The organism is Nostoc sp. DedQUE05 (assembly GCF_034530955.1).
Taxonomy (GTDB): domain Bacteria; phylum Cyanobacteriota; class Cyanobacteriia; order Cyanobacteriales; family Nostocaceae; genus Nostoc.
Map to the genome: position 1 here is coordinate 1 of NZ_JAVRCB010000027.1, position 94,623 is coordinate 94,623.

The 94,623-nt window shown below is 41.4% G+C and carries 75 protein-coding genes, 1 other RNA gene and 2 pseudogenes; 43 read left to right on the plus strand and 35 right to left on the minus strand.

Annotated elements, in window-relative coordinates:
• Nucleotides 1-147 precede the first annotated feature (147 nt).
• Nucleotides 148-288, plus strand: a complete 141-nt coding sequence (locus tag RMZ42_RS20000; RefSeq protein WP_322673039.1) for a hypothetical protein — start codon at nucleotides 148-150, stop codon at nucleotides 286-288.
• A gap of 141 nt (nucleotides 289-429) precedes the next feature.
• Here RMZ42_RS20000 and RMZ42_RS20005 read toward each other — a convergent pair whose 3' ends face one another.
• Nucleotides 430-1,389 carry an NAD-dependent epimerase/dehydratase family protein gene (locus RMZ42_RS20005; RefSeq protein ID WP_322673040.1) on the minus strand — a complete coding sequence of 320 codons (960 nt, stop codon included), beginning with the start codon at nucleotides 1,387-1,389 and terminating at the stop codon, nucleotides 430-432.
• Between the two features lie 552 nt (nucleotides 1,390-1,941).
• On the opposite strand from RMZ42_RS20005, the gene purD reads away from it, so the two are divergent.
• From purD to RMZ42_RS20030, 5 genes are all read left to right on the plus strand, one after another.
• Complete coding sequence (gene purD / locus RMZ42_RS20010; RefSeq protein WP_322673041.1) at nucleotides 1,942-3,222, plus strand: phosphoribosylamine--glycine ligase; 1,281 nt, start codon at nucleotides 1,942-1,944, stop codon at nucleotides 3,220-3,222.
• Nucleotides 3,215-3,559, plus strand: coding sequence for a XisI protein (locus tag RMZ42_RS20015; protein WP_322673042.1), 345 nt, complete (start codon nucleotides 3,215-3,217; stop codon nucleotides 3,557-3,559). The genes purD and RMZ42_RS20015 overlap by 8 nt, the downstream gene beginning before the upstream one ends.
• A 311-nt stretch (nucleotides 3,560-3,870) precedes the next feature.
• Nucleotides 3,871-5,817: a two-component system sensor histidine kinase NblS gene (nblS, locus tag RMZ42_RS20020; protein WP_322673043.1), complete on the plus strand. Its 1,947-nt coding sequence runs from the start codon at nucleotides 3,871-3,873 to the stop codon at nucleotides 5,815-5,817.
• 398 nt (nucleotides 5,818-6,215) lie between these two features.
• Complete coding sequence (locus RMZ42_RS20025; protein WP_322673044.1) at nucleotides 6,216-11,657, plus strand: AAA family ATPase; 5,442 nt, start codon at nucleotides 6,216-6,218, stop codon at nucleotides 11,655-11,657.
• 418 nt (nucleotides 11,658-12,075) lie between these two features.
• Nucleotides 12,076-16,926, plus strand: a complete 4,851-nt coding sequence (locus RMZ42_RS20030) for a non-ribosomal peptide synthetase (protein WP_322673045.1) — start codon at nucleotides 12,076-12,078, stop codon at nucleotides 16,924-16,926.
• 397 nt (nucleotides 16,927-17,323) lie between these two features.
• Here the strand turns inward: RMZ42_RS20030 and RMZ42_RS20035 are convergent, their stop codons facing one another.
• Entirely contained in the window at nucleotides 17,324-17,695 is a 372-nt protein-coding gene (locus RMZ42_RS20035; RefSeq protein WP_322673046.1) for a zinc ribbon domain-containing protein, read from the minus strand.
• Nucleotides 17,696-17,827: 132 nt separating this feature from the next.
• Here RMZ42_RS20035 and RMZ42_RS20040 point away from each other — a divergent pair, with 132 nt between their 5' ends.
• Nucleotides 17,828-19,315 (plus strand): AAA family ATPase, encoded by a 1,488-nt coding sequence (locus tag RMZ42_RS20040; RefSeq protein WP_322673047.1) that lies wholly within the window; start codon nucleotides 17,828-17,830, stop codon nucleotides 19,313-19,315.
• Between the two features lie 4 nt (nucleotides 19,316-19,319).
• Complete coding sequence (locus tag RMZ42_RS20045) at nucleotides 19,320-20,297, plus strand: helix-hairpin-helix domain-containing protein (RefSeq protein ID WP_322673048.1); 978 nt, start codon at nucleotides 19,320-19,322, stop codon at nucleotides 20,295-20,297.
• Nucleotides 20,298-20,357: 60 nt separating this feature from the next.
• Here the strand turns inward: RMZ42_RS20045 and RMZ42_RS20050 are convergent, their stop codons facing one another.
• The 3 genes from RMZ42_RS20050 to RMZ42_RS20060 all read right to left on the minus strand — a co-directional run bounded on the left by RMZ42_RS20050 (nucleotide 20,358) and on the right by RMZ42_RS20060 (nucleotide 23,149).
• Nucleotides 20,358-21,305, minus strand: a complete 948-nt coding sequence (locus RMZ42_RS20050) for a glycosyltransferase family 2 protein (RefSeq protein ID WP_322673049.1) — start codon at nucleotides 21,303-21,305, stop codon at nucleotides 20,358-20,360.
• Nucleotides 21,306-21,371: 66 nt separating this feature from the next.
• Nucleotides 21,372-22,400: an Npun_R2821/Npun_R2822 family protein gene (locus RMZ42_RS20055; RefSeq protein WP_322673050.1), complete on the minus strand. Its 1,029-nt coding sequence runs from the start codon at nucleotides 22,398-22,400 to the stop codon at nucleotides 21,372-21,374.
• Nucleotides 22,401-22,699: 299 nt separating this feature from the next.
• Nucleotides 22,700-23,149, minus strand: coding sequence for a hypothetical protein (locus tag RMZ42_RS20060; protein ID WP_322673051.1), 450 nt, complete (start codon nucleotides 23,147-23,149; stop codon nucleotides 22,700-22,702).
• A 481-nt stretch (nucleotides 23,150-23,630) separates the two neighbouring features.
• Here RMZ42_RS20060 and RMZ42_RS20065 point away from each other — a divergent pair, with 481 nt between their 5' ends.
• Together RMZ42_RS20065 and RMZ42_RS20070 are read left to right on the plus strand one after the other, a co-directional pair.
• Entirely contained in the window at nucleotides 23,631-25,067 is a 1,437-nt protein-coding gene (locus RMZ42_RS20065; protein WP_322673052.1) for a DHA2 family efflux MFS transporter permease subunit, read from the plus strand.
• Between the two features lie 143 nt (nucleotides 25,068-25,210).
• A complete protein-coding gene (locus RMZ42_RS20070; RefSeq protein ID WP_322673053.1) occupies nucleotides 25,211-25,960 on the plus strand; it encodes an SDR family NAD(P)-dependent oxidoreductase in 750 nt (249 codons plus the stop codon).
• 173 nt (nucleotides 25,961-26,133) lie between these two features.
• Here RMZ42_RS20070 and RMZ42_RS20075 read toward each other — a convergent pair whose 3' ends face one another.
• The gene (locus RMZ42_RS20075) at nucleotides 26,134-27,126 is read right to left on the minus strand and encodes a sugar-binding transcriptional regulator (protein ID WP_322673054.1); all 993 of its coding nucleotides are present in this window, start codon (nucleotides 27,124-27,126) and stop codon (nucleotides 26,134-26,136) included.
• 101 nt (nucleotides 27,127-27,227) lie between these two features.
• Complete coding sequence (locus RMZ42_RS20080) at nucleotides 27,228-28,028, minus strand: SDR family oxidoreductase (protein WP_322673055.1); 801 nt, start codon at nucleotides 28,026-28,028, stop codon at nucleotides 27,228-27,230.
• 148 nt (nucleotides 28,029-28,176) lie between these two features.
• Between RMZ42_RS20080 and RMZ42_RS20085 the strand changes: the two genes are divergently transcribed.
• The 7 genes from RMZ42_RS20085 to RMZ42_RS20115 all read left to right on the plus strand — a co-directional run bounded on the left by RMZ42_RS20085 (nucleotide 28,177) and on the right by RMZ42_RS20115 (nucleotide 36,593).
• Nucleotides 28,177-29,523, plus strand: a complete 1,347-nt coding sequence (locus tag RMZ42_RS20085; protein ID WP_322673056.1) for a sugar ABC transporter substrate-binding protein — start codon at nucleotides 28,177-28,179, stop codon at nucleotides 29,521-29,523.
• 104 nt (nucleotides 29,524-29,627) lie between these two features.
• Nucleotides 29,628-30,551, plus strand: coding sequence for a sugar ABC transporter permease (locus tag RMZ42_RS20090; protein ID WP_322673057.1), 924 nt, complete (start codon nucleotides 29,628-29,630; stop codon nucleotides 30,549-30,551).
• Between the two features lie 79 nt (nucleotides 30,552-30,630).
• Nucleotides 30,631-31,452: a carbohydrate ABC transporter permease gene (locus RMZ42_RS20095; RefSeq protein WP_322645705.1), complete on the plus strand. Its 822-nt coding sequence runs from the start codon at nucleotides 30,631-30,633 to the stop codon at nucleotides 31,450-31,452.
• Between the two features lie 202 nt (nucleotides 31,453-31,654).
• Nucleotides 31,655-32,812 (plus strand): sn-glycerol-3-phosphate ABC transporter ATP-binding protein UgpC, encoded by a 1,158-nt coding sequence (locus RMZ42_RS20100; protein WP_322673058.1) that lies wholly within the window; start codon nucleotides 31,655-31,657, stop codon nucleotides 32,810-32,812.
• Entirely contained in the window at nucleotides 32,769-34,256 is a 1,488-nt protein-coding gene (locus RMZ42_RS20105; protein WP_322673059.1) for a mannitol dehydrogenase family protein, read from the plus strand. The genes RMZ42_RS20100 and RMZ42_RS20105 overlap by 44 nt, the downstream gene beginning before the upstream one ends.
• A 78-nt stretch (nucleotides 34,257-34,334) precedes the next feature.
• Nucleotides 34,335-35,801, plus strand: a complete 1,467-nt coding sequence (gene xylB / locus RMZ42_RS20110) for a xylulokinase (RefSeq protein ID WP_322673060.1) — start codon at nucleotides 34,335-34,337, stop codon at nucleotides 35,799-35,801.
• A gap of 66 nt (nucleotides 35,802-35,867) precedes the next feature.
• Nucleotides 35,868-36,593 (plus strand): gamma-glutamylcyclotransferase, encoded by a 726-nt coding sequence (locus RMZ42_RS20115; RefSeq protein ID WP_322673061.1) that lies wholly within the window; start codon nucleotides 35,868-35,870, stop codon nucleotides 36,591-36,593.
• Here RMZ42_RS20115 and RMZ42_RS20120 read toward each other — a convergent pair.
• From RMZ42_RS20120 to RMZ42_RS20140, 5 genes are all read right to left on the minus strand, one after another.
• Nucleotides 36,571-37,410 (minus strand): class I SAM-dependent methyltransferase, encoded by an 840-nt coding sequence (locus RMZ42_RS20120; protein ID WP_322673062.1) that lies wholly within the window; start codon nucleotides 37,408-37,410, stop codon nucleotides 36,571-36,573. The two genes, RMZ42_RS20115 and RMZ42_RS20120, sit on opposite strands and share 23 nt — an antisense overlap.
• A complete protein-coding gene (locus RMZ42_RS20125) occupies nucleotides 37,394-37,783 on the minus strand; it encodes a DUF120 domain-containing protein (protein WP_322673063.1) in 390 nt (129 codons plus the stop codon). Before RMZ42_RS20125 ends, RMZ42_RS20120 begins: the two co-directional genes overlap by 17 nt.
• Before the next feature lie 143 nt (nucleotides 37,784-37,926).
• Nucleotides 37,927-38,535 (minus strand): TetR/AcrR family transcriptional regulator, encoded by a 609-nt coding sequence (locus RMZ42_RS20130; protein WP_322673064.1) that lies wholly within the window; start codon nucleotides 38,533-38,535, stop codon nucleotides 37,927-37,929.
• 113 nt (nucleotides 38,536-38,648) lie between these two features.
• Nucleotides 38,649-39,152, minus strand: a complete 504-nt coding sequence (locus tag RMZ42_RS20135) for a GNAT family N-acetyltransferase (protein ID WP_322673065.1) — start codon at nucleotides 39,150-39,152, stop codon at nucleotides 38,649-38,651.
• A 250-nt stretch (nucleotides 39,153-39,402) separates the two neighbouring features.
• Nucleotides 39,403-40,116: a DJ-1/PfpI family protein gene (locus RMZ42_RS20140; protein WP_322673066.1), complete on the minus strand. Its 714-nt coding sequence runs from the start codon at nucleotides 40,114-40,116 to the stop codon at nucleotides 39,403-39,405.
• A gap of 322 nt (nucleotides 40,117-40,438) precedes the next feature.
• Here RMZ42_RS20140 and RMZ42_RS20145 point away from each other — a divergent pair, with 322 nt between their 5' ends.
• The gene (locus RMZ42_RS20145; protein ID WP_194040625.1) at nucleotides 40,439-40,924 is read left to right on the plus strand and encodes a beta-lactamase hydrolase domain-containing protein; all 486 of its coding nucleotides are present in this window, start codon (nucleotides 40,439-40,441) and stop codon (nucleotides 40,922-40,924) included.
• A 242-nt stretch (nucleotides 40,925-41,166) separates the two neighbouring features.
• Here RMZ42_RS20145 and RMZ42_RS20150 read toward each other — a convergent pair whose 3' ends face one another.
• Nucleotides 41,167-41,490: a hypothetical protein gene (locus tag RMZ42_RS20150; RefSeq protein ID WP_322673067.1), complete on the minus strand. Its 324-nt coding sequence runs from the start codon at nucleotides 41,488-41,490 to the stop codon at nucleotides 41,167-41,169.
• A gap of 725 nt (nucleotides 41,491-42,215) precedes the next feature.
• On the opposite strand from RMZ42_RS20150, the gene RMZ42_RS20155 reads away from it, so the two are divergent.
• From RMZ42_RS20155 to RMZ42_RS20190, 8 genes are all read left to right on the plus strand, one after another.
• Entirely contained in the window at nucleotides 42,216-42,740 is a 525-nt protein-coding gene (locus tag RMZ42_RS20155) for a pentapeptide repeat-containing protein (RefSeq protein ID WP_322673068.1), read from the plus strand.
• Nucleotides 42,737-43,903, plus strand: a complete 1,167-nt coding sequence (locus tag RMZ42_RS20160) for a 5-(carboxyamino)imidazole ribonucleotide synthase (protein WP_322673069.1) — start codon at nucleotides 42,737-42,739, stop codon at nucleotides 43,901-43,903. Before RMZ42_RS20155 ends, RMZ42_RS20160 begins: the two co-directional genes overlap by 4 nt.
• 60 nt (nucleotides 43,904-43,963) lie before the next feature.
• A non-coding RNA gene (gene ssrS, locus RMZ42_RS20165) (6S RNA) lies at nucleotides 43,964-44,147 on the plus strand.
• Between the two features lie 136 nt (nucleotides 44,148-44,283).
• Nucleotides 44,284-49,704, plus strand: coding sequence for an AAA family ATPase (locus RMZ42_RS20170; RefSeq protein WP_322673070.1), 5,421 nt, complete (start codon nucleotides 44,284-44,286; stop codon nucleotides 49,702-49,704).
• A 167-nt stretch (nucleotides 49,705-49,871) separates the two neighbouring features.
• Nucleotides 49,872-51,137 carry a pitrilysin family protein gene (locus RMZ42_RS20175; protein WP_322673071.1) on the plus strand — a complete coding sequence of 422 codons (1,266 nt, stop codon included), beginning with the start codon at nucleotides 49,872-49,874 and terminating at the stop codon, nucleotides 51,135-51,137.
• Between the two features lie 136 nt (nucleotides 51,138-51,273).
• On the plus strand, nucleotides 51,274-52,569 hold the full coding sequence (locus RMZ42_RS20180) for a pitrilysin family protein (RefSeq protein ID WP_322673072.1): 1,296 nt from the start codon (nucleotides 51,274-51,276) through the stop codon (nucleotides 52,567-52,569).
• A 106-nt stretch (nucleotides 52,570-52,675) separates the two neighbouring features.
• Nucleotides 52,676-53,671, plus strand: a complete 996-nt coding sequence (locus RMZ42_RS20185) for a peptidoglycan-binding domain-containing protein (RefSeq protein ID WP_322673073.1) — start codon at nucleotides 52,676-52,678, stop codon at nucleotides 53,669-53,671.
• 635 nt (nucleotides 53,672-54,306) lie between these two features.
• On the plus strand, nucleotides 54,307-54,660 hold the full coding sequence (locus tag RMZ42_RS20190) for a phage holin family protein (protein WP_094347683.1): 354 nt from the start codon (nucleotides 54,307-54,309) through the stop codon (nucleotides 54,658-54,660).
• 4 nt (nucleotides 54,661-54,664) lie between these two features.
• Here the strand turns inward: RMZ42_RS20190 and RMZ42_RS20195 are convergent, their stop codons facing one another.
• The 3 genes from RMZ42_RS20195 to argS all read right to left on the minus strand — a co-directional run bounded on the left by RMZ42_RS20195 (nucleotide 54,665) and on the right by argS (nucleotide 57,611).
• Nucleotides 54,665-55,183, minus strand: coding sequence for a cobalamin biosynthesis protein (locus tag RMZ42_RS20195; protein WP_322673074.1), 519 nt, complete (start codon nucleotides 55,181-55,183; stop codon nucleotides 54,665-54,667).
• Entirely contained in the window at nucleotides 55,168-55,731 is a 564-nt protein-coding gene (locus RMZ42_RS20200; RefSeq protein WP_322673075.1) for a Uma2 family endonuclease, read from the minus strand. Before RMZ42_RS20200 ends, RMZ42_RS20195 begins: the two co-directional genes overlap by 16 nt.
• A gap of 125 nt (nucleotides 55,732-55,856) precedes the next feature.
• Nucleotides 55,857-57,611 carry an arginine--tRNA ligase gene (gene argS / locus RMZ42_RS20205; protein WP_322673076.1) on the minus strand — a complete coding sequence of 585 codons (1,755 nt, stop codon included), beginning with the start codon at nucleotides 57,609-57,611 and terminating at the stop codon, nucleotides 55,857-55,859.
• 726 nt (nucleotides 57,612-58,337) lie between these two features.
• Here argS and RMZ42_RS20210 point away from each other — a divergent pair.
• On the plus strand, nucleotides 58,338-59,174 hold the full coding sequence (locus RMZ42_RS20210) for a DUF4114 domain-containing protein (RefSeq protein WP_322673077.1): 837 nt from the start codon (nucleotides 58,338-58,340) through the stop codon (nucleotides 59,172-59,174).
• 225 nt (nucleotides 59,175-59,399) lie between these two features.
• Here RMZ42_RS20210 and RMZ42_RS20215 read toward each other — a convergent pair whose 3' ends face one another.
• Nucleotides 59,400-60,668 carry a tetratricopeptide repeat protein gene (locus RMZ42_RS20215; protein ID WP_322673078.1) on the minus strand — a complete coding sequence of 423 codons (1,269 nt, stop codon included), beginning with the start codon at nucleotides 60,666-60,668 and terminating at the stop codon, nucleotides 59,400-59,402.
• Nucleotides 60,669-60,890: 222 nt separating this feature from the next.
• Between RMZ42_RS20215 and RMZ42_RS20220 the strand changes: the two genes are divergently transcribed.
• Complete coding sequence (locus tag RMZ42_RS20220; RefSeq protein ID WP_322673079.1) at nucleotides 60,891-62,039, plus strand: DUF711 family protein; 1,149 nt, start codon at nucleotides 60,891-60,893, stop codon at nucleotides 62,037-62,039.
• Between the two features lie 2 nt (nucleotides 62,040-62,041).
• On the opposite strand, the gene RMZ42_RS20225 is transcribed toward RMZ42_RS20220, so the two are convergent.
• A complete protein-coding gene (locus RMZ42_RS20225; protein ID WP_322673080.1) occupies nucleotides 62,042-62,710 on the minus strand; it encodes a 2OG-Fe dioxygenase family protein in 669 nt (222 codons plus the stop codon).
• Nucleotides 62,711-62,948: 238 nt separating this feature from the next.
• Between RMZ42_RS20225 and sfsA the strand changes: the two genes are divergently transcribed.
• A complete protein-coding gene (sfsA, locus tag RMZ42_RS20230) occupies nucleotides 62,949-63,674 on the plus strand; it encodes a DNA/RNA nuclease SfsA (protein ID WP_322673081.1) in 726 nt (241 codons plus the stop codon).
• A 192-nt stretch (nucleotides 63,675-63,866) separates the two neighbouring features.
• Here the strand turns inward: sfsA and RMZ42_RS20235 are convergent, their stop codons facing one another.
• On the minus strand, nucleotides 63,867-64,268 hold the full coding sequence (locus RMZ42_RS20235; protein WP_322673082.1) for a fasciclin domain-containing protein: 402 nt from the start codon (nucleotides 64,266-64,268) through the stop codon (nucleotides 63,867-63,869).
• A 203-nt stretch (nucleotides 64,269-64,471) separates the two neighbouring features.
• On the opposite strand from RMZ42_RS20235, the pseudogene RMZ42_RS34760 reads away from it, so the two are divergent.
• Nucleotides 64,472-64,549 (plus strand): annotated as a pseudogene (locus RMZ42_RS34760) (hypothetical protein); the annotation flags it as partial.
• A 50-nt stretch (nucleotides 64,550-64,599) separates the two neighbouring features.
• On the opposite strand, the gene RMZ42_RS20240 reads toward RMZ42_RS34760, so the two are convergent.
• On the minus strand, nucleotides 64,600-64,743 hold the full coding sequence (locus RMZ42_RS20240; protein WP_322673083.1) for a hypothetical protein: 144 nt from the start codon (nucleotides 64,741-64,743) through the stop codon (nucleotides 64,600-64,602).
• A gap of 696 nt (nucleotides 64,744-65,439) precedes the next feature.
• On the opposite strand from RMZ42_RS20240, the gene RMZ42_RS20245 reads away from it, so the two are divergent.
• From RMZ42_RS20245 to RMZ42_RS20260, 4 genes are all read left to right on the plus strand, one after another.
• On the plus strand, nucleotides 65,440-67,566 hold the full coding sequence (locus RMZ42_RS20245) for an acylase (protein ID WP_322673084.1): 2,127 nt from the start codon (nucleotides 65,440-65,442) through the stop codon (nucleotides 67,564-67,566).
• A 14-nt stretch (nucleotides 67,567-67,580) separates the two neighbouring features.
• Nucleotides 67,581-67,736 (plus strand): hypothetical protein, encoded by a 156-nt coding sequence (locus tag RMZ42_RS20250; protein WP_322673085.1) that lies wholly within the window; start codon nucleotides 67,581-67,583, stop codon nucleotides 67,734-67,736.
• A 91-nt stretch (nucleotides 67,737-67,827) separates the two neighbouring features.
• Nucleotides 67,828-67,938 (plus strand): iron chelate uptake ABC transporter family permease subunit, encoded by a 111-nt coding sequence (locus RMZ42_RS20255; RefSeq protein WP_322673086.1) that lies wholly within the window; start codon nucleotides 67,828-67,830, stop codon nucleotides 67,936-67,938.
• Between the two features lie 205 nt (nucleotides 67,939-68,143).
• A complete protein-coding gene (locus RMZ42_RS20260) occupies nucleotides 68,144-68,965 on the plus strand; it encodes an ABC transporter ATP-binding protein (RefSeq protein ID WP_416211826.1) in 822 nt (273 codons plus the stop codon).
• A gap of 38 nt (nucleotides 68,966-69,003) precedes the next feature.
• Here RMZ42_RS20260 and RMZ42_RS20265 read toward each other — a convergent pair whose 3' ends face one another.
• The 5 genes and pseudogenes from RMZ42_RS20265 to RMZ42_RS20285 form a co-directional block, all read right to left on the minus strand.
• On the minus strand, nucleotides 69,004-69,210 hold the full coding sequence (locus tag RMZ42_RS20265) for a hypothetical protein (protein ID WP_322673087.1): 207 nt from the start codon (nucleotides 69,208-69,210) through the stop codon (nucleotides 69,004-69,006).
• 50 nt (nucleotides 69,211-69,260) lie between these two features.
• Entirely contained in the window at nucleotides 69,261-69,836 is a 576-nt protein-coding gene (locus RMZ42_RS20270) for a YfbK domain-containing protein (RefSeq protein ID WP_322673132.1), read from the minus strand.
• 16 nt (nucleotides 69,837-69,852) lie between these two features.
• A complete protein-coding gene (locus tag RMZ42_RS20275; RefSeq protein ID WP_322673088.1) occupies nucleotides 69,853-70,437 on the minus strand; it encodes a hypothetical protein in 585 nt (194 codons plus the stop codon).
• Between the two features lie 27 nt (nucleotides 70,438-70,464).
• Nucleotides 70,465-70,566: pseudogene (locus RMZ42_RS20280) on the minus strand (IS1 family transposase); the annotation flags it as partial.
• Nucleotides 70,560-71,126, minus strand: coding sequence for a hypothetical protein (locus RMZ42_RS20285; protein ID WP_322673089.1), 567 nt, complete (start codon nucleotides 71,124-71,126; stop codon nucleotides 70,560-70,562). The pseudogene RMZ42_RS20280 and the gene RMZ42_RS20285, both read right to left, overlap by 7 nt.
• 384 nt (nucleotides 71,127-71,510) lie before the next feature.
• Here RMZ42_RS20285 and RMZ42_RS20290 point away from each other — a divergent pair, with 384 nt between their 5' ends.
• Nucleotides 71,511-72,359, plus strand: coding sequence for an alpha/beta hydrolase (locus RMZ42_RS20290; protein WP_322673090.1), 849 nt, complete (start codon nucleotides 71,511-71,513; stop codon nucleotides 72,357-72,359).
• Nucleotides 72,360-73,106: 747 nt separating this feature from the next.
• Here RMZ42_RS20290 and RMZ42_RS20295 read toward each other — a convergent pair.
• Together RMZ42_RS20295 and RMZ42_RS20300 are read right to left on the minus strand one after the other, a co-directional pair.
• The gene (locus RMZ42_RS20295; RefSeq protein ID WP_322673091.1) at nucleotides 73,107-74,504 is read right to left on the minus strand and encodes an ATP-binding protein; all 1,398 of its coding nucleotides are present in this window, start codon (nucleotides 74,502-74,504) and stop codon (nucleotides 73,107-73,109) included.
• 278 nt (nucleotides 74,505-74,782) lie between these two features.
• Nucleotides 74,783-75,799 carry an iron ABC transporter permease gene (locus tag RMZ42_RS20300; RefSeq protein ID WP_322673092.1) on the minus strand — a complete coding sequence of 339 codons (1,017 nt, stop codon included), beginning with the start codon at nucleotides 75,797-75,799 and terminating at the stop codon, nucleotides 74,783-74,785.
• A 107-nt stretch (nucleotides 75,800-75,906) separates the two neighbouring features.
• Between RMZ42_RS20300 and RMZ42_RS20305 the strand changes: the two genes are divergently transcribed.
• Nucleotides 75,907-76,149 carry a hypothetical protein gene (locus tag RMZ42_RS20305; RefSeq protein WP_322673093.1) on the plus strand — a complete coding sequence of 81 codons (243 nt, stop codon included), beginning with the start codon at nucleotides 75,907-75,909 and terminating at the stop codon, nucleotides 76,147-76,149.
• A 98-nt stretch (nucleotides 76,150-76,247) separates the two neighbouring features.
• On the opposite strand, the gene RMZ42_RS20310 is transcribed toward RMZ42_RS20305, so the two are convergent.
• Nucleotides 76,248-76,871: a 4Fe-4S single cluster domain-containing protein gene (locus RMZ42_RS20310; RefSeq protein ID WP_322673094.1), complete on the minus strand. Its 624-nt coding sequence runs from the start codon at nucleotides 76,869-76,871 to the stop codon at nucleotides 76,248-76,250.
• Between the two features lie 341 nt (nucleotides 76,872-77,212).
• Here RMZ42_RS20310 and RMZ42_RS20315 point away from each other — a divergent pair, with 341 nt between their 5' ends.
• Both RMZ42_RS20315 and RMZ42_RS20320 read left to right on the plus strand, forming a co-directional pair.
• The gene (locus RMZ42_RS20315; RefSeq protein ID WP_322673095.1) at nucleotides 77,213-77,509 is read left to right on the plus strand and encodes a glycosyltransferase; all 297 of its coding nucleotides are present in this window, start codon (nucleotides 77,213-77,215) and stop codon (nucleotides 77,507-77,509) included.
• Nucleotides 77,510-77,765: 256 nt separating this feature from the next.
• Nucleotides 77,766-79,004, plus strand: a complete 1,239-nt coding sequence (locus RMZ42_RS20320; protein WP_322673096.1) for a glycosyltransferase family protein — start codon at nucleotides 77,766-77,768, stop codon at nucleotides 79,002-79,004.
• Nucleotides 79,005-79,154: 150 nt separating this feature from the next.
• Here RMZ42_RS20320 and RMZ42_RS20325 read toward each other — a convergent pair whose 3' ends face one another.
• Nucleotides 79,155-80,393 (minus strand): peptidase, encoded by a 1,239-nt coding sequence (locus RMZ42_RS20325; protein ID WP_322673097.1) that lies wholly within the window; start codon nucleotides 80,391-80,393, stop codon nucleotides 79,155-79,157.
• Between the two features lie 545 nt (nucleotides 80,394-80,938).
• On the opposite strand from RMZ42_RS20325, the gene RMZ42_RS20330 reads away from it, so the two are divergent.
• The 3 genes from RMZ42_RS20330 (at nucleotide 80,939) to RMZ42_RS20340 (ending at nucleotide 85,668) form a co-directional block, all read left to right on the plus strand.
• Nucleotides 80,939-83,011: a serine/threonine-protein kinase gene (locus RMZ42_RS20330; protein ID WP_322673098.1), complete on the plus strand. Its 2,073-nt coding sequence runs from the start codon at nucleotides 80,939-80,941 to the stop codon at nucleotides 83,009-83,011.
• A gap of 252 nt (nucleotides 83,012-83,263) precedes the next feature.
• The gene (locus RMZ42_RS20335; protein ID WP_322673099.1) at nucleotides 83,264-84,526 is read left to right on the plus strand and encodes an O-antigen ligase family protein; all 1,263 of its coding nucleotides are present in this window, start codon (nucleotides 83,264-83,266) and stop codon (nucleotides 84,524-84,526) included.
• A complete protein-coding gene (locus tag RMZ42_RS20340; protein ID WP_322673100.1) occupies nucleotides 84,523-85,668 on the plus strand; it encodes a glycosyltransferase family 4 protein in 1,146 nt (381 codons plus the stop codon). The genes RMZ42_RS20335 and RMZ42_RS20340 overlap by 4 nt, the downstream gene beginning before the upstream one ends.
• A 236-nt stretch (nucleotides 85,669-85,904) precedes the next feature.
• Here RMZ42_RS20340 and RMZ42_RS20345 read toward each other — a convergent pair whose 3' ends face one another.
• The 3 genes from RMZ42_RS20345 to RMZ42_RS20355 form a co-directional block, all read right to left on the minus strand.
• On the minus strand, nucleotides 85,905-88,535 hold the full coding sequence (locus RMZ42_RS20345; RefSeq protein WP_322673101.1) for a chloride channel protein: 2,631 nt from the start codon (nucleotides 88,533-88,535) through the stop codon (nucleotides 85,905-85,907).
• Nucleotides 88,536-88,745: 210 nt separating this feature from the next.
• Nucleotides 88,746-90,059 carry a TldD/PmbA family protein gene (locus RMZ42_RS20350; RefSeq protein WP_322673102.1) on the minus strand — a complete coding sequence of 438 codons (1,314 nt, stop codon included), beginning with the start codon at nucleotides 90,057-90,059 and terminating at the stop codon, nucleotides 88,746-88,748.
• 387 nt (nucleotides 90,060-90,446) lie between these two features.
• Nucleotides 90,447-91,307, minus strand: a complete 861-nt coding sequence (locus tag RMZ42_RS20355) for a Tab2/Atab2 family RNA-binding protein (protein WP_322673103.1) — start codon at nucleotides 91,305-91,307, stop codon at nucleotides 90,447-90,449.
• 288 nt (nucleotides 91,308-91,595) lie between these two features.
• On the opposite strand from RMZ42_RS20355, the gene RMZ42_RS20360 reads away from it, so the two are divergent.
• Both RMZ42_RS20360 and RMZ42_RS20365 read left to right on the plus strand, forming a co-directional pair.
• The gene (locus tag RMZ42_RS20360) at nucleotides 91,596-91,928 is read left to right on the plus strand and encodes a DUF433 domain-containing protein (RefSeq protein ID WP_322673104.1); all 333 of its coding nucleotides are present in this window, start codon (nucleotides 91,596-91,598) and stop codon (nucleotides 91,926-91,928) included.
• Nucleotides 91,925-92,170, plus strand: a complete 246-nt coding sequence (locus RMZ42_RS20365; RefSeq protein ID WP_322673133.1) for a DUF5615 family PIN-like protein — start codon at nucleotides 91,925-91,927, stop codon at nucleotides 92,168-92,170. Before RMZ42_RS20360 ends, RMZ42_RS20365 begins: the two co-directional genes overlap by 4 nt.
• 148 nt (nucleotides 92,171-92,318) lie before the next feature.
• Here RMZ42_RS20365 and RMZ42_RS20370 read toward each other — a convergent pair whose 3' ends face one another.
• The 3 genes from RMZ42_RS20370 to RMZ42_RS20380 form a co-directional block, all read right to left on the minus strand.
• Nucleotides 92,319-92,966, minus strand: coding sequence for an HAD family hydrolase (locus RMZ42_RS20370; RefSeq protein WP_322673105.1), 648 nt, complete (start codon nucleotides 92,964-92,966; stop codon nucleotides 92,319-92,321).
• A 165-nt stretch (nucleotides 92,967-93,131) separates the two neighbouring features.
• Nucleotides 93,132-94,325, minus strand: a complete 1,194-nt coding sequence (locus tag RMZ42_RS20375; protein ID WP_322673106.1) for an NAD(P)/FAD-dependent oxidoreductase — start codon at nucleotides 94,323-94,325, stop codon at nucleotides 93,132-93,134.
• 97 nt (nucleotides 94,326-94,422) lie between these two features.
• A partial coding sequence (locus tag RMZ42_RS20380; protein ID WP_322673107.1) for a hypothetical protein occupies nucleotides 94,423-94,623 on the minus strand: 201 nt, incomplete at its 5' end.

Below are 94,623 nucleotides of genomic sequence, written 5' to 3' on the forward strand. Positions count from 1 at the left end.
GCTATTTTACCAATTAGAGGTTTTACTTAGCAAAGTTACCTTGGTAGACTACTAGAAGCATACAATACCACCCTCTCTACTATTGATGTCTTACTAACCCAGCTCGTCGAAAATGAACAGGATTTAGCAGACTATTCTGAGAAAATTTTGCGTGGTGTTGCTCATAAATATGGTAATAATAGCCATGAGTATCAGATGGCTGGGGGTACTCGTAAAAGCGATGTCTACGACGGGCTACGCCTACGCAAGCGTGCTACACGCCAAGGTGTTGTTTTGACTATCAGTTAAAGCAACAGTCAAGGTGGTTAGGACATCAACAGACGATAAAACTTAGACACAAAAAGGCTTTTCACCCAGTCCCCAGTCCCCAGTCCCCAGTCCCTTGCTATAAGGACAAAACGGTTAAACAGATAAAGAGAATCAGGAAAATTAGGAAGACAGGGAATACAAAGATTTCACCCACTCCCATTCCTGCGTCAAACCCTCTTTTAGAGAGACTTGCGGCTGATATCCAAGAATTTTCTGTGCTTTAGATACATCAGCAGCCGTGTGGCGCGCGTCTCCCATCGCTTTTTCAATGTGGTTTCTTTTGATTGGCTTCCCAACAATTTCTTCAATCGTATTTAAAACTTCTGCTAAAACCACCCTGCTCCCACCACCGATATTAAAGATTTCTCCCACTGCTTCGGCTGCGGTAGCGGCGGCTAAATTAGCGGCGACGATATCACTAACAAAGGTAAACTCCCGCGTTTGCTGGCCATCGCCGTAAATAGGAATCGCCTCATCGTGCAAAATGGATTGAAAAAATTTATGAAATGCCATATCTGGGCGCTGTTTGGGGCCATAAACTGTGAAATAGCGCAATGTCACACAAGGTACACCAAAGTTTTTGTAATACAGTTCACACAAAAACTCTGCTGCTAGCTTGGTAATGCCGTAAGGAGAAACCGGTTGAGGACAAATTTTCTCGTGGGTAGGTAATGTTTCTGCATCACCATATACACTAGATGAAGAGGCAAACACTAACCTTTTTAAGTGTTTAGCATCCTTAGCTGCTTCCAGCAAAACTTGTGTAGCGTTAACATTTCGTTCTGTATAGCCTCGAAAAGCTTTACCCCAACTTGCTCTGACCCCTGCTTGTGCCGCTTGATGGTAAACTACATCAACATCTTTTAGGAGTTTCTGCCAATCTAAAAACTGCATATCTCCTTCAATTAATGCAAAACTAGGTAAACGATACAAGTGTGCAACATTGTTTCGCTTTAACATCGGATCGTAATAATCATTGAATTCATCAATCCCGATTACTTCGTTTCCTTGTTGTAGCAATGTTTCTGCAAGATGAGAACCAATAAAGCCTGCGACTCCAGTAACGATAATTTTAGCCATGTTGCCGATTTTTTCTATCCTGATTAACCGCGATATTCACAGGTTAATAATTATAATCAAAAATCGGTTATTAATTGAAGATTATTTTATAGATAGGTTGAATTATATCAGCATAAAAGATAATTAAACTAATACATTTATGCTAAAAATGTGTTATGAACTTGATGGAGTAATTACTAATAATAAAAACTAAAATTTTACTAATTAGTTAAATTTAATTTTTAAAATAAATGCAGTTGGAATTCAATAACTAAAATAGCTGAAAAACCCAAGGTTTTACCCCACCCTAACCCTCCCCTTGTAAAGGGGAGGGAACAAGATTTCTTATTTCCCCCCTTTATAAGGGGGGACTAAGGGGGGTAAATCCAGGGTTTGTGTGTACACCGTAGCTCAATATATCGGGGGAATTAAGGGGAGTAGAATTTTAGGGGACTTTTACAAGAGGTATACTAAATCATCAGAAACTTGCACAAGTGTGAAAATTGATGAAAAAATTGATCCGCGAGAGCAGTTAAGGTATTCTCATTTTGCAAGGGACGCACGAGGAAATCAGTGAAAGTTTTAGTCGTTGGTAATGGAGGGCGCGAACACGCTCTGGCGTGGAAACTGTTGCAATCTAAGCAAATTGAGCAAGTCATCTGTGTACCAGGGAATGGGGGGACGGCAAGTATGGAACGTTGCCAGAACTTGCCCTTAGCAGTAGACGATTTTGAGGGAATGAGCCGATATGCTCTAGAACATGGCATAACTCTGGTAATAGTTGGCCCAGAAGTTCCCCTATCTAAGGGAATCACAGATTACCTCCAAAACAAAGGATTGATGGTATTTGGCCCAGTCAGAGCCGGAGCGCAAATTGAAGCGAGTAAAGCTTGGGCAAAAGCCCTGATGCAAGAAGCAGGGATTCCAACGGCACGGGCTGCGGTATTTACGGAAGCTGCGGCAGCAAAATCTTACGTCAAATCTCAGGGAGCGCCCATTGTTGTTAAAGCTGATGGCTTGGCGGCTGGTAAGGGTGTAACGGTGGCTGAAACAGTTACACAAGCAGAAAGTGCCATTGATGCAATTTTTCAAGGGCAATTTGGCAGTGCTGGTGAGTTTGTCGTCATTGAAGAATGTTTGATTGGGCAAGAAGTATCAGTTTTAGCATTGACTGATGGGTTAACAATTAGACCCTTGTTACCAGCGCAAGATCATAAGCGGATTGGTGACGGCGATACAGGCGAAAATACTGGCGGGATGGGAGCATACAGCCCCGCACCCATCGCTACACCAGAGTTGATGGCACGCATTCAAACAGAAGTATTAGAAAGAGCGATCGCCACCTTAAGAGCTAAAGGCATTGATTACCGAGGCGTGCTGTATGCTGGGTTAATGATTGCACCCGATGGCGATTTGAAGGTTTTGGAATTTAACTGTCGCTTTGGCGATCCCGAAACCCAGGTGATTTTACCACTGTTAGAAACACCCCTAGAAGAATTGATTCTAGCTTGCGTACAGCAGCGCTTAAGTGAATTGCCGCCCATTGCTTGGAAAGGGGGAGCATCTGCGACTGTCGTTGCCGCTTCCGGTGGTTATCCAGGAGAATATCAAAAAGGCCAGGTGATTACTGGCATTGAGCAGGCAGAAGCAGCAGGAGCAACTGTATTTCATGCAGGTACGAAATTGAACCAGCAACAAGAAATAGTCACAGACGGGGGTCGAGTATTAAATGTGACCGGAATCGGAGAAAATTTTGAGCAAGCGATCGCTCAAGCCTACGCTAGTATCCAACATATCCAGTTTCAGGGAATGTATTACCGAAGAGATATAGGGCATAAAGTGGTTAATGGATAAATTAACTGAGTATCCCCAGATAATTAAGCGTATCCTTACTGAGTACGTAGAACTATGCAACCGTCGTTCTAACCGAGACATCGAAAGATTCTTAATTATCGATGAGCCAAAGGGTCACTATATTTGGATGAACCTTGGTTGGCAAAATGGCGAACGCATTACTGGTATGACTGTCTACGTTCGGATTCGAGATGGCAAATTCTGGATTGAGGAAGATTGGACTGAAGATGGAATCGCAACTGACCTAGTTGGTGCAGGTGTTGCCAAAGAAGATATAGTTTTGGCATTCCATGAGCCTAAAATGCGGCAGTACACAGATTTTGCAGTAGCATCCTAGCGATCGCTAATTTTTTAGTTGTTGGGGTTTGAGGAAAACAGGAGAGAGAAAGTTAAACTAATGCCTAATACCCTTCAGGAGTGCTGAGTGCAGGGCGTTGAGCCAGTGCTGAATTGGTAATCTCACTTATGTTACTTGGAACTTGGAACTGTTTTGCTCAATGCCCACTTGCCCTGAGCGAAGCCGTTCGCGTAGCGTCTCGCAGAGAAGGGATGCCTCATTCCCCATTTCCCTAACATATTTGTCAAATTAACTGTTAATTTTTAAGTTGTTGGGCTTTATAACAAAGACTACTAACAACTTTATTTAAGATGCTAAGTCTGTTCAAATCAATTCGAGATGCGATCGCAAGTTGGTGGTCGGAGTTCACTCTCCAAACTAAACTGCTGGCTGTGGCCACAATGGTAGTTTCGTTGGTGATGAGTGGTTTAACCTTCTGGGCTGTAAATACAATTCAGCAGGATGCGCAGATGAATGATACCCGCTTTGGTCGTGATTTGGGGCTGCTGCTTGCTGCCAACGTTGCCCCCCTGGTCGCGGACAATAATCTCACCGAGGTCGCCCGATTTTCTCAACGTTTCTATAGCAGCACCTCTAGCGTGCGTTATATGCTTTATGCCGATGAAAACGGGGAAATCTTTTTTGGCATTCCTTTTTGGGAAGCCGAGGTAGAAAATTCCCTTACCATTAAACGGCGGATACAACTGCCAGAAGATTATCCTGGTGATGGGGAAAAGCCGATGGTGCGGCAACACACAACCCCAGATGGGACAGTCACCGATGTATTTATTCCCCTGATTGTCAATAAAAAATACTTAGGTGTATTAGCGATCGGGTTCAACCCCAATCAAACCGCTGTTATCTCTACCAATTTTACCCGCGATGTCACCATTGCCGTTTTTATCACAATTTGGGTAATGGTGATTTTGGCAGGAGTGATTAACGCTTTGACCATCACCAAGCCGATTAAAGAACTACTGGTGGGGGTAAAGCAAATTGCTACCGGGAATTTTAAGCAGCGGATTAATTTACCTTTAGGCGGCGAACTAGGAGAATTAATTTTCAGCTTTAATGAGATGGCAGAGCGATTAGAGCGCTATGAAGAACAGAACATTGAAGAACTAACCGCAGAAAAAGCCAAGCTAGAAACTTTAGTTTCCACGATCGCAGATGGTGCTGTGTTGATTGACAACAACATGCAGGTGATTTTAGTCAACCCCACAGCAGAGCGAATTTTTGGCTGGGAAGCCGCTAATGTAGTCGGTTGCAATGTCTTGCATCACTTGCCAGCATCAGTACAAATCGAAATCACCCGTCCTTTGTACGAAATGGCAGTAGGCGAATGCGAAAGCGCCGAATTCCGAATTTTTATTAACCAACCCACCCCACGGACGATCCGCATTCTTTTGACTACAGTACTCAACCTGCAAAGAGAAAGCATCAAAGGTATTGCGATTACTATTCAAGATATAACCCGTGAAGTCGAACTAAACGAGGCAAAAAGTCAATTTATCAGCAACGTTTCTCACGAACTGCGAACGCCTCTATTTAACATTAAAACTTATATTGAAACCCTGCACGACTACGGCGAAGACTTGGCTTTACAAGAACGGCAAGAGTTTCTGCAAACAGTCAACCATGAAACCGATCGCCTCACCCGCCTAGTTAACGATGTTTTGGATTTATCAAAACTCGAATCTGGTCGCAACTACAGCTTTGATGGCGTAGATTTAGCCCAAGCGATCGAGCAAACCCTGCGTACTTACCAACTCAATGCCAAAGATAAAGGTGTTGAACTTGTTCAGGAAGTTGCCCCTAATTTGCCGCTAGTATTAGGTAATTACGATCTATTAGTACAAGTGTTTGGCAACCTGATTGGTAATGCGCTTAAATTCACCAAAGCCGGTGGTAAAGTAGCAATCCGCGCCTACCAACTAGATTTCAACCCCAGTCACACCGAATCTGTACCAGTGCGGATTGAAATTTCCGATACTGGAATTGGCATCGCCACAGAAGATCAACACTCAATTTTTGAACGCTTTTTCCGCGTAGAAAACCGAGTTCACACCCTAGAAGGTACGGGTTTAGGTTTATCGATTGTTAGAAATATCATCGACAGACATCGTAGTAAAGTTCATCTAGTGAGTGAAGTCGGCATTGGCACCACTTTTTGGTTTGACTTAGCCATATTTGAAGAAAAAGCGCCGTTGATACAAGTTGAAGCTATTGCGGAAACATCCAAAATTACCACAGTTTGAAAATTGCAGAAGCATCCAAAATCATCACAACCTGAAGATTAAGGATTGAGTATGGTTTGTTATTTTTGACCATTCCTGATAGTGGCAATTTTGGATGAAGCTTTTGAAGAAATTGCCACACTTTATTCAATTTATACATAAGAGTTGATTAGCGATCGCTCTCTAGGTGGATCGTCTCACAAAATCGCATTGCTCTCTTTTGAATCTAGAAATACTACACTAACTGTTCGCATAGTTGTTGATATAACTGTCATTGACAATCTTGGTGCAAGCAGTATTGAATTTTGCCTAATTGTGGCTCAATTAATTATGTATACAAGTTACGGAATGTTTATTCTGCCAAATTCTTGGGAAATATTAAAATTATCAACTTCTTCTCAAAATTTTAACTTGACCCTATGACGACGCTGGCAGCAATCCCCGATTCAAATCCATTGCCGTATATCCCTGGTTATGCCATTGTTAAGCAGCTATATGCAGGTTCTCAGACAATAGTTTATCGAGCAGTGCAGGAGTCAAGTCAGCGTCCGGTGGTGATTAAACTATTACGGCAAGACTACCCCAACTTTAACGAGTTATTACAGTTTCGTAACGAGTATGCAATTACCAAAAATCTCAACATTCCTGGCATAATCCACCCATTGAGCCTAGAAGCATACGCTAACAGCTATGCCTTAGTAATGGAAGACTTTGGCGGCATTTCCCTACGGGATTATACCCAAAATTATTCCCTATCTTTAGAGGAATTTTTAGAAATAGCCCGACAAATTGCTGATATTCTCCATGAAGTCTGCCAGCATCGAGTCATCCACAAAGATATCAAACCTGCCAACATTCTGATTCATCCAGAATCACAACAAGTCAAGCTGATTGACTTCAGCATTGCCTCCCTCCTCCCCCGCGAAACCCAGGAAATCCAAAATCCGAATGTGTTGGAAGGAACCCTTGCCTATCTTTCCCCAGAGCAAACCGGACGAATGAATCGCGGCATTGATTACCGCAGTGATTTCTATGCTTTAGGGGTGACATTGTACGAACTTTTGACTGGACAATTACCCTTTCAATCCAACGATCCGATGGAGTTAGTACACTGTCATTTAGCCAAGCTGCCACTCGCTCCACACAGTATTAATCCAGAAATTCCCGCGATCGCCTCAGAGATAGTATTGAAGTTAATGGCGAAAAATGCCGAAGATCGGTATCAAAGCGCCTTGGGTTTGAAATATGACTTAGAATGCTGTCTCAATCAATGGAAAGCAACGGGTAGAATAGAAACCTTTGTCTTGGGACAACGGGATGTGTGCGATCGCTTCATTATCCCCGAAAAACTCTATGGGCGAAACACAGAAGTTACAACCTTGCTCAAAGCTTTTGAGCGCGTCGCTAATGGCAGTTCAGAAATGATGCTAGTAGCAGGATTTTCCGGGATTGGTAAAACTGTGGCGATCAATGAAGTCCATAAACCGATTGTCAGACAACGCGGTTACTTCATCAAAGGCAAGTACGATCAGTTTCAGCGTAATATTCCGTTTAGTGGCTTTATGCAAGCCTTTCGCGATCTGATGGGACAACTGCTGAGTGAGAGTAATGTCCAATTGGCGGCGTGGAAAGCGAAAATTTTGGTTGCTGTAGGTGAAAACGGACAAGCAATTGTTGATGTGATCCCGGAACTAGAGCGAATTATCGGTCAACAGCCGCCAGTCCCAGAACTATCTGGTAATGCTGCCCAAAATCGTTTTAATTTGCTATTTCAGAAATTTATCGAGGTTTTCACCACCCCTGAGCATCCGCTAGTGATGTTTCTAGATGACTTGCAATGGGCAGACTCGGCATCTCTGAATTTACTGCAATTATTGATCGGTGAAGCCAATTCTGGATATTTACTCATTCTGGGTGCTTATCGAGATAATGAAGTTTTTCCGACTCATCCCTTGATACTAACGCTGGAACAGATTCAGCAAGCCCAAGCTACCGTCAATACCATTGCCCTGCAACCCTTGTCCGAAATAACGGTGAATCAATTGGTGGCAGACACCTTAAGTTGTCCTAATGAACTGGCTCAACCCCTGACGCAATTGGTATATCAGAAAACCAAAGGGAATCCCTTTTTTACAACGCAGTTTCTCAAAGCACTGCACGAAGAGGGTTGCATTCAGTTCCAGCCAGAACTGGGTTACTGGCAATGCGATCTGGCTTCGGTGCGGCAGTTGGCATTGACCGATGGAGTGGTAGAGTTCATGGCATTGCAGTTACAAAAACTTCCGGTGGATACACAGGAGCTTTTGAAACTGGCGGCTTGTATTGGCAACCAATTTGATTTGAAGACCTTGGCAATGGTCTCTGAAAAATCACTTATTGATATAGCGACCAACCTATGGACGGCGTTACAAGAAGGGCTGATTCTCCCCATTAGCGAAACCTACAAGTTCTTCCAATCAAATAACTCAGACCATATCGATCGCGGTGGTGAGATTGTCGTTCCTTATAAATTCTTGCACGATCGCGTCCAACAAACTGCTTATAGTCTGATTCCAGAAGATCGAAAACAGTCTATCCACTTCCAAATTGGACAACAACTGTGGGCAAATACGCCGGAAGCAGAGCGAGAAGGGAAAATTTTTGAAATTGTCAATCAATTGAACTACGGTCTGAAATTGACATCTCAAAAAAGTTCTCCTGGATTGTTGAATGCACAAAATGGTGACGAAATCTCCAGGCTGCAAGAATTGGATCTAGCTCAACTGAACCTGCTTGCAGGACAAAAAGCCAAGGCAGCAACCGCCTATGAAATGGCAAATAAATACTTCACAGCAGGGCTGGCAGCGCTCCCAGAAAACGGTTGGTCAGATCGTTACGACCTGACCCTTGCCCTTTATACAGAAGCGGCTGAAATTGAGTACCTGACTGCCCATTTCGAGCAGGCAGAACGACTTTCAGAAATTGTTCTTCAGCACGCCCAGGATTTGCTGCAAAAGGTGAAGATGTATGAAATCAAAATCTATTTCTACATTGCTCAGAATCAAATGCTGGCAGCAATCGACATCTGTCTGCAAGTGCTGGAATTTTTGGGCGAACCGCTGTTTAAAGAACCTCCACAGGAGTTAGCGATCGAGGATTTAATTAACCTTCCAGAGATGCTCGATCCGCACAAGTTAGCAGCCATGCGAATTGCGATCGCAATGGTCACTCCCAGCCTGAACGCTAAACCAGAGTTGTTACCACCGATTGCTTACACACTAGTGAACCTATCGATTCAATTTGGCAATTCGGCATTTTCAGCATTTGGCTACACTTTCTATGGCCTGGTTTTATGTGGTACCCCAACCGGAATTGAAAAAGGCTATCGGTTTGGACAATTAGGATTAAAATTGCTGGAGCGCTTCAACGACAGGAAATTGTATGCAAAAGTAATTAACATTTTTGATGTGTTTGTGCGCCACTGGCAAGAACCCGCTCGGAAAACCATCGCTCCTTTACGTGAAGCTATTCAGGTTGGATTAGAAATGGGTGATGTAGAGTATGCCTGCTACAACGCCGCCTCCTACTGTAACTATCTTTTCTTCATCGGTGAAGCACTGGAGCAGGTAAATCAGCAACAGCAAAAATACATCGATCTGTTGTTGAAATTCAAACAAGAATATCAAATTTATTTCAGCCAGATTTGTCGTCAGCTGGTGTTGAATTTGATGGGAGCAGCAGAAGATCCCTTAATACTAGTTGGAGAGAGTTTCGACGAGCAAAAAATGCTGCCGATTTTAATTGAAACTCAAAACGGAACTCTCTTGTTCCTGCTCCATCTGGCAAAGACCATTCTTCTGTTCATCTTTGAAGACTATCAGCAGGCACTTATCCATGCTCAAGAAGCTGAAAAATACCTGGGAAACATGGTTGGCTTCTTGCAGTTTGCCGAACATAATTTCTATTACTCCCTCGCTCTTTTGGCTACCTGTTCAAATGGCAATGAAGCAGAGCAACAATCGGCACTAGAAAAAGTTGCAGAAAACCAGAAATTGATGAGTCAATGGGCTTTTCACGCTCCTGCCAATCATCAACATAAATACGATTTAGTTGAAGCAGAGCGGGCAAAAATTTTAGGTCATTTAGACGCAATCACTTACTATAAAAAAGCCATTCAGGGGGCAAAAGAAAACGACTACATCCAAGAAGAAGCACTCAGCAATGAGCTGGCCGCCAAATTCTACCTAGCTTGGGGCAAAGAGAAGCTGGCCGCAGACTATATGCAACAAGCCTACTACTGCTACGCCCATTGGGGTGCAAAGGCGAAAGTTGCCCATTTAGAAGAACAATATCCGCAACTACTAACAGCCATTCTCCAATCGCCTAATCTTGCTATCACATCTACGGCAACCATCCCCTTAACTTTGATGAAAAGTGTAACTAAAAGTTCTAGCAACCAAAATTTATACTTAGATTTACAAGCGGTGATGAAAGCCGCACAAGCCATCTCTCAAGAAATTGAATTAGAGAAACTGTTGGCAACCTTGATGCAGATCGCGATCGCCAATGCTGGCGCCCAAATCGGTCATTTGGTTCTTCGCCAAGAGGAACAATGGTTAGTTGTAGCTCAAGCCGATCGAGAACTGGTAAAAACTTTAGAAATTCCCCTGGAGCAATACTCAGAAATTCCCCAAAGTTTGATTTATGCAGTAGCAAGAACTCAAGAGACGGCTGTGTTTGAAGACTTGAGTACAGCAGTGCAATTTGCCAGCGATCGCTACACAATCGCTCACCAGCCCAAATCAGTTTTATGTACTCCCATTAGTCGCCAAGGAAAACTCATCGGTATTTTGTACCTGGAGAACAACTTAATTTTAGGCGCTTTTACCAGCGAGCGCATCGAGATTCTCCAACTCCTAACTAGTCAAGCCGCTATCTCTGTGGAAAATGCTCGTTTGTATCAACAAACCGAAAACTATTCTTACACCCTAGAAGCAGAGGTAGAACACAAAACCCAAGCTCTCAACCAAAAAGCCCAAGATTTAGAGCAGACCTTGAAAAAATTGCAGCAAACTCAAGGACAATTAATTCATAGCGAAAAAATGTCATCCCTCGGTCAATTGGTAGCTGGTATTGCTCACGAAATTAACAATCCAGTTAATTTTATTAAGGGTAATCTCACCCATACAGAAAATTACATTCAAGATATGATGCGTTTGCTGATGCTTTATCAGCAAGAATATCCCCAACCTAATCCAGCTATTCAAGCGATGAAGGAAGAAATTGAGCTTGATTTTCTGTTTAAAGATGCTAATCAAACCTTAGAATCTATGAAGATTGGTAGCGATCGCATCAGCAAAATTGTCCAGAGTTTACGCAACTTTGCTCGCTTAGATGAAGCCGAAATCAAAGCTGTAGATTTACACAGTGGGATTGAAAGTACGCTGTTAATTTTGCAACATCGCTTACAAGCTTCTGAAAATCAACCCGAAGTGCGTGTCATTAAGGAGTATGGCAATCTACCTCTGGTGACTTGTTATCCTAGCCAGTTGAATCAAGTCTTCCTAAATCTGATTAACAATGCCATTGATGCGATTCGAGATAATCCCCAAAGCAGCCAACACCCAGAAATTCGGATTCGTACTGGAGTGATAGATCGTGAATGGTTACGAATTGCGATCGCCAATACAGATAGTAGCATTCCTGTAAATCTGCAAGAGCGAATTTTTGAACCGTTTTTCACTACAAAACCCATTGGTCGCGGTCAAGGTTTGGGCTTATTTGTCTGCTATTCCATTATCCAACAACATCGCGGTACTTTAACTGTGCGTTCTCAGCCCACTGAGGGAACTGAATTTGAGATTGTTCTCCCTATCTATTAGACATCTTGCAAAAGTTACTTTTGCTTTCCGGTTGGGGAAAGGTTACTGGGTTTGAAAAAATTCCATACCTTTACAATACTGCACGCTTTGTGGATTTTTAACTCGGAATTGGATTTGGGAAAAGGTTAAAGGGTAAAGGTTAAAGGTTTCTTCTTTCCCCTTTACCCTTTACCCTTTTCCCTACAAATGCCAAGAAGTCTCTGGAGGCGGAGCCTTCCAGAATGGGTTAAGAGCCTGGAGGCTCTTAACCAGTCAGAGCCAAGGCTATATCTTACAGCTATTTTCAGGTAAATAGACCACGCGGTAGGGGCACAGCATTGCTGATATGTGTCAACTTCAGCGTAAAAACTTTTCATTGTGACTAGCCAATTTAAGTATTTTAGAATAGTTTAGTAGTATTAAAAACTACTAATTTACCGTGAAAAATTCTACTGAAAGTTCTCAACAAGACCTCAGTTTACCCAAGATAGAAGTAGACCAGCTGCTTCTGGAATGGCATGAAAATCCAGCAGCTTACGTAAGTAATATATGTATCAATCAGTTGTTTGAATATCAAGTAGAAAAAACACCTGAGCAAATTGCGGTGATTTTTGAAGACAAACAAATTTCTTATCAAGAACTTAACCAGCGAGCTAATCAACTAGCGCACTATCTACAAACCCTGAATGTCAAACCAGAGGTTTTAGTTGGCATTTTCCTAGAGCGATCGCTAGAAATGATTGTTGGACTATTAGCCATCCTCAAAGCAGGCGGAGCTTATGTCCCCTTAGATCCAGCCTATCCCTCAGAGCGCCTAGCTTTAATGCTAGAGGACTCACAGTTATCGATACTGCTGACACAACAAAATTTACTTTCAAAGCTTCCAGAGCATCAGGCCCATATAGTTTGTCTAGATAACGATAAAGAGGCAATTACTCAACAAAGTCAGGAGAATCTAACCTGTCTAGCGACAGATAAAAACCTGTCTTATGTCATTTACACCTCCGGTTCGACTGGTAAACCGAAAGGGGTAGCTATTGAACATCACAGCACAGTCGCTCTGTTGCATTGGGCAAAAGAAGTTTTTACAACAGAGGATCTAGCTGGAGTGCTAGCAGCAACATCTATTTGCTTCGATCTCTCAGTTTTTGAAATATTTGTTCCCCTCAGTTTGGGTGGTAAGGTGATTTTGGCAGAAAATGCCTTGTATTTACCTACCTTACTTGCCGCTCAAGAAGTCACTCTCATCAATACAGTGCCATCTGCGATCGCAGAGTTACTCAGAATTCAAGGTATACCCGCTTCTGTTCGCATCGTTAACTTAGCCGGCGAACCTCTACAAAATCGTTTGGTGCAGCAGATATATACGTTGGACAATATTCAAAAAGTCTTTAATCTATACGGCCCTACAGAAGATACAACCTATTCCACATTTGCCTTAGTTAACAAAGGTGATAGCAGTGTGACTATCGGTCGTCCGATAACCAACACATACTGTCTTTTGTTGGACGAACAAATGCAGATAGTCCCCACAGGTGTTTCTGGAGAACTATATATTGGCGGCGAGGGACTAGCTAGAGGCTATCTCAACCGTCCAGAACTGACAGATCAGCGATTTATTCCCAACCCTTTTGAGGAGGCAGGAGGCAGGCGGTCACTGAGCGTAGCTGAAGTGAGGCAGAAGGCAGGAGGGAGTAAATTATATAAAACTGGGGATTTAGCTCGTTACTTACCAGAAGGCAACATTGAGTATATTGGGCGCATTGACCAACAAGTAAAGATTCGCGGCTTCCGGATTGAGCTAGGAGATATTGAAACTGCACTGTGGCAACATCCTGATGTGCAAGAAGTTGTAGTGATTGCTAAAGAATTTTCCCCTGGCGACCAACGCCTAGTAGCTTACGTAGTTCTCAAGCCCGAATCATCAGACACGAATGTTGGTAATTTACGCCGTTTTATCAAACAGAAATTGCCTGACTACATGATCCCTTCTCGCTTTGTGCAATTGAGTGCTTTACCCTTAACAGCTAACGGAAAAGTCGATCGTAAGGCGCTCCCAGCACCCGTTCAAACTTTGAATGCAAATGAGAAGTTTGTTGCTCCTCGCACTCCTATTGAGGAACGAGTAGCAGAAATTTGGTCTACTGTATTGGGTCTAAAAAACATTGGCGTTCATGACAATTTCTTAGCGTTGGGAGGACATTCCTTACTAGCCTTTCAGATCCTCTGCCGTATCCGCGATATCTTTCAAGTTGAGTTATCAATGCGGCATTTCTTTGAAGCGCCCACCATCTCTGAAATAGCCCAAAGCATCATACAAGCACAACAGGAAAACATAGGATGTTCTGTGCCAATACAATCTATTGGGCGCGATGGCGATTTACCGCTTTCTTTTGGGCAAGAACGGTTGTGGTTTATTGACCAGTTAGTACCCAATCATGCTTTTTACAATGTTCCCGAAGCCTTTCGCCTCAAAGGTGTACTCAACGCCACAATATTAGAGCAGAGCTTGAATGAAATTATCAAACGTCATGAAGTCCTACGAACTACATATTCCAGTTTGAACGGACAACCCATACAGGTCATCCACTCAACTTTTCCCATCAAACTCTTAGTGGTGAATCTCCAAGGGCTGTCTCCAGACGAGCAAGAATCTCAAGTCCATCAGATCGTACTTAAAGAAGCCCAACGTCCTTTCAATTTAGTTCAAGGACCATTGCTACGAACAACATTGCTGCAATTGAGTTCAGAGGAACATATATTCCTCCTCAACCTACACCACATTCTTTGTGATGATTGGTCTTTAAGTGTTTTGTTCGAGGAACTGTCAACTCTCTATCAAGCTTTTTCCACTGGCAACCCCTCTACTCTTCCTAACTTAGCTATTCAGTATGCAGACTTTGCAGCTTGGCAACGGCAGTCGCTACAAGGTGAAATATTAAATAATAAGCTTGTTTATTGGCAGCAACATTTGAGTGGCAGTCTACCTATATTAGAATTGCCCACCGATTATCCACGACCATTAGAGCCAACATATCAGGGTGCGCGTCAATCGGTCGTTATCCCCAAATCCCTAACAGATGCCCTCAATGTTCTCTCGCGCCAAGAGAGTACTACCTTGTTTATGACCTTGTTGGCAGCATTCCAGACACTCCTATTTCGCTACACAGGGCAAGAAGACATTTTAGTAGGCGCTCCGATAAGCGATCGCCACCGTTCTGAATTAGAAGGGCTAATTGGGTTTTTGCTCAATACTTTGGTATTGCGAACCAACTTGTCTGACTCTCCAAGTTTCCGGCAGTTGTTAGGCCGAGTCCGGGAAGTAGCTTTATCGGGTTATACTCACCAAGACTTACCGTTTGAGAAGCTAGTTGATGCTCTACAAATCGAGCGAGGCTTGAACCAGAATCCACTAATTTCAGTGATGTTTCATCTTCAGAATACCCCAAGACCTAAGCTGACTGTTCCCGGATTGACAATGAACCGTCTGGAAATTGATAACGGGACATCCAAGTTCGATCTATACCTGGAACTGCGCGAGACAGCAGCAGGGATATCTGGCAACTTGGAATATAATACTGACCTATTTAAAGCTGAGACGATCGCTCTGATGGTGGAAAATTTTTCTACTCTAGTACAGAGTATTGTCTCTAACCCAGACCAGACAATTTCCAACTTACCCCTGTTAACATTCCCTAGCGATCGGCAAACTAAGCGAGTATACAACGGCAATATAGATATTCGCAGTCTACCAGAGCCTGAATTGGATAGAAGCGATTTGGAAGCAAAATTTGTCGCACCTCGTACTCTGATTGAGTCACAAATGGCTGAAATTTGGCGCCGAGTTTTAGCGATCGCAGAAGTTGGGATTCACGATAATTTCTTTGAGCTTGGCGGTAATTCCCTACTAGCATCTAGGTTGATTTTTTTGGTGAGAGAAACCTTTCAAGTAGATTTACCTCTAAAAAGCTTGTTTGAAAAATCCACCATAGAAGCGCTGGCTCAGGTAATAGAGACAGTGCGTCGAGATGGCGCTTCTGCTTTAACCAGTGCGATCGATCTAAAATCTGAGGTAGTACTCGATCCCGCCATCGATGCTCAAGGAAGGACTGTTGTTCAGGTCGATGAATTGCGTCATGTTTTTCTCACAGGAGCTACAGGCTTTTTGGGGGCTTTTTTAATTGATGAACTGCTACATCAAACTCAAGCAAAAATATACTGCCTAGTGCGCTCCCCGAACGAGCATGAAGGGTTAGAAAAGATTCAACAAAACCTAGAAAAATATTCCCTTCATCACCCAAATTTTAGCTCTAATGTAATTGCAATTCCGGGAGACTTAGAACAGCCATGTTTGGGTCTTCCTATTGAACAGTTTGAAAAATTGGGTTTGCAAATTGATGCTATTTATCACAGTGCTGCCCAAGTGAATTTTGCTAAACCATACCCTGCAATCAAGGAACCCAATGTTATCGGAACTCAAGAAGTTCTCAGATTAGCTTGTATGGGCAAAATTAAACCAATGCATTACATTTCTACTGTTGCTGTTTTTGGTGCAATCAACCATTTTACAGGACAAAAACTAGTTTACGAAGATGACGATATCCAGCTTTGTAAAGACTATGTTGCTTTGGATCTCGGCTATTCTCAAACCAAATGGGTAGCCGAAAATCTTGTATGGGTTGCCAAGTCCAGGGGAATACCTGTTAGCATCTTCAGAACAGGATTTCTCATGGGAGATAGCAAAACAGGTATTGCTCATACAAAAGATGCTTATGTGCCTAGAGTTATTAAAGGATGCATACAGCTTGGTAGTTATCCTGAACTCATAGATCAAAAAGAAGAAATGATTCCTGTGGATTATGCCAGCAGAGCAATTGTCCATTTATCCAAAAAGCAAGAATCTCTAGGAAAAGCTTTCCATATAGTACCGCCACCAGACCAAAATATTCCACTCATCGAGCTTTTTGAGGTTATTTGTTCTTATGGCTACCAACTCAAGAAGTTACCATATACTCAGTGGAAAGATGAGCTAATTGCAAGTTTCAGGCACTCTCAGGAAAATGCTTTACATCCGCTTTTATCGATGATGTCTGAAAAAGTCTATCAAGATTCTTTGACAATCATGGAGTTGTATCAAAATACAGTTGATTATGACTATCAAAATACCCTCAATGGATTGGCAGATTCTGCAATTGTTTGTCCACCAATGGATGTTAAACTATTTGATAAATACTTCTTATATTTCGTTAGTAGTGGTTTCTTAAATTCACCACCTTTAAGACAGGAGTAAATGTTCGCGCTATAATTTTCAGCTTAACATCTCCTTCAACTTTCTTCAGTAATTCTGGAGTGTATAGTGTGATTTACCTAATATTGAAGAAGACAATGTTTGGCTGGCAGACCGGAATTGTTGTACACTCAAGTTCTTATTTGGTATTGCTGCTGAAAAACGCTACTTTATTATCCAAGAGCATCAAAGTATGCCTTGGCATACGACTGATGATTTCTGATTAGCGGCCCAAAACAATAGTGACATTGTATTTGGTGCCGATGATGGTCAACTGTTAAAGGCACGTCGTATAAAAGGGGATCATCTTACTTTTGCAAAAGTGAGATGCTCCCCTCTTTAGTTCTGTATTAGACTCAACACAGAAGCGTTATATTCTCAACTCTTTAGAAAATCCAAATCAAGACCTTAATATCACGAACAACAAACAGACCAATAATAAACCCAAAAGTAACAGCAAAGCCTGATTGCGTTTTACCCAACTTTTCACAGTTGCTGCAAAACTGTTAGTGTAACGCTGCTGTTCCAACTCTAACTTTGTCTCTTCAATATTTTGGTAGAGGGTACAGTCTTTGGCGTAGGGACGTTTAGGAAAATTGCAAGTATCATCAGCGTGATAGGTGCAGGTGTCGCACAGATACCCATCCCCAGCGGCGCGGTGCAATGGAATACCGGGATGACCGTAAGCTTTGAGTGTAGTCCGGCAATAGGGACAACTAATAGCTTGACTATCAACAAGTTGATGGCAGTGGGGACAAGATACAGTAGCCAAAACCTTTAGCGCAAATAGGTAAACACTTTGATTCTAGCCATTCTTGGATTTTACGAGCAATAGAGGCAAAAATTTTTACAAGGGAGAAATTAGCGGATACAATTGTAAAGTTGGATGCCTCTCGGTGCTAGTATGATTGCTGACTATGGCTCGATACTGCAAAACATTTTTCAAGCGATCGTTCCAAATAGTAACGAATCTGATGTAGAGCAAAAGATAGTAGTTCCCCTCTTGCACATACTTGGTTATAGCAATGCCGATTGGCAATCTCAAGTTGTAATTCTACAATCTAAGCTTGATTTCCTAGTGGGTCAACCAGATTCCGCTTTAATAAAACCAGCCTATTTAATTATTGAAGTTAAAGCACCCAGTAAAAACATTGCCCACAGCGTTTGGCAAATTAATAATTACATGCGTCACACTGGGTCTGTTATCGGTCTGTTAACCAACGGCTATGATTTTCGTATACTTTATAACTATGATAAAAAAATTACAACTATTGTAGAGTATTCCCAAGCCACACTTATTCATAAATATCGGTCATTTTACAAAATTTTATCCAAAAAAACTTATTTAAACTTTACTTCTACTTTGTATAAAAACCAACAAAATATTCGCTTACAGTTTTTAAATTTAATCTCAAAAGAGGTGCAACAAGAAGATATGTTGGGTTTATTCAACAAAGGTAAGACTTCTCCCATTTCAACACAGCAAACAAGTGAAGAAAAAATTTTAGTTTCAGAAACTAAGGAGGAACGTAAATCAATGATTATTACTGTATTTAATAACAAAGGAGGGGTAGGTAAAACTACAACAACTATCAACCTTGCTGCTGCTCTCAACAAGCTAGGTAAACGAGTGCTGCTGATTGATATTGACGCTCAAGCTAATCTGACAATGGGATTAGGAATAGATCCTTTAGATGACATTGAAAAGCTAGGTAAAAAAGATATTACCCATCTACTGACTGAACCAAGAACTAGCTTAGAAGAAACGATTATTCATAAAAATTGGGATGATGTTGAACTAGATATTGTTCCATCTCACATTCGTTTGAGTGAGCTAGAAGCTACGTTGACTATGACACCAGATATTGATCGTATATTGGCAAAAAAGCTGAAGAAATACCGTAATGAATATGATTATGTCTTGATCGATCCACCTCCATCATTTGGTAAAGTTAACAATATTTCATTAATGGCATCTTCAGGAGTTTTAATTCCTACTCATTTATCTGCCTATCCCATTCGAGCATTAGAGTATGTCATTAATAGGGCTATTGGAGTCCATCAATTTAGAGATGAACCACTGCCGATTATTGGTATTGCAGTTAGTATGTACAATCGAGCAGCAACTAAGGTTGCTTTGTCTATGACTCAGCAAATTTTGGATATTTTATCAAAGAATCCTGAAAGTAAAAATGTAGAGTTATTTCCTCAAGATACATGGATTCCAAGCCTGAGCATAGTTTCAAGTACGCCTAATAAAGGGTATCCAATTTGCTTTGCCGAATTTGATAAAGAATTAAGCTCTAAAGATAAAGAAACAGCACAGGATGCTTTTAACTGCTATATGAAACTAGCTAAACACTTTATTTCTGTTGCCAAAGAAGAGGAATAAAAAAATGAATAACTCAGAACGTCAGAATCGCATTGTTGAGTATTTACGTATTAAGCCAATTTCGCACGGTCAAATTTACACTTTTCAAATTGCCATACCAGAATCCGAAGTTCTAGAAATTACTTTGGAAAAACGTGAACAATTAGAAAGAAGTCTTACTCAACAAGGTAGTAATTTAATTCCTCTAATTGTTCGTCGTACTGAAGCGTATAGCGAAGAAGAAGAGTATGAGGTTGTCTTTGGTGCTGATTGGTGTCTTGTTGCTAAAGAACTTGATATTGAAAAGCTTTGGGTTTGGGTATTTGATATGAATGATCAGCAAGCTGCTGTTGCTAAAGAAGAAATGCAGCAATTGCTAGGATTTTCATATTCCACTCCTGTTATATTACCCTCTGGTGCTGAACAAACAGAATCAACTGAAACAATAGTTGAACAGCTTGATAAATTTTTTCGGCAATTAGCAGCAACACTAAACCATAAGATTGAGCAAGTCGCTGTGTCCGTAAAAAAAATAGAAACTTATAATAGCCGTGAAACAGATATTTATAACAAAATAGAAATTCTTACTCAAAAAGTAGAAATTCTTACTCAAAAATTTGAACAATCTGCTACATACGTTAAAAAAATTGAGGAACCTGAAAGTAAGCAGACAATAGCTCAGAACGAAACTGAAAGTCTTACTAAGCAACTTGAACAAGTAGCTCAATCTGTCAAAAACATTGAAAGTATTATAAACAAGTTGTCTGAAGTTGATCCCGGAAGGTTAGTTACAGGAGAGAACAAGATTAACCTTAACACTATTAAAACGGCTAAAGAATTAGAAAGATACAAAATACCACAAATAGGCCCCAAGAGAGCGGAAGCAATTGTTAGACTACGCGAGCGTAAAGGCAAACTTCAATCACTAACAGAATTGATGGAGGTAAAAGGAATTACTCAAACAATACTTAAAGTATTTGATACTTACCTATTTTGTGAGTAAGTCATTGCCTACCATTTCCAGTCTTTCTCTGTGTCTGTGCGTGAAACATTGAGCTATTTCCTAACCCTGCATCTGTCGCAATGCATTAAACGCCTTACCTCGCAACCCAACTGGTAACAACGATAAAGCTAAACCAGTCCAAGCTTTAGCAGCCGAAAAAGACTGTCCCGCTAAAACTAGCTCTCTGCCTTTTTGCGTTTCACCCTTTTCAATTAAACGCAAACCTAATAATAATTGCGTTTCAGTTAAACGATTTTTCCTGACTTTCTCTAATTTTTCAGACTCAAACTTATAACTTTCTAAATACTGAATTTTATCAAATAAATAAGGAATGGCTCGATTGATACCTTGCTGTTCTGCATGAGAGCGATATTCCATCAATAATTCTGGTAAGTAATAGCCCTTTTTTCCAGCCAAAGCCAGACGTACAAATAAATCATTATCCTCACAATTTTGCAGATTTGGCTGCATATATCCTAATTCTTGCAAGGTTTTACGGCGAAATAATGTCGCCCCAACTTGAAAACTTTGCTGAATAAATACGACTTCTAACAAATTGTTTACAACACCTGCTGGTAAATTCTTTCTACCCCAACGATGAGAATTTTCTTGAGTTTTTGCCTCATCGCGCACATTGTTAATATCAATTATCCAATGGTCTGTACCAACAAAATCAATGCTAGAGTCTTGAGCAAGAATAGCTGATGTACTTGCGAGAAAATCGGGTGTTAGGCGGTCGTCATCATCAAATTTAATAAAATATTCACCACTGGCAGCATCAAAACCAGAGCGCATATTATTACTTTTACCAATATTTTGCTGATGACGGATATATTTTATCCGATCGTCTCTGTATTGTGACATCAATTCGGGTGTGCGATCGCTAGAACCGTCATCACAAATAATTAGCTCAAAGTCTTGCTCAGACTGGTTGAGTACACTGTCAATTGCGAAAGGCAGTAAATTAACTCGATTAAACGTGGGAATGGAAACACTAACTTTAGGCATTTTTGCAAGATGAGAGTGGACATTGCTCACTAAACTAAACGCTTAATGAGCAAGGCTGGGCAAAAGCTAGGTGTAGGAAATAGTTTGATTAATTTTATTCCAAACTTTTTTGATAAATCGATTGCTTCTAGCCGCTATGGTAGGTGGCTTTAATCGCTTCGGTTTTTGCTCTGGTTGCTTCAGAAAGCGATAGTGTAAAAATTCATTTTTGTAACGAATATCAACATCTTCACCTTTACACAAGCGGGCAAATCCAATAGCAGAATAGCCCATATAGTGAAGACGATGAATTGGTTTTAATCCCTGTTGGTTGTAAAGAACATTATCAATATTCACAAATGGATTTGCATTAGCACAGTTACCAGTTCTATCTTCACCATTGGGACTGAGTGTAAAGTTAAATAGTGGTCGAGCAATTCTAAAAGTCATGTAACTAAATAAATCTGCGTCACACCACCAAGCGATTTCATTAATCAATTCGACTTCTTTATCTTCTATCAATCGCTTTTTGAGTATTTTTAATTCTTCAGCGCCTAAAATACCCTTTTTTGAACCAAAAAAACTAGAACAGTGGATTTCTCGTCTGATTTCAGATTCAGGCAAAGACATTTTTTGTTCTAACTTCGGCAAGTCGAAAGCTGCAACTGAAGTTTGTTTTGTGTGTTCCCAGTCATCAAACACAAAGTCGTATTGGTCTAGTTTTTCTAAAACCTTATCCAACTTATTCATTGCCAAACTATCAGCATCATAAAATACAAATCTTTCAAACTCACCATCAAAAGCACACATTTTTCGGATTAAATTATTTTTTTTATTCCATTCGATAGAAGGTTTATTTTTTCGACCATTTCTTGGATAAGCGTTCCAAACTTGAACGGCAAAATCCTCCCATTTTTTGATCGAGCTTTTATTGTCAAACAAGGTGACATTTGGTCGAGAATGTATCTCCTGTTTAACTCGTTTTAAGCGGTCATCATAGGGAATAATACAAATAGGAATATCTGGACTAACATTTACCTCAATGCTGTTTAGCAAAGCTACTAGTTGGTCAAATACCACGTCATTAGCCAGTGTATAAATCCCAAAATTATCCATTGTAATAAATTCTTTTGATTTTTGATTTACTGAGTAAAGCCAATTCTCTGTGAAGCTGCACATCATTTAGACCCCTTCCAACCTTCCCAAACTCGCGGGAAGCGCCGCAGGTAGTGGGGTTATTTCTACACATCTTTATACAGAATTGGTCTAATGCGAATAATACATCGCTATTTTTTGACCGATTATTCTCAAATAATAATATACACATTTTCAACTTGATGCTGAAATAAGCAGGAAGTTATTTTAGTAACTAATAATACTAAATATTACTCAACTACTTAGAAGTGCTTAAAACTCTAGCTGTTAAACAATTGCCTCCTAGAGAATAATCTCAGTAACCCAGCGGTTCCCACACCCCAAGCACCATTAACTAATAAACCTGTGACTATTCCCACAAGTTTCCAGCCGCCTGCGATGGGTTGACCCTTAAGTGGTGCAACTACAAACCAAGCCACTAGCGTCGGAGCAATTGCACCAAAGACTAAAGCTCCTAACCAATAGTTTTGAGCGTGTCGAAAACGAGGTGCAATTACTACCAAAATCAGTCCCCAAATCCCTCCCCAGAAAGCATTTGACCAAATTTGCGGGATTCCTAATGGTTGTGTTGGTGCAGTTGAATAAGGGGCGCGAGGTGTAAAATTTACTGCATGTAGCAGCGCCAATACACCTTGATGAAATAGCAAAACAGACACAAAGCCTGCAATAAATCCTAATGCAAATCGAGATAAGGCAGCTTTTTGAGTCATTGCTTATACAAAAAGGTACTTATTTGCAGTTGCAGATGTGACTTTAATGATTGACATTTCCCATTCCCTTTTCTCCATTTTCTTTAGAGCTTGCTTCTGAGAGTTGTCTATGATAGTTTGCTAATTAGTCTAAATACAGTAAGTCTATCGAATTACCGTACTTTGTTGAACACTATCGTTAATATAGCCGAAGGAGTGCAGAGTTAAGAGTACTTAAGTACTTTACCAAATATATGACAAGTGGAAAAGCCAATCTTGCCGATTGGGAAGTAGATACTTGATATAAACCTGAATTTTTCAACCTATCGAGAGCATTTCCGATCGACCAAGTGTCTGCTGCGATCGCACTCAAAAAAATCACCAACGTCAAGGATGGAAAGTAAACTTAGTTTCCTGAACTTAGTAGCGAGGATAGCACCCTACAATGAATATACGTATGCAAACTATTCACAACCGTAAAGTCAAAGGTGGAGGCTAAACGTTGGCACAATTCCAAGCAGAACCTCTGGCTTTATCAAGCTCTCAAAAAAATTGGGTCTTACTCGGTGTCGGACTTGGGGTATTCATGTCTACCCTGGATGTGGGGATCATTAATGTTGCTTTGCCCACATTAGTGCAAGCCTTTGGCACTAGTTTTCCTACCACCCAATGGGCTGTATTGAGTTACCAGTTGGTCAGTTCTGGTTTAGTTTTGGGAGCAACCCGCTTGGGGGATATGTGGGGTAAGAAGTCCCTATACCAAGGGGGACTAGTTCTGTTCACTTTCAGTTCGCTGTTGTGTGGTTTTGCACCTAGTATCGAGTGGTTGATTGGCTTTCGGGCGCTTCAAGGATTAGGTGCTGTGTTCATTTCTGGGCTTGGTTTAGCAATTATCACAGAAGTTTTTCCCTCTTCCGAGCGAGGTCGGGCTGTTGGCATCATTGGTAGTGTCGTTTCACTGGGAATTGCTTTTGGCCCCTCTGCTGGCGGATTGCTCTTAAGCTGGTCAGGCTGGCATAGTATATTCTTCATCAATGTACCCTTGGGGATTATCGCTAGTTTCTTAATAGCTCGTGTAGTGCCACCTTCTGCACGCATTGAGGGCAAACAGAAATTTGACTTTTTGGGAGCCATATTAGCTTTATTGACTCTGGGTAGTTTTGGGCTGGGTATGACACTAGGGCAAAGCCAGGGTTTTAGCAGTACTAATGCATTGATATTATTAGCGATCGCTACCGTAAGTTTCATTACATTTTTGGTAGTTGAAGCGATTCTAAAGCAGCCACTACTAGAGCTAAAGCTGTTTCGCAATCTTCAGTTGAGTATGGGTTTGCTAAGTGGCTGGTTAGCATTCATTGTTATTGGCGGTTCGCTACTCATCGTCCCTTTCTTTCTAGAGAGCGTCAAGCATTATCCGACGGTAAAAGTAGGGCTATTACTAGCCGTATCGCCTGTACTGAGTGGGTTAATTGCTCCACTGGCTGGAATACTTTCAGACCGTTTTGGCGCTCGACTAATCAGTTCGATTGGGTTGGGGTTGATGATTGGCGGCTGTCTGGGGATTAGCACCTTTGATGCTCAAATTACAGAGCTAGGCTATGTATCGCGCTATTTTATTTACGGCATTGGTTTGGGTTTATTCCAATCGCCCAACAACAGCACTGTTATGGGATCGGTGCCAAGAGAACGGCTAGGGATTGCTTCTGGGCTGTTATCTTTGTCACGTACCTCAGGAAACACCGTAGGAGTTTCTCTAATTGGGGCAGTATTTGGAGCCTTAATCGCTAGTATGTCTGCGGGTGCAGATGTCTCTGTCGCCCCTCCTGATGCGATCGTTGCAGGGTTCCAAGGAACCTTTCGCTTCGCAGCCATAATACTCTGTGGGGCAGCAGTTGCATCCGTTTTGAGGATCGGTAAGAGGTGGGAGGCAGGGGGGTAGGGAGATGAGGGAGACAAGGGGACAAGGGAGACAAGGAGATAAATAAAACTCCTAACTCTTAACTCCTAACTCTTAACTCTTAACTCAGCACTCAGCACTGTTTTGCTCAATGCCCAATTATCAATCACTAAGGAGTTAGATAAATGACAGGTAAATTAGAAGGAAAAGTAGCAATTATCACTGGGGCTTCAGCAGGAATTGGAGAAGCAACTGCGATCGCTTTGGCTTCAGTTGGAGCAACAGTAGTACTCGCTGCTAGGCGTGGCGATCGCATTCAAGCATTAGCAGAACGCATCGAAGCTAATGGTGGCAAGGCATTACCTATTGTCACTGATGTGACTGATGAAACTCAGGTAAATAACTTGGTGGCAAAGGCCAATGCAGAATTGGGAAGGGTTGATATCCTTGTGAATAATGCCGGGATTGCCTTACTGGGCACAATTGAAGCGGGAAATAGCTCAGATTGGCGGCGATCGTTTGACCTCAACGTATTAGGACTGTTATATGCTACTCATGCCGTTTTGCCTTTGTTGAAGGCGCAAAAATCAGGGCATATAGTCAATATCTCCTCAGTGGCTGGCCGGACAGCGCGGGCGGGCGTTGGTGTTTACAATGCTACCAAATGGGGTGTCAATGCCCTCTCGGAAGCATTGCGTCAAGAAGTCCACAAAGACAACATCCGCGTTACGATAATCGAACCTGGATTGGTGGATACAGAAATTGACAGCCAAATTACCGATCCCGTTGCCAAACAACGGATCGAAGAACGACGCAAGGCAATTACACCTCTGCAAAGCGAGGATATTGCAGCTGCGATCGTTTACGCTCTTACGCAACCGCCACGCGTTAATGTCAACGAAATCCTCATCAGACCAACGGGACAAGAACACTAAAGCTAAAGGGCAGGCTTAACAGTCATGCCCTTTTTTAGATAAGTAGTGAAAATCTTTAATCAAATTCCAAGTATAGCAAGGGACTGGGGACTGGGGACTGGGTGAAAAGCCTTTTTGTATCTAAGTTTTATCGTCTGTTGATGTCCTAACCACCTTGCCTGTTGCTATATTTACTAAATTTTAGAAAGAATCGCTTGGGCAGCAGCTTCATCGGTAATTAGTCCTGTAATTAACTTGCCATGCAGAGCAGCCAAAATCGCCTCCGCTTTTCTCACACCACCCGCCACTCCAATAATCAGTCGATGAGCGGGTTGTTCGAGCGCTACACTGGCAACCCGGTTGTTTGTCCCTTGTTGCAGCAATACTCCGCGATCGCTGTAAGCCCAACCTGCAATTTCTCCGACTGCTCCTAGTTCAATCAATTCAGCCACCTCATCGTCATTGATGAAGCCATCTTGATGTAAAGGAGCATTCCAGGCAATGTGACTAATTCCGACAAACGTTGCTTTGGCTTGCTCAGCAAGAGTTTTGACAGCGAGAAACGATCGCTGAGTCTGCAAGAGTTCTCGTTCTTCAATGCTAGTCGCAACAACGGGAGTCGGCACTGGGTAAGCTTGGGAACCGACGCGATCGGATAAATGCATAACCACTTCGTGACGACCTGCACGCCCAGAGTGGGACATATTGCCAATAATTGACACAATTTTATGCTGGGGTTGGTTCATTGAGGGTATCTGCTCCACCATTGCTCGCAATGTGCGACCTGATGACAACGCTAGTATGGTCGGGGTTTTAGCCATCAGGTAAGCCTCTAGGTGGGTGGCAGCACATACACCAATTCCGTATAATGTATCACCACTACCTGCATCAGTTGGTACTACTTCACAAAGTGATAGAGCAAAGCGATCGCGTAACGACTCAGCCAGAGCAATGCATTCACTCAAGGGATGATCGAGTCGAAATTTAATCAATTTTTCACTGACTGCCAGTGCCACTAAGCGTTGTGCAGCTTGCCGGGACACATTGAGCTTGGCGGCAATTTCTTCTTGCGTATTGCCGGCGATGTAATAGAGCCAAGCAGCATGTGCAGCCAGGTCTAATTTGCGCGCCCTAAGAGGCAAGCCAGCTTTGCTGGCATCGCGCTGCTCTAAAAAAGGTTGTCCCATATACTACCTGTAAAAACTATGTATCTGTCAAAGGTATGATTGCATTTTTTAGAGTATATGCCCAAAGATACAATATTTGCTCAATTGTTTTTAAATTTCTATTATCCTCCAGTAACCTCCAAGTTAAAGCCAGTAATGTAGCTTGCCTCTTCGCTCATCAAAAACGCTACTCCATTTGCCACCTCTTCCAGGCTTCCTAAACGCCGCATTGGTACTGAATTAATCATCTGTTGCTCAACTACTTTGGGATCGGCATCAAAGTACTGCGATCCTACTGCTGCTTGTAATTCGGTTTGCCGCGTCCACATAAAACCAGGGCCAATCAACGCAGGCGAGAGTGCATTCACCCGAATGCCATAAGGAGCTAAGTCTTTTGCTGCCGTCTGAGTAATTCCAATGACAGCAAACTTAGAAGCGGCATAAGCCAACATATTTGGTGGCCCGACCACCCCTGCATAACTCGCCATGTTGACAATTGCACCTCCACCTGCATCACATAGTTGCTGTGCAGCTGCCTTGAGAATGTGGAAAACGCCGACAACGTTGATGTTAATCACCTTTTGAAAGTCGTCTTCAGGATATTCGTCAGTCTTGGCAAACACTCCTTGATAACCCGCATTATTAAATACATAGTCAATTCGCCCAAGCTGCTTTACAGCACCAGTAAAGGCTTTAGCAACATCATCACTAGATGTAACATCACAACGAAACGTGCCGACTGGAACGTTGTACTCTTTTAGTTCCCCAGCGACATCTGTCATCTTCGGTTCATTCAAATCTAGCAGGGCTATTCCTGCGCCATTAGCAGCAAAACGGTGTGCAGTTGCCTTGCCAATATCTCCTGCACCGCCAGTAATTAGGATCGTTTTACCTGCAAACTGATAAGTTGCTTTTGCTGTCATAGATTCAACCTCTTATTGAAGAATTGTTGCAAATGCCCACGATGAAAATCAGATTGGTATGATTTCTATTATTGAGCTTTTGCCCAAAATTAGAGCATAAAATCAAAAATTTATTTTGTTCGGTTTTTTACTTTAAAGGAGTTATGCGATGCGTATTCGCCGCTTCGCTAAAGTGCTGGCTGCATTTTTCGCTGGAGTAATGCTGGTGCATCTGCTATATGCTTGCTCACCACGCTCCCAAGCCGCAGAGAAAACTAAACTAACGATCGCCACTGTAAATAATGGCGATATGGTGGTGATGCAAGGGCTTTCTCGCAAATTTGAAGAAGCTAATCCTGATATTCAACTCCGGTGGGTTGTGCTGGAAGAAAATGTGTTACGCCAACGCACAACTACAGATGTTGCAAGCCAGGGTGGGCAGTTTGATGTCATGACGATTGGTTCTTATGAAACACCAATCTGGGCTAGGCGGGATTGGTTAAGACCCTTGGATCTAGGCGCAAACTATGACGTAAATGACCTGCTCAAACCCATACGAGAAGGACTTTCCAATAACGGCAAACTCTATGCCGTGCCATTCTATGGGGAAAGTTCCATGCTGTACTACCGCAAAGACTTGTTTGAAAAAGCCGGGATTGCGGTTCCTCAACAGCCAACTTATCCCCAAATGAGAGAATGGGCAAGCAAAATCCACGACCCAGCGCATGGGGTTTATGGAGTTTGCCTGCGCGGAAAACCCGGTTGGGGTGAAAACGTCGCATTTGTTTCCACATTGGTTAATACCTATGGTGGACAGTGGTTTGATATGAAGTGGCAACCAACGATCAATACTCCAGCTTGGAAAGAGGCGATCGCCTTTTATGTCGATCTGCTTAACAAATATGGGCCGCCAGGAGCCAGTTCTAATGGATTTAATGAGAATCTGGCATTATTCTCAACGGGTAAATGCGGTATGTGGGTAGATGCAACCGTTGCTGCGGGGTTGTTATCCAATCCCAAAGAATCCCAAGTGTATAACAAAGTTGGCTTTGCTCGTGCGCCAATTGAAAAATATCCTAACGGCTCAAATTGGCTTTGGGCTTGGGCGTTAGCGGTTCCAAAAACCTCAAAATCACCCGAAGCCGCGCAAAAATTCGTTGCTTGGGCAACATCAAAGGAATACATTCAACTGGTTGCTAAGGAAAATGGCTGGATTGCTGTACCACCAGGGACTCGGACTTCCACTTATGAAAATCCCAACTATCGAAAAGCTGCACCCTTTGCTGAAATAGTACTGGCAGCAATTCAATCTGCTGATGTTACCCATCCATCTGCACAACCAACTCCTTATAAGGGAGTTCAATACGTTGATATCCCAGAATTTCAGGCGATCGGTTCTTCAGTCGGACAAACTTTGGCGGCGGCGTTGACCAATCGAACTTCGGTAGATCAAGCCTTGCAGCGATCGCAGAAATCAACTGAACGCTTCATGAAACACACGGGTTATATCGAGTGAAATGGGGCATTGGGCATTGGGCATGGGTAAAAAGAGCCGATGCTCAACTACAAAACATTCAAAATCTAAAATCCAAAATCTAAAATCTAAAATTCCATTAGATTATGTCTTCTTCATTAGCGGTAAAACCTCAACACGAAACGCCACCTCCCACCAAGCAACGGACTACGCGGCAAGTGTCAACCTTACCTTTGGTTGCGCCTTCAGTCGTTCTCCTACTGCTGTGGATGATTGTGCCTCTGGTGATGACTATATGGTTTTCCTTTCAGCGTTATAACTTGCTGAATCCAGATGCACGTAAATTCATCGGGATTGAAAATTTCACTTTCATCCTGAGTGATTCAGCTTTATGGACATCGATCGCTATAACAATAGTTTTGGTTGTTTCTGTTTTAGCAATCACAATTGGTCTGGGTACATTACTAGCAGTACTATTTGACCAAGACTTTTATGGTCGTGGAGTGGCGCGGGTACTAGCAATCTCACCATTTTTTGTTATGCCCACAGTTAGCGCCCTAATCTGGAAAAATATGCTGATGCATCCAGTGAATGGGCTGTTTGCTCAAATTACTAGAGGTTTGGGTTTAGGGGCGATCGATTGGTTTGCCAGCGTTCCCTTGCTTGCCATCATTATTATTGTGTCCTGGGAATGGCTGCCCTTTGCCCTGCTGATTTTGTTGACTGCAATTCAGTCACTCGATCGCGACCAGTTAGAAGCTGCGCGGATGGATGGAGCAAATGCGATCGCTCTATTTCGTTTCGTCATGCTACCCCATCTGAGCCGCGCCATTTCTGTGGTTGCCATGATTGAGACAATTTTCTTTCTGACCATCTTTGCCGAAATCTTTGTTACCACAGGCGGCGGCCCAGGACTTGCAACCACTAACCTTGCCTATTACATCTTCTTAAAAGCCTTGCTGGAATTCGATGTCGGCGGTGCTTCAGCCGGTGGATTAATTGCCGTAATCCTTGCCAACATCGTGGCAATCTTTTTGATGCGTAGTGTTGCTCGTAATTTGGATACTTAATGCCAAGTTTCCCAAATAAGGCTACCGAAGCTAACTTTTCTAATTACGAATTACGAATTACAAATTACGAATTAGCATTATGGCACGTAAAACCTCGAAGATTTGGCTATGGACATTACTCGGCTGGCTTGCTGCCTGCATATTGTTTTTTCCAATTTTCTGGATGTTTCTCACCAGTTTCAAAACTGAAGTCGCGGCAGTATCAACTCCCCCTCAGTTGTTTTTCCGCCCGACATTGGAGAATTATATTGCCATCCAAGACCGGGCAAATTATTTCAATTATGCATTTAATAGCGTAGCGATTTCCCTTGGCTCGACTATAGTCGCGCTGCTGCTTGCTGTACCTGCTGCCTACGCAATGGCATTTTTCCCAACCAAACGCACCAAGGGCACTTTACTCTGGATGCTGTCTACCAAAATGCTGCCACCCGTTGGTGTGCTAGTGCCAATCTACATTTTGTGTCGCAACGCCGGATTGCTGGATACTCACATCGGTTTGATTATTATTTATACCCTGATTAATTTACCAATCGTCGTCTGGATGATTTACAGCTTCTTCAAAGAAGTTCCTAAAGAAATTCTCGAAGCCGATCGCATGGATGGAGCAACTACTCAGCAAGAACTTGTGCATGTGTTGTTGCCATTGGCAGTGCCCGGAATTGCATCTACTGCCTTGCTTTCGATTATTTTGTCATGGAACGAAGCATTTTGGAGCTTGAACTTAACAACGGCAGATGCAGCCCCACTCACAGCCTTTATTGCTTCCTTTTCCAGCCCTCAAGGATTATTTTGGGCAAAACTTTCGGCAGCATCAACACTAGCGATCGCACCCATCCTCATTTTCGGTTGGCTGAGTCAACGGCAATTAGTCCGGGGTCTGACTTTTGGTGCTGTGAAATGAGTGAAGGCAGACACTCTTAAAGCTTTGCGTAAAATCGTGGCAAATTGAGGGTTGAAATTTAAACGCATAGGCGCTTCGCCTTCCCGCAGGGTAGGGGCGCAGAGGTAAGCGCAAAGGTACGCAGAGAATTTGCTACGAATTAATTAAATGTTGCACTCTTCTCTGTGTGACAAAAACTTAAACTCATTAATGGAAATATTTTATGTCAACAGTTGCTTTAAGAAATATCCATAAAACCTACGCCGATACAGAGATTATCAAAGGCATTGATCTCGACGTGGGCGATCGCGAATTTGTTGTCTTCGTCGGCCCCTCCGGCTGTGGAAAATCAACCTTACTCCGCATGATTGCTGGATTAGAAGAAATTTCCTCCGGCGATTTACTCATTGATGGACAAAAAGTCAATGATGTGCCACCCGATAAACGTGGTTTAGCAATGGTGTTTCAAACTTATGCCTTATATCCCCACATGACAGTGGCAGAAAATATGGCTTTTAGCCTCCGACTTGCGGGTATGCAGAAAGCCCAGCGTTATGAAAGGGCGCGTGAAGTCGCTCGTATCCTGCAATTAGAGCCGCTTTTGAACCGGAAGCCCAAAGAATTATCGGGAGGACAACGGCAAAGGGTAGCGATCGGCCGTGCTTTGGTGCGTAATCCCAAAGTATTTTTGTTTGATGAGCCACTGTCCAACTTGGATGCTTCATTGCGGGTGCAGATGCGGATTGAGCTTGCCAGCTTACACGACAGCCTGCAAGCCACGATGATTTATGTTACTCACGATCAAGTTGAGGCAATGACCCTTGCCGACAAGATTGTGGTGTTGCAGGGCGGCATCATCGAACAAATGGGTTCTCCCCTGGAATTGTACCATCATCCCCGCAATCTATTCGTTGCCGGATTTATTGGTTCACCGAAAATGAACTTTATCTCGGTGACAGTTTCAGCCGTCAATGACTCTGGGGCAACAGTCAGACTCCCTGGTGACGCAAGCGTAACGATTCCGGTGAAGCCCAAAACCCTCTCAGTTGGGGATAGAGCAACATTAGGGATTCGTCCCGAACATCTGCGGCTCGATCGCAATAACCCAAGCGTGAATGGTGAAGTATTAGTCGTAGAACGATTAGGCGGAGAAACCTTTCTCTACATCAAGATTGCGGGTGGCGAAACCATAGTTGTGCAAACAGACGGAGATAATCCAGCCAACATGCACGATTACGTTCCGATTTACATTAATGGTGAGCTTTGCCATTTGTTCGATCGCGACGGTGAAGCCATCCCCAAAGTTCATCGTCACCACCTAACCCAGAATGAATCCCATGAACAGCAATATCAGCACAGACTCAGCAATCAAGCTGAATGAAGCATCTCTGTCTCATTTAGGAAATAACATTCGCGTACCCAATTACGATCGCCATCAAATCACAAACGGTATTGTCCATATCGGTGTGGGTGGGTTCCATCGCGCACATCAAGCTTTATACCTGGATAATTACTTTCATCAAAATTCCGGTATTGAATGGGGAATATGCGGGGTTGGGCTACTAGAATTCGATAAACAGATGCGGGATGCACTTAAATCACAAGATTGTTTGTATACCTTAATCGAAAGATCCCCAGCAGGCGATCGCGCCCGTGTGATTGGAGCAATTACAAAATATCTATTTGCCCCAGATAACCGCCAAGCTGTAATTGACACCTTAGCAGATCCCAAATGCCGCATCGTTACCCTCACCATTACCGAAGGCGGTTACTACTATATTGAAGGTAGCGGTGAATTCGATGTCAATCACCCAACAATCCAGTACGATTTGCAGCATCCCGACGAGCCAATTGGAGTATATGGCTTTTTGACAGCAGCCCTCGATCGCCGCCGTCAACAAGGAATAGCGCCGTTCACCGTATTGTCCTGCGACAATCTGCAAGGTAACGGTAACATTGCCCGCAAAATGTTAACTGCATTTGCCCAAATGCAAAACCCGGAATTGGGGCATTGGGTTGCTGAACAGATGGCCTTTCCTAACTGCATGGTCGATCGCATTACCCCCGCCACAACCCCAGCCGATATCAAAATGGTGGCGGAACAGTTTAACATCGATGATGCCTTTCCAGTTGTTTCCGAACCGTTTCTTCAGTGGGTAGTCGAAGACAATTTTAGCGCAGGTAGACCCGACTGGGAATCAGTTGGCGTTCAGATGACCAGTGATGTTCATCCCTACGAAATGATGAAAATCCGGTTGCTCAACGCCAGTCACTTGTTGATTGGCTATCTCGGCTCTTTAGCAGGCTACACTTACGTTCATGAGGTCATGGCCGATCCATTAATCCGACAAGCCGTCGATAATTTGATGGCAGAGGTTACGCCCACACTCCAACCTGTACCAGGGATTGATTTGGACGATTACAAAAAAACCTTAATTGAACGCTTTGCCAATCCCAAGATTCGGGATCAACTGCCGCGTCTTTGCCTCAATAGCTCCGCTAAAATGCCAAAATTTGTTCTCGGCTCAGTCCGTGACGCGTTGCATCAAGGAGGAGCCATTGACTACATGAGCCTAACGGTTGCTGCTTGGTTCCGTTACCTCAACGGACAAGATGACCAAGGTAACACCATTCCCATTGATGACCCAATATCAGGTACTCTGACTCAACTAGCTCATTCAAGTGGCAGCGATGCCAAACCATTGCTTAATCTAACTGAGATTTTTGGCGATTTATCGCAGTCATCACATTTTGTTGAGTCAGTTACGAATCATTTACACAGATTGTATAAGTTTGGAGCGAAAGAAACATTAGTCAAAACTTAACCAAAGAGTGAAAGCTGTGAGCTTTGAAGGTGGAAGTTTCATTTCTGCCTTCTGAATATTAAGAATTTGGAGGGGCAATTGACTGACATCGTAGTTGGCTTAGACTTGGGTACAGGAGGAGTAAGAGCGATCGCAGTTGACCTCCAAGGGCAAATTATCGCTCAAGCAACCAGAAGCTATCCTCTATTAACTCCACAACCCGGTTGGACGGAACAGAACTCATCGGATTGGGTGGAAGCAAGTTTGGATGCTCTCTTCGATGTTACTCAACAGCTAAACGGACATCGACCAATTGCCCTCGGTTTGTCTGGACAAATGCATGGTATGGTTCCTCTCGACACCCAAGGTAAAGCCATTAGACCGGCAATTTTATGGAATGACCAGCGCACAGGTAAAGCTGTTGCTGAGATTGAAGCCGCTATTCCTCGTCAAGAGTTGATCCAGCGCACTGGAAATCCGGCAATTACAGGATTTCAACTGCCGAAGCTTTTATGGTTACGGACTGAAGATCCACTTGCATACACTCGGTTATGGCAGATTCTTTTACCAAAAGATTATTTGGGATATGTGCTAACCGGCGAAGCAGTAACGGAACCATCTGATGCGTCTGGTGTCGGCTGTCTGAATCTGGCGAATCGGCAATGGGATACAGATATTCTCCATACTCTTGATATCAATCCAGCGTTGTTTCCTCCGGTAATCGAATCTACAGCGATCGCTGGACGGCTAAAATCAGAAATAGCCGCCCGTGTGGGTTTACCTGTGGGATTACCAGTGGTCGCAGGTGGAGGTGATAACGCCGCAGCAGCCATCGGTTTGGGCATCTCATCAAGCAACCTAAATCGGGGTAGTTTGAGTATTGGCACATCGGGAGTTATTTTTGCACCGTGCGATCGCCCAATTCCCGATCCCGAAGGTCGGGTACATTTATTCTGCCATGTGGATGGTGGCTATCATCTGCTGGGAGTGACGCTAGCAGCTGGTGGTTCTCTGCGTTGGTATCGAGATACATTTGCACCGCATATATCTTACACCGAACTGATGGATATGGCAGAGCGATCGCAGCCTGGTGCGCGTGGTGTTCTATTTCTACCCCATCTCGCAGGAGAACGCAGTCCCCACCTCGATCCAGATACTCGTGGTGCTTTCGTGAATTTGTCATTAGCTCATACACAAGCAGATATAACTCGTGCTGTGCTGGAAGGGGTTGCATTTAGCTTGCGGTCAGCATTGGAGGTAATTAGTGCGATCGCTCCCCTCGATCAACTCTTAGCAACGGGTGGAGGCGCACGTTCTCACCTCTGGTTACAAATTTTGGCAGATGTTTTGCAAACAAAACTCATTGCACCCAAAGCTGAGGAAGGAGCTGCTTACGGAGCAGCTATTTTGGCAATGGTAGGGATTGGTGTTTATCCGAATTTAGCAACTGCACTCAAGATTTTATCGCAAGATACTAATGTAGTACAGCCGCAGCCAAATCCTTTGTATGAAGCAGGATTTAAGCGCTACAAGCTACTTTACGATACATTGAAAGCTGTTCGTTGAGGATTAAATTATCTTAAAGTTAGAGTGAATTACTGAAGATTTACAGAAAAAATAATCTACACTATTATGTCACTCAGTCGTAGCGACCTCGAAGCCGGAAACATACAGACGAGACTATTAGAAGCATCACACTCTGGAATCAAGCTAACTACCTTGAGCGAAGATGAGTTACAGCGATCGCTCGATGAAACACTACAACAGCAACCACCAAATTCTGATATCTGGATATTTGCCTACGGTTCCCTGATTTGGAATCCCCTGATCGCATACGTCGAGCGCCGTGCTGGGATCGTTTATGGTTGGCATCGGCGCTTCTGTACATGGATGATCCTCGGTCGCGGTACTCCAGATAATCCCGGATTACTCTTAGGACTCGATCGGGGTGGTAGCTGTCGTGGCGTTATTTATCGGATTGCTGCTGCTGATGTCCCATCCGAATTACTGCTGATTTGGCGACGGGAGATGTTGGGTGGTGTCTACATTGCTCGTTGGGTGAAGGTATTTGATGGTACACAGGAATTCCTAGCGATCGCTTTTGTTGCTAATCGCCAACATCCCAGGTACGCTCATCAAATACCATTAACAACTACTGTGAATAGCATTGCCACCGCATCGGGAAAATTGGGTTCCTGCGCTGATTATCTGATGAAAACTGTCGAGGGATTAATCAGTGAAGGCATTAAAGATAGACAATTACTCTGGTTACATAAACAAGTGTTGGCAAAACAACAAGCGCTTTTAGTTAATGGGGATCGCTCTACTTTAGTGCCTATTTCCGGGCAACAGCCATGATGTGAGCGCTCATCCCCAGTATAGAGGGTTCGGTTTCTAACCAACGAATTGCTTCTAAAAGGCGATCGCGGCGACCTAGTTCATTCCAGTGTTCCTGAAAGTTTTGTAATAACCAGCCTGCCCCTTCAATCGCTAAAATCTTTTCAGAATGTAAGCCCGCTTCTTCAACCTCTGCTTTGAGTTCTTCTGGATGATGAAAGAAGGTTTTTGTAAAGTAGCGAGGATGGTTGTTTGGGTTGCGGTGTTGACCATCAATCAAATCCTGTTTAACAATCTCTACAAACTCAGGATCGTCTAAATGTCCCCGAAATAATCCATCTAAGGTTGAAGCAAAACGAGAAACTCCCGCAGCAAAAACAAAACCTCCAGTTTTTAAGATGCGATGAGCTTCACGCAAAGCAATAATCCGATCTGTGCGCTCAGTCAAATGATACAAAGGCCCAAATAACAGAACAGCATCAACGCTATTATCCGCCCGATTGAGTTGCCGAGCATCTCCAACTGCCAAACTAGCTAGAGGATATTCTGGTTGAGTTTGAGACAAATGTCGGGCTTGCTCTATGTGCAAAGGAACCGCATCAATGAGATGGACTTCATAGCCTTGTTGAGCAAGCCAAAAAGAATAAACGCCAGCGCCACCGCCAACATCGAAAATCACTGCGGGAGGAGGCGGTAGGTAGCGGCTAATAAGTTCTTGACTTCGGGCTAATTCCAGCAAACCTGCACCTTTTGATAACCGGTCTTGCTCTCGACCACTCGCGTAATGGATTAACGCTTCATCTTCAAGCAGATTGTTTAATTCAGATAAATCTGGCATCGTGAATCTCAACTTCAATCAAATCATTATCTTTAAGGTTATATAGCTCTCGCAGTTTCACATCGCAAGCTATCTCAATAATTGTTTTCGGATGATCTCCATTTTCAGTATTATTTTTGTCTGTTCTTAAGATAAAAGCATCTCTGCCAAATATCTTACAGGGAACAATGCTCACAGAAACAGTCCCTCCATATTCTTCCTTTTCCAGACGCATAACATTTTTCGGAAGATGGTAATGTCGATCTAACTGAATATTTAAAGTTCCAGGGAAGAATTTCATTCCGGTTTTTCTCAAGTAATATTCTTGGAGTTTCTCAATCCAGTAAGAAAAGTTTCCTAAACCACTAACAACCTTACCTTTTAAGATTCTCATATATCTTTATGTATATAAATAAGCTAGTATTTATATCGGTTGAACTTAAAGAAAAATTCAAAATTCAGAAACAATAATTTGTCTCTAACTCTTTTCCATGCTCCCCTGCTGCCTATTTGTATCAACCTTAAAGTAAAATGGTATTAGAGGGGAGTAGTACTGATACCACGCACAAAAATATCTACACAGGTTTCGATATAGTCCTCACAGCTATAGTTGCCTTGATTGAATTTTGCACTGCGGCATAGCATTCCAGCCAATAGCATTCCTGTAAACATATCGACAGCCGGAAATGGATCGAGGTCTGCTCTGACAGTGCCTCGTTTCTGACTCGATTGCAGGTAAGCTACCAGTTTTTCCCCTAAGGGCTTGGCAGCTTCTTGAATAACTTGTTTAGCTGCTTCTGGATGACGTTTGGCTTCTCCAATGAAGGTACGAATTAAGTCCTCCTGTGTCTCTAGCATAGTATTGTAGAGATGGGCATACTGTTTTAAATCAATTTTTAAATCCTGTGTCCACGCTTCGGGGTATGCAAGGGCTTCTGTCTGGAGTGCCAAGGCATTCTTCATTACTGCTCCCAGAAGTTGTTCTTTGCTAGCAAAGTGGCGAAATAAAGTCACCTCATTTACACCAGCAACACGAGCTATTTCACGGGTAGTTGCTCCTTGAACACCTAAACTGGCAAATACCTGCAAGGCGGCTTCTATCAAACGTGTACGGGTGAGAGTTGATGAACGGATGGTTTTGTGCATTTATGCTGGCAAGTACTTACTTTCATCATAGATTATGTAGAAAAAGTGGTGATAATTTGAGGAAAATAGTGTTGATGCCAACATTTTTAAAATTATTGAAAATATTTACCTTCTCAAATTGATTTCGGTGCAGTAGCTAATGTTTTACTCATTTTAGTAACTGGAACAAATATCCCACTTCTTAAATAATGAGGTGCTTTTTGGATGACTGTAAATCCCAGTCGTAAATAAAACCCTTCAGCATAAAGGCTAGCGGTTGTAATTACCTTATCTATACCTTGCTCAGTTGCTTCATCGCAAAAATGTTGAACTAAAGCACGGCCAACCCCTTTACCTTGATATTTAGGATGGACATACAGCCCGATGAGTTCATCAACAATGAAACTAGCAAAACCGATAACACCATCTCCCTCGATCGCAACCCAGAAAGATTCTGCTTTCATACTCTTCAAGATATTTGAACCATCAGGTTTATCGCGGTAATTGCGCCAAGCTAAAAGTTCTTTTTGGGTGTAGAAAGTTGGAGGTAGAGCTTTGATAGCAGCAATATGAATTGCACTCAACACCCACGCATCTGTTTCTTGGGCAGGTCGAAGAGATATTTCCTTAGCGCTCATAGTTCAGTGCTGGCATTCAGATTACAAGATAAGGCAGGGGCAGATCGCTTTTAGCGTCTCCCCTTGGGAGAAGGCAGGAGGAAAAAAGTATGAATAAAAACTTTAGTTCTGGGTACATTGCCCAGTTTAAAAAGAAGAATTGTTCTGTAAGCTATGTTACAGCTTCCGTAACACACCGAAAATCGGAAATGGTGCGTTATGTGTTTCACGCTAATACAATCTACCCTATCTTCTAATTATTTGCGCCTAGCTATTTATTAGCAGTTTGCAATTGAGTCACAACTCGCTGGACAATTTGCCGTCTGATTTCCTGAACATTGTGACTTGCATCTATAACGCGAGCAAGTACAGCCGCAGGGGCAGTTTGGGGAGAACCACTGTTAAAGGGTGGTTGGGGATTGTATTCAATCCCTAGTTGAATTGCTTGGGCGAGCGCTTCCCCAAATAACTCAGCAGCTAGAGCCAGCCCAAAATCAATGCCAGCTGTCACACCACCGCTTGTAATTCGATTGCGATCGATGACAATTCTTTGGGCAACTGTCTTCACTCCTAACATCTCAAGTAAATCCAACGATAGCCAGTGAGTAGTGGCGCAATAGCCCTGAAGTAAACCCGCCGCCGCCAGCAGCAGCGAACCAGTGCAGACAGCCGTAACATAGCGGGCTTGTTTCCCTTGGGTTTTGAGAAAGCCGAGGAACTTTTCATCTTCCATTTTGGCATTGATACCTGGGCCTCCTGGCACAAATAACACATCTAAGGCTGGGGCTTGAGCAAAGGTTGTGTCAGGTAGAAAAGTGAGGCCGCAATCGCTTTGAATTGGTTCGAGTGTTTCCGCCAGCAGATATAATTGCGCCTTTGGCAATTTGGCAAAGACTTCGTAGGGGCCCGTAAAATCTAACTGCGTCACATCTGGGAACAATACTATTCCAATGGATAGAGAAGAAATTTGTTCTGTAACAGTCATTATTGATACCCTTGTTCGCAAAAATTCCGATCGATTGCTCCTGCAACTTGCCCAATAGTATAACTCTAGAACTATAAACTACGGTAATTGCATCAACAAAAAGTATAAAAAACTCTAATTATCACTAATTCTATCGACAAACCGTATATTATGGATAAAGCAAAAAAATAACCAACTTCAAAAGACAAATTTTGAATTAATCAAGCAATATCTTGTGATATTTGGCTAATTTTATTGTGTTTATTTTAAATGTCTTCTCAAAGCTTGCTCCCTTAGAGTATTTACCAAGCTAGCAGACATTAGAAAATCAAAAGGAGTGAATGTGATCAACGCCATACAAATTAACGAAAACTTGACAACAACAGGACAAGTCATACCGAAACAGCTTGAGCAAGCTATTCAAGAAGGTTTTAAGTCTGTTCTCAATTTGCGATCGCCTGATGAACTAGGATTTTCCAAAGATGAGCAAAAAGTAGCGGAAGCATTGGGGCTGTATTATCAAAATGTTCCACTCAAGGTGGATCTGAAAAATTTGAATGAAGAGGTGATTACCAAAATCCTCACGACACTCGAACAAATCCCGAAACCAGCAGTTGTGCATTGTGCCGCCGGGATGCGATCGACTGGAATTGCGCTGTTGAGTATCGCTATCCAAGAAGGATTAACGCCAGAGGAAACCTTAGCAAAAGCAAGAAATCTCGGCTTTGGATTCTTTGAACACGCTGGCGTTAGTCCCCGATTGAAACAATTATTTGTGGACTACGTTAACAAACACGCGAAGGTAGCTTTACCAGCTAGCTGCTCTTAAATGGATGTTAGTTATTTCTATTGTTATGTCCTAATAGACTAGAAGGCTGCTATACAAATCATTGAAGAAGAATTCAGAATTAAGATGCTCTAGTTCCACAGAATTCAATTCTGTTAGCCGATAGCTAAGGTTTAGCCCATTCTGGCTCCTGACTCCTGAATTCTTTCTTCTTAAAAATTAAAAACTGCTCTTGCTGAAAGTAGACAAGAGCAGTTTTGAATAGCAAAGCCCAAAATCATAATTTAGGCATCTTCAAGTTCAAATTGAGCCACCGTAACAGCATTAAAAGCGAAAGCTAAAACTAATGGCATCGGCGACTGAAACCAAAAGGTAAAAAGAACAGCTAGGATTGTGCCAATTACTGCCGACAGCGACCACAATCGTTCTTCCAAAGTCAGTCCTTTTTCGGCTTTAATCAATCTGAGAACATGAACTGGAATTGGCTCTGGCATTACCCCACCCGGAGGAAAAGCCCAGAAGTTGTTACGTCGCTCAACAAATAAATCTGTCCAGCCATTTTCTTGGCACCATGCCTCAATCCATTGAACAGAGTAATGATTCATCATCGGGTTTCGCAGTTCGGTTTGTGGAAGTTGTGTACTTGGTGAATGTAAAGTCTGGGAGATTCCTGAAGAACTAACTAATCGCTATAAAATTAACGCTAATTATCGAGCTTTAAGCTTTGTTAAGCAATTGAGACGCATTTAATTACGCTCAAACCTTGCTTTCATTAATTAAAAGACTAACAGTTGATCGGGGCTATTGAATTTAAAAGACAACAAACTTTACTTGCAAAATAGAAAGTCAAGAATTGTAAATAACTCCGTGAGTATTACTGCTTAAAAAAGTTTTTATCTGTTGAAAATTTAAATCCACAGATGAAGAGTTGTAAATTAAGTCAACAAGCATAGGTCATAGTAGACATTGCTTTATTCAGCTAAATTATTCCTTAAGAGTTAGGAATTTCAAGTTTTATTTTCATCAAGAGCGACAGATTATCCTGCCCGTCTCTATTTTGCTAAAGCTTGCTTGATGTAAGAAACAATTTATACTCAGTCATTGCGATCGCTATTTAGTAATTATTGTTTTGATATCTAATTTTAGTGCGATCGCAGATTGCCTCTCTCTACCTCAAGTAGCAGGGAGAATTTTGCTAAAGTAAGAAGTTTATCCTCTTTTTGCGTTACAAAATATTAAGCAACGGAAATACACGTTTTCCAAGTCCAGTAGCAAGGCTGCGAGTCTCAATTAGTACGATCCAGTCTTGCTAATATTCAAATGCGGTAATTAAATGCGGAAATTATACACTAAATTGGCTCTCAATATCTTTTGGCGGCAAACACTAGCATTCCTTCTCGGAATTATTATCTGGTGTGTGGCCGATCCAGCAGTGGCAGTAGACTGGACTCATCCACTGTCATTTAGCAATGCAGAGCTATCAAGACGTGATTTTTCTGGACAGAGTTTGCAAGCTGCTGAGTTTTCTAACGCCAATATGGAATTGGCGAACTTTACAAACGCTGACTTACGGGGAGCAGTCATGAGCGCTTCGGTGATGACAAAAGCAAATCTCCACGGAGCAGATTTAACGAATGCAATGGTCGATCAGGTAAACTTGACTAAGGCAGATTTGAGCGATGCAGTTTTCAAAGAAGCTCTTTTGCTCCGCGCCATATTTAATGATGTAAATATAGACGGTGCAGATTTTACAGATGCAATTTTGGATAGAGCGCAAATTAAAGAACTGTGCGAAAAAGCCAGTGGTGTGAATTCCAAAACAGGCGTGCAAACTCGTGATTCTCTAGGATGTCAATGAAGCGTGTTGGTGTAATTGGTGGCGGACAACTAGCCTGGATGATGGCGGATGCAGCACAGAAGCTAGGAGTAGAATTAATAGTACAAACTCCAAGCGTTCACGACCCGGCCGTGTCAATCGCTCAGGAAACTGTTTTTGCGCCAGTTGATGATGCAAATGCTACGGAAATATTAGCTCAAAAATGCGATGTTATCACTTTTGAAAACGAATTTGTTAACCTGCAAGCTTTATCCGGTTTAGCACAGCAAGGCGTTTGTTTTCGTCCCAGATTAGAAGCTTTAACTCCTCTTTTAGATAAATATCATCAGCGTTGCTATTTACGCGACTTAGGCTTACCAGTTCCTCAATTTTTCGCCCTTGACGAGGTAGAAAATCTCAAATCAAAAATAGAATATCTAGGTTTTCCAGTAGTTTTGAAATCCCGCCGTCATGGTTATGACGGTCAAGGTACTTTCATAATTCAGGATTTTGCTGCTTTAGAACAAAAGCTAAGTCATGGAACCACAACAAAGACTTTAAATCAATCGCTATTCTTGTTAGAAGAATTTGTTCCTTTTGAAAGAGAACTAGCAATAATTGCAGCTCGTTCTGTGGAGGGAGAAATTGTCACTTACCCAGTAGTGGAAACCCAACAAGAACAACAAGTGTGTCGGCGGGTGATTGCGCCAGCAGAGATTACGTCCAATCAAGTAGCAGAAATCCAAGCGATCGCACATACTCTATTAAATAGCTTAGAAGTAGTGGGAATTTTTGGAATTGAGCTATTTCTCAGGGCTGATGGCAAAGTACTGGTAAATGAAATTGCACCCCGCACCCACAATTCTGGGCATTTTTCTCTTGACGCTTGCGAAACTTCTCAGTTTGAGCAGCATCTTCGAGCCGTTTGTGGTTTACCTTTGGGAAATCCGGCTTTACAGTGCGCGGGTGCTGTAATGGTTAACCTACTGGGGTATGAAAATTCTCACAGCGACTACCAAAGCCAGCGTCAAAAAATAGCAGAAATTCCCCAGGCGCACGTTCACTGGTATGGCAAGACAGAATCACGTCCTGGGCGGAAGTTGGGGCATGTTACTGTTTTGCTAGATAATCGGAATCGAGAGTCGGCAAGTGCATACGCCAATAACATCGCCCACAACATAGAATCTATCTGGTATCCCAGGTAAATAGATCGGAAAGTTTCGATATTGAACACACAACATCTTTTGAAAAGCTATAATGAGTGAGTTGCACTACGACGTTGGTGACTGCCATCAAGTTTTTTGATCTATGCCTTTAATGACAAGGGAGTCAACTGTTCTCGTGGCAGTATACCGGGCATGTACCCGGAAACTTTAAACGAGGAATTTAGGTTCCCACCTGGATAAACCCAGGTCATAAACTTAGGTAAAACGGCGTCGCGGTGAACTTAAAATTATTAGCTCCCAAAGTCAGTTAGAATTTGGGAGCTTTAATTATTTCAATCAATTTAAAATAAGCGAACTGACAGTAAAGATTGCCATATTTTTGGGAAACCTAGATACTGAGGTCTCAAGAATTAAGCCCTATGGTCAGCATTCCCGGATATCAAGTTAGCAAAGAACTCTACAACGGTTCTCGAACCTTGGTTTATCGTGCTAATCGAGAAACTGACCAAAAATCTGTGGTGATTAAGCTGATGAAAACTGCTTATCCCAGCTTCAGTGAATTGGTACAGTTTCGCAACCAGTTCACCATTGCCAAAAATTTGAATCTACCTGGAATCATCCAAACCTATAGTCTGGAACCCTATCAGAATGGCTATGTGTTAGTGATGGAAGACTTTAGGGGAATTTCTCTAAAGCAGTGGCAAGGTAGAGGAGAGAATAGGAGAATAGGGGAAACACCACAAGCTCTGATTGACTTTTTACAAGTAGCGATCGCACTGTGCAATACATTAGATATTCTAATTCGTCATCGGGTCATTCACAAAGATATTAAACCCGCCAATATTTTAATTAATCCAGAAACTAAAGAAGTTAAGTTAATTGACTTTAGTATTGCATCTTTATTACCACGAGAAACTCAAAGCCTCATGAGTCCTAATGTATTAGAAGGGACACTTGGCTATTTGTCTCCAGAGCAAACTGGAAGGATGAATCGGGGGATTGATTACCGTACTGATTTTTATTCTCTGGGTGTAACTTTTTACGAATTACTAACAGGGCAATTACCATTTCAATCGCACGAACCAATGGAATTGGTACATTGTCATATTGCCAAACTTCCGCCTTTAGTACATGAAATTAATCCGCAAATTGCGCCTGTACTCTCATCGATTGTTAGCAAACTGATGGCGAAAAATGCCGAAGACCGTTATCAGAGCGCATTTGGGCTGAAATATGATTTAGAAAATTGTTTAGCTCAACTCAAGGAAACGGGTAAGATTGTAAGTTTCCCAGTTGCTCAACGGGATGTGTGCGATCGCTTTATTATCCCAGAAAAACTCTATGGGCGCGAGCATGAAGTTGAAACTCTGCTCAAAGCCTTTGAACGCGTTAGCAACAACCAAACAGAACTAATGCTGGTGGCTGGTTTTTCTGGTATTGGTAAAACTGCTTTAGTTAACGAGGTTCACAAACCTATTGTCCGGCAACGGGGCTACTTCATCAAAGGCAAATTTGACCAATTTAATCGGAATATTCCCTTTTCCGCTTTTGTGCAGGCATTTCGAGACTTAATGGGGCAATTACTGAGTGAAAGTGATGTCCAATTGTCAACTTGGAAAAATAAAATTTTACAAGTGCTGAGGGATGAGGGGCAAGTCATTCTTGAGGTAGTTCCTGAACTAGAACAAATTATTGGTCAACAACCACCTGCAACGGAACTTTCACAGAGTGCAGCCCAGAATCGCTTCAATTTACTCTTTCAAAAGTTCATTCAGGTATTCACCACAAAAGAACATCCATTAGTAATTTTTCTTGATGATTTGCAGTGGGCTGATTCTGCATCCCTAAAATTGATGCAGTTGTTGATAAGCGAGTTAGGAAGTGGAGCTTTACTTTTAATTGGCGCTTATCGAGACAATGAAGTATCTACCGCACATCAGTTGATGTTGACTTTAGCGGAGATTCGCAAAGTCAATGCGACAATTCACAGCATTACTTTAGCCCCGTTAAGTAAAGCTAGTTTAAATCAATTGGTAGTTGATACCTTGAGTTGTTCGAGTAAAACTGCCCAACCACTAACGCAACTCGTCTATCAAAAAACTCAAGGAAATCCATTTTTTGCAACGCACTTTCTCAAAGTATTATATGAAGATGGGCTGATTACTTTTAATTTTGCTCAAGGTTACTGGCAATGTGATATTGCTGCTGTGAAAGCACTTGCTCTTACCGATGATGTTGTAGAATTCGTAGCGCTACAGTTACAAAAGTTGCCAGATGCAACGCAAAATGTGTTGAAATTAGCCGCGTGTATTGGCAACTCTTTTGATTTGCTAACCTTAGCAATTGTTTCTGAACAATCAGAAACCGAAACGGCAGCATCTTTATGGAAAGCTTTGCAAGAAGGGTTAGTTTTACCTACTAGTGAAGTTTATAAATTTTTTCAAGATAATGAGCATAATTCTGACTCAAACCCCTTAAACTCTAATTTCCAAATCCCCATCTATAAATTTTTACACGATCGCGTGCAGCAAGCGGCTTACTCTCTAATTCCAGATGAAGAGAAACAATTTACCCATCTTAAAATTGGTCAATTACTCTTGCAAAATACCTCTGAATCACAGCAAGAGGAGCGCATTTTTGAGATTGTCAGTCAGTTGAATCGAGGAATATTGTTAATTACCCAACCGACTGAACGTCAACAATTAGCTCAATTAAATCTGAATGCTGGTCGAAAAGCAAAAGAAGCTACCGCTTATGGTGCAGCAATTCATTACTTGTATTCTGGAATGCAGCTGCTACCGATTAATAGTTGGGAAATCGCCTACGAATTGACTAGAAGTTTATACGAAGAAGCTGCCGAAGCTGCTTTTCTCAACAATGAATTTGAGCAGATGGAATCTCTGATTCAGGTTGTCATCGAACAAACAACCACCTTACTAGATAGAGTGAAAGTTTATGAAGTGCAACTCCAAGCTTATCAGGTTCAGGGTCAACCATTGCAAGCGATCGCAACTGGATGCGAACTTCTCGCTCAACTTGGGGTAACATTACCTGAATCAGTAACACCTCTAGACATTCAGCAATATGTAGTAAACACGCTCTCCACCTTGGCAGCCAGAAGTATTGAGGGCTTAGTTGATTTGCCATTGATGGACGATCCCAAAGCTTTGGTTGCTTTGCGGATTATGGCTAGTATTGCTCCCGCCATCCACCAGACTTCTTCCTATCTGTTACCAATTATTGCTTGCGAAGAGGTGAATTTATCTCTTAAATACGGCAATGCACCACTTTCTGCACCAGGATATGCAGATTTTGGAATTGTACTTAATATTTGTAACCAACTCGAGTCAGGCTACGAATTTGGTCAGCTAGCTTTAATACTTGTGGATAGATTTCAAGCAAAATCTGTTCAAAGCATAACTCTATTTAAGGTGGGTGCATTGAGTCAATTTAATAAACAACACGTTCGCACCTCAATTAGTTTATTACAGGAATCCCATAGTCTTGGATTAGAAACAGGCGATTTGTTTCATGTACTGGCATCGATGATTTTCAAGTTATTCTATGTCTATTTAAGTGGCACAGAAGTTTTAGAAATTCTCTTAGCAGATATCAAAGCCTACGAGTCTAATTTTGCCCAAAATCAGCGCTTATTAAATTGGTCGAATATAATTTGTCAAAGCATTAATAATTTAACCGAATCTAGCGATCGCACAGAGCGCTTCATTGGTGAAGATGATCGAGATGAACAACTATTATCTGCGCTCATTAAAGAAAATGACGAATTAACACTCCATGTATTTTTCTTAAGTAAGTTAAAACTAAGTTATTTGTTTGAGAATTTTCCGGCGGCAGTTGAAAATGGAAATCAGGGAGAGCAATACCTCAACGGTGGCGCAGGAATGCTATCTGTGCCTGTTTTCTACTATTACGATTCTCTGTCTCGTCTGGCTGTCTATCCAACGGCTGAACCATCTCAACAAGAACAATTACTCTTAAAGGTTGGTGAAAATCAGGAAAAATTGCAGTTTCAAGCCAACTTCGCACCGATGAATTTTCAGCACAAATTTGATTTGGTGGAAGCAGAACGCCATCGGGTTTTAGGCGAAAAAATAGCAGCAATAGAATTGTACGATCGCGCCATAACTCTAGCGAAAGAAAACCAATATATCCAAGAAGAAGCCTTGAGCAATGAACTAGCTGCCAAGTTCTACCTCAATTGGGGCAAAGAAAAAATTGCCCAAGCTTATATGCAAGAAGCTTATTACTGCTATGCTCGTTGGGGCGCTAAAGCCAAAACTGAGGATTTAGAAAAACGCTATCCTCAACTTCTGGCTCCCATCTTACAAGGGCAGTATCATCGCTTTCAACACAGTTCAACCGTCGATGCATCATCATTTCCTCATCAAACCATCCACACAAACCTTTCTAGCAGCAGTATTTCGGAAGCACTCGATTTTGCCACCATCTTTAAAGCCGCACAAGTTCTCTCCAGTGAAATTCAATTAGAGCAGTTGCTCACTACCCTTTTGCAAGTAGTGATGGAAAATGCCGGCGCACAAAAAGCTGCTCTGCTTGTACTTCAACAGGACAACTTGGTGGTTGAAGCTGTAGCTACCATCAATGAAGGAGTGGCTCTGGTATCTATACCATTATCAACCAGTGAAGGCATTCCGATTACACTGGTGAACTATGTCAAACGCAGCTTAAAAACTGTTGTACTGGATGATGCGACAGCACAAACTGATTTTATCGCCGACTCATATTTTATGCAGCAACAACCTAAGAGTGTGTTGTGTACGCCGATGTTAAATCAAGGTAAACTCATCGGGCTGCTATATCTAGAAAATCCGCTGACAATTGGGGCATTTACAAGCGATCGCACCGAAGTTATCCAACTGTTATGCGCTCAAGCTGCCATCTCTCTAGAAAATGCCCGTCTTTATCAAGAATCTCAAAATTATGCCCAAGAGTTAGAGCGATCGCTACAAGAACTTGAGCATACCCAACTACAAATGGTGCAAAATGAAAAAATGGCAACCTTGGGTAATTTGGTTGCTGGGGTGGCACATGAAATTAATAATCCGATTGGATTTCTTAAAGGCAGTGTTAACAATGCCGAAGAGTATATTCAAGACTTACTCGCCCATATCCAATGCTACCAACAACATCATCCCAATCCGGCGATCGCAGTCATTGAGCATGGCGAAGAAATTGACCTAGAATTCCTGACTGAGGACTTACCAAAGTTAGTAGACTCGATGAAGGTGGCTTCAGAAAGGATCAAAGATATTAGCATCAGTCTCCGCACCTTTTCCAGAGCCGATACAACTGAAAAAGTTGCTTGTAACCTCCATGAAGGGATTGAGAGTACACTGTTGATTTTGAAGTATCGCCTCAAAGCTAACGAAAAACGTCCAGCAATTGAAGTCATTACTGAATACGGAAAATTACCACCAGTTAAGTGCTTTTTAGGACAATTAAATCAAGTATTTATGAACATCCTTGCTAACGCCATTGATGCCTTAGATACTTCCTGCGAGGGGCTTTCTTTTGCTCAAGCCCAAGCAAATCATCACCAAATACTGATTCACACCGAAGTATCCAGTGAGCAAAATATGGTGGTAATTCGCATCAAAGATAACGGTCAGGGGATGCCAGAGGAGATTAGATCGCGGATATTTGACCACCTATTTACAACAAAAGAGGTTGGGAAAGGAACAGGATTGGGACTCGCGATCGCTCGTCAAATTGTCGAAGAAACCCATGATGGGCGGTTGAGTTGCAATTCTGTGCTTGGCGAAGGAACAGAATTTGTCATTGAGATTCCAGTATTTTAAAGAATTTGCGATTTTCTTCGCAATGCATAACGCTTCTAATTTTTCGGTAATGTGGAGAACAGGAATAGCATAATTCTACTAAATCTGTATACCTTGATTCTAAATGAGGTAGCGTTCAGAGTTAAAATTACACAATTGCGTTAAATTGTGGTTAAAACTACAAAAAATTGTTAAAACAACTAACTAATACCGTATTTCCAGCCTCGATCTTCCGACTAGAGAGTGGTTTAACTTTTATTCATCAAGAAATTCCCACTACTCCTGTAGTTGTGGCGGATGTTTGGGTGCGTGCTGGAGCCAGCTTAGAGCCAAAACCGTGGTTTGGCATGGCGCACTTTTTAGAACACATGATTTTTAAAGGTACGGCGACGCTACCCCCTGGAATGTTCGATTCCAAAGTGGAAAATCGGGGTGGCGTCAGTAATGCAGCGACAAGCTATGATTATGCTCATTATTCACTCACCACAGCTGCTCCTTATTTAAAAGATACTCTGCCCTACTTGGGAGAACTACTACTCAATGCGGCAATTCCAGAAGATGAATTTAGCCGCGAACGAGACGTGGTACTAGAAGAAATTCGCTCTTGTCAAGACGATTCCGACTGGATAGGATTTCAAGCGCTGATTCAAAGCATCTATCCGCATCACCCTTACGGACGTTCGGTGTTGGGTACAGAACAAGAACTGATGCAGCAATCGCCAGAAGCAATGCGCTGTTTTCACCGCACTCACTATCAGCCGGAAAACATGACGGTGGTAATTGCCGGGGGTATAGCCCAGCAACCAGCTTGGGAAATGGTAAATCATTCCTTTGCTGATTTTGCCGAACCCTCAAATTGTCCGCAGTTGGAGAAAGTGACAAAGCCAGCGATCGCCGGAATTCATCGTCAAGAATTGTGTTTACCACGCATAGAACAAGCGCGATTGTTGATGGCGTGGCTGGTACCTGGAGTGGAAGATATCCGTACTGGCTATGGTTTAGATTTCTTGTCAGTGTTATTGGCAGAAGGGCGGACTTCGCGTTTAGTGCATGATTTGCGAGAAGATTTGCAATTGGTACAGGGAATTTGCAGTAGTTTTTCTCTACAACGAGAATCAAGTTTATTTACAATTACTGCTTGGTTAGAACCAGAAAATCTGGAGGAAGTTGAGTCTTTAATTTGCGCTCATTTGGATGATTTGCAGACTAAAGGAATTAGCGAACAAGAAGTTACCCGTATACGCAGACTTCTATGTAACGAGTATGCCTTTTCTACCGAAACGCCAAATCAACTGACAGGGCTTTATGGATATTACAATACCATCGCCCAAGCTGAATTAGCTGTGACATATCCCCAACAGATTCAGTCTTTTGATGCCCAAGAATTGCAAAAATTAGCTAAACAGTATCTCTCGCCGCAAAATTACGCGGTTACTGTACTTAAACCGTGTTAGTTATTGGGCATTGGGCATTGGGCATTAGGCATTGGGCATTGGGCATTGGGCATGGGGCATTGGGCATTGGGCATTGGGCATGGGGCATGGGGCATTAGTTTTTGACAAAGGACAAATGACAAAGGACAAATGACAAATGACAAATGACAAAGGACAAATGACAACCTTGCTGCAAAAATCGCCCATCCATCGCACTGTATTGAACAATGGGATTGTCGTGCTGGTGGCAGAAAATCCGGCTGCGGACATTATTGCAGCGCGAATCTTTGTGCGTGCCGGTAGTTGTAACGAAAATCGGGAAAAAGCAGGGTTAGCACATTTGTTATCAGCAGTGATGACAAAAGGATGTGATGGACTTTCTAGCTTGGAAATTGCAGAAAAAGTCGAGTCTGTAGGGGCGAGTTTGAGTGCGGATGCTGGCACTGATTATTTTTTGCTATCTTTCAAGACGGTAACATCTGATTTTGGGGAAATTTTAACATTGGCAGGGCGGATTTTGCGATCGCCGACTTTTCCTGAAACTCAAGTGGAACTAGAACGGCGTTTAGCACTCCAGGATATTCGTTCTCAAAAAGAGCAACCATTCAATGTCGCCTTTGAACAAATGCGGCAGGTAATGTACCAAAATCATCCCTACTCCATGTCAGTGCTGGGAGATGAAACCACCATGAGCCGCTTAACTCGTGCGGATTTAGTGGAGTATCACCAGACTTATTTTCGTCCAGATAATGTAGTAATTAGTATTGCTGGTAGAGTCACACCCACAGATGCAGTAGGATTAGTGGAAGAAGTTTTTGCTGATTGGCAAGTGCCAGATCAGGCAGTACCAATACTGAATTTACCTGAGATTAAGGTAGAGCCGCAGGTAAGGTTAAAGCCAGTACAGACACAACAATCAATCGTGATGCTTGGGTATTTGGGAACATCGGTGAGTTCTGTTGATTACGCCGCCCTGAAGTTGCTGTGTACCTACTTAGGAAATGGGCTTTCTAGTCGGTTGTTTGTCGAATTGCGGGAAAAACGCGGTTTAGCTTACGAAGTATCAGCTTTTTACTCCACAAGGCTATTTCCAGCCTCCTTTGTAGTTTACATGGGTACAGCACCAGAAAATACCAGCATTGCCCTAGAAGGATTGCGTACAGAAGTAGATTTGTTGTGTACCACCGAAGTATCCGAAAGCGCACTCCAAGCTGCGAAAAATAAGATCCTGGGGCAATACGCCTTGGGTAAACAAACCAACGGGCAAATTGCTCAGATATACGGCTGGTATGAAATTTTGGGCTTAGGAATTGATTTTGACACCAAGTTTCAAGAATTGGTTGCGGCGGTGAGTGCCAAGGATGCGATCGCTTCAGCTTGTAAGTATTTAAAAGAGCCTTACTTGTCTTTAGTTGGTCAAGAAGAAGCAATTAATCGAGCGATCGCGAACTGAGAATGTACCGCAGCTTTGCCCATCAGAGATATTGTAAAATCTAGCAGCTGTTTTTTCGACCAAGCGGCTGTACCATTAGCATGAGAATATTCTGGGAGTGAATTCCATGCAAAGCAGCCTGACAGCAAGTATTTTGAGTTACTTAAAATTACTAGACCCAACTGTAAATCGCTGTAGAATGGAAAAACGGCAAAAAGATTGGTGGCCAAAGAGGTCTAAATCTTTATCAGCTATTAAAATACTCTTGTTCTCCGCTACGCCTCTGCTTATTACCTCAACGACTCTAGTATCAATAGCAGCCCCACAAAAAATTGCCCAAGTAAATCCTGGAAATAGCATCAACCGCCCTAGCCTGAAAGTTGGCAGTCAAGGCGAACGTGTGGCTGAACTTCAGGCAGCTCTGAAACTTTTGGGTTTTTATTCTGGTGCAGTAGATGGTATTTATAGTGAAAATACAGCTACTGCTGTTTCCCGATTTAAACAAGCAGCTGGCTTGAATCCAGATGGCATTGTTGATGCCAGCACTTGGCAACGACTTTTTCCTAATCAACCAGTAGCAGCATCAACCGCCCCTTCATCCCAGCCAAGATTTAACTCAGCGACAAATTTTCCTGTTCCAACCCAGGCTAGTAACCTCACCAACGTTGGAAATCCCAACCCCAACCCTCCCAGACAAGCTGTAACACAAGTTCCCACTAGGCCAGAACCAAAACCTACTACCCCAAAAAAAGCTGTAACCCAAGTTACGAACAACCCTGAGCCAAGACCTGCTACTCCCAGAAAAACTACAACTTCTAGCACAAAGAAAGCGCCAAAGCGTACTACATCAACTACTAGAACTCAGTCAAACACAACTACAAAACGAACTCCTGGTATTCAATACACCTCAGAAGGATTGCCAATTTTGCGTATAGGATTACGTGGTTCTGAAGTTGTTAAGCTGCAACAACAACTGAAAAAGCTTGGTTTCTTGAAAGGTGATGCCGATGGCGACTTTGGCGAGACAACCGAAGCAGCAGTGAAAGCTGCACAAAAACGCTATGGTTTAGAACCTGACGGCGTAGTTGGTGGCTCTACCTGGGAGGTTCTTTTGCGGCGTTAGGCATAGTATGAGCATAGCCAGCATCTCCTTTGTGTGTAAGCAAAAACGCTGACAAAATGCTTTGAAGTTTTGATATAGCAAGGGACTGGGGACTGGGGACTGGGTGAAAAGCCTTTTTGTGTCTAAGTTTTATCGTCTGTTGATGTCCTAACCACCAAGACTTGTGCTATAACTTATTTCTTTTTTGGAAATCCCCAAGTTACAGAGGTTTTTTAACTTTAATAAACCTCTGTAAGGGTTTTGCGCTTCACAGCATTTTTTATGAATTTAACTAAATCATCGTAATACCATTTTGAAAAATGATTGTGACACATGGATTCACACCAAGCCAGACGCACCAAGGCAATTCCCAATCTAAAATCTAAAATCCAAAATCTAAAATGGTATAAGTTCCCCACTTAAATTGTACTCAGGTCGGTGTGGGTAGTTCACTACGGTACATCCTGCAATACGATAAAGATATACCGATTAGAAATATCTCTCTTGGCAGTACTGAAAAATTACATTGATTTTAGGCTGATAAAAGATGATGGCAACTTTAGGAGTCAAGCACAACAACACTCGATAGTGTTACAAATCACAACTGGCAATAGTGAAATTAATTAAACTTACTGCTAATTCCTCTAAAAAAACTTATGCAACACTTTTTATTAACTTGGCTCGGTACTGCGGTGGCGTTATTCATTACAGCTAATATCGTTCCGGGATTCTTTATCAAGAATTTTGTGACTGCCTTAATCGCTGCCTTTGTAATTGGTTTGGTTAATGCATTTATTAGACCAATTTTACAGATTTTGACGTTTCCAATTACCTTGCTCACCTTTGGTTTATTTACATTGGTGATTAATGCTTTAGCCCTTTGGCTGGCAAGTGTCCTAACTCCTGGTTCTGGTTTTGAGATTCAGGGTTTTTTACCTGCTTTGTTAGGTTCAATTGTACTAGCAATTGTTTCTAGCATCATTAACTATTTTTTGAGAGTTGTTGACTAGAAAATTAAGGAACTTTTGTAATACTAATAATATTTAAAGCTTGGGCAACAGCAAGAGTTACCGCTCCTGGTTGCCCTTGTATTTGGAAAATTTGTTTAGGAACTAAAAACTTTACTCGCAATTCCTCTATGTTTGTAAAGGGGAAAACAGTCGAAGATGTGAGTTGAGAAGCTGCAAGAATAGCAGCTGCCTCTGCTACGCTAGGTGTACCTACTCGATCGTCGATAATTGTGGCAGGGTTGGGGACACAGACAGAGCGAAGTATTTCCGCAGAAAAGGTTTTTAGGGGCAAATTGCGGAGGCGACAAAGTTTGACTAAGCCAACTTCTGAGGCTTTAGTATCAATGGTAGCAATCCCTGCGATCGCACTTGGAAAAAGTTGATTTTCTCGAAACACTTGCTCAATTGCCCCATCAATCAACTGCCATGAGGTTCCCCGTTTACAACCGATTCCTACCCATAAAACCTGTTGCACTTGGTATATTTCCTTACTCAATTCGTCAGGGTTTACTCCAACAGCCAACCAAATAAATCTCCTACTGTCAGCCTCAACTCACTTGCAAAATCTGGCACAGGGAGTAAAGCTTCTAGTTCATCCAACATGACTGGCTGTTGATTGCGGATGTACACAAATACCGTTTGTTCTTCTGGATCGATCAACCAACCCATTTGTGTTTCATAATTCAGGCAATGCAGAATATTTTTTGTAACTTTTGTTTGTCTTTGATCGGGTGATAGAATCTCAATAGTCCAATCAGGAGCGGCTGAAAATAAATTTGCTACCCTGCCATTTTCTTTGCGAGGTATTCTCTCCCAGGTAAATACTGCTACATCCGGGACAATTGATCTGCCACCAAAAGTACACCGCAGTTCTAGATATGCTCGTGCAACTTTTTGGGGTTTCAATACAGCATTAATAAAAATAATCAATTCACCTTGAATAGTGCTATGTTCTCCCTGTGCCATTGGTTTTTGAATAATTTGACCATCGATGTATTCATTAGCGGGCTTTGTTTCTGGTAATATAAGAAACTCTGCCAAAGTTATGTTTTTTGATGGTGTCCGTACCATTTGCGATCGCCTCCAGTCCAGCAATTCTAATTAAAAAACCGCAAAGTACACAAAGAAGCTTTAACTTAACTCTTACTCTGCGTACCTTTGCGCTACCTCAGCGTAACTTTGCGTTAAAAAAAATATTACATCCTCTCCAATACCTGAATTCCCAATAAAGATAATCCCAACTTCAGAGTTCTAGCAGTCAAATCACACAGAATCAAGCGAGATGTGCGCTGCGGTTCTTCCGCTTGTAGTATAGGACAGCGATCGTAAAATTGGTTAAACTTTTGACTCAGTTCAAACAAATACTCACATAAACGATTGGGCAACAAATCTTGCTCTACACTACTAATAACTTCATCCAGTTGAAGTAAATATTTTGCCAGCGCTAATTCTGTTTCATGCTGCAACAAAACAGCATTATTTCCCAACTCTTTAAAGTTAATATCACCCTTGCGGCTAATCCCATAAATCCGTGCATAAACATACAGCATATAGGGCGCAGTATTACCTTTGAGATCCAGCATTTTGTCGTAGCTGAAGATGTAGTTACTGGTGCGATTTTGGCTTAAGTCTGCATACTTAACTGCGCTAATTCCAACTACCCTAGCAACTTTATTAATAAATTCTTCAGTTTCAATACGTTCTTCTTTTTGTAATCTAGTTTTTAGGTCAGCATGGGCATGAGAAACAGCTTCATCTAATAAATCCCGCAACCGCACAGTATCACCAGAACGAGTTTTGAATTTCTTACCATCTTCTCCTAACACTAACCCAAAGGGAACATGCACTAATTCGACATCATCGGGTATCCATCCGGCTTTGCGTGCGACTTGGAAAACTTGAGTAAAGTGGTTTGATTGTCCAGCATCGGTTACATAAATTATCCGCTTTGCTCGATCCTGCTGAATCCGGTAGCAGAGGGAGGCTAAATCAGTTGTGGCGTAGTTATAGCCACCATCTGATTTCTGGATAATTAAAGGCAAAGGTTCACCTTCTCTATTTTTAAAGCCTTCCAAGAAAACACATTTTGCCCCTTGGTTTTCTACCAGTAACCCAGATTTATCTAAATCTTCCACAACTCCTGGTAGTAAGGGATTGTAGAAAGATTCGCCTCGTTCAGTTAACTTGATATCCAATAACTCATAAATTACTTGAAACTCCCGCCGTGACTGTTCGCACAAAAGTTTCCAAGCATGGAGTGTATCTTCTGCACCTGCTTGTAATCTGACAACTTCTTGGCGTGCTGTTTCTTGAAAAGCTTCATCTGTATCAAACCGCAATTTGGCTTTGCGATAAAAAGAGACTAAATCACCAATATCTAAAGCATTAGCGGTGGTAAGCGCGTCTGGGTAAACTTCGCGCAGATAGGCGATTAACATTCCAAACTGCGTACCCCAATCACCGACATGATTTAACCGCAGCACATCATGTCCAAGAAATTCTAAAATCCGGGCGATGGAATCACCAATAATCGTCGAACGCAAGTGTCCGACGTGCATTTCTTTGGCAATATTGGGACTGGAAAAATCAACAATTTCCCGCTTTGGCGTTTGTGCGGCTGGAACTCCCAGCCTGGGATCGGCTTGAATCGCGTTTAGTTGTGCTTCTAAATATGCTGTTTTCAGCTTGAGATTGATAAATCCTGGCCCAGCGATTTCCGGTGGTTCACAGATTTCGGATACATCTAGTTTCTCAACGATCGCACCTGCGATCGCTCTTGGTTGCAATCCTAACTTTTTACTCAGGGATAAAGCCACATTCGCCTGATAATCGCCAAATTTAGGATTGCTAGCAGTAACCAAAATTGGATCTACTCCAGCAAAGTCAGCGCCAAAAGCCGCGATTAAAGCCTGCTCTAAGAGAGCTTTTAGTTTTTCTTGTGTAGCGTTCATATATAGATTTTATCTGTGAAAGGGGGAATGTAGCTCTGGAAAAGCTTGATTATTTTAACCTTAAAAGATATTCATCAAGTCTAATCAAAGACTGCCATTTTAAGGTAAAACCCCCTTAAATTGTCTCCCATCGTCGGCATAACTTCTAGATTCTGACGATACCGAAGTCGATTTTGACAGACTACTAGTTAATCAAGTCAACTAAAGCGTAGTACGTAGTAAACACTTTAGCGCTTAAAACAAAGACCAAACTTATTTACCCAGGTTTCATTGATTTGATAGATTACTACGTTTTCCAACGTAAGTACGGAGATCATCTCTATTTTTATAGCAGCGTATTAACTAAGCCTTAGCTTCGTTGATACGGATGACGGCACACCATTACTTATCTACCTCATTTAAATGAAAATGCCTATAGATTAAGCTTTTAGCTTTTCACTATAGAAATTGCATATCTGATTTTCATAATAAGTATATATTCTTGATTAAATTTTAATCATGCATAAGTTTAACTACTAAGTGTTGATAACAGTGTCATCCTAGATAAAAAATCTATTTTTTCAGTAGAAACACTTTAGATAAAGCGCTATTTAAATATACTAGCAAAAGTAAATAGACAGATTGACGTTGCAGAAGTCTAGCTGTTAGAAGTAAGAGACAACTGAAGAGATATAGCTGCTCAAAAAGCATTATCTAAATTGTTTTTCCTACTTAATGGCTCATAAAATGAAACTTAATTTATTCACTGCCTTGATTGCCGCTACAGCTACATTAACCGGATTAGTTTCCAAAGTAGAAACTGCATCTGCTGCTGATTTTAATTGGAATAGTTCATGGACTCAACCAACTGTATATAATAAGTCTCAAACTGGTTTTAACGACACTCCTTTTCAACAATTTGTCCAAGCAGAAAGTGTTGCTCTTCCAAACAGCGGACAATTTAAATTAGACCCCAATAAATTAAATCTAAAATACGATCACGATGTTTCTGTTTACTTTATTAATGAGGGCGCAGGTTATAGAAACCAGTTAGCCTTTGAAGCTACAGGAACTACTAACAAATCTGGGCTACTTTTTAATGATATTTCCTGTCAAGGAAATGGATGTGTTAGTGGTGACTGGGGTGGTAACGCACTAAAACTAGGTGATGGGGTCAAAGTTGGTAATGTTACCGCAGGTACTCAACTAGATTTATGGTTGAGAGCTGATGGTTTGAACCGTGGCAACTCTGCCAATATCTTTGGTACTGACACTGCCTCTAACGCTGACGGACTACAGCACACAGTTGCTTATGCTTACAACAACTACATCCTCTTAGCATTCGAGGATTTATACGGTGGTTTACACGCTTCAGGAGTAGATTCTGCAACTGGTAAGTGGAACGAAGGTTCCGATCGCGACTTTAATGATGTTGTCGTCGTTCTTGATGTCGGTGAGGCAAATGTTAAAGCGTTAATTGGTGCTACCGTTCCTGAACCATCTGTGACTCTATCAATGTTTGCGGTGGGAGCAGTTAGCATGTTTGGATTGCGCCGTCGCCGTCAAAGTCGCACTTCTAACTAAACTTTGAGACGGTGCTAAATATAAATAAACTGCATTTAGTTTCATTGTAAAATAACCAGCGATCGCATTTTCACCCGTATAAATAATGTACGGGTGATTTTACGTTTGTAGTGGCATTTATAAGCTAAAGCACATCTATTTTGTATATTAAAATTTTCTCAGTATCTTGTGGGGTGGACATCTTGTCCGCCCTGATTATGCAACTTGAATGCTGATTAGCTTATTTTATCTATTGCGATCGCGTTCTAAATCATCAATCACTTTTTGCAAATACCACTCGTCTGACATCCCAGGATGGTAATCTTTGTTTTGCTGAATCAATCGTTCGGCAATTTCCCAATATCCTCCAACCATTCGTAAAAGTCGCTGACGTAGCAGGTGATATTTTTGCTTTTTTGACTCTGGACTAAATTTCTGAATTTTTTCGAGGCTATTTAAGACTTGTTGATAATTTTCCCAGTCTTCTTGTTCGCAAAAGATACTCCCCGCCCGTTGATAATCTTCCACGGCGTTTTGTATTTCTTCTAAGCAAGTATAGGCAATGCCGCGATTGTAGTAAGCTTGAGCATCATCAGAATTAATTTGCAGCGCTTGGGTGTAATCTTGAATTGCACCGAGATAATTACCCATTGTCCGATAGACATTACCTCTGGCAATATAAACTAAGACATCTTCGGGTTGCATCTGGACTGCTTGGTTAAGATCCGCGATCGCACCTTGATGATCTCCTAAGATAGAACGGGCTTTACCTCGGTTGCGATAGACAATGGCATCTTGAAAATTTAGTCGTAATGCTTGATTAAAATCTGCGATCGCTTCTCGATAATTTCCCATTTTACAACGCACAACCCCACGACAGCAGTAAGCTTGGGCATCTTGCGGATCGGCTTTTAATACCCAGTTTAAATCGGCTAGTGCCTCTTGAGTATCTCCCTTTTCAGCTTTTTCTAATAATTGTGTGAAATAATCATTGGTAGATAAAATCGGCGCATTAGTGGTACGCGATTCCTCAAGGACAGGTAATTCTTTAGGTTGTAGCTGTTTAATTCGTTCCAAAGACAGACGACAATTCTCTTTATCCTGTTGCTCTAGATATAACCCAGCAGCTTTTTTAAAGTTAGCGATCGCATCTTGAATATAACCTTGTTTGCGCCGCACCATTCCCCGCAGATTATAAGCAGCAGCATAATTGAGATTGAGACGAATCGCATGTTCTACATCATCTAGCGCCCCCGGTAAATTTTTCAGCGCTACTCTAGCCAATCCCCGGCAATAATATGCCTCTACACTCTCAGGATTCAGCTTCAGGGCTTCGGTATAATCTGAAACAGCTTTCAGGATTGCTCCTGAGTCATAATGTGCTAAACCCCGTTGTAAATAAGCTTCGCTAAAGTAAGGTGTCAGTTGTAAAGCATGGTTAAATTCCTCAATTGCTCCCGCGTAATCTTTTCGCCTAGCCTTTTCCAATCCCCGATTGTAAAATTCGTCATTCATGGCATTTGTTTGGTTTATTCAGTTCATTGAATTCCAGCAGGCTTGTTTCGTAGCCTAATCTATGCATTCGACTTGATATTTTAAGTATATTTCATATTTTTTGTGAAGTAAAAACAACACACTACCCTAAGTTGTGATAAATGAAATTTATCTAATAGAATATTGTACGCGTTCAAATTCTAGAGTTAAGTTTAATTAAAACATCACTAATTATTTATACTAATGAAAATTAGAACTATTACAACAGGTATATCAATTCAATCTCTCCAATATCAGGAAAAAATTAAGCAAGCTGCTGAGTTTAATCAGCAGGTGCAGATTTTGTTTGAAAAACAAGGATATGAAGTCCAAACAACTAGAATTGCTACTAATAGCTGGGAAGATTATCTGCAAGGCTTATCTAAAATCGAAATTATTAATGAAATTCAAGCTATCGAACAACTTTGTCAAAGTTTGAATATCAGCTTTTTCAATATTGGTTATGCTAGCAAATCGGAAACTATAGATATAATTCCAGATATCAATAAAAATACATCAATTATTTATTGCTCTAGCAAAATAGGGGACAGAGAAAACGGGATAATTTTTGAGAATGCTCAGGAATCTGCCAAAGCTATTAAACGTATTTCCCAAGAAAGTGAAAATGGCTATGGTAACTTTCATTTTTGTGCATGGGCAAACTGCCAGCCAGATATCCCATTTTTTCCTACGGCATACCATACAGGCAATACATCTTTTGCTATAGGTTTAGAGTTAGGCGATTTGGTAACGCAAGCATTTTCACAAGCTAACAATATTTCTACAGCAGAGCAAAACCTGCAATTACTTTTAGAATTAGAATTAAAGAAAATCGCAGTTATTGCTGAAAAAATCTCCGATAAATTTGCCGTTATATATAAAGGAATTGATACATCTCTAGCTCCATCTTTAGATAAAGAAAATAGTATTGCTTTTGCTTATGAAAAATTGATGAATGGCAAGTTTGGGCATTCAGGAACTCTCGCAATTTCTGGGATGTTGACTCGCGTCTTGAAAAATGTATCAGTAAAAACCTGTGGTTATTCTGGACTGATGCTTCCAGTTTGTGAAGATGTTGGACTAGCTACCAGAGCTAATGAGCAAACATATAATATTACAAATTTATTATTATATTCAGCAGTTTGTGGCTGTGGACTAGATACAGTTCCGATTCCAGGTGATATCACAATAGAAAAAATTACAGCTTTATTAATTGATATGGCAACTTTAGCTATCAAATTAGATAAACCACTATCAGCACGATTATTTCCAATTCCAAATAAAAAAGCTGGGGAAATGACTACATTCAATTCCCCATATCTCGTAGATTGTAAAATATTTACGGTTGACTAAAATTATTCTGAAAGCAAGCTGGGAGAAGTTAGCACAAAAACATCTCTACTTCCTTGAGCATCAATCTGTGGTTTGATCGGAGTGGTAAAGTGGAAAAAATCACGATCGTTGACTAATAATAGTTCTCCCGGATTTAGAACTTTGCTAAACACGGGCTTTTGTTTTTTGTCAGTATATAGATGTGTTTCTCCACCTTGAATATTATCTCTATCTACTGAAAATATACCGATAAAATCAGTACCATCTTGATGGATACCTTCAGGTGCTGGATTACCCAAATTATCCGCCGAACAAATAGTTCTAATTTGATGAACTCCGATTTCAGCTTCAGGATGAAGTTTACAAGAATCACTGAATGCTAAGACAAGATTCTTAAAAATATCAAGTTCTATAAGTGCATCTTCTAATTCTGCAAACTCTCTTTTTATGTCACCTACTAATGGATTATACTCTTTACTTTGAAAGAGGTAGCCATGAGGTAATTTGATTAATTGATTTCCATAAACTGTAAACCGAGATAATCTTCTGGAACGATAAGTGCCTTTGATATAAGGGTCAATAGGCATATTACTAAAAAATGCCTTAAAACCTTCTGGATTGATAGAATTTACCTTTCTGAGAGTAAACAGAAAAGCATATTCTAATTCCGTTGCTGTCCACACTTTTTGCATAGGATTTACCTCCTTGCACGTTGAAATTCTCCCAGATTTTATGGGAGGCTTGTAATACTTAGTATATGCTACTTTTTATTACTATGTTGTCAATTTAACTACAAAAATTGACAATCCATGATATGTAAAGTTACTCAAATGCTGTCGCAGGGCGGAGTAGCTGCTGAAAAGATTTGCAGATATGGGTTTGGTGGGCAAAGAATCGACGTATATTTACAAACAGCAACAAGGTTCCATAATGATAGATTGGCTTTACAAATACCCACCTTTGTATCCCGGTATTTTACTCAAGCGTTACAAGCGGTTTTTTGCTGACGTTCAACTGACTTCTGGCGAAATAGTGACAGCACACTGTCCCAACACAGGGCCAATGATTGGAGTATCGACACCTCTAAGTGCAGTACAGCTTTCCAAAAGCGATAATCTTAACCGCAAATTGGCTTACACTCTAGAACTAATTCAGGTACATGACAATGAGCCGACTTGGGTAGGCATAAATACTTTTTTGCCCAATCGGGTGGTAAAGCTAGCTTTGGCGAAACATCTTTTTCCAGAATTGGGCGACTACAGCCAAATCAAGGGCGAGGTGGTTTATGGGCTAGATAAAAAAAGTCGAGTGGATTTTTTCTTGACGGGAAGTGATGAGGAACGCCCGATTTATTTAGAAGTGAAAAATACAACTTTGTCTGAGGGGAGATTAGCTTTATTTCCTGACACGGAGACTACAAGAGGACAAAAACACTTGCGAGAACTGATGGCACTGTTACCTTTGACTCGTGCGGTGATGCTTTACTTTATCAATCGCGGTGATTGTATCGAGTTCTCCCCTGGCGATCGCACAGATCCTATATATGGTAAATTATTGCGGGATGCGATCGCTCTCGGTTTAGAAGTTTTACCTTGTCGTTTTGAAATTTCCCCCGAAGGTATCCGTTATTTGGGTTTAGCAAAACTAAAAATTTGATTGCATTTAATTAAGAGAGACTAGCAATTGCAAAGTTTCTACACGAATAAAGCAATAAATCCATCTAGACAGCATCTAGATGGATTTGTTGGTAGTTGATGTTTACTAAAAAATATTCAACCAGACTGTCATGAAGAAATGACTATAGGTAGTCGTCACCCCAAAAATAGCATTCGCTATTCTGACGTTGGGTTATGCAGGAATCAAAACTGTGTCAATGACGTGGATGACACCGTTATCAGCAGCAACATCTGCTGTTGCAACTGTTGCATCATTGATCTTAACGCCATTAGAAGCGTCAATTTTTACATCTGAACCTTCAACTGTTTTAGCTGTTTTTAGCTTAACTACATCAGCAGCCAGTACCTTGCCTGAAACAACATGATACGTCAAGATTTTCTTGAGCTTGGGAATATCTTGAAGTAATGCGTCTACTGTACCTGCTGGAAGCTTATTAAATGCTTCATCGGTGGGTGCAAAAACGGTAAATGGCCCATCACCTTGAAGTGTATCTACCAAACCAGCTGCTTGGATTGCTGCAACTAGTGTGTTGAAAGAACCATTGTTAGTGGCAGTGTCAATTATGTTGGCCATGTGTTTTATCTAGTTCTGTGTAACTTGTTACAAATCTAAACTATTTACTTAATAAAATCTATCTATCATTAGGCGTATGTCAAATCATTTTTGTTATTGATACTATAAAAGTTTACATATATTTTTCTCCAAGTAAAGAATTATACGTATATCGTCCAGGTGGATAAGTTATGGGCACTGCTGAATGCCATTAAGACTCAGAGCCATCAACTATTGGAGGAATAGTTGTCACTGCTGGTTTATTAGGAATATGGCTGAAGAAAAAGAAAGCAATTAGCTAGAAAGAACAGTCCTTTTTTTACCTTTTGGAAAAGAACAGATCGTAAATCCCTCAAACTACTGTGCAGTAGTTATGAGGGATTTGGTCATCTTCCACTAAAACGGCGATCGCTCTAATATATCGATCTAATTCTCGATAATTTAGAGTCGCTGCTTGTGTTTTACACCGATCGCTACTATTGCTATTAATTTGCAATTATTCTTAGAACTTTAAAGCAACTTAGCTAAGATAGCAAGTAATTTTAATTAAAAACTATTATTGTCTTTTTCTCACAAAAACATTCCAAAAATATATCAAAAGATAGATGACCAAGTTTAAATAAAGTTAAATAACTTAGTTTTTGCTATGCCAATAGCTTAAAAGACTTATATATTTAGTCAGATTTATAAAATTCAGAAGTTTTGATAAATGCTTGCTCAGGTGTAGGCTTTATGATAATGTCTCCTAATAGCACTAGAATTAGATGCAAATCAGTCGCAGATAGCTTTTGAGAATTTCTAGAACTAGTGTTAAGCATTATCGATAATATACAATCGCTCGTCTATTCGGCATCTGTGGGATTAATGCTACTTCAAAAGCATTATTTCCACGCTAGTAAGTCGCTGTGAATATTTATCATCAGGTTCAGGCAGGAGGCAGGAGGCAGAAGGAAAGAGGGTTTTAGTCCACTTTACTTTTATTAACATAGTTTGATTTTTCCCGCCTGTTCTACTTAGTATGGAATTTTTATCAACTTATGGTGGCATAAACAAAGGTGCTGAGATGCCACTGTGATACGTTCTATGTTCTTTATGTATGTTGCTAGTGAGTATGGATTTAATGTCTGTTTGTTACGAAATATAGGCGAAAGTCACTAAATTTTTCTAGTCAAATTAATTTAATCGAATCATCATGTTGAATATTAGAATTTATTTGTGGCAATTCGATCGGTCAATACTGAAAAGAAAATTTTCTAGATTTTTAGCTTTTATCCTCAGTGCCATTTTAGTTGTAGTTTTGGCAAATAACAGTTTTGCGACTGCACCCAAAACTACAGAGATATTATGGGATACTTACGGCATACCGCATATATATGGTAAAGATGCTCCAAGCGCTTTCTCTGCATTTGGTTGGGCACAAATGCAGAGTCACGCTAACTTGCTGTTGCGCCTCTATGGTCAAGCTAGGGGAAAAGCAGCCGAATACTGGGGAGAAGAGTATTTAGAATCTGATAAATGGGTACTGACGATGGGAGTATCCGATCGTGCTAATTCTTGGTATCAGGCACAAAGTCCAGCTTTCCGTAGTTATATAAATGCCTTTGCCAGTGGGATAAATACTTATGCCAAAGCCCATCCTGATTTAATTGACGAGCAAGTAAAAATAGTATTACCTGTAAAACCAGAAGATGTGTTGGCGCATTTGCAAAGAGTGCTGAATTTTACTTTTGTCGTCAACCAAGAACAGGTAGCAGGTATTACTCATACTCAATCGGAAGCTGGTTCTAACGGTTGGGCGATCGCACCTAAGCATTCTGCCAGTGGCAAGGCGATGTTGCTGGCAAATCCCCACTTGTTCTGGTCGGATTTATTTGTCTGGTACGAAGCCCAAATTACTGCCCCAGGAATGAATGCTTCTGGAGCAGCGCTGGTGGGAATTCCAGTTTTAGCGATCGCTTTTAACGATTATTTGGGTTGGACTCATACCGTCAATACTCATGATGGTTGGGATGTATATAAGTTGAAATTAGCTGATGATGGTTATCTTTTTGATGGCAAAGTCCGTGCTTTTACAACATCAAAGTTTTTGTTAAAAGTTAAGCAAAAAAATGGCTCGTTAGTCGAACAACCATTATTAGTCAAAAGTTCCGTCCACGGTGCAGTCGTTCAAGAAAAAGATGGGTTTGCTGTGGCACTGCGGGTTGTCGGTACAGACCGTCCCGGTGTATTGGAACAGTGGTGGGATATGGCGCGTTCCCAAAACTTAACCCAATTTCAAAAGGTATTGAAACGCTTGCAACTACCGATGTTTACTGTCATGTATGCAGACCGAGCCGGACATATCATGCACTTATTCAACGGTCTGGTGCCGATTCGTCAACAGGGAGACTTTCAATACTGGGAAGGTTTAATTCCTGGCGATACATCTAAGACTTTGTGGACAAAAATGCACCCATACAAAGATTTACCGCGTGTAATTGACCCGCCTAGCGGTTGGTTGCAAAATGCTAATGATGCACCTTGGACAACGACTTTCCCTGCTGCGATCAAAGCAGATGATTACCCTGCTTATATGGCTCCACGAGGAGAGATGTCTTTCCGGGCACAAAGTTCTGCAAAAATACTGGCTGAAGATCCAAAAATTTCTTTTGAGGAAATGATTAAGTACAAACATTCCACCAAAATGGAACTTGCAGAACGCATCCTCGATGATTTAATTCCCGCAGCTCAAAAATATGGCGATGAATTAGCCCGTCGTGCTGCTGATATTTTAGCTGCTTGGAATCGCAATGCTGATGCTGATAGTCGAGGCGCGGTATTGTTTTCTTTTTGGTGGCAAGAAATGGATAAAAACCAAACCTTCAGTATTCCTTGGAGTGAGAACTCGCCGCGCACCACACCCGATGGTTTAAAAAACCCAGAAAGTGCGGCGAAAGCGCTACAAATAGCAGCAACCAAAGTCGAAAAAGCTTATGGAAAGCTAGATGTTGCTTGGGGTGAAGTCTTCCGAGTGCATAGCGGAAACTTAGATTTACCTGCCAATGGTGGCGATGGGGATCTAGGAATATTCCGCGTCCTCAATTTTGCTCCAGCTAACGATGAACGCTTTCAAGCTGTCGCTGGTGATAGTTATGTTGCAACCATTGAGTTTTCACAACCAGTAAAAGCAATGGCTCTCATCAGCTACGGTAACGCTACTCAACCCGGTTCGCCCCACATTACTGACCAACTACCACTGTTTACTCGCAAGCAATTGCGTTCTGTTTGGCGAACTCAGAAAGAAGTACTAGCACATTTAGAGGAACGCAAAACTTTTTGAGAGCTGCGCTAACCATGAGTTATGCATCAAAAGCCTGCCTGTACAGTTTGAAGATTGTTCTTTTGATAACGCTTGTTAGTATTTCTTTAGCAGCGTTGTCAGAAAACAAACAACTGAATAATGATGAACCACAAATTCTTCAGACTGAGATTAGCGATCGCATCAAATAGCAAATTCTGATTATGTTAATGCTAAATACAAACCCACGCGATCGCTTTTGACAATATTGGTGGGTGCAGCAATGTCTACTTTGGTGCAATTATGCAGGGTGTGACTCGTAATCCATTGGCCGATCCTGGTATTTTGGGGGTGAATGCAGGTGCAGTTTTTGCTGTAATAATTAGTATTGTTCTATATTGGCAAGGTAATTAGTTATGATTCTCATAGTACTTGCACCCTACGCGCCAGTTGCTCATGCCATGACCGCGCTGGCTCCCTTTAATCCCCTATCTACCTGCAAGAAAGGGAAGTAAAGCGCTGATTTCGTGGGGTGGGGTTCTTTGGGTTTAATTAAGTAATCAAGTAGATATGATATTACATACTTACAAAATTCTCTAAAATTCTCTTAAGTTTAATTATGTCAATGTCATTATCGAGCGATAATTTACATTACCAACTGTCAGCAAATAATTTGACTTTGGGTTATGATAATATAACTATTATTAAGGATTTAGATTTAAATATACCACCAGGAAAAATAACTGCTTTAGTTGGTGCAAATGGTTCTGGAAAATCTACTTTATTACGGGGTTTAGCAAGATTATTAAAACCTCGCGTTGGCACAATTTATTTAGATGCAACAGATTTATTTAAGCTATCAACAAAAGATGTTGCTAAAAAATTAGGAATTCTTACCCAAGGCCCCGTTGCACCAGAAGGATTAACCGTTCGAGATTTGGTCGCTTGTGGAAGGTTTCCTTATCAAAACTGGTTGCAGCAGTGGACAAAAGAAGATGGAAAATTAGTAGAACTAGCGTTAGAAATTACTGGAATTAAATATTTGGCAGAACGCGAGTTAGATACTCTTTCTGGTGGACAGCGACAACGTGCTTGGATTGCAATGGCATTGGCTCAAGATACAGATATTTTATTGTTAGATGAACCAACTACTTTTTTAGATTTGGCGCACCAAATAGAAGTTTTAGATTTATTGTATGATTTGAACCAAAATCAGCAACGAACGATTGTCATGGTGTTACACGATTTGAATCACGCCTGTCGTTATGCTGATTATTTAGTAGCGGTGAAAGAAGGTCAAATTTTTGCTGTTGGCGAACCTAATTTGGTGATTACTGAGAAGATGGTAAGGGAAGTGTTTGGATTGGAATGTCGGGTTATCCCAGACCCGGTTTCCGGTACACCGATGTGTATACCAGTGGGAAGAAAGGGGAGAACATAGAAACAAATCAAAACCTTACACAGCAGAATACAGTTTAGTTAAGCATTTCTTCTTTCTTGTCTTGCAGAGTAGGGAATAAGTTTTGTAATTAGCAGCGATCGCAAAACATCTCGCAGATATGCAATGCTCTCTTCTGAAATTAAATTGCTGTATTTATTGCAGATATCTAATACAGTGGAGAGCGATCGCCTTTGATGTCCTTTGATGTAGATTGTGATATCTCCAGAGATGATAACGGTTTTCAAGTAATTGAACTACGCCACTCCCTACTCCCCGTCTCATTTATGGTCTAAAATCATTTTCTTGTAATCAACCCTCTAGATTGCTCCACTAGGCGAATAAACTCACCCCGATAACCCTCCTGGTCTTCCCCCTTCCCTTGGGTTGCCAATTTCATCACCAAATCATAACTAGCATCTCCCTTATACTCAGAGTCACGCAGCACCATCCCAAAGGTCGCTACCGCAGCAGCAAATCTCAGATTTGTGGAGGGGTCAGTTCTCAAATCATCATCTTGGATGGTTTGGGTAATTAGTTGACTGGTGCTGTCTTGGGGCGACTTGTAGCGCAGTTTCACCTGCATCAACTCATTACCAGCAGCATCCGAGACAGTTTCACCAGAACGCTGATACCGCAAAGGATCTATCTCTGGCAGTTTCACATCGCTTTTTGTACCAGTGGGAATTATTTCATAAAGCGCTGTTACAGAATGACCAGCCCCAATATCGCCTGCATCTTTCTTGTCATCATTGAAATCCTGGTTTTGCAGCAAGCGATTTTCGTAACCAATCAAGCGATATGCTTGAACTTTCGCCGGATTAAATTCCACCTGAATTTTTACATCCTTGGCAAAGTCACGGTTATTGACTATTTACAAGCCGCTACAACTATAGTATCCATCGTCTGGCAATGGTTAAAATGCAGCTATTGCCAATAAAAATGTATGGTGCAAAGTCTGTGTTTTCATTTTCATCATTTACAAGACAGTAGAAAGAAATATTTTGATTAGGCTGACCGAACATTTTAGGTATTATTCTCTTAAGAAATATTTCCAAATTTGGCTCATGCCCAAAGTTACTCATCCACATCTCAAATGCATCTTGATTTAAAAATTCAGAGTGGCGATAAACATCCAGTTCATCCCAAAATTTGCCGAATGAATAGTGTTCCATCTCTGGATATAAACGTCTGCTAAATTTCAATAAGTTTGCAATATAAAGAGTGCTAATTCGGTCTTTATCGTAGCTGTGATTTATGGGTTTAGCAAACACTGTTATCTCGCCCATGCTGCTACGACCCCAGTATAAAGTTCGGCTATTCACACTATTTACAAACGCACTAATAACTTCATATGTATTTGGCTCATGGCAAAAGTTTGGGAGCAAGCACATTTCTCCTAACAAAATAGCTTCGTCAAGATGCAATCTCGCCGCTTCTCCAAATTGCCGAATACAAAGTGAAAGTTTATCCATATTTTGGTAGTGATGCATAGTAATGATTTATTGTCGTAGAGAGGCATTATAGTGATGAACGAAATACCAGACTGCCCCAATGTGGTTGTCTATTGATTTTGAGGATGACAATGTTTTACGGACTAAGCGTTAGCAACTCGATCCTGCACAGATGAGCCAGACGGAATACTAAGGGGTGGGGCTGTAGGTAAGGGTTGAGTCTTTTGGTCAGACTCAGTTTGAATACGTTCTCTGGTAGGCTGATTCAAAGTGATGGGACTAGGAGCTTCCAATTCCTCTATCGGACTTTTTAGGGTTGCTAACTCCGGTGCAAATTCTGACTGCAAGCGTTGCAGAATTTTCATATCTGCTGCGGTAACTATCTTGGGATCGGTCGCTATTAGCTCATTGCTCCGATTCACACAGGCATTCAAGACTGTAGCAAATTCAGTTCGGGTTACAGGAAGAGTGCCAAAATTTTGGACGGGAACGACACAACTATACTGTTTTACCAATGTCTGGAGTGCTTGGTAGTCAGGGTGATTGGGGAGAATAGAAGTTTTTGGAGTAGAACTGCCAGCATTCTGATTGGCTGGAACTGCAACCGTAGCAGACTGGCGTAAAACGGCAATTCCTATTGAGGGTATCAATAAAAACAATATTACAATACTGACTCGCTGCCACATTTTGGATGGAATCGGGTAAGACACGGCTAAATCCTCACACTAAATTTCTTCTGTCACATTTGACTATTTACCTACAGGACTTACGCAAAATAATGAAAAAACGAACCGCATTCGCGCAGCGTCTCGTCAGAGAAGGACACAAAGGAATGAGAGTTTCAGAGAGTTATTGCGTAAGTCCTAACCTAGAATAGTCCTGAGCAGCTTGGGATTTGATGACCGTTTCAGTTTTGGTAACTGTAACTTATACAACACTAATCATTCCCGTCTAGCATTAGGGAATATCACAGTGTTTCTTCCAAAAGTGGATACTCCCGGCGTGAAGTTTGTTGAAGTTGTATTAGTTGTAGTTAGGAAACATCATAAATCGGGAAACCTGGAAATAAAGTTTTACCCAATAAATAAAAACTAATGGATAAACAGCAAATTATAAAACTGCTAATTGGTGATTTGACTTGGCAACGGCTGGTTAAATCTTTAATCTTTATCTATCTATTTTTTGCCGCATTTGTATATTTTCGGGCAGATAGCATGATTTTTTTGTCTCAGCCTTCTAGCTATCAGGATGATCCAAAAATTCTGAAGTTAAAGAGTGGGAAAGATACTAATATCTCAGCCATATATTTATTGAACAATCAAGCTAAATATACTATTCTTTATTCTCATGGTAATTCTGAAGATTTAGGAGATATCAAACAGATCCTAGAAAAATTACACGCTTGGGGTTTTAGTGTTTTTGCTTTTGATTATCGCGGTTATGGTACGAGTCAAGGAAAACCGACAGAAAGTCATGCATACGAAGATATCAATAGCGCTTACAATTATTTGACCCAAAATTTAAAAATCCCGCCTGAAAGAATTATAGTTTTAGGGCGTTCAGTTGGCGGTGGTTCTGCGGTAAATTTAGCAATGCAGAAACCTGTAGCTGGTTTAATTATTGAAAGTTCGTTTGTTTCCGCCTTTCAAGTAATAGTACCTTTTCGGATTTTACCTTTTGATAAGTTTCCCAATCTAGACAATATCAAAAAAGTCAAATGTCCGATATTGGTGATTCATGGAAAAGCAGATAACATAGTTCCTTTTGCTCATGGAGAAAAGTTGTTTAATGCTGCAATATCTCCAAAGCTTTCTTTGTGGGTTGAAGAGGCAAATCATAACGATTTATTCTCGATAGCTGAAGAAAAGTATCGTCAGACTTTGCAGGAGTTTACTAACCTTGTCAAGGCAAATCAACAATTATCCCGTCCGAGTAAATCGTAATTGCTCAGAGCTATAGTAGTACAGCTGATAACCCAATACGCTTGGGTTAGCGCTAATTGTGTAGGTTGGGAGCCATTGCGCCCTTGCGGTTTAGCGACTTGTCCGCGCAGCGCGTCTCCTTTTCTCCCAAAGCTACGGTGTATAAACATCTTGGTAATGAAGCCCAAACTCTGGATTTACCTATCAAAAATTTTTAACAGGATTACGGAATTGAGATGACATCGCTTGAAGTCATAATCATCAGAACACAAACTGACTGCGTTCACTGAATTTTTTGCTTGTTCAACTCCAAGCAAGAAATCTTAAAACAGCCAAATAATTAAAGCTATTAAGGAGATAAATGAACATGAGCGAGAATAATAATCCACAACCCAAAACAAAAAAACAACCTCCTAATACTATAGGAAAACCACCTAAGACTGAATTTATTAACTCCAATCAACAGTCCACAAGATCGGAATTATCAGATAAATAATTTTTTTACCCAAATATTTTATTTATAGCTCAATACGCTTGGCTTAAGGGTTATCGGTGTAGATAATTGGTCTTTTGAGACGCGATTTATCGCGTCTCTACATGAAGATTTTGTTGCTCATCCTGAAGTGTATTGATTTATCACTATAAAACGAATTCTAGTTTAGGAGACAATAAGAAACTAGAAGTCTGACGAAAATATTCACTTGCTGCTAGATTTAGGGAACCATTGGTTCCCATTTTTTTTCATCTCTAATCCCATTTTTGATTGATTTATTGCTTTGATAAAGGTAGGCAAATGGTAAAACAAGTTCTACCTGAGTGCGATTCAAATGAAAGCGTACCGTGATGGCGATTTTCTACAATTCGGCGAACGGTTTCTAAACCAAGTCCTGAACCATGTCCTACTGATTTGGTGGTGAAGAAAGGTTCAAAAATACGGGTTTTAATTTCAGGTGGAATTCCACTGCCAGAATCGATGATGTCTATATGGGCATAGCGATCGCAGTGGTGTGTTGTAATTTCTAGCAGTCCTTTACTATCCATTGCATCAATGGCGTTGTCAATTAAGTTTGTCCACACTTGATTTAGTTCGCTGCCATAGGCAAATATTTTTGGAAGACTTCGATCGTAATTGCGTTGCACTTGCACACCGCACTTGAGTTTATGAGCAAACAATCGCAAGGTATCTTCCAAGCCTTGATGTATATCTACTTCTTGCTGAGTGCCTTGATCGAGGTAAGAATAAGACTTCATCGCTTGCACAAGTTCGGAAATCCTCTCAGATCCTCGCAAACCATGTTTAATCATCGACATGACTTCAAAGGAAAGCGCTAGCCAGTGCAATCCCATTTCTCGCAATTCTGTGTCGTCGTTGCGCCAACGTTCCATGAGTTGCTCTAGGGTTTCAACCTCAACACCACCTTCCGCTAAAGGTTCTGCCAATTTCCATGCTTGGTTTACACCATAGTCTTCTAACCATTCCAGCAATATGTCTTCGCGATCGCTTAGTGTCACCGGATCTAGGCGATTATTCAAAATCGCATCATAGCCTAGATCGCGTACTCTCAACCAGTGTTGAGTATGGGCTTCGTCAACATTGCGTTGCCCATAAACTAAGTTCATTCGTTGTAACTCTAAGATGGCGGTTGGCATTTCTTTTAAAGTCCGAACCAAGGCTGCGGCTGGGTTGTTGAGTTCATGAGCAAGACCCGCAGCAAGTGTCCCTAAAGCTGCCATCTTTTCCCGCCCACGAATGAAAGACTCTAGCCCCCGGACACGACGTTGCATAATTCGGAAGACCATCCGCTCAAAATCACGACATTCATGCAGCAGTTTGCGGAAGTCTTCTCCCTTCATTTCATAGATGTGGCAATTTGAAAATGCCCGCATTGTCACAGGTGCAGGTTCATCTGTGAGTACTGGAATTTCACCAAAAAAGGATGGGGCTTCGTGTTGCCCGATGGGAATTTCCACTCCTTCACTGCGGCGGGTGATGTTGATTTTACCTTTGACTAAGATAAATAACCGACATACAGGGTCTCCCTCATAGGACAACACATCTCCGGGGGAAAGTTCAACTGTTTGAGCGCGATCGCAAACCCACTGCAATCGCTCTTTGGGAAGTTGTTGAAATGGGTCTAAGTTGATTAATTCCTCAACACATAACATCGATTAACCTCCTTGAGGGGGCAGGGGGGATAATACCAATTCAAAATTCAAAATTCAAAATTCAAAATTAAGAAAGCCAGACAGAACAAAGGTTTGAGAGTATGTAACTGTCGCATTTTTTTCAAATTGGTATGTATAAGAAAGTAGGGTTATAGAGCTGTGTTTCCTTATGGAGAATTTTGGCTTAAATAGTTGAAGAAGACTTTAGTCTCAGTTTATCAGAATGCGCAAAAAACCCGATCCGTATATACGGTGGGGATGGATAGCGGGCTGATCGCTCAAAATTTATTAAACCCAGCAGAACGACGATAAAGTAACCAGATAAACACGGGTGAACCCAGCAAGGCAGTGACGGAACCTACTGGTAGTTCTACTGCTCCTAGTCTAGAGAGTAAATCTGCAAAAGTGAGTAACCATGCACCTGCAAGAGCGGAAAGTGGTAAAACAAAGCGATTATCTGTACCAACAATCAGGCGGACACCGTGAGGGATAACAAGACCGACAAATCCAACCAAGCCACTGATGCTGACTGCACCTGCGGCTAATAGAGTGGCGACACCACCAATTAACAAGCGCGATCGCGTCAACGAAAGCCCTAAACTCACAGCTAAATCATCTCCCAAAGCCAGTATGTTTAGCGATCGCGCCAGCAAGCATCCCCCAATCAATGCAACGATGATATAAGGGCCAGTTGTAGCAATTTCTTGCCAACCCCGTCCATTAAGACTACCAACCAGGAAACTGAGCGCAACTTGAATTTGCCCATCTTCAGCTAAAAGCAGCAATGTACTTTGTACAGCACCAAATAAAGAACTCACCGCTACTCCGCCTAAAATCAAGCGCTCAACAGAAATTCCCGACCCCGAACGACCGAGTAAAATAACGATCGCGGCAGTTAAAATTGCTCCTATCCATGCTGCAAAAGGAATTGCGATCGGGAATATATGGCACACAATCATCAGAATTACAAGTAGTCCCGCACCCGCTGAAATGCCCAAAATAAATGGATCGGCGAGACTATTACGTAACATTCCTTGCAGCAGTGCCCCTGACATTCCCAAAGCTGCGCCGACAATAATCGCAGCAGTAATGCGCGGAAGACGTAAATCCCAGAGAATTGTCTGTTTAACCGGATCGCCTTTGTGGAGTATAGCTTGCCAAAATTCCGACATACTTAAAGGTACTGCTCCTTGAGAAAGCGACAGTGCTAGCGTTACCACCAGTGCTGTACCAAAAAGTAAAACAGCCCAAAATACGCGGTGTTCAGTAAAAATTTTCTGAAATGGTCTAGTCAAATTTATGATATGTATTTTTTTTAAATATAATCTGTCCCAAACAAAGCTGCATTTAAACATAGCTTCTCGATAAGGGAGCAGAAATCTAAAAATTTGACCCTCAGAAGGTGAAAGTTGACCCTCAGAAGCTCAATGTTGACCCTCAGAAGGTGAAAGTTGATCCTCAGAAGCTCAATGTTGACCCTCAGAAGCTCAATATTGACCCTCAGAAGGTGAAACTTGACCTTCAGAAGCTCAATGTTGACCTTCAGAAGGTGGAAGTTGACCCTCAGAAGCTCAATGTTGACCCTCAGAAGGTGAAAGTTGACCTTCAGAAGCTCAATGTTGACCTTCAGAAGCTCAATTTGTAAGTTTTAACCCTACTTTCTTATCCCTGCTGCCCCCTGCCCCCTGCCCCCTGCCCCCTGCCCCCTGCCCCCTGCCCCCCGCTCCCCTACCCCCCGCTCCCCTACGTTAGTTCCAGTCCACCTTGATAGCCAGTGACAATGCGTCCACCATCCTTGAGGATGTGGATTTCGATCTGGTCGCTAGCCCAAGTAATCTGGTCTTGGAAAGCGGGGTTTAACACCCGAACCCGTTGATTGCTGGAAGAAACTGGAGAATTGGGAGAATTAGTTGCCAGAGATTGTACAAAAGGCCCGTCAATCAGGATATCGAGTTGTTCTAACAATGCTTGGGAACCTGGCGGCGCAGATTGGGACTGTAGCTGCTTAAGAGTGAACCCGGAAAAAGACATTACATTTAAACCAGCAGCTTTTACCTTCTGGGCTAAAGACGCTAATGCCGTTGCTTGCCAAAAGGGTTCTCCACCAGAGAATGTTACACCCGTGTTGCGAGGATTGCTGAGAATATTTTCGGCAAGAGCATCAACAGCAATCAATTGGTTAGCCTCAAAAGACCAAGAGTTAGTATTAAAGCAGCCAGGACATTCACGCAGACAACCTTGTACCCAGATGACTGCACGACAACCAGGGCCATTAACTTCTGACTGATCGACGTAACCCATAATATTGAGATAGCCTGGGGGAATTTCTGTGAGTGCTAGCGATGGGTCAGTTGGCTTAATTTCCATCTCTTTAACTCCTTTTAGCCGTTAACTGTTAAATATAGCGAATCTCCAGTTAGATAACCGTGACAATAGTTATATAACTGGAGATTTAATTGATGATTAATCTCTCAAAAACTTTTGGGAGTTTGGAAAAGTCCGCTTTAACTTACTAGACCGGGTGCTAGTGAAGATAGTTACAAGTTAATTGACACATATTTATCGAGTTTGGTATTGTTACCAGCGTCCCATAAATTACGAAGCTTATATTATATGTGGCCCAGAAATGCCCTTAGAACACCAAGCTGCACTGAAACTGAAAGCTGCTGTATATCCCTAAGTGCAGATAGACAAATTTACCGGATTTAATGAGTTACATCGCCGTAGATGCCGTAGTCGCAATGGGTGGCTACAAAACAACTTGCGAGATTCTCTCAGTGGGTAAGCCAGCAGTAGTAGTACCCAGAATTAAGCCATCACGAGAACAGTGCATTCGTGCAGAAAATTTGGCAAATTTGGGGATTTTAGCAGCGATTCAAAACGATCTGACTTTAGATATATTACTGCGATCGCTGTTACAACAACTCCAAACTCCGCAGATTTCCCAACCGAAAATTAATCTCAATGGTTGCCCAAAATTAACCAATACATCTCTACCTTACTAGCAAAAAAAGAGCGTGATTATACCAATTCAAAATTAAAAATTAAAAATTAGAAAAGCTAGACATAACAAAGGTATGTCCGTATGGATCTGTCGTATTCTTTTTTAAATTGATATTACATTTTTCTATAACCCATATGTACAATTACTGAAATTAACGATGATTGCCAAAATTGTTCAAGTAAAAAGTAATAAAAGTATTTATTGTATCTTTCGTTCGCCTTCTTCCAACCATCCAAATTGACAGAGGTAAAATTTTTATGAAACGTATTATGTTTTACTGCCAACACATTTTAGGTATGGGGCATCTGGTTCGCAGCCGCGAAATTGTGCGAGGTTTAACCAAAGACTTCCAAGTTTGTTTTATTAATGGTGGTGAAATAATTCAAGGATTTGAAATTCCTGCTGGTGTAGAAGTTATCAATCTACCTGCAATTAAAACTGACCTAGAAGCTGCTGAACTACAAGTACTAGATGATGCCTTTAGCCTTAGCGAAGCCAAAGACATTAGAAAAAATCGACTTCTGGAAATCTTTAAGCAATTCCAGCCTGATATTTTAATCGTTGAGTTATTTCCTTTTGGGAGAAGACGCTTTTCTTTTGAATTAATTCCATTATTAGAATTAGCTAAATCAAATAAAGGCTCAACTAAAATAGTTTCTAGTTTGCGAGATATTGTAGTTATTAAACCGGAAAAACAAGTAAAACACGAAGAAAAAGTATGTAACTTAATCAATAAATATTTTGATATTCTGTTGGTTCACAGCGACCCAGAATTAGTCTCACTAGAAGCAACCTTTTCTAGAGTCAATGACCTAAAGTGCCAAGTATATTACACCGGATATGTCGTGCAAGACCCACCAACAAATCTTATTTTAACTGATGAAGATCGAGAAATTATTAAATCAGACAAACCCCTGATTTTAGCCAGTGTAGGAGGTGGTAGATTTGGTCATGAGTTGCTTGAATGTGTAGTTAACACAGCCCCTTTTTTAGAGAAATTATTGCCACATCATATTCAGGTTTTTACTGGGCCATTCATCCCCAATTCAAAATTTAAAGAGCTGCAAAAAATGGCAAAATTTAGTAAAAACATCTATATTCGACGCTATACTCCTTACTTGCTAAATTACATGAAAAAAGCAGACCTTTCAATAAATATGTCTGGCTATAATACCATAATGAATATTTTAACCACAGGTGTACGAGCTATGATTCTTCCCTTTACAGGTAATCAGGAGCAAGAACAAATAATTAGAGCCGAAAAGTTAAGCGACTTAGGAATAGTCAAATTTATCAATCATAATTATTTGCAACCTGATTACCTAGCTATTAATATTATTAATTATCTCAAAGAGCAGCCTAATAAAATTAACTTTGATTCTGGGGGAGTTGAAAAAACTGTAAACATCTTAAGAGGATGTTTTAAAAGTCCTTTCGTCAGTAGCAAAACGTTATCGATCCCCCCAACCCCCTTTAAAAAGGAAGGAGGGATATGAAAGTATCTAAAATCACAGTAAAATACTTTTCAAACAATCTCTTAACTTAACTTTGTGCAATGGTATCAAGACTATTACGGTAAATAAAAAAACATTCCTGACTATATCCTACTCATAGCAATAGTCTCGATACCAGAATTGGTAATTACTTCAGAAAATAGTCAATCTATATTTACCGCGTTCCTGTGGATTTTTGGAAGTAATAACTATATAGTATGTATCATCTTCAGGCAACCTAGCTCGGTCAATTAAAGCACTGTAGACACCACTTTTGTCTTTGTCTTTATCGATCGCGATCGTTTGTCCTTTAGAATTTAGCAAAGCTACATAAGGAGAAAACTCTTCATCAACACTATCAACACGAATACTTATCAGTTGATTTTTTCTACCTTGAAAATTAGAAACATTGTAAGCGCCTCCATTTTGTTTCAAGGTTGAGCTTTTGGCAGTTAGTTGATCTGATTCATCTAAAGTATAGCTAGCTCTATCATTCCTGAGAGCCAAACTATAGCGACCTGTATCTCCAGGATTTTGACTAGTAACAGCAATCTTATAAATGCCATTTTTAGGCAGTCGCGCAAAAATAAATGCATCATCACCACCACTACTTTTATCCAAAGCGCCTTTTTTAACAATGATATTGTTATCAGGATCGTGCAGAAACAACAACGGTTTTAAACTCAAATTATTGGATCTGCGTGTATCATTACTGCCAATCAGTCTAATTTGAACTAATTGATTTTCTCTGCCCTCAAACTCATAGAAATGATAATATCTACCTTCAGATTGAAAGTCACCTTTACTCAGAATACCTAAAGCAACATCTACAAAGTTAATCTCTTTGTAAGTTGGTGTTGCAGGTGAAGAAATCGCTGAATTATCGAGATTTTGGTTCCCTGTAGCGACATTATAACTTGGCTTGCGAACTCTCCCAGAGCCACCATTAGAACGATTGGCGTTTGAGTTAGCAATTCTAGCTCTAGACGATCTAGATGCAGAGCTACCACCATTGGAACGATTAGAATTTGAGTTGGAAGTCCTACGTCTAGATGCTCTAGGAGTAGAGCTATTATCTGAAACCCTGGAAGTTCGCTGAGAATTTTCTCTATGAGAAGATACACGAGGAGCCTTTTGTATTGGTGACTCAATAGATATCTTCCGTCTTGGAGATGTTGATGCCTGAGAAGCAGGAATTTGCTCAATTCCTTTTTTTACTGCTTCTGGTTGTCTCTCATCTGGTGATTTAGCAATTATGAAATCTTGAAAACTGTCAGATTTCACCAAAGCACTTATAGGCAGCACATTACTTGTGATTAACAAACTACTACTCACGCAGCTAATTAAAACATGACTTAATTTGCGACGATAGTTTTTATTGCCTAATAGCATAATTACGCTCCTAATTTTGCTGATAATTTTGTCTCTTTCTGAAAGACAAAATTAATACTAGTTGCTGTTTTAGCCACAGCAGTTATGTAAATGTAAAGGGAAATTTAGCGTATCTACCTTAGCGGCTTGCTAAAGGCATCGCCTGTAATCAAATGAATTCGTATATCTTACATACCCAAATGTTTGCCACAATCAAATCGGAAAAATTGTATTTTCAATTTAGACTACTAGAGGAAATCTCAATTTCGTAGGTATATACTGAGCTACAAACTTAAATTGCTGCTTTTCGGAATTTTGCCTAGATATTTTTGTAAACCTGACTAAATTGCTCATACAAATGTAATACACAAGCAGACCTGACGCCCATCAATTCCTCAAAAGGCATCGCTCAAACACAATTTTTTCAATTTATCTAAATTGTTCAATACCTGATGAGGTAAGGAAATTGAAGATTTGTATGCTGTCTCAGTGATATTTACTAACAACAGAGATTATACTGCATGACTTAAGATGAATATATACCCCAACTGAAATGGATTCCCAGTATGCTCTGTTGTGTGAATCCCGATTGCCAAAAACCCTTAAATCCTGATAAAAACAACTATTGCCACAGTTGTAGAGCGGAATTGATACCCCTGCTAGGAGGTCGCTATCGTCCCACTCAGGTTTTATCAGACGAGGGTGGATTTGGTAGAACCTATCTAGCCAAAGATATACACAAACTGAATGAATGCTGTGTTGTTAAGCAATTTGCGCCAAAACTTCAGGGAACTGGGCCGCTAACTAAGGCCGTTGAACTATTTAAACAAGAAGCGAGCCGACTGCAAGAACTGGCAGAACATCCACAAATTCCAACTTTATTGGCTTATTTTGAGCAAAATAGCTATCTCTTTTTGGTGCAGCAGTTTATCGATGGGCAAAACTTGCTCAAAGAATCGGAAACGCGGGCAAACTATAACGAAACGGAGATTCGCCAACTTTTGCTAGATTTACTGCCAGTACTGAAGTTTATCCATCTGCGGGGAGTGATTCACCGAGATATCAAGCCACAGAATATTATTCGCCGTCAAAGTGACGGGCGATTAATCCTCATTGATTTTGGAGCTTCCAAGCTGTTGACAGCAACAGTGTATACAAGAATGGGCACTGTGATTGGCTCACACGGTTACACTGCACTTGAACAGATGCAAGAGGGAAAAGCTTACCCAGCCAGTGATTTATTCAGTTTGGGGGCTACTTGTTTTCATCTCCTGACTGGGGTTCGCCCATCTCAACTGTGGATACACCAGGGTTATGGTTGGGTTGCATCTTGGCGGCAACATTTAACCAGTTCAGGTAGGGACGGGATTTCTATATCTGTAGAGTTGGGTGAAGTTTTGGATAAGCTGTTGCAATTAGACATCCAAAAGCGTTATCAATCGGCTGATGAAGTCATCAATGACTTGACACCTCAAATACCATCATTGTCATCAGTGCCCCCAACTATACTGACAACAACATTTGCAGCTCCCCCAGCAAACAAGGTGCTAGTTTCACCAAAATCAAATAACAATCTGAAAAGTCAACTGCTGTTAGGTTCTAGCATTTTAGTGTTGGGATTAGGGGGAGTTTGGTATTTTCAGTCTCGTCCCCAGATAGTCAGCGAGGCTCCTCAACCTATTTCTCAGCCTGTTTCTCAGCCTATTCAGCCCCAAAAAAACGTCTCAGAAAATTCTTATTCACCCAAACCCTTCAAGGGGCATTCTAGTGACGTGAATTCCGTAGCTTTCAGTCCTGATGGTACAACCCTTGGCAGTGCCAGTGATGATAAGACAATCAAGCTATGGAATCTGACAGGTGGACAGGAAATCCGCACTTTAGAAGGACATTCCAATTGGATTTGGACTATAGCTTTCAGTCCTGATAGCAAAATCCTCGCTAGTGGCAGTGCGGATAAAACAATCAAACTGTGGAATGTGGAAACAGGAAAGTTAATTCGCACTCTGGAGGGAAATAGCGATGGAGTTACTTCTGTAGCTTTCAGTCCTGATGGCAAAACCCTTGCCAGTGGCAGTGCTAGTAAGGATATGAAAATCAAACTGTGGAATCTGGAGACAGGAAAGTTAATTCGCACCTTAGAGGGACATACCAGTGGTGTTGCATCTGTAGTTTTCAGTCCTGATGGTAAAACCCTTGCCAGTGGTAGCTGGGATAAAACAATTAAATTGTGGAATCTGGGAACAGGAAAGTTAATCCGCACCTTAGAGGGAAATGCAGAGTCGATTCTTTCAGTCGCTTTTGCTCCTGATGGCGTCATCCTTGCCAGTGGCAGTAAAGACAAGACAATTAAATTGTGGAATCTGAAAACAGGAAAGTTAATCCACACCTTAAAAGGACATAATGATAAGGTTAATTCTGTCGCATTTTTGCGAAGCGTAGGTTCAAATGGTATCACCCTTGTAAGTGGCAGTAGTGACAAGACAATCAAACTTTGGAACCCAGTCACTGGAAAGGAAATTCGCACTTTGGAGACAGGTTCTGGATATATTTATGCCGTTGCCATTAGCCCAGATGGACAAACCATTGCCGGTGGTGGAAGTGGTGAAAACATTCTCAAAATTTGGCAGATGATTAATTAAAAATATCTGATAGTTGTAGATTCGGAATACATTGCGACTTTTTTGGGTTCTACCTGAGAAAGAACATTTAGCTGTGCAAAAATACCAAATTAATCCTAGCCTCAAAAGATGATATTGGCGAAGACTGTATTATGGTAATATTTTCTACGTGTTGGGGATTATAGCTTGAAAAAAATATCAAAATCTATCCCCAATTCGCCAAAAGTGGGTTATATAGGTTTGATTTTTTTTAATATCTTTAAATAAAAGGTTATGATTAATATATTTTTTCTACTCATACTATTTTCTTCACTTTTAGGGCGAATTAAATTTCCCGGAATAAATATTGGTATTCATTATTTATTACTTCCGGCATTTAGTTTTGGAATCATTAGTTTATCTTTAAAATCTATACCAGAAGTTGTTAAGAAGCATAAAATAATTGTGATATCTATAAGTCTCATGTATTTATGGATGTGGTTTTCCTCATTAATAAGCGATTTTCCAAATATTGCTATTACTTATAGTCTAAAATACTCAATTTATTACATATTATTTCTTGCTTTTCTAATATTAACCTTTAAGAATATAACCGCATCATCTTTAACATTTTATTATCGTTGCATATTATACTTACTACAGATAATTGCAGGTTTGGGTTTTTTAGAGGTTTTACTTCCCAACAACTGGATTTTTAAATTATTAAAGTTTCCTAGCTTTTATCCTGAGATTGGTTCGATTATGCAAAACCCTAATCAGTTTGGGGTCATAGTCGCCATTGGATTATGTTTAAGCCTGATTTTAGAAAAACAGAATAAAATTTCTAAAATTGAATTACATATAAGCGAATTCATTTTTCTAATTCCCTTAGCTTTATCTGCCAGCGGGAATGGTTGGGTAATTTTTATAATTGGGATGTTTCTTTTACTGATATATCAAATTATTAGTTTGAGAAAAATGATTTATCTAATCAGCTTGTTGTTTTTATTCATTGTAACTGCACCAGTTTCTACACGGAGAATTGGTTTGGCAGATAGTAAAATATTTCCATTAACTAATATATTTTTAGAAAATTCAAGTTCGGTCAATCCAAATCAAAAAAAGATTCCTACTCTTATGGGAACAGGTTTTTCCAGGTTTCAAATGTGGCAGGCAGCTATTAATGAAACTATTAAAAGACCATTTACTGGTATAGGTATAGGAGTTTTTCCAGACCAGATAGGAGTGAAAGTTTGGGGAAAGAAAAGTTATCACGCACATAATATATTTTTAAATGTGTCAGCAGAGCAAGGAATTCCTGGATTATTGTTATTTACTAATTTTTTAGCGAGGATAGCATTGAAAGTTAAATATACTAATCCTTTAATTACTGTTCCGATTATTATGTTTTTAGCATCTCAAATTCCAGATGTTTTTACTGAAGACTATACTTTTACAACTATTGAGTTTTATTTTATCGCAGCGGCTATCAATTCTCGAAAAGATGTTGTCACGCAATTAAAACCTGAAATTATTGAAAATGCCAAAACCCTATGAGTGCTAAACCTCGTCTTTACTTAATATTTCCGAATATATTTGATTTCAAGGGAGGTATTCAAGTTTACTCAAAATTTTTGCTGAAAGCTTTACAAGATATATATCCTGAAGCTGATTATGATGTGTTTCTCAAATACGATAAGTATAGTTTAAAACAGCCAGATAAATTGCAGTTTTTAAGTTCAACAATATTTCATTATTTTGGAGATTTACCAAAATTATTGCAACCAATTTTATTTGCCACGAAAATAATTATTTTAGCTATTATTCAACATCCCGTTATAGTGATTTCTACTCATGTTAACTATGCGATTGTTTGTTATATTGTCAAATTTTTTACTGGAACTCCTTACTGGGTCGTTGCTCATGGCTTAGAAGTTTGGGATATCGAAAATAAGGCAACAAAATTTGCTTTAGAAAAAGCAGATAAAATCATTAGTGTTAGTAATTATACTCGCCAGCGCTTGCTTCAAGATACAAATATTGATTCAGAAAAGATAGTTATTTTGCCTAATACATTTGATGCTAGTAAGTTTCCAATAAATTCTAAACCTACCTACTTACTCAAGCGATATAACTTAACAGATGAACAACCTGTAATTTTAACAGTAACGCGGCTAGGAAGCATGGCAAAATACAAGGGTTATGACCAAATCCTTCATGCTTTAGTTAAAGTGCGATCGCATCTTCCTAATGTTCACTTTATTCTTGCAGGTAAAGGAGATGATATACTTCGAATTAAAGCTTTAGTTACCAACTTAAATCTCCAAGATTGTGTGACAATTGCCGGATTTGTTCCAGAGCAAGAATTGTGCGATCATTACAATCTCTGCGATGTTTTTGCTCTGCCTAGTAAAGGAGAAGGATTTGGGATTGTTTTTCTAGAAGCTTTAGCTTGTGGTAAACCTGTTTTGGCAGGTAATCAAGATGGTTCTATAGATCCCTTGGCTGAGGGGAAGTTGGGATGTTTGGTCGATCCTGATAATGTTGAAGAAATTGCCGATAATCTAATTCAAATCTTGCAAGGTGATTGCTCTAATCCAGTAATTTACCAACCAGAATACTTACAGCAAAAAACTATTGAAGCTTTTGATTTTAGCCAGTTTCGGGAAAGTTTAGCAAAGTTAATTAGTAGTAATTAGTTACAATTTAATAAAATTTGGTGAAAAAAATGGACGATTCAGTATTTGTTATATTTCTCGCCTTTGGATTTATTTGGGTTTTGATGGGAGTTATAGGTTGGATTGCGTTTCTCAAATCTGAGGGTGAGGAAATTAAGTTTGGGAAGTGGGGACTTATAGTTGCTATTCCAATCTTAATACCAATAATTATTACTCTGATTATTGGTGTATTTTATCATTAAAAAACTCACTAAAATCTATGTTTTTTGTTTTTGAATCGCACCTCTAACCAAAATCACTGTACTCTCGACACCAGAGGCGATCGCTTCGGGAATATTACCTTGAATCGCTTGCTGTAACAATCCGTCGCGGGATGCTCCCAAAACTACAACGTCATAACCTTCGGTTTCCACTAAATTAATCACACCTTCTGCAACTGAATTAGCTTGCACGGGGAGAGCAACTACAGTACTCGACAATTTGCGACGACGCATCAAATGGCGAATGGCTTGTTCGGAAATTGACATATCTGGCTTGAGTTCAGATGGTTTAAACACCTGTGTCAGGCGAATTTTTGGATCGTTTCCCAATGTAATTAAAGCTGGTAGCAATTTAATTGCCAGTGGTGAATTGGGGCCACCAGCCACTGGAACTAGCCAACGGTTAAACTGGGGACTGGAAATTGGGGATTGAGTAGTGCCTAATTTTACTAATACGACTTCGCAGGTAGCTTGGCGAATTATGGTGTCAACAACGCTGCCAAAAATCCGACCAGGGGTAGATGTATTACCTTTCCATCCCATTAAAATTAGGTCGATGTGTTGTTCGTTGATTGTCTCCAAAATTGCCTGCGCCACATCGTGGGTAACTCGAATCTGCGTGTGTAAGGGAATTTTCCACTTTTTTGCTAAGACTTCTGCCTGTCGTAGCAAGCGGCGACTTTTTGCGGTTCTTACCTGTGTTTCTGATGGGGAACTGTGGCGGGGTATCAGCATCACTTGCACGCAATCTATTTCATAATGGCGATCGCGGGCAATAGCTGCTGCCATTTGTAATAAAACACCTGCTGTTTCGGGATTTGCTACGGGTACTAATAATCTACCTCTACCAATGCTGGGCGATCGCGTCTGGTAAACTATGTATGAAGGTTCTGGTCGCAGTTTCGGTGTCGCATTCTCACCATTGAGATGATCTGCTTCCGCCCGAATAATATCTGCACGAGTAATAATCCCAATCAGTTTTCGTCTATCTACCACTGGTAAGCGACTGATTTGATGGCGATCGAGTAAATATAGTACATTACTGAGGGTGTGAATTGGTGATACTGTCATCGGGACAGATGTCATAATTTCTTTTAAGAAAATATCGGCTAAATTGCGATCGTGAAATGTGTGGTTTGTACTCTCGCGGATTTTTAACAAGTCTGATTGCGTTACAATCCCCACTAACTTGCTATCTTCTACCACAGGGAAACCGCGATGATGGGAACGAGCAAAAGCTTGCATTGCTTCTTCCAGGGTCATCTCTGCATCTAGAGTTTCTACCCGTTCTTGCATCACATCTTTTGCAGTTAACTTGCTTAATGCTCCTTCCATCGCAACTTCTTTGGTGAGAGTAATCCCTTTTAACTCCAAAAGTTTTTCATAAAGCGAACCAGGCATTACCTTATCCGCAACCAGGTAAGCAGCGACAGAAACAATCATCAAAGGTAGTACCAGGTTGAAATCTGTAGTCATCTCAAAAACAATCACAATTGCTGTGATTGGCACTTTCGAGACAGCACTAAAAAATCCACCCATACCCGCTAAGGCGTAAGTCGTAGGAGAACCAACTCCGGTGATATATAACTCAGATACACCGATGATGTGTCCTAAGCAAGAACCCAAAATCAGACTGGGAGCGAATAATCCCCCCGGCGCTCCCGAACCAAATGCAATCAGTGTGAGGATGAACTGGGCCGCAAAGGCGATCGCGGCGACACTAGGATGGGAATTTCCAGTAATTAATGACTCTCGCAGTCCCGTATTATCACGGAACGATGGGGGGAGCATAGCCACGACAACACCAGAGATAAATCCAGCTAAAGCTACGCGCAAGGGCAAACTGATGTGTAATCTTTCGTAAAATTTAATACTAAAGATAATGCCGCGATTAAATAATGCACCAAACAAGCCTGCCAAAATACCTAACAGTATAAAAAAGGGAATTTCTGGGATGGAGAATTGGCTGGAAGATTTTACTAATTGCAAGTTAAGGTCAAGAGAGCCACCACCCAAAAGTCGGGATATCACTCCACCAATAAAGGAGGCGATAATGGCAGTTCCGAGAGTCAATCCTGATAAATCTTGGAGTAATTCTTCAACGATAAACAATACACCTGCGATCGGGGCATTGAAAGCAGCAGCCAAACCGGCACCCGCACCAGCTGCAATCATCTGCCGTCGATGATCTGGGGAAGTGGGAACCCAACGACTCATCCCTGCTGCCAAACCTGCCCCCACTTGGACAGTAGGGCCTTGCCGTCCCAGAGTCATGCCGGAACCGATGGCGATGATCGCACTAAGTAACTTCACACCTGCTACCCGCCAAGATAATGTCACAGGCACATTGGCCAGAGATGCTTTGACTTGTGGAATACCGCTACCAGAAGCCTCTGGTGCTAATCTATCCACCAACCATCCAGCCAGAAATCCCAGGACAAGACCAATTGCAGGTAGTACCAGCCATGCCGGCAAAAGGTGGGTAGTATGCACTCGCCATGTCCCCAGCCATCCCGATCCGACTTTTAGGAATACCGCAGATAGGGCAGCAACCAGACCGATAATACAGGCTTCGGCGATCGCTAAACCTCTTCTAGGCTGCCACCAGGTGCGAAAACGCTGATTCATACCAGTTTTGGATTTTAAATTTTGGATTACAAATCTTTCCTAAAAAGCTGTTTAGTGGAATCTTAGAGGATGGTTTAAAAGCCTATATCAAGGCTCATATCCCCGACTTCTTTAAGAAGTCGGGGATATTGTTATTCACAAATAATTTAGGATCGCTATACAAAAGCACTCTCCCCGATTACGAATTACGAATTACGAATTACGAATTATTTAATTGCTTCTTCCCGTAGTAGATAGCCCTTCTACGATCAGAGACGGAGTATAACAAGAACCATTCCAATCAACATCGTTGCCTAGTGTAACCAATTGCTTCAGCGCTGTGTAAACATTACCTGCAACCATCGTATCCTTAACACGCCCAATTACTTGACCATTTTGGACGCGGTAGCCTAAATCGACGTTAATCGAAAAATCTCCAGAAATACTGCCGCCACCACCCAACATTTGATCGACAATCAAGCCATCATCTAGTTGTTGAATCAAATCTGGTAGCGATGCCGATCCGGGCTGGATGAGAAAATTAAATAAACCAGGGGTAGGATAGCTACCTAAACCAGGGCGAAAACCATTTCCAGTGGTATTAGTACCCAGTTGGGAGCCAGTGGTGCGATCGCTATAGAAATGCTGTAAAGTTCCGTTTTGGATAAATACTAGAGATTGAGTTGGAGTGCCTTCATCATCAAAAGGGCAACTGTAAGGGCCAGCTTCAGGATCTTGGTAGATGGTGAGACTAGGTGCAACTACTTCCTTACCCAAACGTTCTGCCCAAGGTGAAGCTGCTTCTAAAACTCGCTTGCCATTCAAAGCGGCTTGTACAGTACCCCAAAGCATATCGGCGGCTTTAGAAGTGAATAAAATCGGGACACGACCAATAGGAGGTGAAATATTTTCACTCGACCAAATTAACCGTTGTAAAATTTGGTTAGCTAATCTCTCTGAGTCGAGTTCCCCCCGATTGGTTTGACCATCAGCAACACTTAAAAAATCATCACCACGCACCCATTCTGCTGATATATAGCAGCTGAGGGTAGTGTCTGTATAGTGACAATCTAAACCTTTGGTGTTGACTAGTCTGGTGGTTTCAATATCACATTCCCAGTCACCATTACATACAACATCGGGATAGGCATCACGAATGAGTGCGATCGCTTCTTTGCCCCAGTCCACCAAAACCTCTATCGGGAAACTTTCTCCTAAATCGGGGTAGTCAGGCTGAAAGTTAGAGCCTAATTCTACAGTTTCCGGTTGATTTAGTTGACTCAAAGCCAGAGCTTTTTCCACCATTACTTCGGCTAAGACAGAACCGTAAGCCACCGTCAGTCCCGGACGCCCGTTTCGCCAAAGCCGTAGTGCTGTGCCTTCAGATTGGTTAGTTTCTAGCTGTTTGAGTCGGTTTGCCTCAAAAAACACGGGACGAGAAAGCGATCGCGACTGATACACTTCAGCAGTTTCTGCTCCAGATTTTATAGCTAGTTCCAGCAACTGTTCGGCTAGTGTATCTTGTGACAAATTTTCAGAACCCATGACCCTTAGTGAATTGTGGATTTTGAACCGCATATCAACGCTATCTTTTGAGAAGTGCGATGTCTACGACGAGCTACGCCTACGCACTTTCCAATGATGAACGCAGATAACTATCCAAAAATCATCAGTGTTTCTTTACAGTTACGATTTGAAACCGCAGATCGACACTGATGGACGCAGTTAATTATCCCAAATCATTGTCATGTCTCAACGGATATTGTCATTTGTAATTGGGGATTGGGGATCGGGCATTGGGCATTGGGCATTGGGCATGGTTATTCTCCTTATCTCCCCAGTTCCCAATCCCTAGTCCCCAGTCCCCAGTCCCCAATCCCCAGTCCCCAGTCCCCAGTCCCCAGTCCCCAGTCCCCAATCCCCAGCCCATTTTCACAAATTAACCTCTTGCAACAGCCAAAAACCAGCAAAAGATTCTGCTTTGGGATCGGACTGTACGCCGATAAAATGTACTCCATTCGCTTTTTGCTTGGCTGCTTCAAAAGCTTTTGCTTCTGCTAAAATTTGAGGTTTTTTGATATTTGCCACAATCCAGCTTTCAGTTACACCAGTTTCTAAAAGCAATCTCGCCTCTTGGCTAGCGTCAAATTTTAAAAAAGCTAACTCCAAACCAGACATCCAGCCAGCCAAGGGTAGCGCTCTCGATGAGAAAATCAAAATACCAGGAATACGGGCTTCGGGTGAAACTTTCGCCAACTCTAAAGGGAAAGCTTCACCAAAACCAATTTCCCACTCTGGCATATCAGCAAAATCCGCAGCATCTAAGGTAACAAATATCCACTGCTGTCCTTCCAAAGCATCTGGTAAACGTTGTGGCAAAGGTTTTTCTAAGCGGACTGAGGGATTAGTCCCCCCTTGATACCCTGTCTCTTGAGGATACACTTCTTCCATCCGCTGTTCTAACCATTGATTGAGAACCAAAGTCCGGCGGCTAGGCTGGGCGGGAATACCCAAATCTTGGCAAGCTTTAGTAATCATATTGTTCATTTGGCGGCGGAAAAAGCGGATTTTAATTGGTGCTTTTCCAGCTTGGTTAATAGCCTCCTGCAATGCTGTCCGCAACCAGACCGAATTTACCTGGGTACTGGGACAATATTGAGCATAGCGAAACAAAGAGTCTACTTTTGCGCCGATATCCAAGGGGCTTTCGCAGACTAAGACTTCCCAAACTTTTTTTTGATTAGCGTCCAAAATCGGACGAGAGTAAAAATCGATTTCCCAAATACTGCCCATGTTTTGCGGTAAAAATCTGGCTGTTATGTTTTCCTGATATCTCGATCATACGAGTGTTGGGGCAGCAGGGGAATAAGGGAGTTGGGAGTGGGGAGTCGGGGCAAGGGGGATGAACGAGTCTTTGAGGTGGATAATATAAATACTAAGCATGTCAGACTTAGAGGTTTTATGTCCCTGACGCTTTAAAACTTGGAAAAAATGCAACAACAGTACAGTACCCCAGCGATCGCATCTAAACTATTCAATGGCAATTAAGATAATCTTAAAAGACCCTACAGAGGTAGATGAATGCAACTAAAAGATTATTTTGAGTTTTTAGACCCAGATGACATCCGTCTCAAAGGCCATCGCATTGGTATTGATAATGTGATTCAATATTACCTACAAGGATGTTCGCCGGAGCAAATTCTAGAAGAATTACCTTCCCTGAATTTGGAGAAAATTTATGCGACGCTTACCTACTATCTGCATAATCGTGTTGAAATAGATGCTTATATGTTGCGGCTAGCAAAGTGGCGAGAACAGCGCTATCAAGAATCATTAGCTAATCCTTCACCTTTGATGCAACGTTTAAGAGTATTAAAGGCGCAACGCGAGCAGGAGTTGCTAAACTCTTGGTGAAGGTACGTTTTCTCATTGATGAAAATTTGTCGCCCAAACTGAAGATAGCTGTTTTGCGCTTCAATCCAGCAATAGATATTCTGCGCGTAGGCGATGCCGAAGCACCACCATTAGGTACGCTTGACCCAGATATCCTGCGCTACCTGGAATTATCCCAACGAATATTGGTTACAGACAACCGCAAAAGTATGCCCCAACATCTGGAAGAACACTGGGAGATGGAGGACATATTTGGGGACTAGTTTGGTTGCGTTCCAGTGGGAACCTGAGTATTTGGGCAGAAACAATTTATTTGATTTGGGAAACGACTGAGGCAGAAGAGTGGATTGATAGATTAGATTGGATTCCACTTTAAAAAAAATTTGGCGTTGTTAAATTGAAAGTATCCCCTCATTTTCCACGGTCGATCCAAACACCTCTGAGTCCAGCTGCTTTAGCTGCATGATAATCTTCTACAATGCTATCGCCGATATGCCACGCTGCCTCTGGGGAACATTTATGTTTGTCTAAGGCAATGGCAAAAATTTGCGGGTCGGGTTTAGCTGCACGTACCTGGGTAGAAATGGTGACGGAGGTAAAAAACTCTCTCAATCCCAAACTTTGCAATACTGAGTAAATCCGAGAATCAAAATTGGACAGCACCCCCAGGCTAACTCCCAACCGCCGCCAGTTGATTAAAGCTGGTAAAACATCGGGATAGACAAACCACGGTTCGCCAGTGCCAAAGTGGATGTAAAGTTCGCTAAAAAAAGCCGAAAAGTCAGAAAATTCCTTGAGAACACCTGCCCTTTCAAAAGTGTTCAGAGCAATTATCCGCCACCAATCAAACTCGCGCTGGGGAATATCTTGCAGTTCTGCATCTGGAAATATCGGTGGCGGCGCTGTTTTAAAGCTTTGGATGAAAGCTGTATTCAATGTTTCGGCTGAAACTGTAACGCCAAATTCCTGGGCTATCTGACTATAAACTTCGCCCACACCACCTTTGACATCGAAAAGTGTACCCACAGCATCTAAAAAAATAACTTTCGGTTGTTCCATTAAAGTTTGAAAATTTTGAATGTTGAATTTTAGATTTTGGCTTATTAAGAGCTTCTGTGGGTAGAGTTTAGCATCTGCTAAGTAGATTGGCGGAAATTAAACAAATCATCGTAAATGTATTGGTTTTTTTACCAATGCTCAATTCGCAATTCCCAACCTTGAAAGTTACCTTGAAAGTGTTTCTATAATCGGACGGAATAGCCAATTAAAACCAACTTTCAGCTGATGGTCTAAAGTTGGCAATCTATATAAATAAGCAGCACGGCGAGCGACGTATGCCAAGGGCCCATCTAGTTTAATTCCCAAACCAGTGAGAGTAGCGTTGTCTATTCCTAGTGCCATCATTTCTCCTAACTGTTGGTAGTGGAAGGGAAGGAGGGGGCGATTAGTCAGAGTTGCCCAGATATTCCAAGCAGTATAATCAGCTTGTTGAAAAGCCGCTTGTGCCGTAGCGGGGACTTGCTGTCCTTCAGCATCATGACAGTCTGCTAAATCTCCCAAGGCAAAGATTTCTGGACGATCGAGGACTTGCAGATTAGATGTAGTGATGATTTGACCGCGCTGATTTTGCTTGAGAGGAAGAGATTTGACTACGGGCGCAACTCTAGTTCCTACAGTCCAAATTACCAAATCCACGGGAATCGTGTCTAACTGGTTTTTGTACTCTAGGGAAATGCTATTTTGCTCGATTGATTCTACTTTGGTTTCTAAGTCAATAAATACACCACGGGCATCTAATGCTTTCTTTGCTGCTTCCCGATTAAACTCTGGGGAAGTTCGCAAAATTTGGTCAGCGATTTCAACGATCCGAAAGCGTCCTCTTTCGCCTAGTCTGTCAGCTAACTTACAAGCTAACTCTACACCACTGTAGCCAGCCCCAACGATCGCTACCCGAATTTTATCGGCATCCGATTCTTCTAAAAATCGCAGGCGTTCTTCTAAACGATAAGCATCAGAGATGGTGCGGAATGTGTAGGCGTAAGCTGCCGCACCAGGGACTAAATCTAGCGGTGTCTCACCTCCTAGCGCCAGCACCAATCGGTCATAAGGGATTTCCGGGCCTTCTTGGATATTTACCCGTTGCTGGTCGATGTCAATTCCAGACACAACACCTTGATAAAAACGCACCCCTGTGCCTTGTAAAATTTCTTCAAAGGGTGGGGCAATTTCCCAGGTTTGCAGTTCGCCAGTGAGTAATTCGTAAAGTAAAGGAGAGAATAGGAAGCGATCGCTTTGATCTATTAGAACAATTTCGGGTTTTTGCGTAGATTCCCAAGGTAATTGGCTTAACCGCAAGGCTGTGTAGAGACCACCAAAGCCTCCACCAAGGATACAAATTCTAGAAGTTTGTTCAGTCATCTATTCTATGTTATGGAAGAATCAATATTAATTAGGCAACTAACTTCAGGGTAACTGAAAGTTTAGGTTTCAAAACCCTCCATTTGTATGAATGGTTTTAACATCGGTAACTCAACACTGCTTCGGTGAGACAAAAGGTGGATGAATGAGTCTTCGATCTGGATTCATCCAGTTCAAAGGTGGATGAACGAGTCTTTGATGTGGATTCATCCAGTTCAAAGGTGGATGAACGAGTCTTTGATATGGATTCATCCAGTTCAAAGGTGGATGAACGAGTCTTTGATGTGGATTCATCCAG

Bases quoted from the DNA above. Each gene is read 5' to 3' on its own strand.
- RMZ42_RS20350 (WP_322673102.1), bottom strand. From the start codon at position 90,059: ATGGGTTCTGAAAATTTGTCACAAGATACACTAGCCGAACAGTTGCTG.
- RMZ42_RS20085 (WP_322673056.1), top strand. From the start codon at position 28,177: ATGCGTATTCGCCGCTTCGCTAAAGTGCTGGCTGCATTTTTCGCTGGA.
- RMZ42_RS20335 (WP_322673099.1), top strand. From the start codon at position 83,264: ATGATTAATATATTTTTTCTACTCATACTATTTTCTTCACTTTTAGGG.
- RMZ42_RS20220 (WP_322673079.1), top strand. From the start codon at position 60,891: ATGAAAATTAGAACTATTACAACAGGTATATCAATTCAATCTCTCCAA.
- RMZ42_RS20210 (WP_322673077.1), top strand. From the start codon at position 58,338: ATGAAACTTAATTTATTCACTGCCTTGATTGCCGCTACAGCTACATTA.
- RMZ42_RS20025 (WP_322673044.1), top strand. From the start codon at position 6,216: ATGACGACGCTGGCAGCAATCCCCGATTCAAATCCATTGCCGTATATC.
- RMZ42_RS20080 (WP_322673055.1), bottom strand. From the start codon at position 28,028: ATGACAGCAAAAGCAACTTATCAGTTTGCAGGTAAAACGATCCTAATT.
- RMZ42_RS20120 (WP_322673062.1), bottom strand. From the start codon at position 37,410: ATGCCAGATTTATCTGAATTAAACAATCTGCTTGAAGATGAAGCGTTA.
- RMZ42_RS20160 (WP_322673069.1), top strand. From the start codon at position 42,737: ATGAAGCGTGTTGGTGTAATTGGTGGCGGACAACTAGCCTGGATGATG.
- RMZ42_RS20095 (WP_322645705.1), top strand. From the start codon at position 30,631: ATGGCACGTAAAACCTCGAAGATTTGGCTATGGACATTACTCGGCTGG.
- RMZ42_RS20125 (WP_322673063.1), bottom strand. From the start codon at position 37,783: ATGAGAATCTTAAAAGGTAAGGTTGTTAGTGGTTTAGGAAACTTTTCT.
- RMZ42_RS20320 (WP_322673096.1), top strand. From the start codon at position 77,766: ATGAAACGTATTATGTTTTACTGCCAACACATTTTAGGTATGGGGCAT.
- RMZ42_RS20135 (WP_322673065.1), bottom strand. From the start codon at position 39,152: ATGAGCGCTAAGGAAATATCTCTTCGACCTGCCCAAGAAACAGATGCG.
- RMZ42_RS20185 (WP_322673073.1), top strand. From the start codon at position 52,676: ATGCAAAGCAGCCTGACAGCAAGTATTTTGAGTTACTTAAAATTACTA.
- RMZ42_RS20155 (WP_322673068.1), top strand. From the start codon at position 42,216: ATGCGGAAATTATACACTAAATTGGCTCTCAATATCTTTTGGCGGCAA.
- RMZ42_RS20070 (WP_322673053.1), top strand. From the start codon at position 25,211: ATGACAGGTAAATTAGAAGGAAAAGTAGCAATTATCACTGGGGCTTCA.
- RMZ42_RS20105 (WP_322673059.1), top strand. From the start codon at position 32,769: ATGAACAGCAATATCAGCACAGACTCAGCAATCAAGCTGAATGAAGCA.
- RMZ42_RS20375 (WP_322673106.1), bottom strand. From the start codon at position 94,325: ATGACTGAACAAACTTCTAGAATTTGTATCCTTGGTGGAGGCTTTGGT.
- RMZ42_RS20255 (WP_322673086.1), top strand. From the start codon at position 67,828: ATGCAGGGTGTGACTCGTAATCCATTGGCCGATCCTGGTATTTTGGGG.
- RMZ42_RS20370 (WP_322673105.1), bottom strand. From the start codon at position 92,966: ATGGAACAACCGAAAGTTATTTTTTTAGATGCTGTGGGTACACTTTTC.
- RMZ42_RS20150 (WP_322673067.1), bottom strand. From the start codon at position 41,490: ATGATGAATCATTACTCTGTTCAATGGATTGAGGCATGGTGCCAAGAA.
- RMZ42_RS20180 (WP_322673072.1), top strand. From the start codon at position 51,274: ATGACAAATGACAAAGGACAAATGACAACCTTGCTGCAAAAATCGCCC.
- RMZ42_RS20355 (WP_322673103.1), bottom strand. From the start codon at position 91,307: ATGGGCAGTATTTGGGAAATCGATTTTTACTCTCGTCCGATTTTGGAC.
- RMZ42_RS20310 (WP_322673094.1), bottom strand. From the start codon at position 76,871: ATGGAAATTAAGCCAACTGACCCATCGCTAGCACTCACAGAAATTCCC.
- RMZ42_RS20315 (WP_322673095.1), top strand. From the start codon at position 77,213: ATGAGTTACATCGCCGTAGATGCCGTAGTCGCAATGGGTGGCTACAAA.
- RMZ42_RS20140 (WP_322673066.1), bottom strand. From the start codon at position 40,116: ATGACTGTTACAGAACAAATTTCTTCTCTATCCATTGGAATAGTATTG.
- RMZ42_RS20100 (WP_322673058.1), top strand. From the start codon at position 31,655: ATGTCAACAGTTGCTTTAAGAAATATCCATAAAACCTACGCCGATACA.
- RMZ42_RS20040 (WP_322673047.1), top strand. From the start codon at position 17,828: ATGATTGCTGACTATGGCTCGATACTGCAAAACATTTTTCAAGCGATC.
- RMZ42_RS20260 (WP_416211826.1), top strand. From the start codon at position 68,144: ATGTCAATGTCATTATCGAGCGATAATTTACATTACCAACTGTCAGCA.
- RMZ42_RS20325 (WP_322673097.1), bottom strand. From the start codon at position 80,393: ATGCTATTAGGCAATAAAAACTATCGTCGCAAATTAAGTCATGTTTTA.
- RMZ42_RS20015 (WP_322673042.1), top strand. From the start codon at position 3,215: ATGGATAAATTAACTGAGTATCCCCAGATAATTAAGCGTATCCTTACT.
- RMZ42_RS20045 (WP_322673048.1), top strand. From the start codon at position 19,320: ATGAATAACTCAGAACGTCAGAATCGCATTGTTGAGTATTTACGTATT.
- RMZ42_RS20250 (WP_322673085.1), top strand. From the start codon at position 67,581: ATGAGTTATGCATCAAAAGCCTGCCTGTACAGTTTGAAGATTGTTCTT.
- RMZ42_RS20215 (WP_322673078.1), bottom strand. From the start codon at position 60,668: ATGAATGACGAATTTTACAATCGGGGATTGGAAAAGGCTAGGCGAAAA.
- nblS (WP_322673043.1), top strand. From the start codon at position 3,871: ATGCTAAGTCTGTTCAAATCAATTCGAGATGCGATCGCAAGTTGGTGG.
- sfsA (WP_322673081.1), top strand. From the start codon at position 62,949: ATGATAGATTGGCTTTACAAATACCCACCTTTGTATCCCGGTATTTTA.
- RMZ42_RS20330 (WP_322673098.1), top strand. From the start codon at position 80,939: ATGCTCTGTTGTGTGAATCCCGATTGCCAAAAACCCTTAAATCCTGAT.
- argS (WP_322673076.1), bottom strand. From the start codon at position 57,611: ATGAACGCTACACAAGAAAAACTAAAAGCTCTCTTAGAGCAGGCTTTA.
- RMZ42_RS20340 (WP_322673100.1), top strand. From the start codon at position 84,523: ATGAGTGCTAAACCTCGTCTTTACTTAATATTTCCGAATATATTTGAT.
- RMZ42_RS20295 (WP_322673091.1), bottom strand. From the start codon at position 74,504: ATGTTATGTGTTGAGGAATTAATCAACTTAGACCCATTTCAACAACTT.
- RMZ42_RS20290 (WP_322673090.1), top strand. From the start codon at position 71,511: ATGGATAAACAGCAAATTATAAAACTGCTAATTGGTGATTTGACTTGG.
- RMZ42_RS20060 (WP_322673051.1), bottom strand. From the start codon at position 23,149: ATGACTCAAAAAGCTGCCTTATCTCGATTTGCATTAGGATTTATTGCA.
- RMZ42_RS20200 (WP_322673075.1), bottom strand. From the start codon at position 55,731: ATGGTACGGACACCATCAAAAAACATAACTTTGGCAGAGTTTCTTATA.
- RMZ42_RS20360 (WP_322673104.1), top strand. From the start codon at position 91,596: ATGCAACTAAAAGATTATTTTGAGTTTTTAGACCCAGATGACATCCGT.
- RMZ42_RS20235 (WP_322673082.1), bottom strand. From the start codon at position 64,268: ATGGCCAACATAATTGACACTGCCACTAACAATGGTTCTTTCAACACA.
- RMZ42_RS20115 (WP_322673061.1), top strand. From the start codon at position 35,868: ATGTCACTCAGTCGTAGCGACCTCGAAGCCGGAAACATACAGACGAGA.
- RMZ42_RS20050 (WP_322673049.1), bottom strand. From the start codon at position 21,305: ATGCCTAAAGTTAGTGTTTCCATTCCCACGTTTAATCGAGTTAATTTA.
- RMZ42_RS20055 (WP_322673050.1), bottom strand. From the start codon at position 22,400: ATGGATAATTTTGGGATTTATACACTGGCTAATGACGTGGTATTTGAC.
- RMZ42_RS20190 (WP_094347683.1), top strand. From the start codon at position 54,307: ATGCAACACTTTTTATTAACTTGGCTCGGTACTGCGGTGGCGTTATTC.
- RMZ42_RS20245 (WP_322673084.1), top strand. From the start codon at position 65,440: ATGTTGAATATTAGAATTTATTTGTGGCAATTCGATCGGTCAATACTG.
- RMZ42_RS20090 (WP_322673057.1), top strand. From the start codon at position 29,628: ATGTCTTCTTCATTAGCGGTAAAACCTCAACACGAAACGCCACCTCCC.
- RMZ42_RS20075 (WP_322673054.1), bottom strand. From the start codon at position 27,126: ATGGGACAACCTTTTTTAGAGCAGCGCGATGCCAGCAAAGCTGGCTTG.
- RMZ42_RS20005 (WP_322673040.1), bottom strand. From the start codon at position 1,389: ATGGCTAAAATTATCGTTACTGGAGTCGCAGGCTTTATTGGTTCTCAT.
- RMZ42_RS20345 (WP_322673101.1), bottom strand. From the start codon at position 88,535: ATGAATCAGCGTTTTCGCACCTGGTGGCAGCCTAGAAGAGGTTTAGCG.
- RMZ42_RS20225 (WP_322673080.1), bottom strand. From the start codon at position 62,710: ATGCAAAAAGTGTGGACAGCAACGGAATTAGAATATGCTTTTCTGTTT.
- RMZ42_RS20275 (WP_322673088.1), bottom strand. From the start codon at position 70,437: ATGGATAAACTTTCACTTTGTATTCGGCAATTTGGAGAAGCGGCGAGA.
- RMZ42_RS20170 (WP_322673070.1), top strand. From the start codon at position 44,284: ATGGTCAGCATTCCCGGATATCAAGTTAGCAAAGAACTCTACAACGGT.
- RMZ42_RS20130 (WP_322673064.1), bottom strand. From the start codon at position 38,535: ATGCACAAAACCATCCGTTCATCAACTCTCACCCGTACACGTTTGATA.